Genomic DNA, 115343 nt, shown 5'->3' with positions numbered 1-115343 from the left:
TCGTTATAGAGCGTTACAAAACTAGTAGCTACATGTCCTAATAAATCAACGCGTTTGTTGTCTACTAAGATGTCTATAAGTCCTAAAGTTTCTTTGGAAGTTCCTTTAAAAACTTCTTTTAACACAGCTCTTTTATCTTCTACCTTTATAACTGGATTTTGTAGCGCAAGGCGAAGGTCTTTACTTCCACCTAAAGTTGCTACAACATCCTTCATATCATTTAGTACAGCGTCTGTAGATCCAGAATCTTTTGTAAGATTCAAGATTGCTTTTGCATAACGTATTGCTGCTCTTGTACTACCCATATTGGTTTAGTTTAAAGTGGCTTGACCTAGCATCTCTTCTACAAGACCTAGTTGCTTATCTTTATTTGAAAGTTCACTTTTAACAACTTTCTCTGCAATATCTACAGAAAGAGATGCTACTTGACTTTTAAGGTCTGCAATAGCCGATTTACGTTCAGCTTCAATAGCACTTTGTGCTTGAGCAATCATCTTCTCTGCTTCTGCTTTTGCTTCTCCTTTTGCATCTTCGATCATTTTTGCTTTGATCTCACGAGCTTCTTTAAGTAAGGTTTCGCGTTCTGCACGAGCTTCTTTGATAAGCTTTTCATTATCTGCCTGAAGGTTTTCCATTTCCTTCTTAGCATCTTCAGCTGCATCTAATGCTCCTTGAATACTTTCTTCACGATCCTGTAATGCTGTAAGAATAGGTTTCCAAGCAAATCTTCTCATTAAGAAAATAAGCAAAAGAAAAAGGACAGTAAGCTTAACGAATAAGTCTAGTGAAAAATTTTCTAATAATTGATCCATAATATTTTAATGCTTTTTAACTGTTGCTTTAATAATCATTTTCCTGCAACCAACCGTTGCAGGAAAATGATGGTTCATTTACGACTTCCCTAAGAAAATCGCTGCGAATGCTAGTCCCTCCAAAAGAGCGGCGATAATAATCATCGCTGTTTGGATTTTTCCAGATGCTTCTGGTTGACGAGCGATCCCTTCCATGGCACCTCTACCGATTTGACCTAAACCGATACCGGCTCCGATCACGATTAGACCAGCACCTACTAACATAGGAACTGCTGATACTGCTTCTGTAGTTGCTTCTTGAAGAATTGCTAAAGACATAATTTAAATATATATAGTTAAAAAAATAAATTCGATGTTTAGTGATGCTCAGGCTCTTCTACCGCCATTCCGATAAATAAAGCTGAAAGCATTGTAAATATATACGCCTGTAAGAATGCTACTAACAATTCTATAAGCATAATAAATAATGATAATACAAATGATAATATCGTAGACCCTACTGGATGCATTTGCTCTTGCATGGTAATTCCAATAGCAATCAAACTCATTAATACAATGTGTCCTGCTGTAATGTTTGCAAATAAACGTACTGCTAATGAAAATGGCTTAATAATAAGCGTTCCTGCCAATTCTATAATTGCTAGTACTGGTCTCAATAAATAAGGTACTCCAGGCATCCATAATTGGTGACTCCAGAAATGCCCATTACCACTTACCATATAGATAATGAATGTGAAAATGGCTAATGATGCAGTAATGGCTAATTGACCCGTTACATTAAATCCAAATGGTAATAATCCTAATAAGTTAGAAATCCATATGAAAAAGAATACAGTCATTAAATATCCTGTATATTTTCTGTATTTAGGACCAATGTTTGGCTTTGCTATTTCATCTCGTACATAAAGCACTAATGGCTCTAATACTCTACCAAAACCTGTAGGAATAGGTTTTTTCTTGTATTGCTTTGCTAATCCTCCAAACCATAGTAACATTAACAGTCCTAATAATAGAATTCCAAATACACTTTTAGTAATTGATAAATCTATAGGTGTAGAAGCATTTGTAGGGTGATGCGCCTCATCAAAACTAACTTCAGTAGCGCCTGCATTTAGTTCATAAATCTTTCCGTGTAGTCTTACGAAGTTACTTCCTCCTTTTTCTACGATCTCTTTTCCGTCATCATCATGATGAAATGCAGAAGACATAAATGCCGCCAATCCATTTTCTCCCCAAAGAATTACAGGAAGTGGAAAACCTACATGATGTTCTTCTCCTTCAGAAAAATATGAGAATAAATGAAAATCGTGAGAATCCTTAACGTGGTGTTGAATATATTCATTGATTTCCTCTTGCGTATTTATAGGATCTCCATGACTATTTTGACCGTCTTTTTTATCTCCTTTCGCGAAAGCGGTAAGTGAGAAAAGTAAAATAAGACTTAAAGACGTAATTGTTTTTGATATTACCTTCATTCCTTTTTAATTCCTTTATGATCCGAATAATGAGGTCTAAAATTCGGCGCAAAGATAGGTATTATTTTTAGACTTAAAACACCTTATCTATCATTTTTTAAAGGAGTCTTTTTATTTAGCAATTTACTAATAAAAAACACCTCTAAAATCAAAAATAAGGCTATGGGAATCAACAAGTTAACGCTTTCTTTGTTTGTGAAGGATGCTGCTTTAAAAATAGGCTTATAAAAAATTAAACAGAAGCCTATTATTTTTAAAGCTACACTTCCTAAATACAAAAAGCCTAATTGGTCTTTAAACTTTTTATTATTTAACAACGCTAAAAAAATAATGAATAATAGGAATGAAAATACACCATGGTATAGATATACGCCTTGTAAAGAAAAAGGTGCTTGGTTTGCTAAACTAACAAAAACACCTGTGTGTACATAATACCCTACAAGTGAAAATAGTATAAAAATAATACTATAGAGACCTCGTTGTTTGATCATTCTTTGTTGAGTCTATTTACACGATAAATAATAAGAAACATAGAGGCAAAAATTGCAATAAGCGTAAGGGTTGTTTCTAGAAAAGACGTTTCTAATTTTTCATCTAGCCAAATACCTAACTTATTCCCTAAGAATATAGTGAGTCCCATTTGTAAACCAATGCCAGAAAAAACGGCCCAGTTTTTAAGCGCTTTTTTCTCCTTGTTTTTTCCCATCTTTAGCAATGGATTTTAAATTGCCTTTCATATCACATGAGGCATTAAAAGTAGCGCCTGGTTCTACCGCAAGTTTTCCTACAGTCACTTCTCCTTCAATACGTGCAGTAGCTTTTATAGACAGAAGATTACTTACCTGCATCGTTCCTTCTACCAATCCTTCTATATCTGCATCTTTACAAATTAAAGACCCTTTTACAACACCCGTTTTTCCTATCACTACTTTATTTGGGGTATTAATGTTTCCTTCTACTTCTCCATCTATCCTAAAACCACCTTGAGATGTAATATCTCCTACAATCTTTGTGCCTTGACTTATTCTATTTTGTTGATTACTGTGATCTAAGTTTTTTCCTTTTTTATTATCTGAAAACATAGTTAGAGGGGGTTATAGAGGGTTATTTTGTGCTTTGCTGTATATAGTCTTCGAGGTTTTTATGAAGTTGAATAATTTTATAATTGCCGGATGCTATAATTGTATTCTCTTTAGTTATTTTCTCTTTAATATCTTTATTTACGGCCAGTAATTCTACAAGTCCTTCTGCTTGAGATTTACTATTTAAATAATGAACTACAATAAAAGATTGCTTATCATTATAGACATCAAAAGAGGTTGCATAATTTGTATAGCCTATGGTTTCAAAAGCTTCGTCTAATTGCTTTTTTAAGGTATTAGCAGCTTCTACATCTGAATTATTGAATGCGTATACTATTTTCCAATTAGTTGCAGTTGCTTCATCTTGGAAGCTTCTGAATTTCATTTTAGGGATTGCTCTATTAAGTAATTCTTGCGCTTTTTTTCCTTCATCTGCTCTAGGATAGGTAAGTGCAACATATTTTAAGGCTTCATTGTATGCTTTATATCCTTTATATCTTCCTAACGCCATTGCTTTAAGCAATTCAAACTTTGGTAAATAAGGATCTCCGTAAAATTGTTCTATACGTTCATCAAGGCTCGTTAACAAAGGTCCGAAACGCTGATTCTGAAATTCTCTAAAGAGTCCGTTATAAATAGCTTCTGGAGAAGATGCATCTTGCTCTAATGCTATATCTGGGTTATTGATAATAGAAGCGTAACGAGAATCAGGATAGTTTGATGTAATATCTTGTTTATAACTGTTTTGCTTTGCTGCATCCTCCATCTGACCATATATTTGGTACAGGTTATACTTAGCAGGTAATATTAATTGTTCTTCCGGATTAAATTCCAGCAATTTTTCTAATCTATTAGAAGCAAGAGGGTATTCTTTAAATTTCTCTTTATAGATAAGCCCTAATTGGAAATATGCAAAATCACGTTCCTTTTTAAGACTATCTAATGCTTTTTCTTCTGTTGGAATTAGCGACATGTAATCATCTACTGTTAACGCAGTATCTTCTTCTCCATTATCTCCTCTAAAGGGTAATGCACTTGGATTAAGTGGAATATCCTGTCTTGTAGAAATACGCCATCCATCAGAAGACCCTCTTTTTCCCCAACGTTTTCTAAAGGCTTGTCTTCCATATGCTACTGCTGTTGTGTTATAAAAGTAAAACTCTCCTACTGCATTTCCAGAGCTACTATTTGTAAAAGCTCCTGATCTAGCAGCATTCGTATTCTTAGCGCTATTATTACTTTTAAAGAACTCATTATTTCTAATGTCTTCTACACGACTTATAGAATCTTGACGTTCCTTTTCTTTAATTTTTGCAATATATTCTTCAAAAAATGTGCGCTGTTCATCTTCAGATAGTGATGTTAATCGAAGTATACTATCATTACGCTGAGAAAGCTCTTCATATTTAATAACATCTGTTAAGTTTTCTCTCTTTTTTCTAATGATTCTAAACTCTCTGGTTTTATCATCTAGCGATCCCAACACACTATCATAATAAGAGCCTGCTGTTTGATATTGTGCCGTTTCAAAATTGTGTTCTGCTATAGCAAGGTAATCACGAGAGTTTAGATACTTATCTTGAGAATCTTCTCTTAATGACTTATTGTAATTTGCAAGAGCAGAATCTATTTGATTTGTTTTTTTGTAATACTCAGCTTTAGCATAATAGATTTTGTCTAAAAAAGGTCTATTCTCTCTATTATTTTCTAATTTTTCTAATAATTCTAAGAGTACTAATTGATCATCATTTTCATAATCAAAATTGCGAGCTTGTTCAATATGAGCATTAATTAAATACTTACGAGGAATTTTTCTATTTAAGTCTATAACTTCTTGAAAGGCCAGATTTGCACTATCCTTGTGACCTAAGTTATTATATAATTGTCCTTTTATATAATTGTATCGCCCGCGCTCTTCATTTCTTTTCGTAAGCTTAGTAGCTTCCTTCATGTAAATAAGTGCGGTGTCTTGATGTTTCAAATTAAGATATGCTTGTGCAAGTATTGCATAAGCATCTGCTTTATCTTGATCTTTAAGCTTATCTTCTATTCTAAAAATCTTTAATAGATTTTCAATAGCAACTTCATTATTGTCTAAGCGAATATTTGCTTTTTGTTTCCAGATTTTAGCTTGTGCTATATTATTACTTTTTGGATAGTATGCTAACACATAATTAAAAGCTTCTAAAGCAGGTACAAATCTTTGATCATAATATCTCGCCTTTCCTAATATCATAAAAGCCTCATCTACTTGAGGGTTATATTCTTCTCCATCTATCTTCATGGAGTGTTTTTGTATGGCTTTTATTGCTTTCTCTTCTGCTTTTAAGAAGTTTGGATCACCATCTTCTTCGTCGAGACGTATTGATATTTCATCTTTAAAGGCGATACGTTCTATGGGAAGGATGTCCCAATAATTATCATTAAACGTAGAGATTAAAGACTCACGTCCTTCGTCTAAAGCAACTTCACCATTGTATAAGGTATTGTATTCTGTAGTCACCGCATGATAATTACGGCTCAAGAAAGAATTCTTTTTACGAGAGCAGCTTGTTAAGAACAGAACTGCAAAGAAGAAGCAACAAGTATATTTTATAAGTAGTTTCAAACTCACATTGTTTTTTGATAAAAACAGAAAATGACCATTTTTAGTATGGAAGCCTGTAAAAATACACTTCTTTTTGAAAAAACCGAGAGTTACATCTTTAAAATTGGCGTATTATATACTATAGTTTATACATTTTAAATAAAGAAACGCTATTTTTTGAATAAATAGGCATTCAAAAAATAGCGTTTCTTATATGTAAGAGAAATTTTACCCGTTAAATTACCTCTTCTCCAGAGAAATAACTTTCTAACTCTTTAAGCGTTTCTGGAGAGGTCATAATATCTTTTACTTGTTCTCCTTTTTCTAATACTACAATACGTTCACACACTTCTGTTACGTGTTGTAAATCATGACTAGATACAAGTACCGTAATGTTCTTGTCTGTTGCCAATTTTTTAATAATTCCTTTTAAACGTATTTGTGTTGTAGGGTCCAGATTTGCAAATGGCTCATCTAGTATAATCACATCTGGAGTTCCGATAAGTGTTGCAACAATACCTACTTTCTTTTGATTTCCTTTAGATAAATCCCTCAGATATTTACGCTTTCCAATAATCTCATCATTAAAGAAGTCTTCAAAACCTGCAAGAAGCGCATCTACATCTGCTTTGTTTTGTCCTCGCAAATCACCTATGAAATAGAAATATTCTTCTGGCGTAAGATACCCTATTAAAAAACTCTCATCAATAAACGAAGCTGTATGGGTTTTCCACTCTTCACTTTTATTAACTTCATATCCACCATTCTTTATATATCCTGTAGTAGGTTGTATAAGATCTAATAAACTACTAAATAAGGTCGTTTTTCCAGCACCATTATTTCCTACTAATCCAAAAGCTTGTCCTTTAGGAATACTAATGCGTTCCAAATTTAAAACGCTTACTCCATTATATTTTTTTGATAAATTATGTATCTCAATCATAGTCTTAGTTATTTTGCTTGTAAGCTTGTAATGTTTTATACTTTTCTTTCTTGTAGATTTTAATAATCATATTAAACACCTTATCTCTAAAGGCAAATCCTGCAAGACCTGCAATAGCAACAAGTGCAAATCCAGAAACAGGACCTAATGTAAAATGTCCTATAGCATATAATGCCATCGGGCCTAGCATTTTTGGCATACTGATTAATAGTGTTTTGATATTAAAAGCACTTTTATCTCCAAACGCTTTTTTACCACTGGTAAGATCTATAGGTGTTTTAATATAAGCACCTCCTAGAAGTACTAAATGTGCATTGACACCCATGTTAAAGATAGCTCCCACAAAAATTGCGGCGAGTACTTCCCATCCAAAATACACATAAGGAATTGCTAAAATGCTTGATATTCCTGTAGCAATAACCACGAGTAACCACTTAGATCGTAAATATTCTTTATACCTGATATTTTGTGTCATCATTAAAGGATAATACGCACTATCCCAACTTGGCACAAATTGTCCAAAACTAAATAGGAATCCTCCTGTTACAAATACTGCGGCAAACATTCTCCAAAAAGGGCCGCTATATACCTCTATAGCATCTCCAAAAAATAACAATCCATAAAAAAGAAAGAGTACACTTAAAAATACTGTGGTTTTGGAACGCTTATTACGAAGAATTAATTTTAAATCATTTTTTAAGAACGTAGATCCTTTTCCAAAACGATCTAGCCATTCCATATTTTCTGTAGTTGCCGTTTTTGTCTTTTTAGACAATCCTGCATCAAGATATAAGCGTTTTAAGAAATAGGTAAATGCATAATATGCAACACCTACTACTACTAGTATAGGAATAATTGCTAACCAAGGCATTTCATACAGCCCTTGAAAAAAGGCACCTGTATAAGTGGTAATATCAAAATATCCGTAATACTGTAGTCCTCCTAAAATGACAAATACAGCTCCAAAAAGCACTACAAAAACGGTCTCATCGTTTAAGAACACATTGATGAAGTTGTTCATATAAATCAATGCCATGATTCCTAAATGCCATCCTATAACACCCAGAGGACTAAATCCTTGCGTTAAAAGAATAATACTAAAAGGAATAAAGAAAAAGGCATGTATGATATTAAAAAACGAAAGTGCCGTTTTTCCTAAAGCAAAATTTACAATCTTACTTTTCTTAAAAGGCATCAACAACATAGGTTTTATGTTGACCACAGGCATTTTCTGAAAGAAATACCTTGCTATTAAGTCTGCCACAAAATAATAAATAAGGAATTTGTTTAGGGTTACCAAAGGTTCATAACCACTTTTTTCTAATCCAAAATAAAGGCCTATTCCTAATCCTGCAAATACAAAAATGAAATAGAGAGCCCCTAATCCCATTAAAATTTTCAGGAATACATTTACTTTAAAGGAAGCACTCCTAAAGAATGCTTTCCATTCTAAATTCAGAAATCGTTTAATCATTGCTCTTGATTGTTTACGGATGGTTAGTGTTTAAAAAATGTGAAATGTTACATCTTCATCGTAATCCTTTGTATTTTTGCGCACAAAAATATACAATGTCAAATTTCCATAAGCTTACGATACAATCTATTACCAGAGAAACAGCACAAGCCATTTCTGTTGGTTTTTTGATTCCTTCAGACCTAAAAGACATTTTTAGCTATCAGGCGGGGCAATATATCACCTTAAAAACAACCATTAATGGTCAGGAAGTACGTCGTGCGTACTCCATTTGTAGCACTCCAGAAAGTGGAAAATTACGTGTTACGATTAAGGAGGTTGAAAATGGCACCTTTTCAACGTTTGCAAATAGGGAGTTAAAAGAAGGTGATACGCTTGAAGTAGCACCACCAGAAGGAAGGTTTGTATTGGATTCTGCTTTCGCGAAAGCAAAAAAAACCTATTTAGCATTTGCAGCAGGTTCTGGAATCACACCTATTATGAGTATGATCAAAACAACACTTGAAAACTCTCCAGAAAGTGGTTTTGTACTTGTGTATGGAAACAAACGCCCTGAAGACACTATTTTTAGAGAGGCATTGCTCGCCTTAAGAGATCAGTATAAAGATCGTTTTTCTATAGAGTTTATCTACAGTCAGTCAAGAGAAGATGGAGCACATTTTGGACGTATTATGAAATCTACCGTCAATTTTGTGTTTAAAAATAAATATGCTTCTCACGAGTTTAGTGACTATTATTTATGTGGTCCTGAACCTATGATTAAAGAAGTAAGCAATGTATTACGATCTAATGAAGTGGCAGAGTCTGCTATTCATTTTGAGCTCTTTACAGCTTCTACAGAAGAAGTCGTAATTGAAGAGGCTTTAGATGGACAATCGCATGTTAAAATTCTGGTAGATGATGAAGAATTTGAATTGACTATGTCTCAAGATGCCATCATTCTAGATGCTGCTCTTGATGAAGATATTGATGCACCACACTCATGCCAAGGTGGTATCTGTAGTAGTTGTATTGCACGTGTCACTGAAGGTACTGCTGTGATGGAAAAAAACCAAATTCTTACAGATAGTGAGGTAGCAGAAGGACTCATTCTTACTTGCCAAGCGCATCCTACCTCAGCAAAACTGGTGGTAGATTATGATGATGTTTAATATTCCCTCATCCTAGCCTTCTCCCAAAAGGAGAAGGAACTTATGTGTATAAAAAATTTAAAAATAGAGTATTACTCTATTTTAGTCTTGATTCTTTTTTAAATTACCATTTCTTTTAGATTTTTAGAGATTGTAATTTGTATTTTTCGAGCATGTGGACGTATTACAGAGATGTTACTTTATACACACTAGCTATTACATTGCTCACTTCTTTCGCTAGTGCTGCCATGTATGATTCATTTATAGACAGACTCTATAACGGGGTCATTATTTTTGGTGTCTTTGGAACAGGGCTAGGCGTTCTTGCTTTCAATTATTTCCAAAAGGCACAATACTACATGTATCATAATCTTGGGTTTACAAAAGCACAACTTATTAAACGTGCTTGGTTCGTAAACGGGATCATTGCCATTATTTTTTTAGGTATTATTTCTTTTTTACGATGAAAAAAGAACTTCACATACAGCAAGTGCGTAAGAGGTTTGGTAAAAAAGAAATACTCAAAGACGTTTCTTTACTGTTCGCTCAAGGCGAAATTGTAAGCTTGTTTGGTCGCAACGGATCTGGGAAATCTACCTTGCTTAAAATAGTATTTGGAACTCTTAAAGCCGATGCTATCCAACTAACAATAAACGGTAAAAATATACCTCCTAGAGATATCATTCCAAATCAACTCATTGGGTATTTACCACAGGATCATTTTCTTCCTAGACATATAAAAGTACGTGATGTAATTCCGTTATTTCATACAGGTGGAGATGATCAAGATCGTATTTTTAGAGCTCCCTTTGTAGAAAAAATAGCGACTCGTAAAATAGGAACTTTATCACTGGGAGAGTTACGCTATTTGGAGTTATTACTTGTAGCGCATCTAGAGCATCCATTCCTATTACTAGATGAACCCTTTTCTATGATAGAACCTTTGTATAAAGAGGTTATTAAGGAGTTTTTACTTTCGCTTAAAGCGAAAAAAGGAATCCTCCTCACCGATCATTATTATAGCGATGTTCTGGATATTTCCGATCGTCATCTAGTGATGGTAGATGGGGTTTGTAAAACAGCCGAAAGTGTGGAAGATTTGAAACGATTAGGGTATTTACAATAACCTAGTTTTAATTCTAAATTCCTGTAATATTTAAATTCTTTTATAAGTTAATAAGTCTTTCTTTAATCGCCTCATAATTTTTAACCGTTATAAACTTAGAAAAGTTTACAACTAACTTCTCATTATTATAAATAGCTTGTAGTTGTTCAAATTCATTTTTGGCTACAAATAAGGTCTTAGAGAGACCGTGATAATCTTTTAAAAGAGGGATTACAAAATCATCGTTTTCTATTGCCCAACTTGCGTCCTCTAGGTCTTTATACATAAACCCTATATCGTCAGAAATTGTATTACTCCAAATAATTTTAAGCTTATACTCTAAACCGTAGATTAAATAATTAACAAATAAATAGTCATATATATTTCGCCCTGTAATTACTAGATCCATTCTAAAAAGGTATTAACTGTGTTTTTATTTTCTTTATATATTTCTAACATCACTTCTTGTACATGTGTGTTTTTATCATTTTTTTGACTTACTAAATGACAATACTCATGTTTGCGCCAGCTATGATGGCTTATCTCTATGATATCATCCCAATTAATATCTCGATACTTTTTTTTGTAAAACACGCCCCAAACACCAGGATGATTTTCATATTTATCTGGAATTACTTCGGTTACGGGAACTTTATTTTTTTCACATAGATAGTGCAAAAGAGCTTCTTCTAATACGAGATATACGTCCTGAAAATTGAGTAGAAAAAATTCTTTTTGAAGCCCCTCAGACATGGCTGCATACTTACGAATGTTTTTATGGGAATACTCTAAAAAGGTATTAAAATACTCCTCCCTAACTATTGAATCTTTAGTAAAACCAAAGACACCAGGGTTATAATTATTACGCATATCTTTTGTGTACTCTGGTAAAATATAATCAAAGTGCTTTATTTTATTACAATAGATATACCGTACAAAATACCCTTCATTACTCTGTACTAAGGTATCTTCAAATGTTGGAATGGGTTTAAATAAATACACATCATTATCAAAATGAACAAAGTCTTTATTTTTAAATAGCTCTACAGAGTATAATTTATATGCGCTCATCTTAAATGGACGTATATAGGGGTAATCATCTAGCGCATTAACAACTTTTGTATAAGGAAATGCATCACCTATAAGTTCTTTTCCTTTTGTATCTGTAATTAATATAAACTCATCATCTTTTTTAAGATATCTAGAAATAGACAAGGCACTTAGATAGTGTAAACTCAACATATAAGACACGTCTTCTTTTTTTAGCGTGTGTAGTAAATCTGTACTAAATGTTTGGCTATATATCATTATCTTAATTCTTTTATTCTTTGTTTTACTAGGGCTTGAAAAGACGCTTCATATTTAGAACTTCCTAGAGCGTGGACAAATCCATAATGATTACATGTTTCAATTAAGTCTTCATTTTCATTGATTATAAACTTGGGATTCTTATTCAACTTATTTGTAAGAACGGGCAAGCTATACTGCTCTATAATTAGCATTTTTTCATAATATCTAAACTCGTTCTTATAGAAGTCTTTAATCTTAAGATCGTTTTTATAAATGGCTACTAGCTCTCTAAATAAATTAGCATACTCTATGAATAACTGTGTGTCTTTAAATGCTAACACGCCACAATTGTAGGAATGTTTAATGTTAGAGGTTAATACATTTGACACCGAATTTAAAAGGCCTATTTGTGGCACATAATCATGATTAAAAGCATCTTGAGACTCTATCATTTGAGTTAAGACATCATAATCAGATTCAAAAAGGGTTTTGATTTGATTTGATTTTAGAAATACATCTCCATCTATATGAATGCTATTTAATCCTTCTAACTCTAGAGCTCTTATTTTTCCTAAAGACCAAAATGTAGCGTCCTCTGGTTTTAGATCATTTAAGCTCAACTCTATTCTATCGTAGCCTATATTTTTTAATAATTCATAACCTATATCATCCGTGTGTAGGACCACTTCATACCCTAATCTCTTTGCGTATAAAAAGGACAAGTAATATAGAAAGAAGCTCTTTTCAAATTGATGTTGAAGTCCCCATCTATCATTCAAGAGAGGTAAGGAATATAATGAGTGAATTACAATCATAAGGCTCCTATTACTTGGTTTACTCTTGCATAATAATACGAGCGATCACAATCATTAGCTATTTCAAATGTACTTGCTTTCCAAGAGCTCCAATCTGTTTCTGTTGGGGTCGTTAAATAGCTAACTCTTACTTCTAGTTCATAATCTCCAATAATAGTGATATCGGGAGTCATTGGGTCTGATACATTTATACTAAAGTCTGTCCAGTCTTTATCACCTATACGTCTATATCTGCCTTGACCGCTTAAAATAGGTTCCATATTATTTGTTGTTTGTACTGTAAATCTTATTTGACACATTTTTATTCATTTATGATTATTTTAAGCAAACTTCTATTAAATAAACCTATTTCAAAAGATTTAAACACTTGTTATTCAGTAGTTTCAGCAAAGTATTTTCTTTTTCAGCACATTTCCATGCATAAAAAAACCTCTCAAAATATGAGAGGTTTTTTTGTATTAAATAAAGTGTAAGTAAACTAATACTTCTAACTGTTTTTTCGCGAAAGCATACTTATTTTTAGATAAATCGCTTTATAATCTCTTTTACAGGTTCAATAGCAGTTGTTTTTTCTATAGAAGGTCCAGCTACCCACACAGTTTTATAGGTGGCGCCTTGTGCTGCTTTGGTGGTGTCTCGCATTCCTTTGGCAAAACGAATCATTTTCACCCATTTTTTGAGTTTCTTGTTCTTGTTAAGAATACTTTCCAACCATGTTTGTTCGGTTCCTATTTTTTGTACATAAGGTGTATTTATGACAGTACAAGGAGTACCTGATATTTTTTGAGTCATCACAATATCATCAGCACCATAATCTACACACGCTTGTTTATACTCTTGAGAAACTGGTGCTTCCTCACTTGCAATAAATGGGCTTCCTATACTCGCTCCTATGGCTCCATAAGAAATCATCTTATCTAGATCTTCTTTATCTGCGATACCTCCTGCAGAAATAACAGGGATGGTACAATTTTCATTCAATTCTTTAATCAATGCTTCTGGGGTAGCATCTCCACGATGCCCTCCTGCCTGATCATTTACCGCAACTAAGGCATCACATCCCATCTCTTCTACTTTTTTAGAATATGCAAGATCTACCACGTCACAAAACACTTTAATTCCTTTGGGTTTTGCTTTTTCTATTACTTGTCTTGGGCTTCCCAAAGAAGTGATTATAAAATCAACTCCAAGCTCGCAGGCAGCTTCTAATTGTGCAGGATATTTTAGGTTGGATTTATTTACGATAAGATTAATTCCAAAGGCGCCACCTGGCACTTTAGCTGCTTTCAATTCTGTGATTGCGGCTTTTAATTCTTCTATAGTTCTGTAATTAAGAGCAGGCACACAAGCAGCAATTCCAGACTCCATACCCGCTTTGAGCATCGCTACATTTGATACTAAAAACATAGGAGCCATAATAATAGGATACTTTATATCAAGAAGTTCTGTAAGTGGTGTTTTTTGAGTCATACCTAGGAATTTATATATTCAAATATACAAAAATAGTATGCATGCATAATAAATTTATACTAAACTTGCGATTTTATCTACGACTCTTTGTGGTGTAATCGTTCGCATTACATCTTCATATCCTTCTGGAACTTTATTTCCATAAATAGATGTTGGAATAGCAGGATACTGCTCTCTATCGGAAAGTAAACAATGTGCTTCTTGATACAAGGGTGCAAATCCTGCATGCGGATGCGTCACTCCCCACAAGCTTACTGTAGGTACTCCGTACATAGCGGCTAAATGTCCATTACCACTATCCATAGAAAGCATTATGTCTAGTTGGGCTATTAAATTAATTTCTTCAGGAAATTTTAGAGTCCCTGCTACTACAGTCGCATTTTGGCAGTTTTCTGTTACTGTATGTAGAAGTTGTTTTTCATTTGGTGCACCAAATAAAAATAGATGTATTCCTGATAATTTATCTAATTTTTGAATCACTTCTTTCATCAAGTCTATAGGGTATTGCTTCCCCTGATGTGCTGCAAAAGGAGCAATTCCTATAAGTTTATGTGTTGCTTTTCCAATAACCTTATGGACATTATGATTTAGATCTGGTCTAGGTAATACTGCTGGTGAAATTTCTGAGAATCCCAAATGTTCAAAAACCTCAACATAACGTTGCACTGTTGTTTTAAGGGGTTTAAAAAAGGTTTTATTTTGAGAAGTTAAGGCCTTTTTCTGGGCTCTTCCTTTATTAATTTTAGCATTGGGAAGTCCTAAAAAGAAACGAAGGATTTTAGACCGGAGGACATTATGTATATCTGCAACGTGCGTAATTCCTTCCTTTTTAAGTTGGCGTGAAAGTCTCCAAATCCCAAGAATTCCTTTATGTTGTGTGTTGGTTTCGGCGGCTACAAAATGTAGGTTGGGTATCGTGTCGATGATAGCCTTAAAAAAAGGTTTCGATAGTACCGTTATTTTTATTTCTGGGTGCGCTTTCGCGAAAGCGTATATCACAGGAATCCCCATAGCCACATCCCCCATAGCCGAAAGACGAATCACAAGGATGTGTTGTGGTTTTTGCATAGGATCCCTCACCTAAATCCTCTCCCAGAGGGAGAAGACTTTTTCGGTTTACTTTTTAATATTACGAAGTACAGGGTTTAGCTCATCGTCATTATACATCTTCATTTGCTTATACACCTTCATATATTTATCACCGTGAGCAATGTCACTTAACAATGTATCAATAGCTGTAGAGAGATCTGCACGCTGTTCTAAAAGCACATCTAATTTTGTTTTACAAACATCACGGTGCTCTTGTGTTGCATCTTCTCTAGTTGCTTCTTCATGCATATGATATACTTTAAGAGCTAGAATAGATAAACGATCTATTCCCCAAGCAGGGCTTTCTGTATTTATAGTTGCATTTTCTTTTACTTGTACATCCTTATACTTGTCTAAAAAGTAACTATCTATATACTCCACCATATCTGTACGATCCTGATTGGAAGCATCGATTTTACGTTTTAAAGTAAGAGCAGCAACTGGATCTATTTGAGGATCACGAATAATATCTTCATAATGCCATTGTACTGTATCTATCCAACATTTACGATATAAGAGATGGCATATTACATCTTCGTTTTTATCATATTTGTTTTCAAAAGCTTGGTCTACCGTATTGATAATATGGTAATTTTCTATCGCTTCTCTAAAAATACGGTTTGCTTTGTCTGTAAACATAGTTTTACTTTTCTAAAATGTGTAAATATTCTGTAGTGCGTTTAGCTTTATGTTTTCTATTCATATCTGCTTTAAAGCGTTTGTAATCTATTGTTGCAAGATCATATTTTCCATAACGTTGCATCACTTGTCTTACAATATCTGGTGGCATCAGACCTTCATTATTGTAACTTAAAAAGATATGCTTGAATTGTGCATTTTTTATAAGTTCTTCAAAAGCCGCTACTACTTTTACGCTACTACAATAGGCACTTCTGTTATAGTTTCGTAAACCTGTTTTGCCTCTGGGTACAAAGGTATCATATTTTGCAATAGTATTTAATATATGATAGTTTGATCCGTACTGTCTCACATTGTAGGGCGGGTCAAGATATAATATGTCTCCTTCTATCTTTTTTACAAGCGTATTTCCATCTTCGTGAAATACCGTGTGGCTATTAGGGGTTTTATCAAAACTTGCTGGTTCTACATGTATGAGAACGGAAGCCATTTTTTTTATTTTCTTTAAAAAGGCACCATATACCGATGCTGTATTTGCAATTTTATCGGCACTTTCAATAAGAGAAGCAAGTAATAAAAAATAAATGTCTTCAGAAATGGTTCCGGTTTGTTTCCAACTTTCTATTTTCTGACGAATAGCATCTATTTTTTGTGCATTTTCTTTTGAAAAATACAAACGATCACTTCCGCCTCCTTCTCCATAATTTGTATAAATAAAACCTGATGCGCCTTCTAAATCATTAAGCTCTTGAAAATATCTCTCAGGACTTAGTTCCTTATGATTTCCAATATAATTTCGGTTTAAAACATAGCTATAGTATTCTAGGTCATTTGCAATAACCGATTTTACAATAGGTTTAAAGTTACGTCCTACACTACCTGTTCCTGCAAATAGATCGCAGAATGTTTTTTGACTTAAATCATCGCCACAAACTTCTTTTACAGTTGTTTTTATAAAATCAGAGAGTCTATGTTTTGATCCTATGTAATTCATGGTGCTTCCTAGATATACATCTTAGGTGATATATCTGTGGGTTGCAAATGTAAGGAGTTCTTGGGCGTTATTCGGTTTCTATTAAACTTGAATTATGGAATAAAACTTCGTAATAAAATTTGAAGTCATCATAAACGATACTATTTTCCAAGGTCTTAGTATCGTGACAAACATTTACAATCATTATGAGTACTCTTCTTCTGGGTTTGCTTTTTTTATCTGTAGGTTTATTTCTTAACTCAAATGAAATTGATTTTACGTGATCCCCTTCTGTATATTCTACTTTATCTGCATCTTTGGTTCCAGTATTAAGAAACATTTGAGTTAATGCTTATGATTGTTCTCGGAGTCCTTTCCAAACTGGAGATTCAAACACTTTATTTTTTGCTTCTGAATATTCAAAGTCAAAATCTTTAAGAAGTACTACTATTGATTTCCCTGCCGAAATTCCTATAACTTTTAATTCAGATATTAGTTTATCAACATCTAAAGCCTCGGAAGATTTCTTTAATTCAGAAATCAATTCATTTTTTAAAAATTCTTTTGCTACATCTTGAGCTTCACTCCTTGCAGCTTCTCCACCAATACATTGCTCATTGTATTCATTAGAACTATCAATTTGGTTTTGATTGTCAAGCATGTCATACACACACCACCACCAATAATTTTCATCCATCCATTCGGCGCGTAACATTAAACCAGCCCATTTTGCGGTACAATCATCATTCAAATTTCCTTCCCAGATAATGGGTTTGTGATAATTTCTACTTTTTATCATTTTTTTACTCATTTCATTTAAGACAAGAAGTAATGTGTAAATGGTAATAAAACAACAATCCAAAGTAAAAACTCTTTAAAGAATTTTCCAGAGGCATTTTCAAGATAATTAGTCATTATAATAGCTAATGGTATTAAAAAGAAATACCACTCGGCGCCTGTTTTATTATCTGTAACGACCACAATGGCTATGGCAATAATTGCCATGAAAATAACTAATAGATATAAGGGGCGTTGCGCAATAGTGGCTCTTTTTGAGTCTTGTATATACCTAAAAACCGTCCATAAAAATAGTGTTGAAAAAACTGCAATAGGAATGAGTATTGTTAAAGATGTATAGGTAGAAAAATCAAAAGAAAAATCGTCTATAATACTCAATATATAGGATTGATCTTCACCTATAAAAATAACATAGCAAGTACATAATATAGCAACGCAAATAACGGCAAGTAACGGTATAAACCAATATCGTAGGGTTGTGCTTCCATAAAATAATAATCCTGCTAAAAGTAGCATAGAGAAAGCTCCTGTCCAGAAACAGGTAATACTAGCTAGGCACAACCAAAGACCCGCGTCAAAGAGTTTACGTTCCATATGTAATCCTGATCTAAAACTAAGGATTCGTCTTAGTGCTAACATGACAAATACACCCGTAATAACAATTTTGGGAGATTGTAATGCTACTGGTAATGCAGAAGCAAATACTGCAAATAATAAAATTCTATAAGAAGAACGTTTGTTTAATTCATTTTTCTGTGACACAAAATTTAAGATAAATAGGGTCATTATAAACAATAACCATACACCTACAGCTTGTAAAAATGGCTTCCAAGAAAATGCATTAGAAAACAATGTATTATTGGCCACAAAATAACTTACAGACATATATACCAAGACAATAATGGTATGAATGGGCTTTGATGTGCTAAAAAAGCTTGTGAGCATAGGTGGTTTTTTCTATTTTTGCGCTATCGTAGTAAATAATAGAACTACGTATAGCTAAGATACCATTATTGTAAACATACGAACTTATGAGTTTGACAGGATTTTTTGAAGGAATACAAGCATTTGCAGAAGAAACATTATTTGCACCATTTAATGCACTTGCAGAAATGGAACTTACCAACTGGTGGGGAGCAAACACTATCAACTGGTTATTTATGATCATATGTTGTGTTGCCATTGTATACTGGATGCGTAAACTTGTAGAACACAATGCAGAAGGTGCAGAGCGTCGTGATGCCATCTCTCATGGTTTCTTAGGAAAAGATAGCGAATTAGATCACAAATTATAGGTCAAAACCTATATCCTTACGATAATACATCCTATCAAAGTGTAGTTTTTCTATATTTTGATAGGATTTTTTTATGGCTTCTCTAAAGTTTGTATCAAAAGAAGTGATCGCTATGACACGACCTCCATTAGTCACAACATCTGTATCTTTATGAGTCGTTCCTGCATGAAAAACAATACTATTCTCTATCTGTTCTATTCCAGTAATTACTTTTCCTTTTTCATACGCTTCTGGATATCCTCCAGAAACAACCATAACTGTTGTTGCCGATCTTTCATCTATTACTAACTCTTTATGATTAGCGAGATCACCTTTAGAAACCGACAGGAACAACTCTACTAAATCACTCTGAATACGAGGTAATACTACTTCTGTCTCAGGGTCTCCCATTCTAACATTATACTCTATCACCTTAGGATCGTCTCCTACTTTGATCAATCCTATAAATACAAAGCCTTTATACGCTATATTTTCTTTTGCAAGACCATCAATTGTAGGTTTTACAACACGTTCTTCTATTTTTTGCATGAATGCATTATCTGCAAAAGGAACTGGACTTATAGCACCCATCCCTCCGGTATTTAATCCAGTATCTCCTTCACCTATACGCTTGTAATCTTTGGCAGTAGGAAGAATTTTATAATCCTTTCCATCCGTAAGAACAAAAACACTTAATTCTATACCGTCTAGAAATTCTTCTATCACTACCGTCGTGCTTGCTTCTCCAAATTTTCCAGAAAGCATTGTAGCAAGTTCTGTTTTAGCCTCCTCTAGGTCTTCTATAATTAAAACTCCTTTCCCTGCAGCAAGTCCATCTGCTTTTAAGACATATGGAGGTTGTAGTGTTTCTAAAAAGGCTTGCCCTTCAATAAGTGTTTCTGATGTAAAACTTTGATAGGCAGCTGTAGGAATTCCATGCGCCATCATAAATTCTTTAGCACGTTCTTTACTTCCTTCTAGCGTTGCTCCTTCTTTTGAAGGACCAATAACTGCTACATGTTTTAATGCTTCGTCTGCTTTAAAAAAGTCATATATTCCTTGTACTAAAGGATCTTCAGGTCCCACAACAACCATCTCAATATTTTCTTTAATCACTGCCGTTTTTATGGCATCAAAATCTGTCACTCCAATAGCAAGATTGGTAGCTATTTCAGATGTACCCGCATTTCCAGGGGCAACAAATAATGTATCACAAAGTTCACTTTGTGCAATTTTATATGCAAACGTATGTTCTCTTCCGCCAGATCCTAAGATTAAAATATTCATTGAGTCGTGTTTTATATCAAAACACAAAAGTAGGTTGTCTATACTTTTAGGGCAAGATAAACTCATAAAAATATTCTGGGTTTATTGTAAGATAAATTCTAAAAGAAAGGGATTCCTTTCTTCGAGGGAATAAAAATGTTTGTATTTTGGTTGACTCATACTTGGCTTGTGGATTTATTTAATTGGACATTACAATTTAAGGGGTTTGATATCGCTTTCGCGAAAGCGGAATTAGCCCGTATCCAATCTATTCCTGAAGATCAATATCAGAGTTATATTGAAGAAAAAAAACAAGCTATTGTTGCCTATCACAAACAGCATAATGCCTTTTATAAACAACTTACTTCTCAACAAAAAAGTAATGCTTGGAATGACTTGCCAGTACTTACAAAAGCTCATTTACAACAACCATTACAGGAACGGCTTTCTAATGAGTATACTCGCAAAAATGTATATGTAAATAAAACTTCAGGATCTTCTGGGCATCCCTTTATTTTTGCAAAAGACAAGGCATCTCATGCGCTTTCTTGGGCTAGTTTTCAAGATAGGTATGCGTGGTTTGATCTTGATATAAACACTTCAAAACAGGCTCGTTTTTATGGAATTCCTCTTGATTTTATGGGTTATCGTAAAGAACGTCTTAAAGATTGGTTAGGGAATAGATATCGTTTCCCCATTTTTGATTTAAGCGAACCGCAACTAAAAAAAATACATCAGAAGTTTACCGCTACTGCTTTTGAATACCTCAACGGGTATACAAGTAGTATTGTGCTTTTTGCTAAATACCTAAAACAACACCAGATTATTCTTAAAGAGAGTTGTCCCACGCTCAAAGCATGTATTGTAACGAGTGAAATGCTTTTTGAAAGTGATAAAGCACTCATGGAGATACAGTTTGGAGTTCCTGTAATAAACGAATATGGCGCTTCAGAATTAGGTCTTATTGCATTTCAAAACTCTCAAGATGCATTTCAAGTAGATAGCGAATTATTATATGTTGAGATTTTAGATGATCAAAACATGCCTGTACCTCATGGAGAATCAGGCCGTATTGTCATCACATCTTTGTATAATAAAGCGCATCCTTTTATACGTTATGATATTGGAGATGTGGGTACGCTTTCGCGAAAAAGTACTCCTAAAAAACCCATTCTAGAAAAACTCACGGGACGTACCAATGACATTGCGCGTCTCCCTAGTGGAAAAGTAGTGCCTGGTCTTACCTTTTATTATGTTACTAAAAGTGTGATTGAAGAAGATGGAAATGTCTCTGAATTTGTGATAGAACAAACCGCTTTAGACACGTTTAAAGTGATCTATACGGCACAACGAGCGTTGACTCCAGAAGAGGAGGAAACCATCAAACTAGCTACCTATAAGTACCTAGAAGAAGGTCTTAGGGTGCTTTTTGAAAAAGTTAAAAAAATGGATCGTAGTAAACGTGGGAAGTTAAAGCAGTTTGTGAGTAAATTACCTAACTAATTACACTCGGTATTATAAAATCTCACCATTTCTGGAGTTTCTTTCTTTTTAAAATCTTTGTTCTTAATCTTAGCTACTAATGCTTCACAATCACTAAAGTACTCACTAGTATCTTTAATAAAATTTAAAGGAGAAATTAAATCTCGCGTCGCTATTAGTTTTGGTGTTCTTTCTCCTTCCCTATATGCGTAATAATTTGTAGAGGTTCCTCCTCCTAATGCGTATCTCCATAAGAAAAGAGTACACTTCCCTCTCTCTACGACTCTCATTAAAGCACCTTGTTTTTTAGAAATAGGAATAAACATTTGTACGACGGGTTCTATCTTTTTACTTTTTTTATTTTTTTCATAAGAAACAATACTGTCTAACTCTAGATAAGGTAATTCATATGAATTATTATCACTTTTAAATTTTAAAAACCCTGTCTTTCTTACGTATCTATTTGTTTTATATACTTTTCCTCCATGTTTATAAATCGTATACTTTTCATTTTGTCCTTGCGCATTAAAAGTTATTAAAAGCGGTAATAAAAGATAAAAGAAAAGACGTTTCATAGAAATTAAATTTTTAAGATTATTTAGTGTTCTCAATCCATTTTGTTCTCACAAAAAAGTACTCATAGAAAAATCGAAGGAGGCAAAAAGCAGCTTTTGGCCAAGAGTATCCTAAATACTCTTTATAGAACTTAAAGTTATACTTTACAAGATTCAATTTATTAGAACTTATAGAGCCTTCTCGTATCCTGTAATAGGCTAAGTCTTCTTGAAGTCCTAGGGCGGGTGTATTAGACTTTTTAATAGCTTCTAACCAAACAGCCCAGTCTTGGCGTTTGCGTATGTTAGGGGCTATTATTTTGCCTATTTCTGAAGCTTTATAGATACCTGTTAGATTTCCAATATAATTATTGTTATGTTGCTTCTTATAACTAAGCTCTGGTAATGCTTTGATGCGTTTTCCTAGTGGTTTTCCTTCTTCGTCAATATGTAGATAATTTGTATAAGAAACCATTGCATTATTCTCTTGCATAAAATGCAGTTGCTTTTCCAGTTTTTCAGGATGCCACAAATCGTCTGCATCTAAAAAAGCAATATAATCTCCAGTAGCGAGTTCTGTGGCTTTATTACGGGATTGTGCTGCGCCACTATTTCGCGAAAGCGTACTTATTTTTATACGTGTATCTTTTTTTGCAAGTGCTGATACAATTTCTAAAGAGTCATCGGTTGAGCAGTCATTGACAATAATATGCTCCCAGTTTGTATAGGTTTGTGCTTGAATACTTTTGATGGTAGCAATGATATAATTTTCTGCATTATACAGCGGTGTGATAATAGAGACAAGCGGCAGTTGATTAGTAGGCTTTTTCATCTCCTGCTAATGCCTTTATTATGGTCTGAATAATGATCTTTATATCTAGAAGTAATGACCAGTTTTCTATATAGAAAATGTCAAATTTTACACGATTTATAATATCGTGATCGGTCTCTACCTCTCCTCTATAGCCACTCACCTGTGCAAGTCCTGTAATTCCAGGTTTTATAAAGTGACGTACCATAAATTTGTCTATCCGCTCTGCATACATATGTGTATGACTTACCATATGAGGTCTTGGTCCTACTACAGACATTTCTCCTTTAAGTACATTAATAAACTGAGGAAGTTCATCTATACTGGTTTGTCTTATAGCTTTTCCTAATCGTGTAATACGTTGATCATTTCTACTTACCTGATGGAGATCTGCCGTAGGGTTAGGTTGCATAGATCTAAATTTGTAACAGTAGAATTCTTTATAATCAAGACCATTACGTTTTTGTTTAAAAAAGACAGGACCTTTTGAGTCTAATTTAATCAAGATAGCCATAATAGGTGTGAGCCAAGAGAGCACTCCTACCAAAACCAAAATAGACATCACAATATCAAACGTACGTTTAATAAACTGATTAAGTGGTGTATCTATAGGTATGTTGCGTAATGATAAAATGGGGGTAATTCCAATGTATTGATAATTGAGTTTTTTGGTAAAAATCTCTTTATTATCAGGAATGAACTTAAGAATCTTAAGGTTATTATCGGCAAATTCTGATATTTCTCGTATTTGCTCGTTTGTAAATTCAGAAATAGAGCAATAAATCTCATCAATACTATTTTCTATAACAAAAGCAAAGCAAGATTCTAAGGATTGGTGTCCCGAAGGTTGTACATCAAACTTATTGATTACTTGATATCCATAAGGTTTATTAGAATTAAAGAAGTTTTCTAATTGTTGTGTTTTAGAATTAACTCCTAAAATAACGACGCGTCTAAAGTTTCCTCCTAAGACGGTTCTATACTTTTTAAGAAGGTAGAACACGCCCAATTTAACTACAGTAATTCCTAAAAACACATACAATATGTAATAGATAATTTGCTTAGGGGTGCTATTAATTTCATTAAAAAATCCAAAAAAGGCAAAAACCAATAGGGTAAATAAAATTAATTGAATGCCTAACAATGAAAAGATTCTAATAAGAGGTGTATATCGATATACCTCATAAAAATTAGATTTTATAGCAGAAACAATCCATGTGAATGTAATAAAACCAACAAAAAGGAATAAGTGTGTGTCCATGACTAGACACACTTTTGCAAGTATGGTGATGATCAGAAGATCAAGACTATAAATAATAGGCCTAATAAAGCCAGAATATCTTCCTTTTTTGTAGGCCATTTGTTACTTTACTATATGCTTTGAAAAATCTTTATGTTCGCTTTTATGAAGCTGTTCTTTTGTAAGACTTTTAAAATATTCGAATGTTTTTTTCATTCCTTCGTTACGAGGTACTTTTGCTTCCCATCCTAAAATCTTTTTAGCAAGCGTTGTATCTGGTTTGCGTTGCATTGGATCATCTACAGGTAACTCTTTATAAATGATTTTTTGATCTGTACCTGTTAGTTTTATAATCTCCTCTGCAAAGTCTTTTATGGTGATTTCGTCAGGGTTTCCAATATTTACTGGAAGTGAATAATCACTCATTAACAATCTATAAATCCCTTCTATTTGATCATCTACATAACAAAAAGAACGTGTTTGTAGCCCATCTCCAAAAATCGTTAAATCTTCTCCTCGTAATGCTTGTCCCATGAACGCTGGGATAACTCTTCCATCATTGAGTCGCATTCTTGGACCATAGGTATTAAAAATACGTACAATGCGGGTTTCTAGACCATGAAAACGGTGGTATGCCATGGTAATAGATTCTTGAAAGCGTTTGGCTTCATCATAAACCCCTCTAGGTCCTATTGTATTTACATTTCCATAGTACTCTTCTGTTTGAGGATGTACTAACGGATCTCCATATACTTCTGATGTGGAAGCGATAAGGATGCGTGCATTTTTTTCTTTTGCCAACCCTAAAAGATTGTGGGTTCCTAGAGAACCTACCTTTAGTGTTTGAATAGGTATTTTCAAATAATCTATCGGACTAGCTGGCGATGCAAAGTGTAATATGTAATCGAGTTGTCCAGGTACATGTACAAATTTTGTGACATCATGATTATAAAATTCAAACTGCTCTAGTTTAAATAAGTGTTCAATATTTGCAAGATCTCCTGTAATAAGGTTATCTATTCCTATTACGTGACATCCTTCTTTTATAAATCGATCACATAAATGAGATCCTAAAAAACCTGCAGCTCCTGTAATTAATACTCGTTTACGCATAGTTATGCTTCTTTTCTACCTATAGATATATATGTAAATCCTTCTTTCTCCATATCATCTACATCATATAAATTACGTCCATCAAAAATTACAGATTGATGAAGGTTATTTTTAAGTTTTGTAAAATCTGGTGTTCTAAAAATACTCCATTCTGTACTTATAACCAATGCATCTGCATTTTCGGTAGCGCCATACATTGTGGTAGCAAATTCTATTTGATCATGATACTTTGCTTTTACATTGTCCATTGCTTCTGGATCAAATGTTTTAATTTTTGCTCCTTTTGCAAGTAATGCATCAATCATATAGAGAGAAGGTGCTTCTCTGATATCGTCAGTTTCTGGTTTAAAGGCTAGTCCCCAAATAGCAATTGTTTTGCCTTGTATATCATCATTAAAATGTGATAAAATTTTAGGAATCAATTTTACTTTTTGATGATTATTTACATCTATTACCGCATCTAATATCTGAAAATCATATCCAGATTCTTTTCCAGATTTATGCAATGCTTTTACGTCTTTAGGAAAACAAGATCCTCCATAACCTATTCCTGGGAATAAAAATCGTTTCCCAATACGTGAGTCTGTTCCCATTCCTCTACGTACTTTATCTACATCGGCTCCTACGAGTTCGCAATAATTTGCAATCTCGTTCATAAACGTAATCTTAGTGGCTAAAAAAGAGTTTGCAGCATACTTTGTGAGTTCTGCTGATTTCTCATCCATAATGATAATAGGGTTTCCAGATCGCACAAAAGGCTTATAAAGTCTTTCCATGAGTTTTGTAGCTCTTTCTGAAGAAGATCCTACTACAATACGTTCTGGTTTTAAGAAATCATCTACAGCAAATCCTTCTCTTAAGAATTCTGGATTTGATACCACATCAAAATCAACGGTTGTTTTTTCTGCTATCGTTGCTCTTACTTTTTCTGCAGTTCCTACTGGAACAGTGCTTTTATCTACAATGACTTTATAGCTTTTCATTTGAGCTCCAATATCTTTAGCTACACCAAGTACATAGGATAAATCGGCAGATCCATCTTCGTCTTCTGGAGTGGGTAATGCTAAAAATATGATTTCTCCATGATCAAGACCTTCTTGGAGTTTTGTTGTAAAAGAAAGCCTTCCTGCATTTATATTACGCTCAAAAAGCACATCAAGATGCGGCTCATAAATAGGCACCTCTCCGTTTTTCATACGTTGTACTTTGTTTTCGTCTATATCTACACAGACTACTTCATTACCTGTTTCGGCAAGGCATGTTCCTGTTACTAAACCAACATAGCCTGTCCCTACTACGGTTATCTTCATATCTTAACTGAGTTAAAGCACAAAAATAGGGAAGTATTTACAGTTTTATGCCTATAGGAGTTATAATTGCGAGAGTTGTTCTAAAAACGCATCTAAAATTTGATTTTTAGCAAAGTTTGAAACCACATAATGCCTAGCTTTTACACCCATTTCTTTTGCTAATTCGGGATCATTTATAAGGGTATTTAATTGTCGTATTACAGTATCTACTTCTTTTTCAGAGCTATAAAACCCTCCTTGAGATTGTGACATGGCAGTAGCAACTTCAGAATGAGCATGCCCGGTAATGATAGATGGTTTTGCACTTGCCATCATTCCTAATATTTTGGATGGCATAACCGTATCTAAAACTTCTGGTTTTTGAAAGAGAATATGAGCATCTGCAGTACATAAAAGGTCTGATAATTCTTCATAAGCCACTGGTGGATGAAGTGTAATTCCAGCATATGATGCGATCTCTTTTTCAAGCCATACCCGTTTTGCTCCATCTCCTACAATGATAATTTCAAAACGCTCCCTATCTATTGCTTGAGCAAATTTTATAAAAAATTCCCAGTCTTGTTTGTCTCCTATATTTCCAGAATATAAAATTTTAAATTTTGAAGAGCTTAGATATGAGTGCGCTTTCGCGAAAGCGGGATCAATTTGCTTTTCATCTATCCAATTAGGTAAAAAATACGTAGGAGCAGTTGTTTTTTTCTCCAATTTTTTAATCATCGTATGACTAATGGTGCTCACGCTATCTGCTTTTGAAAAAAGAGATTTTTCAATCCACATTAAGATCCGATAGATGATACCCCCTTTTTGTTCACCACTCTTTGTAAGTCCTGATTGAAAAGCAGCATCAAATTCAAAATCTTGTATATGAATCCAAGACTTTGCTTTAAAACGTCTTTGCTGAATATAGCCTAAAAGTGTAGCGCTTGTAAATGGCACTACTGAAATAACAATATCACATTTTTTTATTTTCCAAAGATTCCAAAAAGAACCCCAAGTAAAGGAAAGAATATGAATGATTCGTTTTAAAAATGTAGGGTTTTTAGGTACATACTGCTTGTATCTATATACATTTATTGACCCTAACTCTTCTTTAAGGTATGATTTTTTATTTTGATATTCATCTGCTATTTTCCATTGTGGATAATAGGGAAACGCTGTAATAACATCCAACTGCATATCATGTGCTTCCAGATATTGAGCTAATTGTGTTGAATATAAGCCAATAGCTGTGTTTTCTGGAAAGAAGTTGAGTCCAATAAATGTGATATGGGTGCGCTTTTTCAAAAAAAATCTTTAAGCTACAAAGAACGTATTTTTTGAGAAGTTATACACGATCTCTTATAGGTTTTGCTGGATTTCCTATACAAATTTTACCCGATGGCAAGTCTTTAAAAACACTACTTCTTGCTCCTACTACGGTACCTGCTCCTATGGTTACACCTGGAGCAACATAGGTGTCTGTAGCGAGCCAGCATTTTTCTTCTATTGTTATTTTTTGGGCATAAATCCTGAAATCTGCAGATTCATAATCATGCGTTCCTGTACAAATGTATCCTTTTTGAGAAATCACAGCATGGGCTCCTATTTCTATTTCTCCTAGGGTATATAAAACCACATCATCTCCTATCCAACTATAATCTCCTATAGTGAGTTTCCATGGGTAAGTAATTCTTGCCGTAGGGCGAATAATGACATCCTTCCCTATTTTGGCTCCAAAAGAGCGCAATAAAAATCTACGCCAACCATATAAAAACTGTGGAGAACATCTAAATAATATAGCTTGTACAATCCACCATAGTTGTACAGTGAGTTTAGATTTTCCTCTAAAATCTGAAGGTGTTTTATATTGATCTAAGTTTTGATATTTCATTTCTCTAGTATCCACCCCTTTTCTTTAATCACTTTTGCTAGGTATTTTCCAGTGGCTTCGTAGCCCAAGGTATTAAAATGTACGTTATCTTTAAAGAAACTCCTCGGAATACAGTCTTTTTTTATGTCTTCTAGGTCTTGTGATGTAGGTGTCATACCCATATCATAAATTGCTTTATTGACCATATAACTACGTACATCTATAAATCGATCTCCAAAAGATTCTTCAAGCACTTTATTAAGTTGCAAAATTCTTGCATGAGGCACACTTCCTTTATACTCAGCATCTGCAATTCCATTACAAATAGATAATACAAGAACATGTGTTTTTCCATTTTCCCCTAAATGATCAATCATTGCTTGAATATTATCTCTTGTTTGAAAGATGTGATCTCCAGATTTTTTATCATTTCTTCCTGCCCAAATAATAGTCCACCTATCGTTATATTTTAATCCATCTTCAAACTTAAAAACAACGGTGTCCTTAACAGGAACGTTTTCATTTAAATGAGTTGCCGTAAATGTATACCCAAGTGTCTTTCTATTGTTTTCCTTTTCAGACAGGCGCTCTATCTTCCCTTCTATTGTATCTATAAATCCTGTTCTATATTGTTCTGTTTGAAAATTTATAGGTTCCCAATTATAATACGCTATTTCAGAAGGGCCTGATTTTTTGATTTCTTGGTTTTTAAAAACCAATTGCATTGGTTTTCCTCCTTGTAATAGTGCAATACTATGAGATTTTAATCCCCCTACTCCAAAATTTTCATGCTTGATATCTAACTCATCAGATATAACTTCTAAGATAGAAGCTTCGCCTCCTGAACCCTTCATCATACTATCACCCCACCCTACTAGCTTAACGGGTTCTAGCATATCACAACTACTTACCATACATACTAAAGAAAGAAGTAAAAAGAGACGCATAAAATTTATATAATTTCTAAAAGCCTTTGTTTAAATTGTAATCGAGTAAAATGCTCTTTAAAGTATTGTTTATTAGCATCACTTATTTGAGACAACTCTTTTTTGTTTGTGTCAAAATAAGTTAATGACTTATATAACTCTTTGGGGTTTTTCTTCTCAAAAAAACGACCGTGTATTCCATCTGTAACTACATCAGGAATTCCTGCATGCGCTGTTGTTAGAATTACATTTCCTGTAGCCATCGCTTCTAATATAGAAATAGGCTGTCCTTCCATTTTATAATAGGTTGGTAATACAAAAACGGTTCCCCAATTTAATAAATCATTCTTATCATTCCCTTTTACAATACCAACATAAGTAGTATGTTGAAGTTTCGAAAAGCGTTTTTCTATCTCTTCTTTTTGTGTGTGATCTATAGCGCCTGCTATTTTAGCCTCATATGGAATTTTATTTTCCTCAAGTAATGCAAGTGCATCTAAAAGATCGAAAATACCTTTCTCTTCCATTAAATTACTTAAGTATATAATTTGAAGCTTCTCAAAAGATTTTTCTGTAGTTGTTTTAAGTAAATAATCTTCTGCAAAATTAGGAAGTACTTTCACTTTTTCTGCTGCTATAAAAGGGGTCATATTTCCTTTTAGAGATTTTGAAAGCACAATGCCTTTTGTCGTTTTGGAAAGTAAATAATAAAATAATTTCTTTTTAAACCCTTTTAATATTTTATACTCATTACCCAAGTGATTACCATGTACATGGATAATAATTTCTTTACGCAAAAGGGTGCTTAATACAATAAAGGCTGTATACTTTATGACACCAAAAAAAGTCTGTCCAGGTGTGATATAAATCGTCTTGTTAAATAGAATTTTATATGCCTTGGGATAAAAAGAAAGATTAAAAAAGAGTTTATGAAATGAAAACTTCCCAATAGCTTCGTCAAATCTTGAATACGAAGTGTTGATACTTGCTACTTTGTAATTAGGTTGTTCTTTTAAGATATCACGCACTACTTTATTAGCTAAAGAAACTCCAGTAGTAGGTTCTGGAAAAGGACCAATAATAAGTATCGATTTAGTTTTCTTCACGTAAATAAAGGCTTTTAAGGCTAAAGAAGTTTAAAAAGAAGGCAAAGAAAATAATCCCTGCTTCTCGTTCTAAAATATTTTCTGTGAACATAACTATTACATAAAAGATGAGTAATAAAATCAACAACTGATTATTAAAACGAATAGCATATATCAAATTCATACCTGTAGTACATAAAAATACAATCAAGCATATAATTCCGCCTATTAATAATAAACTAAAATACTGGTTATGCGCATTGTACTTCCCTTCCACTAATAATTGATTTCCATCTTGACCATATTGCTTTACTAACTCCCGATTATAATCTCCAATACCATAGCCAGCCCAAGGAGCTTGTATAATAAGTCGTTGTGCGGTATCATAAATAGTATATCTAATATTTGTTGATGTTACTTCTCCTTTATCAATATTTTCAATTTTAAGTAATTCTACAAACTTATTTCTTGTTTTGGGTATTATAATGGTTAAGAAAATTAATGTTGTAATTGCTAGTAAATAAGGCTTGAGTAATTTTTGTTTTCTCTGAAAAACCACAAATAATGAAAACACGATAATAAGCGCGATAAGCGGCCCTTTTTTCGCATAAAGCAATAGGAATAGCACCAATGTAATATCCATTCCTAAAATAGCAGCTATTTTAATTTTAGACCGCAACTCTCTAAGCACATAGAAAGAAAATAAAATCGCAATACTACAGTGCATCGATAAATAAATAGGGTGTATACTGTATTTACCCATCTTGACTCTAAGTACAGTCGCAAAATGCTCCATCATTTCAGGAAAGGAATACTGAGTGGCAAAAAACCAAATAAAAGGAATCACATTAAATAAGAAAACTCCTGTTATATATATCCATAAATAGGTAGTAAGGTTTTTAAAAATCTCTTTGCTTTCCGTTTTTGTAAGCATTGCAAATACAAATGGAAATACAATAAGTGATGACATTTGTGTCAGCTTTCGCTGCCCATAATCTATATCATAACTATACAAATAGGTGATTGCTATAACAATATATAATAACGCATTTGTAATAAAGAAGCGCTTGTCAAAATGCCAAGGTCGTTGCAAAGCATTAACTAATACTGCAACTCCGAATAACAAAATAGCAATCGCTTTTAAATTGGATGGCAACACCACCAAAGCAAAAAGAAGACCAATAGTAATCTTGACAATCTTTATTCCTCTAAGGCTTTTGTTTGTTTCCATACTTTTTGTTTATATATAAAAAACTCTAAAAGTGTTCTTATAAATTTAGGGATTATAACGACTCCTAGAAACGCTCCAATGTAGTAGGTGTATCCATTTGTAAAATCACCTCTAAGCAAGAAAATTAAATGGATTGCTAAATAAAAAGCAATCATTTTCTTTAAATAATCATCACTTTGTAACCATGCAATAGCTCTTACCAACACAATAGCAAGTAATATAGGAGCAATAATAACACCCACAACACCAAAGTTTATAAATCCTTCTGAAACCAAAGGATTGGATAGGTTACTATAGGTAAAATCATACGTGTCTATAAGGTGATTTCCTACCAACTCTCCTGTAGAAAGAGGCTTATCTTCCCATAATCCTCTAGGAACAAAGAAAAGAAAAGCACTTAATAATTGATGTCCCATAGAAAAGCCATACTCTTTTACATAATCCATCGTGGCCATGATATTTGAAAATGCATCATAGTTTAAGGTATTAAATGCAGATGCAATACCTCCTCCTTTCATATGATCAAAAATAATAGAAGGCTGCTCTAGTATTTCTTGAAATGAAGCCTCAGAGTGTGTAAGTATGGCAGAAAGCGGAAAAGCCACAATCATTGTAAAAAATAGAAAGAATAGGGTCTTAATATTTGTATTAAACATTTTAGGTACTGCTAGAAAAAACAAGCTTATATATAGAGGGCCTAGAGCATTTCTTTTTTCAACTAATGGGTTTTTAAACCAAAAAAGAAGCAATCCTAAAAAAAGAAATACCGCACAGATTGTAACCAGGTTTACAGCCTTTTTTTTCTCTTTTCTGAAATACTGAAAACACAATATAATTCCTGCAAATGGTAATAAAAAGAATACTTTTTTCCATAATAAAAATGCAACCACAGAAAATGCAGATGACTTCCATGCCGGACGTCCTAATTCATCCATTACAAAAGAATAACTGCCTAAAAACACAAGAATTGTAACTACAGCAATGACAACAATTAGTACCGGTGTTGTTCTTTTGGAACTTTCCTTAAATACCGGAACACGAGCCATGCGTTTACTTTTCTTAAAAAACAAGTACGTTATAAAGAAAACAACATTAAATAAAGCGATTAAGTTATTTGTATAAATCGCTAAATCTTTATCATAAGGAAATCTATTTCTAAAAGAAGGATTTAACCCTTCAAAAGAATTAATCTGCACCATGGGTGCTACTATAAAAAACAAAAAAGTAAAAACTATAAATGCCGATATAAAAGGAGAATATACTCGCTCTGCAAATATGTGATAGACTGTAATTCCCGCAAGAACTAATGCACTAATCAAGAAAGAAAACCACACATCTATATCACCGTCAAACGTTACAAATAACGCAACAGATATAAGTGCATAGGCAAAAAGTAAAATAACTTTGAGTCCCATTGTGGGTTCTTATTTATCGTCTTTAAATGCTTTTAATTTATTCTATTCTAAAGCTTCTTTTTACGCTTTCGCGAAAGCTTACTCTTTTAGCTTACCAATAAATACATGTCTATTGATCGCTACTTCTTCATCCAATATATGTTCAAACTTCTCTGAAAATGCATCTCTAAACCACTCTAATGTATAATACTCTGGAAATGGAGGAATGTTATCCATATCACCAAAGTAAAGCCCTAATGGCATAAACTCAACCACTATATACTTATTTGTAAGTGATGCAAGTACTTTAAAAATGTGCTCTAAACTCACATCTTGTGTTAAGATTAAGTGATGTGTCACCGCGAGCGCCATTACAATATCTGCATTGATTCTCTGATCAATTTTGAGCGTATTACTTCTATTATTAGGTCTTACAAAATCGTATACCAGCGGGAGTACATCTTCCCTATTTTCATTATTGATAAAGATGCGATCTAGTGCATTTTTATCATAATCTGTAGCAATGATTTTTTCTATTTGGGTACTTTCTAAGACATAGTTTGCAAACTTTCCTTGGTTAGAAGCTAGTTCAATTAGAGAAGATGCGTCAGCAAGTTTTGTTTTAATAAGTTCTGTAATACGTAAAAAACGCGCATCCTTAGAAGGGTTTTTATCGTTGTGATAGTCTTTCCAGTAAGAATCTATTCGGCTCTTATTTACGCTCTTAATCGCTTTTCTAGCCTTTTTTGTCGTATACTTATTTTGATTGAATTTTTTAAACTTAAGTAATTTATCAATGTGTTTATGACGACCATATTTATCTATCACACGACTATATCTCGCTACCGAAAGTCTTCTTGAATTATTGTGTATTTTGAATAAAAGGTTTCCTATTTTTCCTCCAAAGAAACTAGCATACTTATGTCGTAATTGAAAAAGATCCTGATCACTAAAAAACCCATTATATAAAAAGATACTATTAGAAAGATCTGAAAATCCTTTGTTATACAAATACAAAGGCATATAAAATGAATTATAGAAATTAAGATATCCAGACCAACTTTTACCGTTTTTAGGATCTCTTTTTAAGATACTTCCAAAATCTACATATTTAGGTCTTGCCATATCGTACACTACATTAAATGCATGTACATCAAAAAGCTCATACCCATATTTATTTACAACTTCATTTGCGTCTAATACAAGGTTTGCTGCTCTGTGAAGCATCGTAAAAGACCACTCATATGGATAATTCCAATAGGGTATACGCTCATGCTCTATCACTAATTCATATCCTTCAATCTTTGTATCAGAAATCCATGTTTTTACAAAAAGCTGTTTTTCAACAAGCTCTTGCATCATTCCGCTATCAAACATCTCTCGAACTTGAGTCGTATAATCACTGTGAATACCTCTTAATACTCTATCTTCATAAAAATATAGTGTACATACTTTATCTATTGAAAATTCAATAGTAGCTAGGTCTTTTGCTTTTAATTCTTCACTCATAATGGATGTATCCACGTGTTTATTTTAAAGATATTTAAAAACGCTTTGGTTTGTAAATAAAAATTTGTTCTTGTCTTTGTAAATAATGCATTTACAAAATATCCAGAAATAGCATATGATATCAATGTTGCATAAGCAGCACCTACAAGTCCATACCATTCTATAAAAAATAGGTTTAATGTGATATTAATAACCGCCCCTATTACCAATCTTATACTTGAAAATCGTTCTAGGTTTTCATTTAAATAATAGCCCCAAGAACCATTACTTAAAAACACAAAAACAATTGACCAGATATAAAGCACTAATATATGACTACTCTCTGTATATTCACTCCCAAATAAAAATGGCACAAAATAGCTCGCAAAAATCGTATAAAGAATAGAAACCATCACGGCAATTTTGATTAAAACATCATAAAGTTGCTGAAGCCTCTTTAAAAACAATGCTTTATCCTTTTTACGCATACTTACTAACGATGGGAAAACAGATTGTGTTATAGCAACCGTCACAAAAATCCATATACTCGTCATTTTTACAGCAACACTATAGAGACCTACAGAACGTTCGTCAAGAATTTCATCGATCATTATTTGATCTATCTTCATGTATAGTGCTGCAGCAACAGATCCTATAATTAAAAACCAACTTTTTTTCAATAAACTCTTTGCTACAGACCATTTAAATCGCCATGTTAAAAATGATAGTTTATGGTGTATATAAGAAATACTATACCCTATAGCAATTAATATCCATTCTAATACCAGAGCATATGCAAAATAGATAAGAGGTGCTTCAGAAAGGATAAGAATTACTTTTATAATACTAAGTATACCAACTGCTATAAGATTACTTATGGCTGTATATTTACTAAGTACTTTGCTTTGAAAATAAAAATCAACACTTCTAATACTTTGAAAAAAAATGGTGATTCCAATAACCATCACCATGGTATTTTTAATCGCCGTATTATCCAAAATTCGTGTCACAAAGAAAATCCCTAAAAACATTACGACAAATCCTAAAAGTCTTAAGACAAACGTTGTTCCTAGAAGTTCATCTCTTCTAGACTCATCTTTTACCAGCTCTCTAACTACAATTTGATCTAAGCCCAAAGCGGCAAAAGCAGCAAACAGATATACAAATGACTCGGCATAACTTAATATTCCAAAATCATCTGGACCTAAGTATCGTGCCAACCAGATACCTATAAAAAAGGCGTCAATAATGCGCAGTCCTTTTTCTGCAAGGAGCCATATTGTATTTGTAAAATACCTGCCTATACCTTGATTAGAAAAAAGTTGTCTGCCTTTAATCATTTATTGCTTTTCTAGATACCATGCATAGAGTTTTTCTATACCTTCTTCTAACTGGATTTTGTGCTTCCACCCTAAAGCGTGTAATTTAGAAACATCTGTAAGTTTACGTAACGTCCCATCTGGCTTTGAAGTATTAAAGGTGAGGTTTCCTTGAAATCCAACAATCTTTTGGATAGTTTCAGCTAGTTCTTTGATAGAGATATCTTCTCCTGTACCAATATTGATATGCGTGTTTTTCACATCTCCGTGGCTAGGTTTTACATCACTAAAATTGGTGTTTTCCATGATAAACACACAAGCATTTGCCATGTCTTGGCTCCACAAAAATTCCCTGCGTGGTGCTCCTGTTCCCCAAATCTCAACAGATGTATCTGAGACTCCATATTGTTTTAGGGTTTCTTGCGCTTTCGCGAAAGCGGAAACATTAAGATCCTTGACCACTTCCTCTTTTTTGCCTTCCGAAAGTAGTTTTGCTAAGTGCATCTTACGAATTAAAGCAGGTAACACATGTGACTTTTCTAAATCAAAATTATCATTATACCCATATAAATTTGTGGGCATCACTGAAAGAAAATTAGTGCCATATTGTAAATTATAGCTCTCACACATCTTAATCCCTGCAATTTTTGCAATTGCATAGGGCTCATTGGTATATTCTAAAGGGCCTGTAAGTAAGCTATTTTCTTTCATAGGCTGTGGTGCCTCCTTAGGATAAATACACGTACTTCCTAAGAAAAGTAACTTCTTGACACCGCTCTTATAGCTTTGATGAATCACATTGTTTTGAATCATCAAGTTAGCATGAATGAAGTCTGCTCTATAGGTATTATTTGCTATAATTCCACCTACTTTTGCGGCAGCTAAAAACACATATTCAGGTTGCTCTGTTTCAAAAAAAGTTGCAACTTCTTGTGTGTTTATTAAGTCTAACTCTTTATGTGTTTTATAGATAAGGTTTGTATACCCTTTTTTTTCTAAATCTTGTTTTATGGCACTTCCAACTAATCCTCGATGTCCCGCAATATATATTTTTGCATCTTTCTTCATAAACTATTCAAAGTAGTTTAGGGTTGTGTATCCTCCTTCTTTAAGATAGCTGTCTTTCTTCATTAAATTAATGTCACTCTTCATCATATCATTTACGAGATCTTGTAGCTCATACTCTGGTTTCCATCCTAATTTTTCATAGGCTTTTGAGGCATCCCCAATTAATAAATCAACCTCAGTAGGTCTAAAATATTTTTCATCTACAGCTACGACTTCTTGTCCTATTTTTACAGGATACTTCGGGTTTTCTGATGCTACAACAATTCCCTTTTCGTTCACACCTTCTCCACTAAATTCTAAAGTAACGCCGATATGGTTAAATGCCATTTTCACAAAATCTCTCACAGGAGTTGTCGTCCCTGTTGCAATTACCCAATCTTCGGCTTCATCGGCTTGAAGAATCATCCACATCATTTTCACATAATCTTTTGCATGTCCCCAATCGCGTTTTGCATCTAGATTTCCTAAGTACATTTTTTCTTGAAGCCCTAATGCTATTCTGGAGGTTGCTCGAGTAATTTTACGCGTAACAAAGGTCTCTCCTCGTATAGGAGATTCATGATTAAAAAGAATTCCATTACAAGCAAAAATATCGTAAGCTTCTCTATAGTTTACAGTAGCCCAATATGCGTACATCTTAGCTACTGCATAGGGACTTCTAGGGTAAAACGGTGTGTTTTCTGTTTGAGGAACTTCTTGCACTTTTCCATAAAGTTCTGATGTAGAGGCTTGATATATTTTTGTTTTTTTCTCTAAACCCAATGCTCGTATAGATTCTAGTAATCTTAAGGCACCTAGTCCATCTACATTAGCAGTATATTCAGGCATTTCAAAAGAAACCTGAACATGACTCATCGCGCCTAAGTTATATATCTCGTCAGGTTGTACTTCTTGAATAATACGAAGTAAATTGGAGCTATCGGTAAGATCTCCATAGTGCAAAAAGAAATTACGATGGTCTACATGCGGATCCTGATATAGGTGGTCTATACGGTCTGTATTAAAAAGAGAGGATCTTCTTTTAATACCATGAACTATATATCCTTTTTTTAGAAGGAATTCACTAAGGTATGCCCCATCTTGTCCTGTAACTCCTGTTATTAATGCTATTTTGGTCATGCTATTTATTTTGACAAAATGTGTCTTTGATTAGTCTAGTAAATTTTTAGCTTGTAATTCTTTCTTTAAAGAGAGATATGTAAAACGAACTCCCGCAAAAAACAAGAATAAAAACACAAAAAGTATAGGGTATAGAACTTCTTTTTTATCTTTTAAAGATGCTGTTTTATTTACTTGAATATCACTTACAATAACTGCTGCCTCAGAAGATGTAACAAGGTCATTTTTAAGTGCTTCTATTTCAGTAATAAGTGTGCTTTTAAAAGCTAACACCCCGTTTAAGTTTAAATTGTTTTGATTATTAAAAAAAGAAAGTTCATCACTTTGCACTTCATTAGTAACGTCGCTATTTTTCACATAACTATTTATCATTAAGTCTGTTTGCTCAAGTGTAAGATCACTTTTTGCAATACGATCTATCATATTTTTGACACCTTCTTCAGATACTTTTTTAATAAATGGTTGACTGTTTATATATGCTATTACTTTACTTATATCTTCTTTCCCTTTTTCATCAGAGGTTCCTATGGTTAGGGTATGATATTTATAATTTGAATAAAAACGATCTGTTGCAAATATCTCTGTATCATCACTTACATCTAGTTCCTTTATAACAGTACTTAAGGCTCTGTCTGATATTTTAGAATCTCCTCCTATAAGCGATACAACATCTATAATAGGTGTTATTTCTAGTCCAGTAACTCCTAGGTTATTGATATCTAATCCTGCCGCTTTAATAAACCCTGCGTCATTTTCAGATAAATTATCATCAAACTGTTTAATAGCATTATAAACATATGGCTGACTATTAAAATTAGTTTTTAGAATAAGTGTCGATTCATATTTTGGTTTTCCCTTGGTAAAATATCCTAAAGCAGCTCCTCCTATAATGAGTAATAGAATAATCCACCAGAACTTAAATATAAAATGAATGGCTTTAAAACATAGAGCTAAACACTTATAAAATATACGCTGAAAAAGCGCAAAAACATCTGTGAGGTCCATTTCTTGATCAGCACTGGAAGCTGGTTGCGATGCACTCATGTATTTTTTGGTTTTTGGTTGTTATAAAGTTTCTAAAATGAAGCGTAACGTACAAATAGTTGTACTAATAAACTGCATTATTTTTATATATTTTTATCATTCACTTTCTTTTTTCTTAAAAAGGTTGCCCAATCCAAAACGAAAAGAAACCCTCAATAGTATTGCGTCAAAAGGCTCTGAATTAGATATAATCGTTTCTGTATTACGTACACCTTCAAAATCTGCAGTTTCCCCATAATATTGATAACGCAAAGAAACTACAAATCTTTCTATTCTTGCTCCTATTCCAAATCCTGCCGTAAAATTTGATTGATTAATTCTTCTCGTATTATCTGTATGAACAAAAGAATATAGTGAAGCAAAGCCCAATCTAGGTTCAATAAAAAAATGTTTCTTTATTTTACATCTATATAAAGCTGAAATACTCCAAAATTTTGAATCATTAGGTGATACTATTTCTATATTTTCTTCCATTGTACTTAAATTCCCTGGAATAAAATTTCCACCTGTAGAAAGATCTAATCCAAGTTCTCCAAACTTATAAGATTTAAACACACTTAGAAATAGTTCTCCTTTGCCCTTTTCATGTACTTCACCTACAACATTTCCAATTCCAACACCCACCTCCATTTCGATGTTTTGTGCAAAATTGCTCTGAAATATAAAGAAACAACAGATAATGAATAGTGTTTGTTTTATTTTAGTAATCCATTGGAATACGTATTTAAAACCAATACACTTTTTCATTATTTATCATATTTTAAAAGTTTATACTAACCCATAAATGTGATACAGTATTTTTTCTGTAATCAAATATGTAGGTTTTACTCCTGTTGTTCCTAACCCTCCAGAAGCCAGTGTACTTCCTGTTTCTAATGGATTATCTGAAGCGTAATACGCATAAAGCACCTCAACATCTTCCTGTATGTTTCCTCTTAATTTAGATGCCGCTTGAATTGCTTTTTGGTAATGAGCACCTTCCATTTCTAGCCCTATCACATTCCAAGTACTATCATGGAAAAACTTTAAAATATCTCGGTTTTGTAATGAAGTTCCTAATACGGTAACCATCGTTCCTTCAAATACGCGCAAACCATGATTTTCTAAATCTTCTTTCTTAAGTGCATTTTTAAAAGGGTAATTATCGGCTGTTCCTTCAAAAAGGTGTGCAGAAGGAATCATAATATCTCCTTTCCCGCCTTCTAAAATCCCTGCTTTACCCATTATAGATACAGACTGTATATCGAGATATGTGGTATTTTCCTCTTCTTTAAAAGGTTTTAATAACTCCTCCATAGTCTCATAAGCCTGCTCTCCAAAAGCATAGTCCATTACTAAGATGACAGGATTATCGTTTGGTTGCGTCGTATGATCACAAAATTCATTTTCTTCTACCGCAAGTTTACACATATCAAAAATTTGCACATTGATATTTGTACCACTCTCGTCTGCTACATAGATCATTCCATTTTGCGTAGCAACTTTCTCGACTTTGCTTCTTAATTTACTGCTTTTTTCCTCACTCAAAAGTTCATAAATATCTAGTTTAGATCCTTTTTTGAGTTCATTTTTTAACGCAAGAGGAGCATATATAGTATTCATTACACTATGCATGTTTGCGCTTATGATATGAATAGGTCTATGGATAAGATCATTCTCTTTGAGTGTCTTTTTGATATTCTGAGCCCATATTTCTCCATGTATATGATGCCCTAGGCGCTCTCTAAGCACAGGACTAAATGTAACTGTGCGCTTTTTATCTTCTGTTACTTCTGCAATAGCAAGTTTGCCTAACCAATAGATAATTTCAAGAAAACGTCTTGAATTACTCTTTGTATTGAATAAAGGAGCTACTTCATTTACTTCTTCAAAAGTTCTCCCAAGAATATTTGCTGTATGGGTAATAGCAACTTCTCTTTCTTTTTGTGTAAGCTCATCATCAGAACGTACTGCTTTTTCGAGTTTTTGCCAATCTCTAGTGAGATCACCTCTATCATTTATCAATACACGATTCATGATCTTGTGAGATTCTACAAAAAGAAACGTAAGATGTGTCAGAATATCATAAATCTCAGAACGTCCTCTTGTGATTTCAATATTCATTTGCTCTTCATCTATTCGATAGCAATTACGTCTACGCTTACGCGGAATAATAGGTTCAAAAAGGCTGTTTTTATAGCCTTCATCACTCGTTAAATTAATAAATCTACATTCTTCAATCCTTTCTGGAAGTCTATCAATTACATACAATAATCCATCTAACTCTACTTTTTCTTCAGCAATAGAGCCATAAATTTCGGGTCGTAAGATTAATAATGCTTCTCGTAATGTTTCTCCAGAAACTCCCATGGGTTTGTAGAAGCCACGGTTAAATAGGTGTCGCATGGTAATGTACATGCGTTCGATGGCGCTGCTACTTTCTTGTGCTCGTGTACGCCTTTGTTTTTTTAATATACTCATATTAAAGTTCAAAGATACTTAAATAATCGGTAATCTGTCTGCGATTTTACGATCATTAGAAAGTCTTGGGATTTTATTTTGCCCTCCTAGTTTGCCTATAGATTTCATATACTCATTAAATCCCCCTTCTTTTACTTTGGATATTTTCAACGGTTGTAACACTTTTCCAACAATAAGATCATAGTAATATGAGTTTTGAGATTGTAAGGAGGCGTCTATTGCTTTCGCGAAAGCGGACACATCTCCATCTTCATTTTCAAACTCTATAAACCATTCATGATACGGCAATCCCTCTTCTGGTGTTATTTGTGGAGCTACCGTAAATTCATTGATGCGAATAGCAGTTCCATTAATAGCTTCTTGCAATGCTTGCTCTACTTCTTTTCCAATAACATGCTCTCCAAATGCCGAAATAAAATGCTTAATTCTTCCCGAAACAAGAACTCGATATGGTTTTACACAAGTGAATATAACGGTATCACCAATATTATATCCCCATAAGCCTGCACTAGTAGAAATAATCATCACATAATTTACGCCCACCTCAACATCTTTAAGAGTGATTCTTTGAGGGTTTTCTTCAAAAAAGGAATCTGCTTTTATAAACTCGTAAAAAATTCCATTATCTAATTGTAAAAGCATCCCTTTTTCTTCTTGCTTATCTTGAAATGCAAAAAAACCTTCACTAGCAGGATACAATTCTATACTATCTACACGACGCCCTATAAGATTTTCAAATTTTGCGCGGTAAGGCTCATAATTTACACCTCCGTATATAAAGAGGTTAAAGTTTTTAAAAAGTGTCCCTACAGGCTTATTTGACTTCTCTATAAGCTTCTCAAAGTACATCTGTACCCATGAAGGAATACCGCTTATAATTGTCATGTCTTTATCTATTGTTTCATCAACAATAGCATCTACTTTTGTTTCCCAGTCATCAATACAATTAGTCTCCCAACTCGGAAGTCTGTTTTTTTGAAGGTAATTAGGAACATAATGGGCTACAATACCTGAAAGTCTTCCTACTTTAACGCCATTTTTTTCTTCTACTTCAGGACTTCCTTGTAAAAAAATCATTTTCCCATCTACAAAGCTTGCTTTTCCAGTTTCAGCGATATAGCATAAAATTGCGTTGCGTGCTGTATCTGGATGTGTACGCATACTATCTTTGGTAAGTGGGATGTATTTTGCGCCAGATGTAGTACCCGATGTTTTTGCAAAGTACAAGGGTTTTCCTGGCCATACAACATCTGATTCTCCTGCAACGACACGATCTATATATGGACGAAGTGCTTCATAATCTCTTATAGGTACTTCACGTACAAAGTCTTCATGAGAATGAATTTTATCAAAGTGGTGATCATTTCCAAATGCTGTATATTGTGCTGCATCTATAAGCGACTTAAAGACTTTTTCTTGCGTTACTATAGGATTGGAAGCCCAAGCATCTATTTTGCGTTGTATACGCTTTGCGAATATTTTTGCTGCAAACGATTTAAGAGACATCTTATTTAAAATCTATATAGTTGGTTGGATTTATGGGATATCCATTATTCCATAATTCGAAATGTAAATGCGGTCCTGTTGTTAATTCTCCCGTATTACCAACAATAGCGATTACTTCTCCTGCTTTTACAAGATCTCCTTGTTGTTTTGACAAAGAGGCGTTGTGTTTATATGCAGTAATTAAATTATTTTGATGTTCTATAATAATTACATGACCTGTATCTGCTGTCCAAGACGCAAAAATAACTGTACCATCTGCTGCTGCTTTTACAGGTTCGTCTTTTTCTGTGACAATATCTACAGCATAATGTTTTGTAGCACTATCATATTTAGAACTAATAAGCCCTTTTACAGGAGGAAAGAGTGCAAAATCTGCCGATCTAGTAGCGGTTTCAAAAAGATTATATTTATCCTGCTCTTCTACAGTGGCTCTAAGCAATGAATCTTCTTTAGATGGCTGAATTGTAATATCATCGTTTTCAGAGTTAATAACACCTTCTATAGAGTCTTTGTCAAACTCTATTGTTTTTATATCTCCCGTTAGTACTTTGCGTATAGAAGCATACTGCTGTTCATTAATGGCTATTACTGTTTTTAAAGAATCTGTTTTTATTAATAACTCTTCGGCTTGTGATTTCAGTTTTTTACTAGAATAGCCTGGAATGTATTCACGTAAAGGGGTAAATGCTATAAGTAACGTAGTGAGTACAATGAGTATAATAGCAGAAATTCCCACCAAAATAAATACGTTAAGCCTTGTCAATTTAAAAGATATACGTTCTTCAAACGTGTCTTCATTTAAGATAACAAGCCTGTATTTATGCAGGAGTTTTTGTGCTATTGCTTTTTTTTCGCCTTTTTTACGTGACATATGCTTGCAAATATAACCATCTAAAGTATAATCCTAGGCAGGTATTTTTAGATGCGAACTACTGTAGAATAGATATCTTCATTATATTTCCAAGTTTAGCTATAGCAAGACCATTTTTACACATAGAAACTATGTTGTTTTTTTACACTTCATGTCTTCATTGCGAGATTCTAAGGCATAATCTAGGTTAAAAATGCCTCTATACTACTGCCCCATCATTTTTCTTTAGTATCTTTGCTATTCTAAAATTAAAGACATGAATTTTTTAGGTATATTTTTAGGTATGGTCGGACCTTGGCAAATAGGTCTTATTGTTTTAGCTATTTTATTACTTTTTGGAGGTAAAAAAATACCAGAAATGATGCGTGGCCTTGGAGGCGGTATTAAAGAATTTAAAAAAGCTTCCAAAGATGAAGATGGAGACTCTAAATTAGAAGAGAAAAAATAATCTTAATTACAGTATAATCAAAAAGCCCAATGTAAAAACATTGGGCTTTTTAAGTTTATGTATTTACGAAAAAATCTTACTTGTCTAAAAAACGGGTAGATTTTATAATTGCTTCTAGTTCAAACATATTATCACGTTGATCTAGTGAGGGAGAAAATATAAACCCTTCTACCACAACATATCTATTATTTTTTTCATCACGTATAGCATAGTTTATAAATGGTCCAGCCATAAGCCTGCCATCTCTTACTTCCCAAGTTCCTTTCATTTCCCAAGCAAAACGACCATCTATTTCTGATTCAAATAATTGAGGAGCAAGAGAAAGTTCTGTTACAAAACGACCTTGATTTAAACCAACATTAGCCCCAGAAACAGAATCTCTCATACGTACTATACGTGCTACAGAAAAAGTATCTTGATCTATTGCGTGAAGTGGTACCTCATATACTGTAATATTCATGTTTCCACTTCTTTTTATTTCTTTACGCATCCAAAAGAAATTCTTTTCTTTTTTTACATAATCATAGGCTGTAGGAAAACGCATATTGACTCCAAAAGTAGCTTTTAAAGAGTCTGTTTTTTTAAGAGAGCTTCGTATACGTGCTTGTGTATTTTTAAGTTCTCGCGTTTTAAAAGCTTCTATAATTTTATCTTTATTTGTTTTAAAAACTTCAATAATAGCATCTTCATCTTCTCCAGAAATCATCACTGCTGTTTGCCTTCTTGCTGTTACATCTTCTTCTATAGAAAAGCTAGAAGGCTCTCCTAGTTTTGTAGAAAGAAAGTTTCTGCTTTTAGATACAAAACCTGTAAACTTATCTGGAGTTATTTGATCTAGGGTAAAAAGAGGTTCTTCTCTTGGTAATCCATCTACTGGAGCTGCTAAGATACTACGCAATGTATCTCCTACACGTCCTTGCCATAGATCCTTATCTACAACCATTTTTATAGTATTAGTATTTCCTACAGATCCCTCTAATGATGGCTTTTTTGAAGTTTTTTCACAAGAAATAAAAACTCCTAAAAAGAGAATGGCTACGAGTAATTTTTTCATGATATCATACGTTTTTAATGTCCTTATTTTGAAACAATAAGTTTCATTCCCGGTTTTAAATTAGTACCGCTAATATCGTTCCAAACTTTAATATTACTTACACTAACCCCTGGAAATTTATTTGCAATCTTCCATAAAGAGTCTCCCTGCTTTACAGTATATACCTTTTTCCCATTATTTACTACTGTTTTTGCACTACTCGAAGAACTGGAAGAAGTAACAGGCTTACGAGGATATATTGTTAAGCGTTGTCCCACTCTTAAATTATTAGATTTAAGGTTATTCCATTTTTTTATTTGACTTACTCGCACTCCATATCTATTGGCTATTTTCCCTAAATAATCACCACTTCGCACGCGATATCGCACCTGGCTACTGGAGGTTGTAAATTTTGGTAATGGTTTTTCTCTTTTATCTATTTCCGCTTTCGCGAAAGCGTATATCTCCTCCTCATTCTGTACAAAAGGTCCTATTTTTTCCACTGGAAGTCTCAAGTAATACTTCTCATCTTTTACAACGGGAATAATATCAAGTTTATAAGAAGGGTTTAAAAACTGTATCACCTCTAGTGGCTCACCTGTAATTTTAGCAACTTGCTCTAAGGTGATTAACTGTTTTACGTGTACTGTATCTGTTTCAAAGTAATTTACTGGAGCTTTCTTGGGTTGGTATCCATGCTCATCTGCATATTCAAAAAGATACATCGTTGCTAGAAAAGCTGGTACATATCCTGCGGTTTCACGTGGAAGATTATTACGGATATTCCAATAATTTTGATACCCTCCACTACGTCTAATCGCTTTTGACACATTACCTGGTCCAGAATTATAAGACGCCAAAGCAAGATCCCAATCTCCAAAAAGTTCATAGAGTTTTGAAAGATATTGACACGCAGCTTCGGTAGCCATTATAGGATCCATACGCTCATCTACATAAGAATTTACATCAAGACCATATATCTTTCCTGTACTAAACATAAATTGCCATAAGCCTGTTGCTCCTACCCTAGATTTTGCACGTGGTCGTAATGCCGACTCTACAATAGCAAGATATTTCATCTCTAATGGAATATCATATTTATCTAAGGTCTCTTCAAACATCGGGAAGTAAAACTGACTGATCTCCATAAGGCGCTCCATACTTGGTTTATGGCGCTTTAAATAGCCTTTTATTACGCTTTCTAAAGAAGCTGTATATCCAACATTAAAAGGAGTTCTTTCATTTATAAGTGCAAGCCGTTTTTTTAGGGTATCTGTAGGTAAATCTAAGTACACCTCTTCTTTGTATTCTAATCCTTGAACCATATTAGTGATGGAATCATACAAATCCATGCGAGCTAACTCATGACGCCACAAGGAATCAAGGCGTGCTGCAAGCGGCTCATCTTCCAGTTTAAAGACTACAGAGTCTCTTGAAAGAGTTTTAAGTTCTACTTTATCTATTTCGTTTACAAAAGAAGTGGTCGTAATAGAATCTATAATCGTAATGGTATCTCTTTCTAGACCCACACGTTCTTTATTATTTTTCTTAAACGTCTCATAGGATAAGGTGTCTTGCGCTTTCGCGAAAGCGGAAACCAACAAACATCCAACAAGGGTATATATATGAAGTAATCTCATAGTTTTTACAACGAGGGTATTACAAAATTCGTATGAATTGTGTGTTCTTCAAATATAGGTGTTTATTCATAAGTGATCTCAAAATACGACTGTAAAGACAGAAAAAAAGCCACTAAACAAAGTGGCTTTTTTCTTAAATAAGGGTATATCACCTTACTCATCTCTTAATACATGAATAGTTCCTGTAATAGTATGTGTTCCTGAATCATTATCATAGGTTCCTGAAAATGTAATGTCAATGTATTGCCCCACATTTCCAAAATTTTCAAGAGTATATAAAATGGTATTATTATCCATTTGACCTAGATATTCAGAAATATCAAACCCTCTGTCATTTTCTAAATCATTAAAATCTAAATAATCGTAGGTTCCAATATATGGGGCTGGATTTAATTGACCGTACATAAATATACCGTTGTTGGATGTTGGTTCAGAACCATTAATAATTAATGTAGGGACATCTGCTACTAAAAGGTCTGTTAAAACGGCGTAAATATTTGAAGTAATAAGTAAACTTTGAGCTCCATCATCAATAGAATATTCAATAAATTCATCCAAGTCATTACATACAGGTATCGTTCCTGCATTAGAAGAGGGAGTTGTAAATGTATAGGAGAAAATATCAGATTGTTGAAGATTATCTAAGTCAAATCCTTGTATCGTATAATTTAAATTATCATTACAACGAATAAATGAAGTATCAAAAGCACCATTTGTAACTCCTACTACCTGTTCACTTGCTCCATATGTAATAATTGCATATCCGTTATTAATTAGGTTACTATCGCAATCATTTAATACACCAGTAATAGCTTCTGAAATTTCCTCATTTTCAAAGGTAACGACTATATTTACTGTAGTATCTTCCGTAAATGGACCAACATTTTGAATATGAATTGCAGAATTTTCACAGTTTGCTGTAAAAGCTTCTAAAACTAATGTTTCATTGGCTGGAACGAATCCACAGACTTCTCCTAGTGCATTGGTAGCACCATATGTTGATCCATATACAGTACTTGTTATTTTTATTGTTTGATATGAAAAGGGATTTCCTTGGTCATCTACAACATTAAAACACACAACATAAGCTTCTGTTGGAATGTCACAATTCCAAAAAGAAAAATGAGATACTGTTCCTACATATGTATTTCCTTGAAGGACGGCTATACCATCTTCAATCCAATATCCTTTATCTTCATCAAAATACCATAATGGAATTGTAGGAGGGGCATCTGTCAATAAGCTAGCATCTAGAGGGATTGTGATTTCTGCTGTTGTATCATCGGCAAGATTAAGATCTTCTCCATTTTCACCTCTTAACTCAACAGCTAGCATTCCAAAGGTTTGTAATGCACGCTCTCTATTATCCGAATCTTGTGCATAAAGCATCCCAGGCATTTGTTGATTAACGGTTTCGTCTGTAGGGTTTAAGTGATGTAATATTACCTGTACACTTCCTTCGTAAGCCTCGCCATCTGCATTTACATAAGCGCCTGAAAGTGATACAGAAGCGCCATTTCCATTATCAATAAGTGCTTGTTCTCCACTTGAGGTAGTTCCAGATACCGTTTCTTCAAGCATCATAATGGTGATGCTGTTTCTTCCATTTGTAGGTGTAACACTTCTAGAAGCATGAATATATCCTTGCTTTGTAGCCTTTATATACCCAAAGCGCTCAAAAACGGTAGCATTATCAATAATAAAAATGCCATTTACATCTGTTGTCGTTGTACTCGAACCTATCGTTATCTGTACATCCGGAATAGGAATACTGTTTATATCAATTATACGACCTATAAAATCTCGGCTTATTTCTGCTCCAAAATTCTCAGAAAAATTAGAAGCATCGGGTGTTTCTCCTTCTATAGGGTTATTTGCATCATCCGGTAAAACATCATCATCAGAACAGGATATTACTCCTACAAACACTAAGAATAAAAAAAATTTAATATAGTTTTTCATAATTGATTGAATGAGATCGTTAGTATTCTTCTATACTATAAAGACCCATAAACTTAATTATGGTTGCGTATTAATATACTTTATTATCATAAAAAAGAAAGCTGCCTAGTTAGGCAGCTTTCTTTTTAACTTTATAAATTTTGATCGTTTTTATTCTAAAATAGCAGCAATACCAGGCAATGTTTTTCCTTCTAACATTTCTAACATAGCACCACCTCCAGTAGACACATAACTTACTTTGTTATCAAAGCCAAATTGCTTTACTGCTGCAACACTATCACCACCTCCAACGAGAGAAAAGGCACCATTTTTAGTAGCTTCTGCAATACTATTTCCAAGTGCAATAGTAGCTCCTGCAAAAGGGGCCATTTCAAAAACACCTAAAGGACCATTCCATAAAATAGTTTTAGATTTCTGAACAACAGCATCAAATACTTGAACAGAACCTGGCCCTGCATCTAAGCCTTGCCATCCGTCAGGAATCTCATTAATAGCGATCACTTTTGTGTTTGCAGCCTCAGAAAAATCATCTGCAGCTAATACATCTATAGGTAAATGAATCGTCACATTTTTCTCTTCGGCTTTTTTTAATATGTCTAAAGCAAGTGGCATTTTATCATCTTCACAAATAGAATTTCCTATAGATCCTCCTTGAGCTTTAATAAATGTATAAGCCATCCCGCCACCTATGATCATAGCATCTACTTTATCAAGGATGTTTTCAATCACTGTAATTTTTGATGATACTTTAGCTCCTCCTAAAATTGCTAAAACTGGTTTTTCACTATTATTTAATACACGATCTAAACTTTCTATTTCTTTAGAAAGTAAATTTCCAAAGCATTTGTTTTCTGGAAAAAACTGAGCAATAATTGTTGTAGATGCGTGTGCTCTATGTGCTGTACCGAAGGCATCATTTACATAAATATCTCCTAGTTCTGATAACGCTTTCGCGAAAGCAATATCCCCTTTTTTCTCTTCATCGTGATATCTAAGATTCTCAAGTAATAAAATCTGACCCATCTCTAGGTTTTGGGCAGCTTGAATAGCCTCTTCACCTATACAATTAGATACATATATAACTTCTACACCAATAATTTCAGAAACCTTACTGCAAATGTGCTTCATAGAAAATTCATCTTCTTGTGCTTTCGGTCTTCCAAGGTGTGACATTAAAATTGCAGCTCCCCCATCTTCTAGAATTTTTAAAATGGTAGGTTTTGCAGCTTCAATCCTTGTAGTATCGGTTACTTGAAGTTGGTCATCTAATGGTACATTAAAATCTACGCGTATTAATGCTTTTTTATTTTCAAAATTGAAGTGGTCTACTGTCTTCATTACTCATTAATTTTACTCGATCATCGAGATTTAAAAATTACAAGGCCTGCCTTGCAATCAAATGATTTTTATTTAAACTAGCTTATGGAGTTGCTCCAATGTAGTTTACTAGCAAATATAGTAGTTAGAGCCTTTATATACGTTACATTTCTTTTATATTTGACACATATGCTTTTCGAAAACGTTATCGGTCAAGATTTTATTAAAAATCACCTTACCACAAGTGTGGATGCAGGTCGTATTGCGCATGCTCAGCTTTTTGTAGGAAGGGCTGGATCAGGCACTTTACCTATGGCTATTGCCTATGCACAATATATTTTATGTTTAAATACAAATGGTGAAAATTCTGGAGGTAATGCCTCTTGTAATCTTAAGTTTGAGCAACTGGCACATCCTGATTTACATTTTGCATTTCCCGTAGCTACAACAAGCTCTGTAAAAAGCCATCCTGTATCTAGTCATTTTGCTGCCGAATGGCGGTCATTTGTTAAAGAAAACTCCTATGGTGATCTTTTCGAATGGCACAAACATATAGATATAGAAAAAAAACAAGGGCAAATAGGTGTAGATGAGGCTATAGATATTAATAAATCACTTGCGTTAAAGGCTTATGAAGGAGGTTATAAAGTGATGATTATCTGGATGGCCGAAAAAATGAATACCGCAGCAGCAAATAAACTTCTAAAACTTATAGAAGAACCACCATCTAAAACACTATTTATTCTTATTACAGAAAATGAAGATCAGATTATAGATACGATCAAATCTAGATGTCAGGTATTGCATTTTCCTGCAATAAGTGAAGCTCATCTTGCAAATGCACTTATAACCAAACAGCAATCTGATCCTAAAGAAGCACAAAAAATAGCACATCAAGCTCAAGGGGATTATAATACCGCATTACACATCTTGCGTCAAGATGGAGACGATGTACAATTTGAAAAATGGTTTATTACTTGGGTTCGAACTGCTTTTATGGCCAAAGGCAAAAAAGAGTCTGTTATTGGGCTATTAGACTGGAGTGAAATGATTGCAAAAACGGGTCGAGAAACACAGAAAAATTTCCTTAATTATTGTGTGCAATTTTTCCGTCAAGCGATGCTCTTAAATTACAAAACAGAGACGCTTGTATATCTTGAACCAAAGACAGGTTTTGACCTTCGAAAATTTGCCCCTTTTGTGCATGGAAATAACATTATGGACATCATTTCTGAGCTTCAAGATGCATCATATCACATAGAACGCAATGGTAATGCTCGTATTATTTTATCGGATCTTTCTATAAAATTAACACGACTACTTCATCGTAAATAACGATATAATCAATGAGTTATATTATTTTTAGAATTCTCTAAAAATATATTTAGTTTTACAAAATACAATATATGGACTATTTACTACCTAATATTACTGAGATTTTAATTTTACTATTTATTATTATCACTTTCTTACAATCTGGACTCGATAAAGTATTTGATTGGAAAGGTCAAATAGCTTGGTTAAACAGTCATTTTAAAGAAACATTTTTAGGAAGCATGGTCCCCCTTTTAGTAGGTGTTTTAGTGGTCTTAGATTTACTTGCATCTGTACTTGCTGGAATAGGTATTTATCAACTTGCTATAAACAACAATCCAATGATGGGATTATACGGATCTATCACGGGTGCAATTACATTATTAATGTTATTATTTGGGCAACGAATTGCAAAAGATTATGCAGGTGCTTTTACAATAGTAGGTTACTTTATAGTCGTTATTTTTGGAGTATGGTTATTATCTAATCATTAAAAACAGTTGCAAATCACAGTTTATACTTGTAAAATTTAAAATTAAGCATAAAAAAAGCGATGAAGAGATTCATCGCTGTATGTATTATGACATGTATAAACTACTCTTTAGAAGCTTTATAAGCATCATTAAGGTGTTTTAAAACACTATCAGTTATATCCAATTCTTCTTTTCCGTACATAACGCTTCCGGCATCATTACTACCATAGATATATGTATAACCATTAGTCTTTCCATATTCTTTTACTTTATCTTTTACTTTAGTAAGTAAACTATCTATTGATCCCTGGCTATCTGCTTGAAGTTTTCCTAAACGCAATTGGCGTTCTTGCTGTAATTGCTGTGCTTCAGCAGCAAGTTCATTATATTTTTCTTGTTGCTTTTTTTGAGACATAGAAGGTCCATTTTTTTGAAATAAGTTTTGTTTTATTTCAAACGCTTGAATTTTTACTTCTAAGTCATTAAGAATTGCATCATTTTGTTTTGTGTAACGCTCTTTTACATCATTAAGTTCGTCATAATCTTTAAATAGCGTTTCTGTATCTACAAATGCTGTTTTTTCAGTTTGGCATGCAATAGATAAAAAGGCAACGACAACTAAGATTCCTATTTTTTTCATGGTATGTATGTTTTGCGGCAAAAATAAAAAGTTTGAATTGGTTGAGGTTAAAAATTGCAAAAATCTTAATGTATAAGTAAAATCTATAGAAATCATGATAATCAATAAGTTAATATTATTAAAATTGATTTACCAAGCTTATTTCTAGTAAAGAATAAAAAAAAGTAAATGATAGTATAGCACTTTGTGAAAGAAAAGCGCTTAAAACGGCTTATTTTAAGTTTATGAATACATATTTGAAATTATTTAAGGCAAATCATAAGAAATCTATGCATGTATGATAATTTTTTGCTTTATTTGCCGATTCAAAATTCAAACAATCTAAAAAACAAAAAAATTATGAACAGAATTGGAAAATTATGTATTGCATTATTAGTTATTACTTCTTTCGTAGGATGTAGCTCTGATGATGATTCAAACAATGATACTTCTGCTAGTTTAGTAGGAACTTGGACAGTTACTTCTTTAGAATATGAAGGAGCTACTAGTTTTGAATTATTAGGAGAGCCTATAAACACTTCTTTTGACGGAGTAGGTCAAAATTTAGATCTTGAAATCGAATTTACAGAGTCTCCTAATGAATATAGAAGTTCAGGTTCTTATGATGTTGTCGTTAATTTTGATGTAAATGGAATGACTGAAACAGAAACTTCTTCTGTAGATAATTTTGAAGGAGAAGGAACATGGGAGCGAAATGGAAACATCCTTTCTGTAGATGGAAGTATTGTTGATGTAGATATTGATTTCCCTCTTACTGAAGATATGACTATGAATGATGTTACTATTCTTGAATTAACAGAAACTACTTTACGATTAGGTCAAGATGTATCTGAAGAAGTAACACAGGAAGGAATTACAGTTAGCGTTAACCTTACTAGTGAAATCGTATTAACTAGACAATAAACTTTTATTAAAAAAATAAAAGCCGCTTTATGAGCGGCTTTTTTTGTGTCTTATTTTTACTATTGATGCTTTATCACATAAATAAGTGATGAATAAGCTCTTGTTTTTCTCGCTTTTTGATTCGAACGCCATCCATTCCAAAAAGCATTTAAAAATTTCATTTTTCCTGTTTTATATTTCTCTGAAAGCAAGCTCACATAATAGGCATCAAATTTCATAGGGTGTATTGCTCTTACAGACATGTTTTGTTCTTCAAATAACAGCTCAATTGATTTTTTTGAAAAATGATATAAATGTCTAGGCACATCATAAGCAGCCCAATCAGTTTTATAATAAGATGCATCATAAGATTCAAAATTGGGAACAGCTACAAAAAGCACTCCTTCCCTACTCAAGTTGTTTTTAATCCAACGAATTTGTGTTTTTAAATCATATACATGTTCTAGTACATGCCACATTGTAATAGCATCGTATCCACTTGAAGTTTCTGGCAATTCTTCAATAAGAGTAACATTTTTTTGTTTTGCTAATGATCTTGCTTTTTCGCTTGGCTCTACTCCAGAAGCTGTCCATCCTTTTGCGGCTGCATATTCTAAAAAATCACCAGTGCCTGCTCCGATATCTAAAAGAGATCCTTTTTGAGGTAAATAAGAATGGAGTAGTTTTTGCTTTCGCGAAAGCGTAATTCCTTTTACCACCTGATACATTTTTTCAAACAATGATCGTTTCCCATCTGTATGAGAAATATAATCTTCACTAGCATAATAGGAAGGTAAACTCTCTTTTGAAGGTTTTGGTGATGTGGTATACATATGAAGCTTTGCATCATACTCTAGGCGAAATAATTCTCCAGAAACGGAATGATCTTTTACTTCAATAGTCGTTTTCATAAATATAAAAAAGGCTTAATGTTTCACGTGGAACATAAAATTATCGTCCCATATACACCAACATTACACTAATATCCGAAGGAGAAACTCCACTAATTCGAGATGCCTGAGAAATAGTAGCTGGTCTTATTTTTTCTAATTTTTCTTTTGCTTCGTAAGAGAGAGATTTTAACTTACTGTAATCAAAATTTGCTGGGATTTTTATATTCTCAAGACGGTTTAATTTATCTGCATTTGCCTTTTCTTTTTCAATATATCCTGCATATTTTACTTTAATTTCTGCTTGTTCTAACACATCTTTTTCTATAGCATTATCTTCTATATAAGCAGCAACTTTTTTAAATTTCTTGATATCGTCTAAATAAATTTGAGGCCTTGAAAACACCTTAAACATTTTATCAGATTGCTTCATAGGAGAAGATCCTCTTTCTACTAAAATGTCATTTACTTCATCAGGAAGAATACTTGTGTCTTCAAAAAACTTCACTAATTTTTCAGAAGCTTCTCTTTTTTCTTCCATTAACTTTAAGCGTTCTTGAGAAGCCAAACCAGCCTTATGGGATAAAGGTGTGAGTCTTTCATCGGCATTATCTTGTCTTAATAGCGTACGATACTCTGCACGGGATGTAAACATACGGTAAGGCTCTTCTGTTCCTTTCGTTATTAAATCGTCTATTAAAACACCTATATACGCTTCATTACGTTGCAACATAAAAGGATCCTTTTCATGGACTTTTAAATGCGCATTCATTCCTGCCATTAATCCTTGAGAAGCAGCTTCTTCATAGCCTGTAGTTCCATTAATTTGACCTGCAAAAAACAAACCATCTATAAGCTTTGTTTCTAAGGTGTGTGTTAACTGAGTAGGAGGGAAATAATCATATTCTATGGCGTAACCAGGTCTAAAAAACTTCACATTTTCAAACCCAACTACAGAACGTAATGCTTTAAATTGAACATCTTCCGGCAAAGAAGTAGAAAATCCATTTACATAGATTTCACAAGTATCCCAACCTTCAGGTTCAACAAATAACTGGTGTCTATCTTTATCAGCAAAACGGTGAATTTTATCTTCTATTGAAGGACAATATCTAGGGCCTATAGACTTAATTCTTCCATTAAACATAGGAGATCTATCAAAACCTTCTTTAAGTAATTCATGTACTTCTGGAGAGGTATAACTCATATGACATGCTCGCTGATGTGTAAGCGGACTTGTCTCTTTAGAGTAACTAAACTTCTCAGGAATATCATCACCTGGTTGAATGATCATTTTAGAAAAATCTAAAGATCTTCCATCTACTCTAGGTGGCGTTCCTGTTTTCATTCTACCTGTATCAAAACCAAAACCTACTAGTTGTTCTGTAATTCCAGTTGCTGCTCTTTCTCCTGCTCTACCACCTCCAAATTGTTTGTCTCCAATATGAATTAATCCATTTAAAAAAGTTCCATTCGTAAGAACAACAGACTTACCTTTTACCTCAATTCCCAGAGACGTTCGCACTCCAACAATCCGTTCTTTTTCTACAATTAGACCACTCACCATCTCTTGATAGAAATCAAGATTTGGGGTTCGTTCTAATCGCAATCTCCACTCTTCTGCAAATCGCATTCGGTCACTCTGAACTCTAGGGCTCCACATAGCAGGACCCTTTGATTTGTTAAGCATCTTAAATTGTATTGCGGTTTTATCAGAAACTATACCACTATACCCGCCAAGGGCATCGATCTCTCTTACAATTTGTCCTTTTGCAATACCTCCCATTGCTGGATTGCATGACATTTGTGCAATGGTCTGAAGATTCATCGTAACCAACAGTGTCTTGCTACCCATATTGGCAGCAGCAGCTGCTGCTTCACAACCAGCATGGCCAGCACCAACTACAATCACATCATATACATCTTGAAATAGGCTCATTGTTTCACGTGGAACATTAGATTTGCAACAAAACAAAAAGGGTGTATTGTCAGCAAAAAATTAGCTTGCAAATATACGCCCTTTCTTTTATAATTTTTTAAAGATGATTAAGAGTTGTTTCACGTGGAACAATTATAAATCACCTCTTCTCTAAATAGTAATTTTCTTTAGCTCTCATCAGCACTTGATCATCTTCACTCTTATCTTTATATCCGCAATAATGTAACAACCCATGCACCATTACTCTGTGCAATTCGTCATTAAATGAAACCTCAAAATCTTTAGAATTCTCTACCACTCTTTCTGTAGAAATATAGACATCACCGCTTATAATTATTCCTTGTGTATAATCAAAACTAATCACATCAGTTAATGTGTCATGATCTAAAAATTGAACATTCATTTTGTGTAAATATTCATCGTCACAGAAAATATAATTGAGTTCTCCTAGTTGCTTATTTTCATCTTGAATTACATGTTGCAACCACTTAGAAATGTGCTCGGCATTTTCTAATTCAAAATCATTAACCGTATTAAATTCAATCATTGTCTTGTTGGAAATAGTCCTGAACTTTTTTCTTATACTCTTCCTTTAAAGGTAGGGTTTTTCTATTAAGAATTTCAGTAGTATTAAAGTACTTCTTAGCTTTCTCTAAGGAAGAATTTACAGGGTTAGCATAGTTCTTAAGGTTGGTGTTAGATTCTCTTTTTTCTTCCTCACCTTGTTGAAATGTTGCTTCTTTAAGTTTTAGAAGTTCATGCTTTAATTCTGTCATGCGCTCCAAGGTTTCATTATTAAAACCTTTATCTAACAATTGTTGCTCTACATCTTTCATGTCTTTAACTAATTGTTCTGCATCATCACCTAATCCACTTTTACGAATCTCGTCTTCTAATTGTTGTCGAAGTTTTTGTTGTTCTTTATAAATTTCATAAAGCAATCCTTGCTCATATTCATCACCTTGGTCTCCTCCATTACCTTCTCCTTTTTGTTCACCATCACCACGACCATCTTTTCCATTTTTACCACCTTCGCCTTGACCATTTCCTCCTTCTCCTTCACCCTGTCCTTCTCCTTCGCCTTCTTCCCCTTCTCCGTTTTCTCCATTTTCGCCTTCACCATCTTCTCCTTCATTACCTTTTTTCCCTTCGCCTGGCTTGCTGCCTTCTTCCATCTTTTTATTAAGCTCTTCTTGGCTTTGAATTATATCGGGTAATTGCTGTCCTTGGCCTTGGCCCTGTCCCTGACCTTGACCCTGACCTTGCCCTTGTCCTTGACCACTCATCTGATTATTCATTTGGTCTAATGAACTACTTAAAAAATCTGCTAATTCATTTGCACCAGTCACCACATACTGCTGACTACTTACTCCTTGAATAATTTGATTGTCTGCCAATCGCTCTAATGCTTTATTGATATTAAAATCAATTTCTGTCAAAGATTCATTGATAGTTTCATCAAGTTCTGGTCTACGCAATGCTAATGCGTACAAACTATCATCTATATGTTGAAAGTTTTGTTTCAACACATTTTGAAGTCTCAATTTACTAGCAAAATTTGGATTCTTATCATCCATCGCCTTGAAGTCTTTCATCACATCTTCTTCCTCAAAAGAAAAGACTAAAAGGTTATCTAAAATCTGTCGTAGCATCTCTGCATCTTCTTCCATTCCTTCTTCACCAGATTGCTGCATTTGAGATTGCATAGACTGACTCATTTGCTTCATTTTTTGAGCTGCCTTTTTTTGTTTTTTCTGTGCTTCAGATTTACTAGACGGTTTCCCTTCTTGCTCTTGTTGTTCTTGTTTTTCTAAATCGTCAGAAGCACCTTCTTGATCCTCTTTAATTTCTTCTTGCTTCTTAGGGTCTGAAGGAATATCCATAGGTTTTTTTAGTCCTTCATTTTCTTTTTCTAAATCTTTAAGATCTTCTTCTAGTTTTTTGAACTCTTCGTTTAATTTATCTTGTTCCTCTTTAGAATTTTCTTCCCCATCTTTCTTACTAAGCTCTTCTTGTTTTTTTGCAAGTTTTTCTAGATCGCGCGCAATCTTTTCTGCTTTTTTCTGAACATAATAACGCTTTGTAAGCTCTACCATTTGTTCTAGATTACGTTTATTGTTTTTATTTTGTTTTTGTAATTTTTCAAGTTTCTCAGAGAGTTCTTCTTTACTTATTTTTTCACGTAGCTTTTCAAGCTCTTCAAGAAGCTTCTCATTTTCTTTTGCCTTCTTTTCTTGACGCTCTAATCGTTCTTTAAGTTTTTCCTTTTCCTCATCGGTAAGCTGCTCATCTTTTTGAAACTCTTCAAGATTTTCTTTGAGTTGCTTAGAGAAATCTTTCATTAACTCCTCTTGTTGTTTTTGGCGTTTTAAAAAGTTTTGAAGTTTCTTTTGATCATTAAAATTAAGTTCCTTCTTTTCTTTTTGATTACGAGAAATTTCTTCTAGTTCTTTCTCACGTTCTTTTAATTTTTCTAACGATTTATCAAGACCCGATATCGCTTTATTTTGTTGTTCTAATTGCTGTTGCTCTAATTCACTTTCTGTAAATTTTACAAAACTAAAAACACTACTCTTGGTACTTTTAAAATTATGAATGGCGTCATTATCAAAAACTTCAAAATAGTATTCATAATTCACACCTTCTTGAAGTTGAAGCGTATCTGGAAATGCATAAATAAATTGATCTACATTTCCTTTTGATACAGCAATATCTTTATATTTTTTATCTTCAGATTGAGAAGGATAATATACTAGACGTAACTTCGTAAGCCCATAATCATCGCTTACTTTTCCATAAAAATAGTTTTGCTGATTACTTATACTATCTGTTTTCACCTCAAGGTTCATTTGAGGATATTCATCTTTGATCGTTTGTAGATTATACGCAAGATTTTCAAAATTCTTTAATGCCGTATTACTAGTGCTGACTTCGTAGGCCGTATTTTTATAAATACGTTGTGCTAAACGATAAGACGTTGTAGTGGTATTTTCTTTTGCTTTCGCGAAAGCGTATAACGTATCCTTCAAAACTAACTCTACTTGTTCTGTTTCACGTGTATCAAGCATCCAAGTTACTTTAGTTCCTTCTGGAACAATGGCATTTCCGGTGTTTTTAATGAGTTCTGAGGTCTTTTTGGTGTATCGCGGATACTCTAGTTGCATTTCGAAATTAACGAGCACAGGCACCTTTAAAACCTCTAAGTTGTATGCTTGTGAAGTCACCTTATTTGCCTGGAGATAAAAAGAAATATCACTCGTAGGTTGTTCAAACGTAAAACTATATTCTCCTGGTGCTACTTGTTGTAAAAAATAAATCTCATTATTGAAGTGTATGGATGCCTCATCTGGCACTACATCACCAACGGTTCTAACCTGTAGTTTATAATTCCTGTTTTCTACTACCTCTAACTTTTCATTTACAACAAAAAAACTAAATGGTGCTGGTGGTTCATAGGCTTCACTGTAATTTACAACACGCTCATAACTAGATGAAAAAACCTCGTCTTTCCCTATAAAATTAGCAATCAAAAACACAACAACTGGGATCGCTGCGTATTTTAAGTATTTGACATTTTTCTTAAAGTTAATCGCTAGGCGAAAAGGAATGGGTTCTAGTTCTTCGCTTTTTTGCTCAACACTAGCAAGCATAAGTTCTGAGTCCTGAGATTCACTATGTAATTGAAGGGTGTTGATAAGCTTATCACTTACTTCAGGAAAGTAATCCCCAATGATTTGAGCTGCGTCTTTATAATCTATCCCTTTAGATAATTTAAAGAGTCTCGCCAATGGGATGATAATAAATTTTGCAAGTAAAGCAATTTCTACTCCTATAAAAAGCCAGAATAACACGGTTCTTCCTGCAGGGCTTAACCAGAAAAAATATTCTATTAAGAGGGTGAGTAAAAAATACAATACCCCAAAGGCAAAAAAGAGAATTATTCCTTTAAGCAGTTCGTTTGTGTAATATTTACGAATAAAGCGTTCTAGCTTTTGTTCTATGTTTTTAAATGTATTCAATCGTCTATTCTAAAAGTTATCGGAATGTTATACTTAACATTCACTGGTAAATTATGTACTATACCTGGTTTTTGAGTAGGTATATCAGAAATTATAGTTTTTACTATTTCTTCAAAAACTTCAGGGCCTTCTGATTCAATTTCTATTTTATCAGGTTCTCCTAATTTATTAATTACAAAAATTGCATATACTTTTGATTCAAATCCTTTTCTATACATTGAATCTGGAAATTCAAAATTGTCTCTTACGTGTTTTTTTATCGTTTTGCTAAGCTGTTTTTTTTCATCTATAACACCTTGAAGAATATCTTTTTTCTTTGTTTTGATTTGATTCCCATCTAAATCATAAAAAACGATATCCTTTACTTTTCCATTTTTATTATAAACTTCTTTACTAGCTATTTTTCCATCTTTTCTATACCAAATCCAATTTCCTATTTGGTTATCATCTTCATATTCTCCCTTACTCTTTGTTTGTCCGTTATCATAAAAGTTTTCGAAAGTTCCGTGTAGTTTTCCATTTTTATAATTTCTACTACCACTTACTTGCCCATTATCATAGAAATACTGAGAGAGCCCTTCTAATTCTCCATTTACATAGTTGCCTTTAAAATATAGTTCTCCATTGGGGTGTATACGTTCATTATATCCATCAGATTTTCCATCTTTCCAATTCCATTGATATAGTTCTTCACCTTCGTGGTAATAATATGCCTTTCCTTGCAAAGTGTCATTTTTATAAAATACTTTACGTTGTACTTGACCATCTCGATAATAAATCCAAGCACCTTCTTTAAGATCATTTTGATAAGCTCCTTGTTTTTCTACCGCTCCATTTTTTTTATAACTAATAAAAGCTCCTTGTTTTTTTCCGTCACTATCTTCTGTATAAGAAGCTTTTAATTCTGGTTTTCTAGTAAACCTAAAAAACTCTTCAACACTATATATTCCTCCCTTTTCTTTGGATTTTATCTCATAATAGTTAGATAATTCTTTAGTACCAATACTGTAATCATATCTAAAATAAGTAGTGTCTATATCTTGAGCATTTGCTACATTATTAAAAATCAATATGTTGATTAATCCTAGTAAAAAATATTTCAATCCAAAAAGCTTTATAAAGTTAACCCCTAAAACTACAATTTTATTATGTTTTCTAAATAGTATACTTTTATAACGCCTTGTTAAAGTTTGCCTATTTATGAAAGATTTAAAGTATTTGTCAGCATATCTTGTGCCATTATGTGCATTTATTGGAGTTTCTCTTCAGGGAGTATGGTCGTTTTTAACACCTATATATGCCTTTGCACTTGTTCCTATATTAGAGCTTATCTTCCCCGTAAATGACACCAATATTTCTGATGAAGAAAAAGAGTCTAAGGCTACTTTGCACTGGACAGATTTTCTATTATACCTTAATGTTATAGTCGTTTTTGGGTTGTTATACCTGACAATTTCTAAAGTGACTTCTCAAGAAGTTGCAACATACGAATTGGTAGGACTTATTTTTTCGTGTGGAATCGTTATTGGGTCTAACGGTATTAATGTTGCTCATGAATTGGGACATCGCAATAGTAAAATAGAACAGTTTTTAGGTAAGTTATTATTGCTTCCTGCACTTTATATGCACTTCTTTATAGAGCATAATTTTGGTCATCATCTTAAAGCAGCAACTCCAGAAGATCCTGCTACTGCAAAATACAATCAACCTTTGTATCATTTTTGGATTACTTCTGTTACGAGACAATATACAAGCGCTTGGCACATACAAAAAGATTTATTGAAAAGAGAAAATCGTTCTTTTTTATCCTATAAAAATGATATGCTTTGGTATACAATTATTCAAATAGGGTATCTCGTTGCTGGCTATTATTTCTTTGGGGTTTTAGGTTTCAAAATATTGTTGTTTGCCGCTATTTCCGGGTTTTTACTTTTAGAAACCATCAATTATATAGAGCATTATGGTTTACGTCGTAAAAAGAAAGAAAGCGGTCGTTATGAACGTGTACGAGAAGTACATTCTTGGAATAGTAATCATGTGTTTGGACGTATTATGTTATTTGAATTAACGCGTCATAGTGATCATCATTATCGTGCAAATAAAAAGTTTCAATTATTAGATTACCATGAGATCAGCCCACAATTACCTTATGGGTATCCTACTAGTATGGTCTTATCCCTCTTCCCTCCTATTTGGTTTAAAATCATGAATAAAAGAGTTCCTGAAGATCAAAAGGTGTTGGCTACTTCATAAAATACTCCTTATAAGAATCACATAATACTCGTTATGAAACCACTCTTCATTTTTTCTATCGCCATGATCGCTGTTGGTATATATTTCATTTTTATAGGAGTTAAAAAGAGAAAAAAATAAGCGAGCAAAGCCCGCTTATTCGTAATCTTTCATAGAAAATTAGCATACTGAATTGGGATCAATCACAGTAATCAATTACACATCCGCACACTACTCTATCCCATATTTCTCCGATAGGACAACGATGTGGGATACAAAATCCACTCCCATTAATTGACTTTTGCTCTGTTTCGTTTAATACGGTGCCTAAGTTTGAAAATTTGTTTAACATAATTATCATTTTTTAAATTAATACTGGAGTGAAGTTACTAATGAAAAAGCCTTAAAAACAGTGAGTTATAGTCAAATTTATAAAATTGATAAAGCGCTGGAAGTAACTTTTTTAAGCTCCGACAAATCTTTACTTGGGGTTCCATTCTATTAATAAATAGCTAGTTGTTTCGGTGTATTATATTTATTCATGCCTTGTAACAAAAACAGCAATATGCGTCCTATTTTAAAAACACACTATTATTTCTATGCCAAGAAACACAAAACTTAAAACGCTATCTCTCGAATACAACTTCACTTCCCATCAAATGTTTCTTATGAGTCTTATAGCAATTGCAACATTAATAATTTCAAGTGTTATTGGACTTATAGTATCTATTCCACTTTTTATTACCCTTATTCTTACAGTGATGACAAAAAAGGGTTTAGCAATGGATGATCATCAAATATATAAAGGCATATTTCTATTTAATTTCTTACTATATAAAAAAAGAATTAATCTAAAAAATAAGACATGTTTCTCCATTCTTAAGTTTAAGAAGAGACAGAAGTATGCTTTCGTTTCTGCTGCAAATCCAGATGCTTCTCATTCCTTTAATACGTTTGATATTTATTTACTTAATAAAAAGCATACAGAAAAAGAGATATTAATCTCTCTTAAAAAAGAGCAAAAGAGCAAACTCGCTTCAGAATTCATATCTTCTTTTAAAGGTTTTACTTGTGAGATTTATAGTCCTGATTTTTCATAAAATCATCCTACAAACATTTATCTTTGCACCCTCAAAATGATACATTATGTCTCAACAAGTAAGAGTACGCTTTGCACCTAGCCCAACAGGACCATTACATATAGGTGGTGTACGTACAGCCCTTTTTAATTACCTCTTTGCAAAAAAACACAAAGGAACCTTCGTATTGCGTATAGAAGATACAGATCAAAACAGGTATGTACCTGGCGCCGAAGACTACATTAAAGAGAGTTTAGATTGGTGTGGAATTCCTTATGATGAAGGACCCGGTCGTGAAGGCGATTTCGGACCTTATAGACAAAGTGAACGTAAAGAGATGTATTCCGCTTTCGCGAAAGCGTTATTAGATTCAGGAAATGCTTATTATGCATTTGATACCGCTGAAGCTCTAGATGCACATCGTAAAGACCACGAAGCTAAAGGCAAAACATTTATCTATAACTGGCATAACAGATTAAAATTAGACAACTCTTTAGTGCATTCTGAAGAAGAGGTACAACAACGTATTGATGCTGGAGATGCCTATGTGATTCGTTTTAAAGCACCACAAGACGAAATTTTGCATTTGCAAGATGAAATACGTGGCGATATCCAAATAGACACTAATATCCTAGATGATAAAGTGCTTTATAAATCTGATGGTATGCCTACCTACCATCTTGCTAATATTGTAGATGACCATTTGATGGAAATCACACATGTAATTCGTGGTGAAGAATGGTTACCATCGCTTGCTTTGCATGTATTATTATATCGTGCTTTTGGTTGGGATGCTCCTAAGTTTGCACACCTACCATTAATATTGAAGCCAGTAGGAAAAGGAAAACTAAGCAAACGAGATGGAGATAAATTAGGGTTTCCGGTATTTCCATTACAATGGGAAGATCCTAAAAAGAATGAAGTTTCTTCAGGATACAGAGAAGATGGATATTTTCCAGAAGCTGTAGTGAATATGCTTGCTTTCTTAGGGTGGAATCCAGGAACAGAGCAAGAGATTTTTTCTTTAGAAGAATTAGTAGCAGCTTTTGATCTTACACGTGTAAATAAAGCTGGAGCTAAATTTGATCCAGAAAAAACAAAGTGGTTCCAACAACATTATTTACAACAAACTTCTAATGATGTGGTATCTGCTCAATTTATGGAGCTTCTTACACAAAAAGGGGTTGATACCTCTCTAGCATACGTAACAACAGTGACTGGGCTTATAAAAGAACGTGCTATTTTCGTATCTGATTTATGGAACTTAGGAAGTTATTTCTTTGAAGCACCTACTTCTTATGATGAAAAAGCGGCTAAAAAAGGATGGAAAGAAGATACAGGCGCTATTATGAAACAAGTCATTACGGTTATAGAAGGAGTAACTACTTTTGACTCGACGACACTTCAGGATGCTGTAAAAGGGTGGATTACTAGTAATGAGTTAGGTTTTGGAAAAGTAATGCAGCCGCTACGACTTAGCCTTGTAGGTGCGATGCAAGGACCTGATGTATTTGCTATTGCAGCTACTATAGGCAAAGAAGAAACGATTGCTCGTATTCAAAAAGCCATAGAGACTTTATAATAAAGAAAACCTTTACAAACAAAAAAGCTTCACTGTTATAGTGAAGCTTTTTTGTTTGTTGTTGTGTTTTTATAAATAGAATACAACCCCAGCAGAGATGAAAGAAGCAGTTCCTTTAAAATCTCTAGCTTCTGAGTCTATAAGCTCTAAATCTTGTTTATTAAGACCGTTAAGTATATTGGTAACGCCATATTGATATTGCACCATCAAACGCACATTTTCAAATCCACCTGTTAATCCAATTACTGCAAAAGGATTAATCTTTGAGATTTCTTCTAGGTCGTTTCCTGTTAAACTTGAAAACCCAGCAATCCTTGTATCGGCTTGCCCATCATCTTTAAGGTTCATTTTACCATTTACCAATAATGCTGGACCAAAATCTAACGCTAGATTCTGTCCAATAATATTATAACTAACTAAGAAGTTAAGCTGTGCTCCAATAAAGTTATAGTCTATTTGATTATCTATCGCCTGACTTGCACCTGCCCCTTGTACAGAAACATTTGCGCTTATAAAATCAATACCATAGACAATTCCCCAATTGTTATAGAGACGGCCTCGTGTTGTGAATCCTCCTTGAAAACCTTCACTCCCATCTATATCAAGATTATCACTATCTATCGCGGTTAGTAAAATTTTTCCTTGTAATCCTATTCTGTTGTAACTACCTGTATTACGATGAGATTGCGCAAAAGTACAAGCAACACTAGCTAAAAGTATAAATATAAAAAGATGTAATTTCATAGAGTTAGGGGAATATTGATTGGGGTTATAGTTAGTTTGTTGAGGTCGCAAATGTAGTAAATACTATGAGACTTGTTACATTTTTAAGATAACGGCGACATATATGTAGTTATTTTAATAACTTCAACACTTTAATTCACTAACTAAAAAAATTATTATGGGACAAATCATCACATACGCAGGTATATTCCTATTAGTTCTTATTATTCTTTCCGGGATATTTATGGTCAAACAGCAAACAGCTGCTATTATAGAACGTTTTGGAAAATTTATAGGGACACGTCATTCTGGGCTTCAATTTAAAATTCCAGTATTTGATAAAATTGCAGGACGCGTTAATTTACGTATCCAACAACTAGATGTTGTGGTAGAAACAAAAACAAAAGATGATGTATTTGTACGTCTTAAGATATCTGTACAATTTCAAGTTCGTAAGGACGCTGTGTATGATGCCTTCTATAAATTAGAAAATCCACATGATCAGATTACATCATATGTATTTGATGTGGTACGTGCAGAGGTGCCAAAAATGAAATTGGATGATGTATTTGAGCGTAAAGATGATATTGCAATTGCTGTAAAATCAGAGCTTAATGAAGCAATGTCTAACTATGGTTTTGATATCATTAAAACTCTTGTAACTGATATTGATCCTGATCTACAGGTAAAGGAGGCAATGAACCGTATTAATGCAGCAGAGCGTGAAAAAGTAGCTGCTGAGTTTGAAGCAGAAGCAGAGCGTATCAAAATTGTTGCAAAAGCACGTGCAGAAGCAGAGTCTAAACGTCTACAAGGACAAGGTATTGCAGATCAGCGTCGTGAAATTGCACGTGGTCTTGAAGAGTCTGTAGATGTATTAAATAATGTAGGAATTAATTCTCAAGAAGCATCTGCACTTATTGTAGTAACGCAACATTATGATACCCTACAATCTATGGGTGAGCAAACCAACTCTAACTTGATCTTAATGCCAAACTCTCCACAAGCGGGAAGTAATATGCTTAATGATATGATCACTTCTTTTGTAGCTTCTAATCAAATAGGAGAACAAATGAAAAAAGAGAATGAAGCAAAAGGAATTGTAAATAGAAAGAATAAAGCTGACGATTAATTTTTTCTAGAATTAAATACAAAAAACGCCGAAAACATTTCTTCGGCGTTTTTCTTTTTATAAGTGCATCAAGCGATTTCTAAAATCAGTTCTTATAAAACTCCATTTATGATAAAACAAAAAGGAAATATTGCTAGAAATTAAAAAAGGAATAACGAATAGGCTTTAATAGCAAAAAAGACATTTTAAAGCCTATATAGCCACTTTATTTTCAAAACGATGTCATTGGGTTTCTATAAAAAAGAAGTACATGAAAACACTTCTAACAAAGCCATTTTTGATAAATTAAACTTATTGTTTTTTATATAGTATTGATTTTACTTATCACATGTTTTTGGGTCTAAAATTGCACATTTTTTGACAATTCCATCTGATTACATTCATCAGCATCTAAAATTTTGGAATCCATTTTGAGTACGCTTTCGCGAAAGCGTATCATCAATTCTTTTCAAGATGAAACATTGGTAAAATACTATCTGTAAAAACAGGAACTATTTTTGAGTTTCCTTGAATATTCAAATGTGTATAATCACTAAAATCATCTACAGTAAGATGTAATTCATTAAATAACCTGTTCAAGTTTATATACTTTCCTGAATTCTCTTTGATAAATAATTCCATCATTTTCATTTGCCCCAATAACTTTTTCTCTCGAATATATGATATAGAAGGTGCTGTATAAAAAACTAGGTTAATATCATGTATTTCGGCTTTGCGAATCATATCCTTAATATACGTTTGAGAAGCCAAATCAATAGTATCAATTACTGTCGCATCCAAACGGTCACTATACGTTGCTGCTATACTATTTAAATCATTTTGTTTTGCTTTTTGAGTCTCTTTTAAAGCGGTCGTGACAATTTTAGAAAAGCCTCTCCTATCTACGTCTTTTGCAGCTTTTAAACGATAAGGTGATTCGTATATTTTTTCATGAAGAATATCGTGAAATCGTATACTAGAACTCCATGCTTCGGGATACTCATCAATATCATAATAGGTATGAATAAGCTTGATCTTTTCTAAAGAAAAAGGAAGTTCATCAATCACTTTCATTTGTGAAAACTTCTGTTTGTCTGTACGTACTTCTACAAATTGATTCGGTGAAATTGAAACTAATAATAGCTGTTTTGGATGTATGTTTTTATCTTTTATAAGTTCATTAAATATAGCATAGGTAACATAAAAATGCTGTCCAGGACTTCCCAGACAATAACTTTTTGTGCCTAATAAACTATCTATTTTATGATGATTAAAAGAACGTTGAGAAATAGAGTTTCCTAGATACACAAAATCACTTGGTTCATTGCCCGCTGTATATTCTCTATAGTATTGACTAAAAAGCGCACTATGAATCACCTTACTATCTAAAAATAATAATACTCCTAACGTAAGGATCAATAGCAACAAACTTTTTAGATACAACTTCTTCATATCAAACTTTAAAATTGAAAATAAATAAATTGTGAACGATCTTCATATCCATAATAGCCATAAATAATAAGTATATAGACGCTTATTACATAAACACTCCAGCGTATGATACTGTGCTGCTTCTGTAGTATTTTATACACATTTTTATAGTGTCCTATGTATTCTAAAGCTAGTAACCCTATTATTGCAATCCATAATACCATCATATGGGTACGATCAAGCCCTAAAGTATCTCCTTTTTCGGAAAAAAGAAATGTATCTGCGGGTTTACAGAGGTTTTCAATCATAATAATGGCATCTGTAACGGTTTCAGCTCTAAAGAAAATCCAAGCAAAACACACTACTGTAAATGTCATTGTTCCTAAAAGAAATTTGCTTAAATAATTGGACTTCTTATCTATAAAATCCTGAGAAATCGTATTCCTAATAGCCTTTTCTATGACAATAATAATCCCGTGTATGGCACCCCAAATTAAAAATGTAATAGCGGCACCATGCCAAAGGCCACTAACTACAAATACGATAAATAAATTAAGATAGGTTCTATAATGTCCTTTCTTATTTCCTCCTAAAGGAAAATATACATAATCTCTAAACCAAGTAGATAATGAGATATGCCATCGATGCCAAAACATTGTAATAGATCTAGAAAAATAAGGTGCATTAAAGTTCTTCATAAGATCAAATCCCATCATTCTTGCAGTACCTCTAGCAATATCTGTATAGCCTGAAAAATCACAATAAATCTGGAAAGCAAAGAGTATAGTTGCTATAATCACTTCTAATCCTTTATAATCAGAAGGAGATTCATATACTGTATTCACCAATACGGCAGCCCTATCTGCAATGACCATTTTTTTAAAAAGACCAAAGCCCACAAGCAATAATCCAGATTTTACTTGCTCATATACAAGTAAATGTGTTTTCTGAAACTGAGGTAATAAATGAGAGGCTCTTTCTATAGGTCCTGCAACAAGTTGAGGAAAGAATGCTACAAATGTAAAAAAGGATAATACATTCTCTGTAGGTTGAATTTTCTTTCTATAAATATCAATGGTATAGCTAAGTGTTTGAAATGTATAAAAGCTGATTCCTACAGGTAAAATGATAGATAAAGGGGTTATGTCAAGCTCGGCACCTAATAAACGAAACCCATCAATAAATGAGGTGATAAAGAAGTTTACATACTTGAAATAGGCTAATAAACCAATGTTTACGCATAGACTAACTATAAGCCATGCTTTTCTAGTAGTACGTTTTTCTGTGGCGGCTATTTTCTTTCCTACACTAAAATCTACAGCAGAACTAATGACAATCAATAACAAAAATCGCCAATCCCACCATCCGTAAAAAACATAACTCGCTAGCAACAATACAATATTCCTTAGTGTCAACTGTTTTGACACCATCCAATACAGTGTTAAAACAATTGGAAAAAATATTGCAAAATCTATCGAGTTAAAGAACATATCATACGTTCTTCTTATAATTTACTGGCAGCGCCACTCAATAACTCATTGCTATCTTCTTTTGCTTTCTGAACAAATTCTTCAGCTCCTGAAATACTTGAAATTTCTTTTGAATGCGCTTTCGCGAAAGCGTATAAACTCTCAATCCCCGCTATACGAGTTCCTACTTTTTTGGCAGCTGTATTAAAGAACCCTATCACCTCTTCTTCGGTTAAATCTAACGCTAGTTTCTGAATAGTCTCTATCGTTGCTAGACGTTTTTCTTCAGGAAGATTCGCTAGTTTTTTACCTAATTTATTGATTTGACTTAAGGCCGAAGCTTTTTGCTGAGGTTGGGCTTTTTGTTGTTGAGGTTTATGTTGTGGTTTGGGCTTTTGTTTTGCCCAAGAATCACGTAATCCTACCGTACGATTAAACACTAATTTTTCTGGAGTACTATCTGTATCTACATTAAAATACCCCATACGCTGGAATTGGAATCGATCTCCTACTTTTGCATCTGCAAGATAGGGCTCAACGTATCCAGTAATCACATTTAGAGAATCTGGATTGATATATTCCATAAAATCTTTCTCCTTATCTCCATCGGGTGCTTCGTGGTTAAATAAACGGTCGTATAAGCGTATTTCTGCAGGAATTGCGTGTGCAATAGACACCCAATGTAAGGTTCCTTTTACAGGGCGTTTAGACGCTTCTGTACCACTTCCAGATCTTGTCTCTGGATCATAGGTACAATGAATTTCTGTTATTGTCCCGTTTGCATCTTTAACAACACTTTCCCCTTTGATGATGTATGCATTTTTAAGACGTACTTCTTTACCTAGTGTTAATCGGAAAAATTTATTGCCTGCTTCTTCCTTAAAATCTTCTCTTTCTATGTATAATTCTCCACTAAAAGGAACCTGATGTTCTCCTCCATTAGGATCTTCAGGGTTATTTTCGGCAGTAAGGAGTTCTTCTTTTCCTTCTGGATAATTGGTAATGATCAACTTTACAGGGTCTAGAACACCCATAACACGAGTGGCTGTTTTATTGAGATCTTCTCTAATATTAAATTCTAATAAAGAGACATCAATCACATTTTCACGCTTTGCAACCCCTACCGTATCTATAAATTTACGAATAGCTGCTGGTGTATATCCTCGTCTACGTAATCCAGAAATGGTAGGCATACGCGGATCGTCCCACCCTGAAACTATATTTTCTTCCACCAGACGTAATAATTTACGCTTACTCATGATGGTATAGCTTAAGTTTAAACGGGCAAATTCGCGTTGTTTTGTACGTACATCTTCTCCCGTATATACTTGATCCAAAAACCAATCATACAGCTTTCTATGAGGTTTAAATTCTAAGGAACATAAACTATGTGAGATTTGTTCTATGTAATCACTTTCTCCGTGGGTCCAATCATACATAGGGTAGATACACCAATCACTGCCTGTACGGTGATGATCTTTATACATGATACGATACATTAAAGGATCGCGCATCAGCATATTAGGATCTTCCATATCAATCTTTGCACGTAATACATGAGTTCCTTCTTTAAACTCACCATTTTTCATACGTGTAAATAAATCTAAATTCTCTTCTACAGAGCGATCTCGATATGGACCCGCAACACCTGGTTGTGTAGGCGTTCCTTTCTGTTGAGCCATTTCTTCACTCGTTTGGCTATCTACATAGGCTTTTCCATCCTTAATCATTTGAACAGCCCAATCATATAATTTCTGGAAATAATCACTAGAAAAACACACTTTATCCCATTGGTATCCTAACCAAGCTACATCTTCCTTAATCGCATCTACATATTCTTGCTCTTCTTTAGCTGGATTGGTATCATCAAAACGTAAGTTTACAGGAGCATTGTACTTCTCTCCTAGTCCAAAACTGATACAAATTGCTTTACAGTGCCCAATGTGTAAATACCCATTAGGTTCTGGTGGAAATCGAAATCGCAATTGGTCTTTCGTATACCCATTTGCTAAGTCGTCTTCTACAATTTGTTCTAAAAAATTCAATGATTTATGTGTATCACTCATAGTTATTTAATCAAGAAGCAAATTTAATAAAAGCAACTAAGAGTCTCACTGTATAAAATTTGTGTTTTTGTATATCTGCAAAAACAAGGGGAAATGCTATAATTCTCTTATTGCAGAGATGGTTATTAAATTTCCACATTCTGTGTTTTCCCAATTTAATTCAACAAAAATAGGTGCGTTATCTTCTGTAATTTCAATATCATTATTTGGAAGGTCATTAGGTTCAAAATTATATGTTTCATCATTTATGTCAATAAAAAAACCTCCACAACAAGGACATAATCTAAGATCTATTCCAGTAATTACTCCTTCAGAATCAAATGTTTGTACATTATTCTCATCATCATTCTTACAACATATAAGAAAAACTAATAATGCACTTAAAACTATCTTTTTGAACATATAATTATATTATTGATATATATCGTAGATGTTATATCACCTGTTTGGTTGCGTGTAACAAAATGAATACTTCTTATACCTATAGTATATAAACATCAATCATGAAACATTTAAATTATAGTTGCCCAAAATGCAATCACCGTCATTATACCGTTGGACAAATGAGAGCTACTGGAGGAACGTTATCAAAAATATTTGACGTACAAACAGAAAAGTATACTTCTGTTACTTGTGAAAACTGTACTTATACAGAGTTTTATAAAGCCAAAACAAGCGCTATTAGTAATGTGTTTGATTTATTTACTGGATAATTTTAACTAGAAATATGTCTACGTATGCTTTCGCGAAATGTGATACTGAGCGTGTCGAAGGGGCGTTTACTAGAGCAAAAATCATTCTTTATTTTTTAAAGTAACTTTGTATTAAACTAAAAAAGATTCCTGCCTTTGTAGGAAATAAACATGGGAAAAATTAGAGTAACCAATATTAGAGTATATGCCTATCACGGGTGCTTAACAGAAGAAAAAAAAATTGGATCAGATTATCGAGTAGATGTTGAGGTAGATGCCGATTTATCTAAGAGCGCACAAACAGATCAACTAGGAGATACGGTAGATTATGTGCTTCTTAACCATATTGTAAAAGAGGAGATGTCTATGTCTTCCCATTTATTAGAAACGGTTTGTGAGCGTATTTTACAGCGATTTATAGATCAAGAACCCTTAATTAAACACGCTACTGTGCAGGTTTCAAAATTAAATCCTCCTATTGGAGGCGATGTAGAAATGGTGACGGTAGAGCGCAGTAAAAGTCGCATATAAAATATCTATATATTTTTTGTTCTATTTTCTATACTCTTAAAAAATATATTACATTTGCAATCACCTTAAAAAGGTATCGTGGCCGAGTGGCTAGGCAGTGGTCTGCAACACCATCTACAGCGGTTCGAATCCGCTCGATACCTCAACAAAAAGAGCTTCAAATTTGAAGCTCTTTTTTTATGGATGTTTATTTTAAGAAATTGTTATTTAAAATAAGATAACGCAACCCTTTTGTATTCGTAGCATCTTATTAAAAACTACGATGATGAATACATTAAAAAATACCATACTCCTATGCTGCCTTTCTATCCTTTTTTATGGATGTAGTATTGATGACGATTTTAGCTCAGGAAATCAAGAGGAAGATTTAGAACTCTTACAAGAACTATTTGCTGACATTACCCTAATGGCCGATGCGCCATGTACCGATGAAACCGAATGGGAGTTTGTAGCTTACGGATCTAAAGCCTGTGGTGGCCCTCAAGGGTATATTGCCTATCCTACTACTATAGATGTAGAGGCCTTTCTATTATTGGTAGAAAATTATACAACAGAAGAAGCTATTTTTAATGCAAATTATGGGATCGCTTCTACCTGTGATGTTCCTGCAGTGCCTATAGATGTAGTATGTGAAGAAGGAGTTGCTGTGCTCGTATATGAGTAGGTTACGATCTACTATCTCTTATATTTTCTAAGCCTTTCTTAATATCCATTTTATCTTTTGGTAAAAAGCCTTTTACAGTAAGTACAAGTCCGCAAATTATTAAAATAAGCCCTAGTAATTTTTTGACTTTAAAGATACGTCTAGGTGTAAGAAATCTTTTGAGTTGTTTAGCAAGTATAATCTTCCCTAAATCAACAATAAAATAGGTGGAAATCATAATTCCTAAAAAGGTAAATAGTCGTACGGGGTCATTGTCTACCGTAGGACCTACAACAATGATCACTCCTAACCATATCACAAGTACACCTATATTTATAAAATTGAGTAAGAATCCTTTTATAAAGAGTTGTAGATATCCGTGTTTTCCTCCTTTTACTCTGGTAGGATCAAGCATTTCTCGTGTGGGTCTTTTTAGATACATCATTAAGCCGTATACAATAAGAATCACACCTCCAAATACATAGAGTCCTGGTGCATTACTAAGATTTTCTAACAGTTGATAACTACTCAAATAGGCAATTCCGATAAAGACAATATCAGCTGTAAAGACCCCTAAATTAAAGATAATTGCGGCTCTGAATCCTTTGGTAGCAGCAGTTTCAAGAAGCACAAAAAATACTGGACCTATCATAAATGCTAGTACGAGACCAGAAGTAAGTGCAGCCGGAAAATCTTGAAACATATAATTAAAGCCTTTTACACAAAGTTAGGGAATGCGCGTTAACCTCCAAAGAACTCTTTGTTTTATCATGTATTATTACTGAGTACGCTTTCGCGAAAGCGTATAATAAAAGAGATCAAAGCTCTAAATTCAGAAAATCAATTCAAGGATTGAGGTATTTAACTATAGATCCCGCTTTTCAAAACAGAATTTCACAAAAAAATAAAGGCACATACAGTGTATATACCTTTATTTAGCATTGAACTATTTTAACACTTATAAAATCCTAATTCTTCCTCCAAAAGTTCTTCTACGTTTTACTTCTGCAGGCTTTCCATACACATCTACATCGCCTCCGGCGCGTATGGTAATATCTGCTTTTTTAGAAGCATATACTTCTACTTCTCCTCCAGCTTGTACAAATACTTTTGCCTCTTCTGTTTCTAAATCTCTTCCTTCATAAACACCTCCCGTATTTACAGTAACATCTTGTGTAACTGCCATTCCTGTAGCCTCTATCATACCTCCTGTAACAGCGCGCATCGTAACGTTTTGTACTTTAAGTCCTACATTGATACGAGCGCCTTCTTGCATTTTAATTTCAATGTTATCTTGCTCTATCAACTCATTTGAAGTAATCTCTGCCCCTTCATTTCCATCTATTATTTTTAAATTGTTGTAATACACATTTACAAAGGTGTTATTACCGTCAAAGATTAAATCAAACTCCATACGAATTTTTAATTTTCCATCTTTATTGACAACTTCTACTTGACTCGCATCTGCTCCAGAAATCACTACTTTATTTTCATCAGACTTTACCAAGTTTACTACAATACGGTCATATACTTTTACTTCTGTAAAATCTCCTACATTTTTTGTGATTTGTCCAAATGTAATTGCCGAAATACAAACTGCAATTACTGTCATTATGATCTTCTTCATTTTTGTTCTTATTTGTAATAGAGACCTATGATCTATTTATATGTTACAGTTTAAGACGAAATATCTATTATTTCCCTCATCCTAACCTTCTCCCAAAAGGAGAAGGAACCTCTTTACGTATATTATCTTTTATGATGTCTTCTGTTTAAGTTATCTGTGGCTTGCAATAATTTTCTCATTAGATTAGGATCAAGATCAGGGTGTGTAGCAATATAAGTATTTACTAAGGTATATGCTTTTGGAGAGGTATATTGTCCTATGGTACTGTTTAACCATCCTAATGGGAAAAAAATATCTCCTGTTTCTTGAACCTCTTCTAATAATTCTAAGCTTAACGCAACGCTATTTCCATTTTCTTTTTGACGTAAGGGATGATGTATAAACGAACATGCTGTTTGTACCCAATTTTCTTTTTCTCTGTTTGTAGCGTCTTTAAATGATTCAAAATAAGCGATTCTTACTGTTGGATCTGAATCTAATGCAGGTTCTAAAAATTCAAAGCGTTGTATTTTATCAGGATTGGTAAGTACTGATTTGGCTTTCGTCAAAATAACCTCAGCATCAGGATGTCCATATAAAGCCAATCGTTGTGCTAAACTGGTATAATTATCTTTATTTAAAACTAAATTATCTATGGTCTCTTCTTTATTCCAAATACGATAAAGTGTTGCTATTCCTTCTTCAGAATGTGCCACAGAACGATAGGTATTAAATAATGTCTTTTTAATATTCTTAGACTCTGATTGTTTGAGTCGTTTATAAATAGTGGTTTCTAAATCTGGTTGATTGGCTATACGTTCTTCTTCTGTAAAAGAGTTCCAATACAAACTAGAAGCTTGTCCAGTAATCATACGAAGGATTAATTCGTTAGATTCTGTTTTGATTCCTTCGATGAGATTTTTAAAAGCCACTGTATTTACTATGGTACCATTAAGAGTATTTTCATACGTATTTAGATAAGCATGTGCTCTGGCAACTTCATCTTGAATAGTAGGTGTTTTAGAGACTTCACTTACTGGAAATACACCATACCCATATCCATTACTGTTATACAATACATACAACGGCTCAGGGGCTCCTACGGCTTGAGATATTTCTATTTGTTTTTTATTACTTACTACTGGAATTGTAGTAATACTGTCTTTATACACCAAACTAATATCAAAAGATTGTGGCCAAAGATGATCAGATCCATCTTCTGCTTTTTGAGATAGGGTAAACTGCTGAATGGTATTATTATTATCATACGCAATAGCACCAGAAAACACGGGTCTCCCAGCTGAATTTACCCACACATCACTCCATTGTTTTAAATCTAAATCTGTTTTGGTATCTAGAATTTCTACGAGGCCATTCCAATCTGCATTTCCGTTTGCATAGGTTGCAATGTACTCCCCTATTCCATCTTTAAATTTTGTTTCTCCTAAAGCTAGTTCTAACTGACGCATCATAATAGGCGCTTTATTATAAATAATACTTCCGTATAAGGAACCTGCATTTTTTAGATTATCCAAATCCTGACGGATAGGATTGGTGCCTTTTGTACGATCTACACTATAAGCTCTTGGATAATGAGACGTTAAAAACTGTAAGTCATGATTAATATCTGTAAACACTGGATTTACAATCTTATCTGCCATAAAATTGGCAAATACTTCTTTCATCCATACATCATTAAACCACTCCATCGTAACCAGGTTTCCAAACCACATATGAGCCGTTTCATGTGCAATAAGTTTAGCTCTGGATAATTCCTGAGATCGTGTGGCACTGTTATCTAAAAACAGACTAGATTCTCGATATTGAATAGCTCCTGTATGTTCCATTCCTCCATATTGAAAGCCTGGAATGGTTGCAAAATCAAACTTCTTAAATGGGAAATCAACCTGCGTATAAGCTTCTAGAAAATCTAATGACAATTGATGTAGCTCAAAAATACGATCGGTACTTGCGGTTATTTTTTCTTCATTGGTTTCTCTATAAAGCATGTTCATTTCACGCTTGGTATCTTGAGATGTTACGTCTTCAAATTGTCCAGCTACAAACGAAAAAAGATAGGTACTCATCTTATCGGAAGGTTCAAATTGATACACCGTAAAGTCTTCCAGTTCATTTTTTGATGCCAATGGTGCTCCACAGAGTACTTTCCATTCTTTAGGAACTGATATTTCGAGGGTATATGTTGCTTTGATATCTGGTTGATCAAAACATGGGAAAACGGTTCTAGCACGATCAGGAACTAACAAAGTATATAGATAATCATCATTACGATTTAGAGATAATTCTCCTGCATAAAATTTAATATCTATATGGTTTTTACCCAATTTTAAAGCCTCTACAGGGATAATCAAGTGTTCTTTGTTATGTACGATAGCAGTTTGCTTATCATTTACGACAAGGCTTTGTAATGCGTTAGATGCTTCTTTAAAATCTAGATATAAGGGATGTGTTAGATCTTTAATGGTTAACTCTAGATCAAAAATCGCTGTAATAGGATCTTCTTTTTTTTCAGGAATAGCAAATCCGAGCTGGTAGGTTACATCTGCTACTTGCGAGCGTCTGTAGGTTGCCATTTCTAAAGGAACACCCGTATCGTTTAAAGAAATAACTTCTGAAGGAGTTTGTTTGCAGGAAAGGCAAAGAAGAAGTGCTATAACAAGACTACTAATAGATTTAATCATAGATCGTTTTTTATAGGGAAAGATAAGGAAATCTTGATGTCTTTTTGAAATAGGAATTAGGATTGATAGGCTATATAATTTATACGCTTTCGCGAAAGCGTATGTAGCAATTATACTTTCTTATGTCAACTGCTACCTGTTTAAATTTTCTTTTAAAGCCCTCATTCCTGTTTCTCCCAAAGGGAGAAATGATTTGGTTATTGGATAGAAGTGGTTTGTATATAAAATAGCGTAGTGTTTTATTTTTAAAAACGTAAGGTGACTTCGATACAATTACTCATGCTTCGAAATCATTTAGTCACCACATAAAAGCTAGGAGGAATTTCCTTTTTTGTATCTTCCAAAAAATCATTTTTACTTTTTATGCGTACTCTTATCTATACTCTTTGTTTTTTAGTGCTTCCTTTTACCATCTTTTCGCAAGAAGATACATCAGTTACTGAAGAAAATGCTCCTGAAATCTATTTTATGAAAGGAGATGGTGGGCATCATTATATCAATAATGAGATTTTTTATACGATGAAGTTTCCTGGGGAAGACGTACAATACATGGATAATGGTGCTTTTAAAACCAATGATTATATCATTAATATTATCAATGCACCGTATGACACTGACGCTTATCATAATGGTAAAAGTATTGAAGAAGAAAAGGCAGTATTGACCACCTTCAAAGCCTCTGAAGTCAATAATATGAGGGAGGCATTACAAATGGAAATCCCATCTTCTGAGGAGTTTTTCACGAATGAAGAAGGAAAGCTTTTTTATCTATTTAATTATGGAATTCCTGAATCTAAAGTAAATCTAGAGGAAGATTATCTTTCAAAAATTTATATTCTTTGTTTTATTGTAAATGATACAATGGCAACCATAAGTTTTCCTTTATTCTCATCAGAAAATGAAGAAGATAAGCTTGCGTATATCAAAACCGTTTCAGAAACAGTAGACATCTTTCCGGCAACCATCTCAATGAATTTTCTAAGACAACGTATTATGCATACCTCTGAAGATCCTATTTCAATTAATTATGAGGGTGCCAACTTTAAATTTATCGTTCCTGACTACTTAAATGTCATAGATTCTCAAAGTGAAACCCAATGGTATGCTAGTTTTCCTGATGTAAATAATGTCAAAAATGCCGTGGTTATTAATATTACTAACAAGAGTAATTACAAATCGTTTAAGGCCTTTAATGATGAGGTGATGCCTAGAGGTAAAATAGGAGAATCCGATGGAAATTATACGCTCCTACTCAAAGAAGAACTCTCTAATATCGGTGCTTTTAATGGAGAAAGTTATAGAATGCAATACATGTTAAAAAGTATGCAAATGTATCATTCTAAAAAGGTGTCTTTTCAAACCAAGAATTATTACGGTATCATTTTATTTAATGCTACCACCGAAACCTATGCTAAAAACATAGATCGCTTTGATGCCTTTTTAGAAGGTTTTGAAATCATAGAATAATTCAAAAAATCAACTCTTTATAAATTTCATTGTTTTTGTAGCTCCAGATACCGTTTCAAGGGTTATGTAATACACACCTTTTGAAAGTCTTGAGACATCTATTTGAGTAGTATCTTGTTGAGTAATTAGTACTTCTCCTAACGTACTATATACTTTTATAGAATGAATAATCTGCTTTTCAATATCCGAAATAGAGATGCTATTTGTTGCAGGATTAGGATATAGACTTACGTTTTGTAATTCCTTATCTACAATATGTAATGCCTCTTCATCTCTTAATTGAAAAGAAAGTGATGTAAGATCTGTTCCTATTGCTTCAGCATTAGTAAGCCATCCATCGGTCCATCCAAAAATACCATCTGCATCTATAACCATAGGTACAGTTTCATCTAAATTTATCATATCAGATTCTGTCCATAACCATGTAGAATTTGGTCCTACACCAGTAATAGTAGGAAAAAAGCAAAGCCAATATTTACCGGGCGGCAGTGTAATTTGGTTTCCTCCATTTGCAGCTGTTAATTGAATAGCTAAAAAATTAACGACGGGTTGTCCAATAATAAGCTCTTCATAGGTAAATAAATCTTCTGTAATATTTGTTAAACCTATAATTTCTGATCCTTCTATGGAAGGATCTCCATTAGGAACACCTCCTATATCTGCATAAATAAACACATTAATACTAGAAAGTACTTCGTCTACAGGCATATTTACATTGACACCAAAAACATCTAACTCTCCTAAAACAATTTCAGTATCCAGTATAAACTTATCTGCTGCATACACACCCATCCCGTCTGTACCTTCTGAAGTAATAATAGATACATATCCCGAATCATCCCACGCTGGAGGTTTATCTATCACCACATTTTGAGAAAGACTAAGAATACTATAGAAAAATAAAACTGTATAGGTGAATGTTTTTTTCATAGATACACTAAGGTACTATAATATTCTTTGACAGCTATTAACTAAAAATCAATGTGATTTTATAGATGTATACGCTTTCGCGAAAGCGTATATATTTAAACCACATTTATAACGTAATATCAGAATCTTACTATAGAAATTTTCAATGTGATAAGAACCTGAAACGAGTTCAGATTGACGTTGGTATTATTCCTTCACTCCTATTAAATGGAAATCAAGATGTTTCTTCACAAGATCGGCTTCTTTTACTTTCACAACTACTTCGTCACCTAAAGTGATTTGGTTTTTTGTATGTTGTCCAATAATAGAATAGGTATCTTGATCAAACTCATAATGATCGTCTTTAATATCACGTAAACGAACCATTCCTTCACATTTATTAGAAATAATTTCTACATAGATACCCCATTCTGTTACACCAGAAATCACACCTAAGAATTCTTCATCTTTATGATCTTGCATAAACTTGACTTGCATATACTTAATGCTATCACGTTCAGAATTGGTTGCCAGCTGTTCCATGGCACTAGAATGTTTACATTTTTCTTCATACTCCTCTTCACTCGCCGATTTACCACCATCTAAATAGTGTTGTAAAAGACGATGTACCATTACATCTGGATAACGACGTATCGGAGACGTAAAATGAGAATAATAATCAAATGCAAGTCCGTAATGACCTATATTTTCTGTAGAATATACAGCTTTAGACATGGTACGTACCGCAAGGGTATCTACCATATTTTGTTCTTTCTTACCTTGTACGTCTACGAGTAGGTTATTTAAAGAGCTTGTAATGCTCTTTTTATCTTTAAGGTTAAGCTTGTATCCAAAATTACTTACTACCTTCTCTAAGGCTGCTAATTTCTCATCATCAGGTTCGTCATGGATACGATATACAAAAGTATGTTTTGGTGTCTTTTTACCAATAAACTCAGATACTTTACGATTTGCTAAAAGCATAAACTCTTCTATAAGTTTATTTGCATCTTTTGAAGTTTTAAAGAATACTCCTGTTGGATTTGCGTCTTTATCTAAATTGAATTTTACTTCTACTTTATCAAAAGAGATAGCACCATCTTTCATACGTTGTTTACGCATGAGTTTAGCAAGTCTATCTAATTCTAGTGTAGCTTCTACTAATGCATCATCTACGGTATACGTTTTTCCAGTTAAAGATACTTCAGCAGGAATTTGATTGCTTTTTGATTCTATAATAGCTTGTGCTTCTTCATAAGCAAAACGTGCATCGCTATAAGTGACTGTACGTCCAAACCATTGGTTATGTATTTTCGCGGAAGCGGGATCCATTTCAAACACTGCAGAGAAGGTATATTTTTCTTCATGAGGTCGTAAGGAACAAGCACCATTACTTAAAATTTCAGGAAGCATAGGTACTACTCTATCTACTAAATATACAGAGGTAGCACGTTCATAGGCTTCATCATCTAGTAAGGTTCCTGGTACTAAATAGTGACTTACATCGGCTATATGAATACCTATCTCATAATTTCCATTTTCTAATTTTTGAAAACTTAATGCATCATCAAAATCTTTAGCATCCTTAGGATCTATCGTAAATGTGAGAATATCTCGCATATCACGACGCTTTGCAATTTCTTCTTTTTTAATAGAAGTATCTATCTTATTTGCATAGTCTTCTACTTCTTTAGGAAATTCATATGGGAGTCCATACTGTGCTAAAATAGAATGAATCTCTGTATTATGTTCTCCAGGTTTTCCTAGTACTTTAGTAACTTTTCCAAAAGGAGATTCTGCTTTATCTGGCCAGTCTTCTAGCTTTACAAGTACTTTATCACCATGTGTTGCTTTTCCTATTTTTTTAAGAGGTACAAATACATCTGTATACATTTTATTACTTTCTGATGTATGTACAAAAGCAAATTTTTTCTGGATTTCTATAACACCTACAAATTCTTCTGTTTTTCGTTGTATAATCTTAACAATTTCGCCTTCGTGTTTTCTACTTCGGCGTTGTTTATATACGTATACTTCTACTTCATCACCATGTAATGCTTTATTTAAGTGATGCGGAGGAACATAAATATCTTGTTCCATATTTTCTACCATCACATATCCACCACCTTTTCCAGAAACATCTAGGATTCCGATATGGTAGTTACGATTAGGCGTGAGCTGGTATTTCCCTCTTTCGGGTTCTATAATTTGACCTTTGGCTTTTAATTGCCCTAATCTTTTAATTACCATATTGCGACTACTCGTATCTGTTATATCGAGTTTTGCACATATTTGCTTGTAATTAAAAGTTTTATGGTGGTCTTCTTTAAGGATACGCATGATCCTTTCTGTGAGGTTATTAATCTTTGCAGAACTGCGTCTGCGTTTCTTTCTAGTCATTTAAAATTGTAATCATATTGTATTTCTATCATATATAGAAATGTATTTATTTTTTGCTTAATGAATGTATTGTAATGCATTTTGGAGGATAAATGCGTATGTACTGTGAAGTCTATAAAATAGAATGAATTCATTAATATAAATTCATTAAGATTACTGCAAAGCTACGTTTTAAATATTAAATGGAATATTTATAGATTTATTTTAAGATTAAATGAATGTTTTTTTAATCTTATTTCTGAAGAATATCAAAGTAATATAAGTACTTTAAATTTTAGTAAAAAAATAATGAGTTTGTTAAAGTAACATCATTTATCAGAAATAAATACTTAATCTACAATGAGTTTTTTAGAAGCAATTCCTTCAGCTGTACGAATTTGAACGATGTAAATTCCTTTTGGAAATTGTGATGTATTTATAATAGTTTCATTTGTAGATAATACACGTTGTCCTAAACTATTATACATTGTGATATCTTGAATAACAATAGCTTGCTCTTCTGGTAATTCAATAGTAACATTAGAAGGTGCAGGATTTGGAAATAGCTTAAATCGAGAAGTAATAGATTGTTCTTCTTTTACAGTTAATAAGGTATCACTAAGGTCAAAAATACGTACATGTCCTTTGCCTCCATTACTCAAGTTTGAACCTATAGCAACAATACTACCATTATCAGAAAGACTAACACTAATACCAGATTGATCACCTGGCATCTCACCATCTATATCATTTCCTATTTGTCTCCAAAGATCATTCTGAAATTGGAACACACGTACATGTCCTGAAGAAATCCCATTATCGTTATCATTAAGCCTTGCGCCTATAGCAACAATATTTCCATTGGTAGATAAACTCAATCCTCTACCAAATTGGTCACCAGGCATTTCACCAACAATATTTGTTCCTATTTGTTCCCAATTTACTCCTTCATCTTTATAAATCCTTACTTCACCTATTTGGTTATTTTCATCTACACCATCAACCAAAGAAGATATTGCAATTACAGTACCATCTCCAGAAAGACTTAATTCTCTACCAAATTGATCACCTACCATTTCACTGGTAATATCATTACCAATTTGAACCCATGATTCTCCTTGATTTTTAAATACTCTAACATTACCAGATAAAACACCATCACCAACATCAAAAGGAGTCCCTATAGCAACTGTACTTCCATTGTCAGAAAGACTAACCACAGTTCCTAATACATTAGCAGAAACTGCATCGTTTATATTGTTTCCTATTCTAACCCAATTATTATTTTGATTTCTGTAAACGCCTACTTGTCCAGAAACAGGATTATTTGCAATGTTTATATTTGAACCTATAGCCACTGTATTGCCATCACAAGAAAGACTTACACTTCTTCCAAAAAATCGTTGTGCAGCACTACCATCAATATCTTGACCTATCTGAGTCCAGGAGTTATTATTGTTTTGATAAATACGTACGTGACCTTTATTATTATTGTTATTACTTGCTCCAATAGCAACAATTCTTCCATTACAAGAAAGACTTACACTTGTTCCAGAAAGATCACCAATTGCTTCTCCATCAATATCTTGACCTATTTGTGTCCAAGTACCTCCTTGGTTTTCATAAATACGTACGTGACCTGAGTTAATGCCATTCCCATCATTATCAAATGCACCAATAGCTATAACATTTCCATCAGAAGAAATACTAACATTAGTTCCAAAAAGATCACCTTCGGCTTCTCCATCAATAGTTTGACCTATTTGAATTTGTCCAAAGGCTACAAAAGGAATGAGAATAAAAAGTAATGGAAATTTCATTTTACCATTATGTTTTTGTAAAGAACGGAAATATTTACTATTAATAAAAAAATGTTTAATTAAATATCTATTTAACAATAAAATAATACAATTCAATTAAACAAAAATGGTGTAATTCTTAAAAAAAACTTAAATTTAGTGTAACAATTAGTAAAAAGTTGCGTCTTTACTAAGACACTAGTCATGACTTCTATTAAAAAATTAAATAAAACCACTGTCCTTTTTATCCTAATATTTTTATTGGGACTCGTTGTTATTGGGGTTTATATTAATAATTCTTTTAATGAAGACGGTAACCATACTTCTACCCCTTCTTCTTCTTCTCAAATAGAAAATATCGCTAGTTAAAATTAACCAGCTATTCTAGTTTTCTTTTTATTCAAAATCACATTTCATTTTTTTAGTTTTAAATAAAATCAGTTATCAACATACTATATAATTATCTTTTCTTTTTCTTTAAAAATTTAAAAAAATATGATGATTATAATAGGATGTGAATAGCGGTATAACTTTTTGATCATTTTTTTTGATTTGTCACTTACTATGAGTTATTCACTATTTATGAAAAGTAATATATACCCTATATCTCTTGAAAATAGGAGTTTTAGAAATAGCTATTCACAATTGTTGAAAACCATAATTGACAACAATTTGAAGATAATTTAGCTTGTTAGTTATTAAATATTGGATGAAAAACGACTGATATAATTGATAAAAACTAATCAAATAAAAAGTTGTGAGATTCTTATAGAGCCTGTATTGTAAAAAAAATGGTAGTATCCAATTTCAGTTATTAATAAATTTTAAAAGTTATTGACAAAAGCTATTCACAGCTTATAAACAAGTATTAGGTATTTAACTAGAAGTAGTTGTTATTGTTTATTAAAAGTATATACGCTTTCGCGAAAGCGTATGCTATAAACCTAGAGTTTATATAAATTTGTAGAAACTAATACAGCAGACTCATGAAAATTGCCATAGGAAATGATCACGCAGGTCCAGATTACAAACATACTATTGTAAAGTATCTAGAAAGTGAAGGCCATGAAGTAACAAATTATGGAACTGATACTACAGATAGTGTAGATTATCCAGATTTTGGACATTTAGTTGCTAAAGATGTTGAAAATGGAGTTGTAGATTTTGGGATTGTAATTTGTGGTAGTGGTAATGGTATTGCGATGAGCGTTAATAAGCATAAAAATGTACGTGCTGCACTTTGCTGGATGAAAGAAATAGCTGCATTAGCAAGACAACATAATGATGCAAATGTGATTAGTATTCCAGCTAGATATACTTCAGAAAATCAAGCATTAGAAATGGTAAAAACTTTTTTAACGACAGATTTTGAAGGAGGACGTCATCAGCGAAGAGTAGATAAAATATCACATTGTTAATTTTCAAAAAACCGCTTCGCGGATACTATAATGCAAACCAAGCCGCTCGTTTTTGATATAAAATCATATAAAAACCTCCATAGAGATGAGTTGTATGCGATGCTTCAATTACGATCTGAAGTTTTTGTAGTAGAGCAAGATTGTGTCTATCAAGATATAGATGGTAAAGATGATATAGCACTACACGTATTAGGGTATAAGGATAAAGAACTCGTTGCTTACACACGTATTTTTCCGCCTCAAACATATTTTAAAGATGCTAGTATAGGTAGGGTAGTAGTGCGCGCTTCAGAACGAAAGCATAAGTATGGATATGATCTTATGAAAAAATCTATAGAAGCTGTAGAAAAAGCATATGATACTACTACAATTAAAATATCTGCACAAACGTATTTAAAATCATTTTATAATACTCTTGGATTTAAAGAAGTAGGAGAGGGGTACTTAGAAGATGGAATCCCACATATTGGGATGATAAGAACTTCCTAGAAAAATAACTATTTTTTATAGGTTATACGTTTATCAAAAGGAAGCCCTAATTGATAGCTGAGAACATCAGTTTGTGTTTCATCAATAATATCTAGTCCAAATTCAATTTTACTAGGATCATCATATAAAAATGTTCCAAATAAACGATCCCATATAGAAAGAATGTTGCCATAGTTAGTATCTGTCCACGGCATTTCTCTATGGTGATGAAAACGATGCATTCCGGGTGTTACAATAATATAACTTAAAGCTTTGTCAAGCTTTTCTGGCACTGCAAAACGAGTGTGTGTCCAATAGGTAAAAAAGATCGTAATAATCCGATAAAAAAGATAAAAAGAAATAGGCATTCCAGTAATAAGTACTGCAAAAAGTGCTGCCACCTCTCTCATGATAAAATCTATAGGATGATGTCTAGTCCCAGAAGTAACATCAAGATGTGTATCACTATGATGTACGGTGTGTAAATGCCATAGCCATTTATTTTTATGAAGTAAATAATGTACTCCATATTGTGCAATAAGGTCTAGAAATAATAAGGAGATAATGAGCTCTACCCATACTGGAGCTTCAAACCAATGCAATAGTCCTAATTGAACCTTTTGACCCCATAAGAAAATACCTGCAGTAGCAATTCCAAAAACAGTATTAATTACCATTGTAAAAGAAAGCAACGTAAGATTGGTACGCGCATGTTTCCATTTTTTATAGCTCTTTTTTCGAAAAGGATAATAGCCTTCTAATATCCAAAAAATAGTAATTACAGCAATAAGCCAGATAAGTTTTTGCCAGATGGGCATTACTTCAAAAAAGTCAAGAAAAGCATTCATTTATTTCTTCTTTTTCTTCTTTTTGACATACGTTACCAGGATTTCAACACGTCTATCCAATTTGGTATCTCCACCTAGAGGGTATCTACTTCCAAAACCTTCATATCGCATTCTTTTTTTAGAAACACCATTTTTAGATAGATAATCATACACAAATTTAGCGCGTGAAACAGATAAATTACGCTTACCAGTTTTTAAATCTATAGCATCTCGTCCTCTACCTACACAACACACGTGTCCTTGGATTTTAAAAATGATATTATCATTTTCTTTAAGAAACTTAGCCAGCTCTCTTAAGCTTTTATAAGAACTACTTTTTATATAACTATAGTTGATTTTGAAGAGGATATTTTCTAATAATATACGATCACCTTTTGTAATGGTATCAGAAAATGATTTATATCGTTTTTCTTCTACAGCAGCGGTAAGTTCTTTTTCACTTTCTTCTTCTTCTTGACTTATAACACGAGGCTGCTTAATAGAAACAATAATCTCTACTTTACGATTGAGCTTACGTTGTACCTCATTTGTGATATCATCAAGTCTCGTGAGTAAAAGCTCTCCTTTTCCATCAGAATTTTTAATAATAGTATCTGAGATACCTTGTTCAGAAAAAATAGCTTTAATGGCATCTGCACGTTGTTGAGAGAGTTTATTATTATAAGCATCACTCCCTCTATCATCACAATACCCATAAATAGAAATATCTTCTATTTTATCTTTAGGTAAACTAGCAATAAAACGATTAAGTTTTGCGGTTTCTATAGGAGTTATATCATATTGATCTGTATCAAAAAAAGTCTCATGAGATCTATCTACTTGTGCAATAGAAATCATAGTATATAGTAAAAAGACAATATGTATATAAAATTGCTTAATAGGCTTATTTTAATGTGTTTTCATAGCGTTTAGCATCATTTAATATACTAACGGCTTCGGCTATTTCTTTATTATTTATGAGTTGATATTCATACAATCCATCACGATAGAAGTAACGCTTTACGATTTCATCGATAAGTAAATTTTGGATCTCTTCCTGACGATCATCTAGTTCTTTATTTTTAGCTTTTTCTATGGTATTTTCTAATTGCTTGTATATAGAAGAAACCTCATTATCTAAACCATCTTTTTTAGCTTGTTCTAACGCTTTCGCGAAAGCAGACTCCGTCTCTGTTTCATATTTGAAGTCTGTATTTTTTAAGAACTTTTTAAAATCTTCATAATCAGCATCTGTAAATTTAAATTCATCCAAGTTTGCATACTGATGCTTATAATAATAAGTTGTTGCATACTCAAATATGGCATTGTCTTTACTTAATGCTTTAGTTATAGGACTTGTTTGTGCAGAAGCAACTTCAATATCTGGAAAAACACCACCACCATCAAAAACTTTACGACCATTTCTAGTTTTGAACTCTTTATAATCTTGTGCATCTGTACGAACAGCATTTCCTTTTTCATCCCTATTCCAATAATCTAATGCTTGTATACAACGACCACTAGGTGTAAAATAACGAGAGATAGTTACTTTAAGTTGTGTACCATATGTAAGTGGTTTAGGACGCTGTACAAGACCTTTACCAAAACTACGAGCACCTATTACTACAGCACGATCATAATCCTGTAAACCTCCTGTAACAATCTCACTAGCCGAAGCACTACGACCATTTATTAATATGGCTAATGGAATTTCTGTATCTACAGGCTCTTCTTTGGTTTTATAGGTCTTATTATACTTCTTTACAACAGACTTTGTTGTAGTAATCACTTCTCCTTTAGGTAAAAATAAATTACAAATACGAATAGCCTCTACGAGTAATCCGCCTCCATTTCCTCTAAGATCTAGTATGATTTTTTCAGCACCATCATTTTTAAGATTGATAAGTGCCTCTTTTACTTGAGCAGATGCCTTTTTATTGAATTTTGTCAAAACAATATATCCAGTATTTCCATCAATAAGTTTATAAAACGGAACAGCATCTACATCTACCTCAGCTCTTTTTATAGTAGCTTGTGCAGTTTTACCTTGTCTTAGATACGTCACATTTAGGTTACTTCCAGGAGCTCCTTTTAATAAATCACCAGCATCTCCTTCAAAATCACTTATAGAAATATCACCTATTTTAATAATTTGATCACCAGCTTTAAGACCTGCCTTATCTGCTGGATAGCCTTTACGAGGCTCAATAATAGTCATTACTTTATCTTTGGTACGAACCGTAGACCCAATACCAGAGTATTCCCCACTTCTATTAATTTTTGCATCTTCCACTTCTTGTTCTGTCCAATACTTTGTATATGGATCAAGATCATCAAGCATCCCTTCTATGGCAGCATCCATAAGTTCTGCAGGATTGGTCTCATCTACATAATTCATGTTTAGCTCCTTAAAAAGGGTCGTAAAAATTTCTATTTGTTTAGCAATTTCAAAAAAATCACTTTTAAAACTTACCGTTGTAAAAAGGAGCACAACAGCAATAACGGAAATACTAATTTTCTTTTTCATAGACTCATACTATCTTCTATCCGACTAGGGTTTTAGTATAGGATATACCTTGTATATATGTAAAACCCAACATCGGTATTTATATTGTTTACGCTTTCGCGAAAGCGTACTATTTCTTTTTTCTTTTCCTGATCCAACGACGAATCATAAAAATGCCTAAGACCACTAAGATAATAAAAGGCCAGACGTGTAGCAACCCAAGGAAAAACTCTGAGATACCATTCCATCCATTTTTAAGGGCATTTACCATTTTACTTCCATACGAAACGGTAACACCTCTTTCTGAAGTTATTTTATAAAAGTAAATAGAGATGGTGCTTTCTGAAACTTGGTTTTGCAAGTATTGTAACCTGCCTTCTCGAGCTTCTATTTCTTCGCGTATTTTTGAGAGTTCGCGTTCTATTTCCAACATCTCTTTTACATCTTTAGCTTTAGATAGTAATTCTAAATAACGCTTTTCTAAGGTTCGTTTTGCTTTAAGACGCGCATTGAGATCTACAAATTCTTCTGTGACATCACGTTGTGAAATGGTCTTTTCTTCAAAGTAGGTCACCCCATCAGAAATGGTTTGAATCACAGCATCAAAGTTTTCTGAAGGAATTCTTATAGTAAGATTATGGTAAAGGGAATTATAGTTTTTGCCAGTATTATCACGTTGTACATATCCTTTTGCATTACGTACAGCATCTAGTATTTTTTGGTGTGTTTTTGCAAGATCTTGTGTTTCAAAACGGAGATTTCCTGTTTTGATGATCTTTTGAGAAACAGATTGAGTAGCTAAAGGAGCTTGTATGTTTTCCAAAGCAACAATTTCTGAAGATTCGATTTCTTCATAATAAGCATCATTCGTTTCTGTAGAAGATAAAAGACCTAAAAGTCCTGAAGAATCTTGACGTCCCAAATATGCATTTTCATGTTGTTTGTCAGAACAAGATAAAAGAACAAAAAAGCTAAGAATGAGTAGTAGTAGTCGCATCATTAAATCGTTTTAAGACCTTCATCATAGCACGTTCCATTTCGGGATACGTCACTATGTCACGGCCTGTATATATAATCAGTAGTGCAAAAGTTGTGCCTTTTGTATCTACTAGATGTTTATGATTGCGATATGCCTCTCTCATAAGCCGTTTAATACGATTACGAGTAACGGCTAGTTTATGATTTCGTTTTGATACAGAAACACCTGTTTGTATAGTAATATCAGGATAGGGTAGTGGGGTTTCTAAAAAAACAACACGTAATGGAAATGCTTTTACAGAAGTGCCTTCTACAAAAAGAGCATCAATAAGCTTTTTTGATTTTAGTTTTTCTTTTTTAGAAAATGTAAGTTGTTGTGTCATTTTTATATCTAGCGTACAAAAATATCTTTTCTGTATTATCTAGGCAATGATATAGATGTATTACGAGTAAGCGTAAGTTTATAATATTTAGTATCTCCATCCTGTAAATAAGAGACAACAGCTTCGTCGCCTGTCAATTCAAATAGTGTCTGTAGGTTTTTTTGATTCGGAGTCTCTGTTACTTTTGGACTTTCTCCATAAACAGGAGTTAGTACTTCGCTATTTTGTCCGTTATCAATATAGCCAGTATAAAGGCCTGCACCATTTCCTATAAGTGAAGTGCTAAATTCTTTAAAATAAAGAGAATCTAATTTGACCTCCTGATAGTCTTGATCAAGCAATAGGTTGATATTATATCCAGCACCTCCACCTTTAATACCTGCAACCCATTTTGAATAGGTAGCATTTTTAAATACTAGAGTTCCTTCTTTTTCAAAGGAAGTGTTTTTATGACCACCACAACTAGACATAATGATCGTAGTAATTATGATAAAAGGAGAAATAACAAGTCTCATGAGCTGTTTGTTTATTGTTTATATCATTCAATATTGATGCCATAAACGCAATAGTTAATCAACTATATAAAACTAGTTGAAATTATATAGTCTCACAAGATTAATACACTATATACTTATTAAATTAAGAATATTAGCTTACTGGGATTAGTTACGTATTAAATCAAAAAAGATGTTATAAAGAAAAAATTAAGCAGACTTATCCATAAAGATTTCTGATAATTGATCCATCGTTACGGGTTTAATTAAAAAATCTGTAACTAAACCTATTGTTTTTGAACGCTCCATATCAACAGGGTTAATAGACGAACTCACAATATACAGTGTAGAGTCTTTTAATTCTGGAAAATCATACTCACTTAGACTGCTAAGGAATTGCCAACCATTCATTACGGGCATATTTAAATCTAAAAGAATCACTTGAGGGATTTTACGTTCTTCTAGTTTTTTTAATGCACCCACAAAATAATCTAATGCTTCTTTTCCGTTTTTGAAGATTAGAAGGTTTTTTACAAGATTTTTCATATCTAGTATCTTGGTGATGAGGTTTACGTACATATCATCATCATCAATAATACAGGCCATTTCTATTGGGTATTTCATTGTAAGGGGATTAATGAAATTTATAATTGATTTCGTTAGTTTTATAATTGCACTGTAAATTTAGAACCTTTGCCAACGGTACTTTCTACAGTAATTTTTCCTCCTAAAGACTCTACTTGGCTTTTGGTTAAAAATAAACCTAATCCAGTTGAATCTTCATGATTATGGAAGGTTTTATACATTTGAAAAAGCTGAGTGCCATATTTTTCAAGATCTATTCCTAGTCCATTATCTTTAACCACAAGATAGTTCTTTTTATCTTCTTCGTAGGTAAAAATATTTATTTCAGGATCTCTATCTGGATGCTTGTATTTAATAGCATTAGTGATAAGGTTATGTAATATACTTTCTAAGTATGCAGATACATATGGAAACTCTTCAACCTCAGAAAATTCAGTATAGTATACGACTCTGTTTTGAAGGCTTATTTGTCGTATAGAATTTATAACTCTTTTGTATACTATCTCTATGTTTACGTTCTCTTTTTCTTTATTAACATTTGTTTGTAATGTAACAATTTCATTAAGATGCTTTAGAGTTACATCTAGGTTTGTAGCAATTTTAGAGAAATTATCAAAAAGTTCTTTTTGATCCTGATCTAAATTTTTAGTTTCAAAAAGAGCTGTGGTTAATTGTAGATTACTCACATGTGATCTTAAGTTGTGTGATACAATGTGCGCAAAATTATATAGCCGCTTATTATGTCCTTCTATAATATCTAGTGAAGCTTCTATCTGTAGTTCTTTTTTCTTTTCATCATCTATACTCTGAAAGACACCTCGTATACCTATAATTTCTCCTTCTTCGTTTTTTACAGGTTTACCATGGGCTTTTGCCCAAAACACCTCTTTTGTATAGGTAACCATTTTGACTTCGGCAGAGAAAGATTCTCCTTGGGCACAGGCAAAAAACAAATTGGTTGCTTTTTGCATATGCTCTTCAGCATAAAATAAGTAAGATTGATTTAAAGTAGGTATATATGTATCTGGGACTTTAAGTATTCTTCTTGCTTGCTTGTCAAAAAAACTTTTTTTGTTTACAAAATCAACACTCCATCCTCCAGCTTGTGTAAGATTAGAGATTTCTTCATAATAGAAATCATCCATAGCAAAGAAATTTGTTTTTTCTTCAGAGATGCGTTTTAAAGAGGGGCGTAAATGTTTTTTAATAGATTTTAACTCCATGACAATTGAATGTTCAACGTCGTAAGTTAGTTAGATTTTTTTGAATTAATATGCTTTTTTGAAAGAAAATGCGTTTTTCGCCGATAAATACGTGTATTTTGTCGATATTTCAAACTGTTAAGCACGGAAAAAACAATCAATTTTAATTATTTCTGAAGCATTTTTGTTATAGCTGTATAGTAAATTTTGCTCCCTTTCCCAATTTACTTTCTATCAATAAAGTTCCCCCCATAGCTTCTACTTGACTTTTTATAAGAAAAATACCCAGACCAGATTCATCTTCTACATAAGAATACCCAGTCTGAGTTTTTGATAGTAAATAATCTATCTTATTTTGGCTTAATCCAATTCCATTGTCTTTAACAACTAAGTATATTTTTTTGTTTTCTTCATAGGTAAATACATTGATTTCACACTCTCTTTCAGGATGCTTATTTAATAGAGAATTTTTAATAAGATGAAAAAGAATGTTTTTTAAATATGCAGGAATATATTTTACAACTTCAACTTCAGAAAACTCAGTATAGTATAATGCTCTTTGCTGGATATTAGAATTTTTAATTTTTTGAATTACTTCTTGATATAGATCTTTTACAACAATGTATTGAAGCTTTTTATTAGTACTATGTAAAGTAGCAATTGTATTAAGGTGCTCCAAGGTACATTCTAAACGATGACTAATGCTTTTTATACTATTAACCAACTCCTCCTGATCTTTGGTTAATGTTTCAACATCTATAAGCTTAGAAGTAAGCTGTAAATTACATACATGAGCATGGAGATTATGACTTACAATGTGAGATAATTGATATAACCACATATTTTGTTTTTCAGTATGTTTAAGAGATTTTTGTAATCTTAATTCTTGCTTTTTTTCTTCCTCAATGTTTTGGAAAACACCTCGTATTCCTATGATATTACCTTGCTCATTTTTTATAGCTTTTCCTTGTGCTCTAGCATAAAAAGCTTTTCCATGAAAAGTTTTCATTTTTATTTCCGTCTTGAACGATTCTCCTTTTGAGCATAAGGAAAATAAAGTAGCTGCTTTTTCTAGATCATTTAGATCAAAAAAACGATAGCCAGTTTTTAAAGAAGGGATATAATCTGAAGGTATTTGCAACAGTTTTCTTGCTTGAGGGTCTAAATGAGATTGTTTTTTAATAAAATCTACACCCCAATATCCAGAAGCGGTTACATTTGAAATATCATGATAACGAAAACTATTACATAAAGAATTTATATAACTGGAGGTGTTTATCTTAGAGGAAAAAACACTGAAGCGATTTCGTCTTTTTAGTAACATATATTATGATTTGGGATTCATAATATATCTAAATTTTGTAATAAAAACTAATATTTATGTATCTTTCTTGCTGATATACAGTAGTTTAGAGGTAAATCCGTATCATCCTTACGTATTTCCCTCATCTCGGGTTCAAAGAATGAAAGACCTACTTTTACAACCTCTTTTTTACACTCAGAAAGGAACCTGTCATAAAACCCTTTGCCATATCCAACTCTATTTCCCTGAAGGTCATAAGCTAATAAAGGCAAGAAAATAACATCTATTTTTTTTGAATCTATCTCAATACCATTTTCAGGTTCTGGAATTCCATAATCGTTTATAACAAATCGTGTAGCATCTGTAAGTAAATAATGCTTCATACGATTTGTTGTAAAATCACTTTTTGAAATAAGTATGTGTTTATCTTTTCCTTGAAGAATATTTAAAATGTATGAAGTATCTACTTCTTTTTGTTTGACTATAGGTAAAAAAATATGATAGTATTCATAGTCCCATATGTCTAATTCAAGAGAATGATTTGCTATGGCTAGGCTTTTTGTGTCTATTTCTTCTTCAGATAAATTTGCTCTGAGTTCTTTATACTTCTTCCTCAGCTTCTTTTTTTCCATGTCTAGTGGTTTTATCTGTAGAGATATTAAAGATTGCATCTCCTTGATATACAAGAGAGGCTTCATTTACATTAATAATGTACCCATCATGTGGAGCATTTACGGGATGTCTAAATTTCCCATAGGGATCAGTTATAGTTGCGATATGCTCTCCTTTAGATATATATTGTCCACATGTTACTTTTACATGCATTAATCCACTGTATTTTGCGCGCATCCATCTGGTGGCTTCTACAAGAACAGAGTGTTCTTGAATAGCTGGCACTTCAATAGCTGCTCTTAACATCCCTAAGTGATTTAAAAAACGAATGGCTCCATCTACTCCTACTCTAGCAATTTCCTTATCACTTACTTTAGATTTGCCCCCTTCAAACAATAAAACAGGAACCCCTAATCTAGAGCACGTTGCTCTGTATGATTTTGGGATTGTTTTTGAATGTAATGTAAATGGGGCATTAAAAATGGCAGCAAACTCGGCAGCGATTTTATTTTGAGGTTCTATACGAATTTGTGCCGCATTAAACCTACTTGCACCTCCTGTATGAAAATCTAAACAGTAATCTGCAATAGGAAGTATTTTTTTTACAAACTGATAGGCAAATCTACTAGCTAAAGACCCTCTTGGGTTTCCTGGAAACACACGATTTAAATCTCTTCCATCTGGAAAGGCACGTTTCATATCCAAAAACCCAAAGATATTGAGAACAGGAATACAAATAACTGTTCCCTTTTTAGGCCTGTTTATTTTTTTAGCGATAAGTTGACGTACAATTTCAACACCATTTATTTCATCTCCATGAATACCAGACGTAATTAAAATAACAGGCCCTCTTTTTTTAGAGCGCTCCACAATAACTGGTATCTCAACAGATGACGTAGTGTATAATTTGGCAAGATTAAAGTTGATAGTAGCACTTTCGCCCGGTGCTACTTTTTGACCTAATAAGGTGAGTATATTATCAGTATCTATAAATGCCATGTATCTCTTTATATATTTCGCTCAATATAGGAAATAATTGCGGTCGCAATGTCTGTTCCGGTAGCTCTTTCTATCCCTTCAAGTCCTGGTGACGAGTTTACTTCTAAAATAAGAGGGCCTCTATCACTTTGTAACATATCAACTCCAGCAACTCCTAACCCCATCGCCTCAGCGGCTTTAATAGCCGCATATTGCTCGGCTTCAGAAAGTCTAATAATTCTCGCAGTGCCTCCTCGATGTAAATTAGATCTGAATTCTCCTTCTTTTGCCTGACGCTTCATAGCACCTACAATCTTTCCATCTACAACAAAAGCTCTTAAATCTGCTCCTTGAGCTTCTTTAATATACTCTTGTACAATAACCCTTGCTTCAAGACCATTAAAGGCTTCGATTACTGATTCGGCAGCATTTTCTGTTTCAGCAAGAACCACTCCCAGACCTTGCGTACCTTCTAATAATTTTATGACCAAGGGAGCACCACCTACATGCTGTATGGCTTCCTTTACATCTCTAGAATAGTTTGTAAAAATAGTTTTAGGAAGTCCTAACTTACACTTAGAAAGAATCTGTAAGCTTCGCAATTTGTCTCTACTTTTAATAAGAGAGTCTGAAGTGGTTGTCGTAAAAGCCCCCATCATTTGAAACTGTCTTACCACGGCTGTTCCGTAATACGTTATTGAAGTTCCTATACGAGGTATAATAGCATCTGTAGTATCAAGATGCCTACCTTTATAGTACACCGTTGGGTTCTTTTTTTGAATGATAAGATCACATTTTAAGGGATCAACGACCTCTACACTATGACCTCTTTGCAAACCTACTTCTACAAGTCTTTTTGTAGAATATAGATGTGCATTACGAGAAAGTATTTTCAAATTCATGAAAGAGAGATTTAAAAAAGAAATTCATTTGTAAGAATTGTTTCTTCTTAACAAGAATCACTTTTGCAATTTACATAATTTAATGAATGTGTTTTTTAAGGGTTGTAAGGATTCTTTATACGCTTTCGCGAAAGCGTACTTTTTATGCATATCTCATAGCGTCTATCCAAGAGAATCTATATCTTTGAGTATGGAGCTTTCTCAACTAGACATACAATTAAAAACACTCCCAACAAGCCCTGGAATCTATCAGTATTATGATAAAGAAGAGAAGTTACTTTATGTAGGAAAGGCAAAGAATTTAAAGAAAAGAGTGCTCTCGTATTTTAATAAAACTATTGATAATGGTCGTATTCGTACAATGGTTAAAAAAATACATGAAGTACGTCATATTGTAGTGGCCACAGAAACCGACGCATTGCTTCTAGAGAATAATCTGATTAAAAAATATCAACCTCGATATAATGTCCTTTTAAAAGATGATAAAAGTTATCCATGGATTTGTATAAAAAATGAGCGTTTCCCTAGAGTATTTCCTACACGACGCTTAATTAAAGACGGAAGTGAGTATTACGGGCCTTATACAAGCATGAAAACAGTAAAGATCTTACTAGATCTTATTAAAAGTCTATATAAGCTCAGAACGTGTAATTATGATCTGTCTAGAGAAAAGATAGAAGCTGGAAAATATAAAGTTTGTTTAGAATATCATCTTGGTAATTGTGAAGGAGGTTGTGAAGGAAAACAAACAGAAGAAGATTATCACAAGCATGTAGAACACATTCGTCAGATAGTACGAGGTGATTTTAAAGAATCCTTACATCAGTTTAAAAACCAGATGCAAAAACATGCGGCCGCTATGGAGTTTGAGGAAGCACAACGCATTAAAGAAAAATTAGACATTCTTGAAAATTACCAAGCAAAAAGTACCGTTGTAAACCCTAAAATCACCAATGTAGATGTGTTTTCTATTATTAGTGATGAAGGCTATGGGTATGTGAATTTTTTACAATTATCACATGGGGCTATTATTAGATCTCATACGCTAGAACTTAAAAAACGACTTGACGAGACAGATAAAGAATTGCTAGAAATAGGAATCATAGAAATTCAGCAGCGATTTGATTCACAATCTAAAGAGATTTATGTGCCTTTTGAAGTTGACCTAGGAGATTCAATAAAGGTAACGATCCCTAAATTAGGGGATAAAAAACGCATCTTAGAACTTTCAGAACGCAATGCAAAGTACTATAGAATGGAGCGTTTTAAACAAACTAAAATTGTAGATCCAGACCGACATACCAATAGAATTATGGCACAGATGAAAGTAGATTTAAGACTTTCTGAAGAGCCTAGACATATAGAATGTTTTGATAATTCTAACATACAAGGAACAAATCCTGTAGCCGCTTGTGTAGTTTTTAAAAATGGAAAACCCAGCAAAAAAGACTATCGCAAGTTTAATATAAAAACAGTAGAAGGACCCGATGATTTTGCAAGTATGGAAGAGGTGGTTTTTAGACGTTACAAAAGACTACTTGAAGAGGACGAACCGCTACCGCAGCTCATTATCGTAGATGGAGGAAAAGGACAGCTCTCTAGTGGTTTAAAAGCGTTAGAAACATTAGGGTTACGAGGCAAAATAGCTATTGTAGGTATTGCAAAACGACTGGAAGAGATTTACTATCCAGGGGATAGTATTCCATTATACCTGGATAAAAAAACAGAAAGCCTTAAAATTATACAACAATTACGTAATGAGGCCCATCGCTTTGGAATCACTTTTCATAGAAATAAAAGAAGCAATGCTGCGTTAGGTACAGAACTAGAAGAAATCTCAGGAATAGGAGAAAAAACAATTGTTACATTGTTGAAACATTACAGATCGGTTTCTAAAGTAAAAGAAGCAAGTAAAAAAAGCCTTACAGAAGTAGTGGGAACCTCAAAAGCGGCTATAATTTATAATCATTATCATACAAAGTAGTGAAACTAAAACTTACATTTTTGTTGTTGTTTTGTGTGCTTTCTTTAAGTGCTCAGGTAACTCATGAACAAGACCTTAAAGTGGGTGTTGTGTTGAGTGGTGGTGGTGCAAAAGGGCTTGCACATGTGGGTGTACTTAAAGTATTAGAAGAGGCAGGTGTACGAGTAGATTATGTTGCTGGAACAAGTATGGGTGCTATTGTAGGAGGGTTATACGCTTCTGGATATAGTGCAACGCAATTAGACTCTCTTTTTAGAGCAGTAGATTTTGATAAAATCATTCAAGATGAGTTGCCACGTAAGGCAAAGACATTTTATGAAAAAGAAGCATCAGAGAAGTATGCCGTTTCATTACCCTTTGATAATTTTAAATTATCACTCCCACAATCTATTTCTAAAGGGCAGAATACCTATAATCTATTGATTCGACTTCTGGAACATGTAAGCGACACCAATGATTTTACACAATTACCTATTCCATTTTTTTGTGTTGCTACTGATATAGAAAAAGCAGAACAAGTAATTTTAGACACCGGTTTTTTACCAGAAGCCATAAGTGCAAGTGGTGCACTTCCTACGTTATTTAAACCTGTTACTTTAGGAGACAGAATCCTTATAGATGGGGGAGTTTTAAACAATTATCCCATCAACGAACTTCGCGCCAAAGGAGTTGATGTTATCATAGGAATAGATGTACAAGACGGACTTCGTAAGAGAGACAAGCTTACGACGGCTCCAGATATTTTTTTACAGATTAATAACTACCGTACTATAAAGGAAATGGAAGGTAAGCGAGATAGTACAGATGTGTATATACGGCCTGATATCAAAGATTTTAGTGTGGTAGATTTTGATCAAGCTAATGTGATTATTGATCGTGGAGAGACTGAAGCCTTAAAACAATTTGATGCGTTAAAAGAAATTGCGACAAAACAGCGTACGCTTTCGCGAAAGCGTATAGAGGAACCTAAACTAAAGGATAGTATCAAAATAGATGCTGTTGTGATACGTGGAAATAAAGATTATACACGTTCTTACATCTTAGGAAAATTACAATTAGATCCGCCAGTTACATTAGATTATGAACGTTTCAGTAATGGAATTAATAATCTTGCGGCAACAGCAAATTTTGATCGTATAGGGCATCGTTTTAAGCCCATTCCAGAAGGCACATTATTAAAGATAGATGTTCAAGAATCTAAAAGTAAGCAGTCTATAGGTTTAGGGTTACATTATGATGATTTATATCGAAGCGCAGCGCTTGTAAATTATACAAGAAAACGCATTCTTTTTGATAATGATATTGCTACGTTTGATCTTATTATAGGAGATAATATCCGATATGCTTTTAATTACTATATAGATAAGGGTTATTATTGGAGTGTAGGGATAAGATCTACGTATAATAATTTTGAAAAGGGGGTAAGCGCCCGACTTGTAGAGGAAGTGAGCAGTGCTGATTTAACAGGGCTTAGTAGAGTTACATTAGATTATCAAGATATCACTAATCAGCTTTATCTACAGACATTATTTGTAAAACAATTTTCTTTAGATTTAGGTGTCCAGCATAAGTTCTTGGATGTAGAAACAGAAACTGTAGACGATGATGATGATATCCCTGGCTCTGTTTTTGAAAAGAGTCATTTTTTTGGAGCTTATGGACAGTTGCGATATGACTCTTTAGACAATAGATATTTTCCTAAATCAGGAGTGTATTTTGATGGCGATTTTGATTTAACCCTTTTTTCTTCAGACTTCAATGATAATTTTACTGAGTTTTCTATTGCAAATGCCTATTTCTTGTATGCAGCAAGTATTGCTAAAAAATGGACATTTCTATCAGAAATAAGTGGGGGATTTAAAATAGGAGGAGAAGATGTGCGATCTCTTGATTTTTTTCTAGGTGGGTATGGCAATAAAAAGATCAATAATCTAGTTCCTTTTTATGGATATGATTTTATAAGTGTTGCTGGAGATGGATATGTAAAAGCAGGGTTTTCTATAGATTATGAGTTTCTTAAAAAAAATCATTTGAATATAGGTGTAAATATTGCAAATGCAGGGTATAATCTTTTTACTTCTGAAGAGTGGCTTACAAGTCCTGATTTTACTGGATATGCATTAGGGTACGGCATGGATACCTTTTTGGGTCCGCTTGAATTGAAGTATACATACAGTCCTGAAGTAAAGGCGGGAGAGTGGTTTATTGCTATTGGTTTTCAATTTTAATTAATTATTTGATCGTTTTAAGTTAAAATTTTGAATTATTATCAATTTTTTAACATAATCAATTAAAATAATGGCACGTTATATGTGTTTCCATAATAAATTGTTTAACTAAAACCTGTTTATTATGAAGATTATCATCACAACTATCGCCGCTGCAACTATTTTACTAACTAGCTGTACAAACACACAAAAAGAGGTAACTCCTAAAAAGGATGCTACAACTTCTGAAAAGAAGAGTGACATTGCCTCAGAAAAGCCATTATTAGCACAATTAGATACACCAACAGAAGCTCCAGTTGCTTCGGTATTTTATGTAAACGCCACGAGCGGTCTTTCATTACGATCAGGTACAAATTTACGTTCAAAGAAAATATTGACACTTCCTTATGGATCACAAATAAAACACCTCAGCTCTCCAGAACACACAACAATGACCATTGCTGGCATAACGGGAGATATGATTGAGGTAGAATATCAAGGGGCGAGAGGTTTTGTTTTTGATGGATATCTTACACGATTAGCCCCTCCACAAGAAGGGGAATCTGTAGAGGGCTATGCAAAACGTATCTCTACAAAAGATCATACCGTAAAGGTTACTAAGATTAAAAACCCAAAAGGGGAAGCATTTGGTATTACAACACGCATTGAGCTACCTGCCTCTACCTGGACAGAAGCATATAGAATTACTAAAGAATTATTCGATTTGCCTAAAAGCCTACAACCAGATCTTGTTTCAAAGAAAAAATCTGAGATAGTAGCTAATAGTAACAAAAGAGAAAAAACATTTAAAGATGAAATAGCAGTAAATAGAGGGACTACATCAGAAATCACATCGATTGTATATTCTTATCAGTTAAGAGGTTATAGTAGAAGCGTTACTATTGCAAAAGATAAAAAAGGATTTATTGTAAAAGAGGTTGAGGTTTCTAAATAAGAAGTTTAGATCTTAAGAATTAAAAAAGCGTTCCTCAGGAACGCTTTTTATTTTTTTCAAATAGAAGAAGATTATTATACTTCTGAAACACGTAAAGTGTTTACCATCCCTTTTTCTACGATAGGCATTGCGGCTAAATTTATAAGCATATCTCCTTTCTTTACAAATCCTCTTTCATGTGCAATCTTATTGACATCTTCTACTGTTTCATCTGTACTTACATATTTATCATAAAAGATAGCCTTAACACCCCATAAAAGATTAAGTTGTGTTAAGATACGTTTGTTTGATGTAAATACTAAGATGTGTGCTTGTGGTCTCCAAGCAGATATTTGAAAGGCAGTATATCCGCTATTTGTAAGTGTTGAAATTGCTTTGGCGCTAATTTCATTTGCCATATGTGCCGCATGATAACAAATAGCTTTCGTAATATATCGTTTTGTACGAATATGTGGTGGATCCTGAGGTACTTGAATAAGTTCAGAGTCTTCTACATTTTTTAGTATGGAAGCCATTTTTTGGATTACCTGTACAGGGTATTTTCCAACGGATGTTTCTCCACTAAGCATTACAGCGTCTGCTCCATCCATAACTGAGTTTGCAACATCATTTACCTCTGCTCTTGTAGGAGTGAGGCTAGAAATCATTGTTTCCATCATCTGAGTTGCTATAATTACAGGGATACGAGCTTTTTTAGCTCTAAGAACTAGCTTTTTTTGGATAAGCGGAACCTCTTCTGCTGGAATCTCTACACCTAAATCTCCACGGGCAACCATTAAACCATCACAATAAGCAACAATCTTATCTATGTTTTCTACAGCTTCTGGTTTTTCAATTTTTGCTATGATTGGAATCTTATGATCTGAATGTTTGTCTATTATTGCTTGAAGTTGTTTTAAGTCTTCTGCATGCCTTACAAAAGAAAGTGCAATCCAATCTACTTTTTGACTGATTGCAAAAATGGCATCTTTCACATCTTTCTCTGTTAATGCTGGTAGAGAAATATTTGTATTTGGAAGATTTACACCCTTTTTTGAACGTAGAGGACCGCCTTGTATAACCTTCGCTTCTACTTCGTTTTTACCATCAGTTTTTACCACTTCAAACATAAGTTTACCATCATCTAGTAAAATACGTTCGCCTTTTTTTACATCATTAGGAAACTGAGCATAATTCATATATACGCTGTCTTTAGTTCCTTCAAATTCTTCTTTTGTAGAGAAAGTAATTTTATCACCAGGGTTTACAACTACTTCTTCTTTCATACGCCCTACTCTTAGTTTTGGCCCTTGAAGATCTGCTAAAATGGAAGTATTGTATTTGTGTTTTTTACTAAGATTACGAATCATTTTAATACGCTCTATGACATCTTCATAATCGGCATGTGAAAAATTAATTCTAAAAACATCAACCCCTTCTTTCATCATTTTTAAAAGAGTCTCTTCAGTACTTGTAGCAGGACCTAAGGTAGCAACAATTTTGGTTTTTTTTCTAGTTGGCATTATTCAAAAATTAAGTTTTCTTTAGTTTTAAGTTCTTCTATATCAACAGTATATGCTGTTATAATTTGTGGTATTTGATTAAGTTCTTTTAGTGTTTTTGTTTTTGCAAAACCACTTCCTTCTTCACGTATTTTTAATAAATAGTCTACACGAGGTAAATCTTCTAAAAAAAAACGTCTTTCTATAGCAGTTTCGGTTTTAAACAGGCTAGAAAGATTATCGGCAGGTTCTTTTTTAATTCTTGTAAGATTACTAAAAAGATGATAGGTTGTGTATTGTTTTTCGTTATGATATTCATACATAGGAAACTCAGCAGCTATAACATCATGACTTATAATTAAATCATTCCTACTTCTTTTAAGTCTAAGTTTTAAATGCTTATTAAGTAAATAGGCAAGGTAATAAGACTCTATAGCTCCATGTATAGCAATAAGCGTAAAGTCATAACCAAAATCATCCTCTAATACTAGTTTAAATGTCCCCATAAAAATGACTGCGAAATTTAAAGATACACAAAAGTAATCTTATGGAGTATGGTTATAAGCGACAATCTTGTATAAAAAGATACGCAAACGTTTGAGTTAGATAATTAAGTAAAGATTTTATATCGGAAGTGTAAAAGAGGCAATAGTTCCTTTGCCTTGTGTACTTTCTATTATCAGGACTCCATTATGGATTTCTATAAATTGTTTAGATAATATAAGTCCCAATCCAGAACCTTTTTCTTTTAAAGTTCCTTTTTGAGTTGTTATTTTGGTAACATCAAATAGAGAAGCGAGGTATTCTTCAGGGATACCAATACCATTATCTTCAATACTAAAAGCTAAAGAATTATCTACCTTATTTAATTCTATAACAATAATTCCTTGAGGATGGGAATACTTAATAGCATTAGATAATAAATTACGAATCACAGTAGCAATCATATTTTTATCGGCCATGACCTTACTATTTGTACTTGCTTCTATAACAATGTTTATATTTTTTCTAGTGGCCTGTTGTTTTTGAATTTTCACCTGATCTTTTATAAGATTAAGAATATCAATTTTTTGTGGCTCGTAGTGGATTTTGCCAGTTTGAATTTTCGACCATTTTAATAAATTATCTAAAAGAGAGAGGCTATTTTTACTAGAATCTCCTAAAGCATCTATAATTTGATTTGTTTGATTGTTTGGATTTTGCTCTTCTTTTAAAAGATCTAAAAAATTAATCACAGAAGATAAAGGACTTCTAAGATCATGAGCAATAATAGTAAAGAACTTATTTTTTGTAGCAACATGTTCTGATAGTTCTTTTTTCTGTTTTGCTATTGTTCTGTTTTTACGCTTGTATACATACATTTGTATAATAACAGATAGCATAAAACTTAAAAGCAACGTATACCATAGTATCATCATTAATAGTAACCCAGGGTTTCTCTTATAAGGTTTTTTATAAGCGGTTTCTATAATAAACTTCTTATTGAAAAAAGGAATTTGAGTCCCTATAAAATCACTATCCTGTAATTTAAAGTTTCTCCAGTATTGCTCATCTTTTTTAGTATTGTATATCTTCTTCCCATCATATACGCGTTCTCTATCAAATTCAACGCCTGTAGATGTTTTAAATCTAAAGGCATATTGAGAGGTGTCTATATTACTATATACACGATCAATAATGGGCTTAAAATCTTTTATGATAGAAAAATAGCCTGTATGATCATGAACTTTAAAACCGATAGGTAATCCCACGCGCCCTTCTACGATATTATAAGGATTGAAAGCAACATAATCCTTTTTGTTTAACTTCTTTTCCATTAACCTCATTCCTTTCTCGCTTACGAGGTTTTTAATAGAAGTTCCTATAAGGTTGCTAGGATTGATTTGATCTTTAGTAAAAGAATATTTAAAAAGGTGTGTAGAATCTACATAAGAAATAACATAACTATCATCTATAGGAAGACCAGATAACTGATAATTTACAAACTCATAAAGCGCTTCTTGGGAAGGGAATTCGGGTGATAATTTAACATAAGAACGTATGCCAGACATCAAAGTAGCATAGTTATTCAGTGCATTCTGAAAATCGGAAGCTGTTTTTCTGTTTAACTTCTCTAAACGTATTTTCCTGTTTGTTTTTTCCTTTTCAGTGATGTATGAGTCAGCCCAAAATACGAGAATGCCACTAATAATAGCAAATAGTGCAAAAACAAAATAATATTTTTTTGGTAAACGGAACGACATGTAGAGTTAGGGCTCTGTTAAACAACAAATGTAAATAAAATCTTAACAATGTAGCTTATTTGTTTTCTATTTGTCGTTGAAAAGCATAAAAAGATCGTTTGGAAGCTATCTCTTCTGCTTTTTTCTTAGATGTTGCCCGTGCTTTCGCTACAATTTTACCATCAATGTACAATCTAACAGCAAAATGTTTAACGGTATCTTTTCCAGTATCTTCATAAGTATCAAACTTAAATGTCTTTTTCTCTTTTTGACACCATTCTATAAGAACACTTTTATAACTTATAATTCGACCTTCAAGTTTTTCTATATCCACATAAGGTTCTATGACTCTTTTGTAAATAAATTTTTTACAATAGGTATATCCTCGATCTAAATATATAGCCCCAATAAGTGCTTCAAATAAATTTCCATGAATATTAACTCCAAAGTTTTCTTTTGGAATATTAGCTTTTACATATCGTAATAAATTGAGCTCACTACCTAATTCATTTAGGTGCTTTCTACTCACAACTTTAGATCGCATTTTAGTAAGATATCCTTCATTTCCTCCTTGAACTGCTTCAAAAAGGTGTGCTGCAATAACAGCTCCTAGCATTGCATCTCCTAAAAACTCTAATCGTTCATAATTTAAAGGATTGCCATCTTCTTTTTTAAGCCCGAGAGATCTATGTGTAAATGCTTTTTCGTAATGACTTATTTCTTTAGGCTTAAACCCTAAAATACTTTGCATACGCATAAAAAAAATCCCGTTCGTATCTGAACGGGAAGAAAATATTTTTTTTATGCCGCTCATAATATTAAGCGTCTATTTTTTTAAATAGTACACAAGCATTATGTCCTCCAAAACCGAAGGTATTACTCATGGCTATATTGATTTCTTTAGGTTGTGCTTCATTTAATGTAAGATTAAATGAAGGATCAATACGTTCGTCTACAACACTATGATTGATTGTTGGAGGTACTAAACTATGTTTCATAGCAAGTATAGAAGCAATGGCTTCTATAGCTCCAGCGGCACCTAAAAGATGACCCGTCATAGATTTTGTAGAATTAATATTGATGTTTTTTGCGTGATCTCCAAAAACCTTAGAAATAGCTTTTAACTCAGCGACATCTCCTAAAGGAGTAGAGGTACCATGCGTATTAATATGATCTACGTCTTGCGGGCTCATTCCTGCATCACGTAAACAATTAAGCATTACACGTTCTACACCTATTCCATCAGGATGTGGTGCTGTCATATGATAGGCATCACTAGACATACCTCCACCTACAACTTCTGCATAGATATGGGCTCCTCTAGCTTTTGCGTGTTCATATTCTTCTAATATTAATGCACCTGCACCTTCTCCTAGAACAAAACCATCACGTGTTGCATCAAAAGGTCTTGATGCAGCTTGTGGATCTTCATTTCTAGTAGATAATGCATGCATAGCATTAAACCCTCCCATTCCTGCTTGTGTCACAGCTGCTTCACTTCCTCCAGTAACAATAATATCACAATGCCCTAAACGTATATAGTTCATAGCATCTATCATTGCATTTGCTGAAGAAGCACAAGCAGAGACCGTTGTATAATTTGGTCCCATAAAGCCATGCTTAATAGAGATATTACCGGGTGCAATATCTGCGATCATTTTAGGAATGAAGAAAGGATTGAATCGAGGTGTACCGTCACCTTGAGCAAAATTAATAACTTCATTTTGAAAAGTTTCTAATCCTCCAATTCCGGCACCCCAAATAACACCCACTCTGAATTTATCAACTTTATCTAAGTCAATTCCAGCATCATTGATGGCTTCATCTGAAGCCACCAACGCGTACTGGGCAAATTTGTCTAACCTTCTAGCTTCTTTACGGTCAAAGAAATCTAGAGCGTTAAAGTTTTTAAGTTCACAAGCAAATTTTGTCTTGAACTTTTCTGCATCATAATATGTAATAGGAGCACACCCACTTTTTCCTGAAGATAATCCATCCCAGTACTCTTGAATATTATTTCCTATTGGTGTAAGTGCACCAAGTCCAGTAACTACTACTCGCTTTAACTCCATAAGTTTAAGACTTATTTTGCGTCCTCTATATATGAAATTGCTTGACCTACGGTAGCAATATTCTCTGCTTGATCGTCAGGAATTTGAATATCAAATTCTTTCTCAAATTCCATAATAAGTTCAACAGTGTCTAGTGAATCGGCACCTAAGTCGTTTGTGAAGCTAGCTTCGGTTACAACTTCGTTCTCATCTACGCCTAATTTGTCTACGATGATCGCCTTTACTCTTGATGCAATGTCTGACATAATTTCTAAATTTAATTTTTTAATTAAGTGGCAAAAATAACAAACCTTTATGGTTTGATCACTATTGCCACAAAAATATGAAGGTAATTTACGTAAATATTAAAGAATTTCTCTACAAAAAACCTTCAAATTGTTAATAATAATCGTTTGTTTTGCACATTATAACAGTGTCATAAATATATGAAACGTATTGTAATTTTTGCTTCAGGGAACGGTACAAATGCCCAACGTATCATTAATCATTTTAAGGGTCGTACGGATGCTCAAGTCGTGCAAGTGCTCAGTAACAACAAGGGTGCCAAAGTTTTAGAACGCGCAAATAAGAGTAAAATTAGTGCGATTAGTTTTAACAGAACAGCGCTTTATGAAACAGATGATATTGTACATCTTTTACAAGCAACGCAACCAGATTTAATTGTGCTAGCAGGTTTTTTATGGCTTTTTCCAGAAAAAATAATAAATCTGTTTCCAGACCAAATTATAAACATTCATCCAGCATTATTACCTGATTTTGGGGGTAAAGGTATGTATGGAAAGCATGTTCATGAGGCTGTTTACGCTTTCGCGAAAGCGCATAAAGGAAAAAAAACCTTTACAGGAATAACGATTCATAAGGTAACTCCTGAATATGATAAAGGTGCATATATCTTTCAGGAAAAAGTAGAAGTTACCCAAGAGGATACTCCTGAAACCATTGCTCAAAAAGTGCATCAATTAGAACATGAACACTTTCCTATAGTCATAGAAAAGTTGCTGAAGAGTCAATAATTTAAACATGAAAACTCCATCTTTATGGAGAATATAAATACATATGTCTAAGAAAAAAGAAAAGTTTTATGTGGTGTGGCAAGGTAAGAGACCAGGAATTTATCTTACTTGGAAAGATTGTAAAGCCATGATAGATGGATTTGCAGGAGCACAGTATAAATCTTTTCCAACATTTGCCGAAGCAAAAACCGCTTACAATAAAGACTATGCAGATGTAAAAGGAACTTCTAAAAAAAAGAAAGTCCTTACTCCAGAAGAAAAAGCAGCTTATGGTGAGCCAAATCTATATTCTATTGCAGTAGACGCTGCGAGTTCTGGAAATCCCGGTGTTATGGAGTATCGAGGTGTAGATACACAAACTGAAAAACAGCTTTTTCATCAAGGACCTTTTAAACAGGGAACAAATAATATTGGAGAATTTCTTGCTCTTGTACACGGACTGGCGTATTTAAAAAAAATAGGAAGTGATCGTATTATTTATTCAGATTCACGTATTGCTATCGGATGGGTTAAAAAGAAAGCCTGCAATACAAAACTGCAAGAAACTCCTAGAAATAAAGATGTATACAATCTCGTACGTCGTGCAGAACAATGGCTTAAAACAAATACATATACCACTACCATTGTAAAGTGGGAAACAAAAGCATGGGGAGAGATTCCTGCAGACTTTGGAAGAAAATAGCCATATTAACATTCTTAACATGTAATTTTTTTCTTTTTTCCGCTACTAAAGCCCCGCTATGAAGACATTTTTTTATCTAACTTTTTTTATGATACTACCTTTGAGTGTAACTACTCCTGGGCCATGGAAGCTTAAAAAAGCAAAAGATGCTATAGAGATATACACCCGAGCATATCCAGATAGTCCTTTTAAAGAATTTAAAGCGACATCGGTTTTAGATACTACATTTGAAGAGCTATTACAAGAGCTATATGATGCTCCAATGTATACACCTACTTGTGATTTTAATATTAGTTATCGCATAGCTAGTGAGAAAGAAAGCTCACGTTTTTTTTATTACAAACAAGAAATGCCATGGCCTTTAAAAGATAGGGATGTTGTTACAGAACTAAAACTAATAGAGTACACAGAAGATAGAGTATACTTATCTATAGAGACGGTGTCTGATGTTCTAGATATTCAAAATAATTGTTTACGTATTGAGAAACTTTCAGGGTTTTGGTTATTAGAGAAAGAAGAAGGAGGCATAAGAGCCACACAACAAATACATATGGATCCAGGAGGGAGGGTGCCTGCAATCATTGTAAACCCTCTTGTTGTAAAGGGACCTTTTAAAACATTTAAAGAGCTACATCGTAAATTAGATTCGCATAAAGAAATAGCTCAAAATTGAAGCAAGATTTCGTGTTTTTCTTTTTCTTTAAAACTATATCTTTGCAAAAAAATATAGATGAGTAAATTAGTTATTGTTGGTACATGTGCATTTGATGCTATTGAGACCCCTTTTGGTAAAACAGATAAAATACTAGGTGGTGCAGCCACATATATAGGTCTTGCAGCTTCTCAATTTAAAGTAGACTCATCTATTGTATCTATAGTAGGAGAAGATTTCCCAAAAGAATATATAGACCTATTAACAAATAGAAATATTAATCTAGAAGGTCTTGAAATTGTTAAAGGAGGAAAAACCTTTTTCTGGAGTGGTAAATATCATAATGATATGAACACTCGTGATACTCTTGTTACAGAATTAAATACACTTGCAGATTTTAACCCTCAAGTTCCAGCTTCCTATCAGGATGCAGAAATTGTAATGTTAGGTAATTTACAACCTACCGTACAATTAAGCGTGATAGAACAGATGAGCAATCCTAAGCTTGTTATTTTAGACACCATGAATTTTTGGATGGATATTGCCCTAGATGAGCTTAAGACAACATTAAAAAAAGTAGATGTTATTACAATAAATGACGAAGAAGCTCGTCAATTAAGTGGAGAATATTCTTTAGTTACTGCAGCAAGAAAAATACATGAGATGGGCCCTCAGTATGTTGTTATTAAAAAAGGAGAGCATGGCGCATTACTTTTTCATAATGATGAAGTGTTTTTTGCACCTGCATTACCATTAGAAGAAGTATTTGATCCAACAGGAGCAGGAGATACATTTGCAGGGGGATTTGCTGGATTTTTAGCGCGTAGTGGAGATATTACCTTTGAAAACATGAAACAAGCCTTGATTTATGGATCTTGTCTAGCTTCATTTACCGTAGAAAAATTTGGAACAGAACGATTGGAAAACGTAACAACCGAAGAAATAAGAAAACGCTTGCAGCAGTTTAAACAACTAACGCAGTTTGAAATAGAACTTAATTAATATAAATGCGCTCCAAATTTGGGGCGCATTTGCTTTTACTATAAAGTACTTACTATGAGTGATGCAATAAAGCATGAATGTGGAATCGCCCTAATACGATTAAAAAAACCACTTACCTATTATAAAGAGAAGTATGGCACAGCATTTTATGGTGTAAATAAAATGTATTTAATGATGGAAAAACAGCATAACCGTGGTCAAGACGGTGCTGGGTTTGCAAGCATTAAATTAGATATGGCTCCTGGACAACGCTATATTTCTAGACAACGATCTACAGAGCAACAACCTATACAAGATATTTTTGCGCAGATTAATGGTCGTATCAATGAAGTTATGACAGCAAATCCAGATCGTAAAGATGATGTAGATTGGCAAAAAAGTAATGTGCCGTATTTAGGCGAAGTTCTTTTAGGTCATGTACGATATGGAACTTTTGGAAAAAACAGTGTAGAAAGTGTACACCCATTTTTACGCCAAAATAACTGGATGCATCGTAACTTGATTGTTGCAGGTAACTTTAATATGACCAATGTAAGTACGCTTTTTAATAAGCTTGTTTCATTGGGGCAACATCCTAAAGAACATGCAGATACAATTACTGTCATGGAGAAAATAGGACATTTTCTAGATGACGAAGTAGCAAAATTATACAAGAAATTAAAAAAAGAAGGATATAATAAACAACAGGCTTCTCCACAAATAGCAGAACGTCTAAAAGTTGAAAAAATCTTAAAAAGAGCTTCAAAAGACTGGGATGGTGGATATGCCATGGTAGGTCTTTTAGGACACGGAGATGCTTTTGTATTAAGAGATCCAGCAGGTATTCGTCCCGCTTATTATTATGAAGATGATGAGGTGGCTGTTGTAGCTAGTGAGCGTCCAGTAATTCAGACAGCATTTAATGTTCCTTTTGAAGAAGTAAAGGAATTAGATCCTGGAAAAGCTCTTATAGTAAAGAAAAATGGGGAATTAAGTATTAAAAGAGTTTTAGAACCGCTTACGCGAAAAGCGTGCTCTTTTGAACGCATTTATTTTTCTAGAGGAAGTGACGCCGAAATATATAAAGAGCGTAAATTACTAGGAAGGCTACTTATGCCAGAAGTACTAAAAAGTATCGATCATGATACTAAGAATACAGTATTTAGTTTTATTCCAAACACAGCCGAAACTTCTTTTTATGGACTAGTAGAAGCTGCCCAAGATGAACTCAATAAGCAGAAAGGACAAGAAATACTTGAAGCAAAAGGAACACTAGATCAAACAGGACTTGAGCGTATACTTTCGCGTAAGCTAAGAACTGAAAAGATTGCTATAAAAGATGCAAAACTTAGAACATTTATAACAGAAGATAGTAGTCGTGATGACCTCGTTGCTCACGTATATGACGTGACATATGGTGTTGTTAAGCCTGAAGATAAGCTTGTTATTATAGATGATAGTATTGTAAGAGGGACAACACTTAAGAAGAGTATCATTAAAATGATGGCACGTCTCAATCCTAAAAAAATCATTGTAGTTTCTTCTGCTCCGCAAATACGATATCCTGATTGTTACGGGATAGATATGGCAAAATTAGAAGACTTTATCGCGTTTAGAGCCGCAATAGCATTGCTTAAAGAAAAAGGAAATGACGCTATCATTTCTGAAGTATATGAGAAATGTAAGGCTCAGGTAGACCTTAAAGATAAAGAGGTGCAAAATTTTGTAAAAGAAATTTATGCCCCTTTTACAGATCAAGAAATTTCATCAAAAATCTCAGAATTATTGAGTGATGAAACTGTAAAGCCAGAAGTAGAAATTATTTATCAGACGGTAGAAAACCTTCATAAAGCATGTCCAAAAAATTTAGGAGATTGGTATTTTACGGGAGACTACCCTACTAATGGAGGGAATCGCGTCGTTAACCGTGCTTTTATAAATTATATGGAGGGAAATAGCGCTAGAGCCTATTAGTTTGATCTTAAGTAAATCACAAATCTTATATTTTTTGTGTATTTGGTCTAAAAATCGTGTATTTGGTCTAAAAGATATTGTATGGTTGCAAATCAATACTATATTAGCAGAGCCATAGCATAAGTAGGTTAAGTTCATGGTAGATTTGGGGCAAAAAAAGGTGGAACTTTCCGCCTTTTTTTATGCCCAAAAATTAAGTAAAGAATACTGTTTTAAAATAATCGTACTTCTATATTTTAATGGTTGCAAATTTTCTTTCTGCAAATTCAATTCAATTTATATACCTTTACACAAACAGTCTAATAAACCATGGGTCAACTCATTTTTTGGGCAACCGTTTCAATTTTCTTTTCATTTTTGTGCTCTATATTAGAAGCGGTATTGCTAAGTATATCTCCTACATTTATAAATATTAAAAAGGGGGAGGGTAAAACCTATGCCTCCGATCTTGAAGATTTAAAAAAAGATGTAGATAAACCTCTTATAGCTATATTAACCTTAAATACATTGGCACATACGGTAGGTGCAATGATGGTGGGTAATGTTGCAGCAGATTTATATCCTGATTTTACTATTATAGGAGTAAACTTTGTTGGATTAGTTTCTGGTATTATGACATTTCTTATACTAGTTGCATCAGAAATTATACCCAAAACAATAGGAGCTACCTATTGGAAACAACTAGCAAACTTTACTGCAAAAGCACTCAGGGTTCTTATTTTTCCGCTTAAATGGACAGGGGTTTTATGGTTATTACAACTTACCACAAAACTTGTAGGTGGCAAGGGACACCACGGAAGTGTTTTAAGTAGAGAAGATTTTACTGCAATGGCACAAATGGCTAGTGATGAAGGTGTATTTGAAGAATCAGAAAGTAAGATATTAACCAATTTACTTTCCTTCAAAGATGTGCTCACAAAAGATGTGATGACTCCTCGTACAGTGATGAAAACGGCAGCATCTAAAACGAGCATAAGTGATTTCTTTAAAGAAAATCAAGAATTACGTTTTTCTAGAATTCCAGTGTATGATAAAAATATAGATCATATCACAGGGATTGTTTTAAAAAGTGAAGTATATAGAGAAATGGCACTTGATAATCACACAAAAACATTAGATGATATACAACGTCCTATAATGATTACCAATCGCAATCTTCCCATTCCTGAGCTTTTTGAAGAATTAATATCTTCAAAAAACCATATTGCATTGGTAGTTGATGAATACGGAACCACAAGTGGTTTAGTAACCATGGAAGATGTTATAGAAACATTATTAGGTCTTGAAATCATGGATGAGAGTGATCGTGTTGCAGATTTACAAACATTAGCTAGAAAAAATTGGGAAAAAAGAGCAAAAGAACTTGGGCTTTTGGATGAAAATAAGGAATCAGA

The 115343-nt window shown here is 33.4% G+C and carries 112 protein-coding genes and 1 tRNA gene (3 of these 113 cut by a window edge); 31 read left to right on the top strand and 82 right to left on the bottom strand.

Going from position 1 to position 115343, the window contains the following annotated elements; genetic code table 11:
- The 10 genes from atpH to CHB80_RS05270 all read right to left on the bottom strand — a co-directional run.
- On the bottom strand, positions 1-305 hold the 5' portion of the coding sequence (gene atpH / locus CHB80_RS05315; RefSeq protein ID WP_089370373.1) for an ATP synthase F1 subunit delta. The gene continues 238 nt to the left of window position 1, outside the view; 305 of the gene's 543 nt are visible here — the first part of the coding sequence; the start codon lies at positions 303-305; its stop codon lies beyond the left edge, outside the window.
- A 6-nt stretch (positions 306-311) separates the two neighbouring features.
- Positions 312-812, bottom strand: a complete 501-nt coding sequence (locus CHB80_RS05310) for a F0F1 ATP synthase subunit B (protein WP_089370372.1) — start codon at positions 810-812, stop codon at positions 312-314.
- Positions 813-890: 78 nt separating this feature from the next.
- Positions 891-1130: an ATP synthase F0 subunit C gene (atpE, locus tag CHB80_RS05305; RefSeq protein WP_089370371.1), complete on the bottom strand. Its 240-nt coding sequence runs from the start codon at positions 1128-1130 to the stop codon at positions 891-893.
- Between the two features lie 38 nt (positions 1131-1168).
- Positions 1169-2287 carry a F0F1 ATP synthase subunit A gene (gene atpB / locus CHB80_RS05300; protein WP_089370370.1) on the bottom strand — a complete coding sequence of 373 codons (1119 nt, stop codon included), beginning with the start codon at positions 2285-2287 and terminating at the stop codon, positions 1169-1171.
- 83 nt (positions 2288-2370) lie between these two features.
- Positions 2371-2778: a DUF6168 family protein gene (locus CHB80_RS25120; protein ID WP_089370369.1), complete on the bottom strand. Its 408-nt coding sequence runs from the start codon at positions 2776-2778 to the stop codon at positions 2371-2373.
- On the bottom strand, positions 2775-2993 hold the full coding sequence (locus CHB80_RS05290) for an AtpZ/AtpI family protein (protein ID WP_089370368.1): 219 nt from the start codon (positions 2991-2993) through the stop codon (positions 2775-2777). The genes CHB80_RS25120 and CHB80_RS05290 overlap by 4 nt, the downstream gene beginning before the upstream one ends.
- On the bottom strand, positions 2962-3369 hold the full coding sequence (locus CHB80_RS05285; RefSeq protein ID WP_089370367.1) for a bactofilin family protein: 408 nt from the start codon (positions 3367-3369) through the stop codon (positions 2962-2964). The genes CHB80_RS05290 and CHB80_RS05285 overlap by 32 nt, the downstream gene beginning before the upstream one ends.
- Before the next feature lie 22 nt (positions 3370-3391).
- On the bottom strand, positions 3392-5983 hold the full coding sequence (gene porW / locus CHB80_RS05280; RefSeq protein ID WP_443091827.1) for a type IX secretion system periplasmic lipoprotein PorW/SprE: 2592 nt from the start codon (positions 5981-5983) through the stop codon (positions 3392-3394).
- A gap of 208 nt (positions 5984-6191) precedes the next feature.
- On the bottom strand, positions 6192-6899 hold the full coding sequence (locus CHB80_RS05275) for an ABC transporter ATP-binding protein (protein ID WP_089370366.1): 708 nt from the start codon (positions 6897-6899) through the stop codon (positions 6192-6194).
- A gap of 4 nt (positions 6900-6903) precedes the next feature.
- Positions 6904-8373 (bottom strand): DUF5687 family protein, encoded by a 1470-nt coding sequence (locus CHB80_RS05270; protein WP_089370365.1) that lies wholly within the window; start codon positions 8371-8373, stop codon positions 6904-6906.
- A gap of 95 nt (positions 8374-8468) precedes the next feature.
- On the opposite strand from CHB80_RS05270, the gene CHB80_RS05265 reads away from it, so the two are divergent.
- From CHB80_RS05265 to CHB80_RS05255, 3 genes are all read left to right on the top strand, one after another.
- Positions 8469-9524, top strand: a complete 1056-nt coding sequence (locus CHB80_RS05265) for a ferredoxin--NADP reductase (RefSeq protein WP_089370778.1) — start codon at positions 8469-8471, stop codon at positions 9522-9524.
- 152 nt (positions 9525-9676) lie between these two features.
- Entirely contained in the window at positions 9677-9970 is a 294-nt protein-coding gene (locus CHB80_RS05260; RefSeq protein WP_089370364.1) for a hypothetical protein, read from the top strand.
- A complete protein-coding gene (locus CHB80_RS05255; protein ID WP_089370363.1) occupies positions 9967-10629 on the top strand; it encodes an ATP-binding cassette domain-containing protein in 663 nt (220 codons plus the stop codon). The genes CHB80_RS05260 and CHB80_RS05255 overlap by 4 nt, the downstream gene beginning before the upstream one ends.
- 40 nt (positions 10630-10669) lie before the next feature.
- Here CHB80_RS05255 and CHB80_RS05250 read toward each other — a convergent pair whose 3' ends face one another.
- The 11 genes from CHB80_RS05250 to CHB80_RS05200 all read right to left on the bottom strand — a co-directional run bounded on the left by CHB80_RS05250 (position 10670) and on the right by CHB80_RS05200 (position 18627).
- Positions 10670-11017 (bottom strand): hypothetical protein, encoded by a 348-nt coding sequence (locus CHB80_RS05250; RefSeq protein WP_089370362.1) that lies wholly within the window; start codon positions 11015-11017, stop codon positions 10670-10672.
- Positions 11008-11916 carry a DUF6734 family protein gene (locus CHB80_RS05245; protein ID WP_089370361.1) on the bottom strand — a complete coding sequence of 303 codons (909 nt, stop codon included), beginning with the start codon at positions 11914-11916 and terminating at the stop codon, positions 11008-11010. Before CHB80_RS05245 ends, CHB80_RS05250 begins: the two co-directional genes overlap by 10 nt.
- On the bottom strand, positions 11916-12713 hold the full coding sequence (locus CHB80_RS05240) for a DUF6734 family protein (RefSeq protein WP_089370360.1): 798 nt from the start codon (positions 12711-12713) through the stop codon (positions 11916-11918). Before CHB80_RS05240 ends, CHB80_RS05245 begins: the two co-directional genes overlap by 1 nt.
- Positions 12710-13012, bottom strand: a complete 303-nt coding sequence (locus CHB80_RS05235; protein WP_143337053.1) for a hypothetical protein — start codon at positions 13010-13012, stop codon at positions 12710-12712. Before CHB80_RS05235 ends, CHB80_RS05240 begins: the two co-directional genes overlap by 4 nt.
- 220 nt (positions 13013-13232) lie before the next feature.
- Positions 13233-14183 (bottom strand): NAD(P)H-dependent flavin oxidoreductase, encoded by a 951-nt coding sequence (locus tag CHB80_RS05230; RefSeq protein WP_089370358.1) that lies wholly within the window; start codon positions 14181-14183, stop codon positions 13233-13235.
- A 54-nt stretch (positions 14184-14237) separates the two neighbouring features.
- Positions 14238-15251, bottom strand: a complete 1014-nt coding sequence (locus CHB80_RS05225) for a glycosyltransferase family 9 protein (RefSeq protein ID WP_089370777.1) — start codon at positions 15249-15251, stop codon at positions 14238-14240.
- Positions 15252-15299: 48 nt separating this feature from the next.
- A complete protein-coding gene (locus CHB80_RS05220; RefSeq protein WP_089370357.1) occupies positions 15300-15911 on the bottom strand; it encodes a DUF4254 domain-containing protein in 612 nt (203 codons plus the stop codon).
- Positions 15912-15915: 4 nt separating this feature from the next.
- Positions 15916-16905, bottom strand: coding sequence for a DNA adenine methylase (locus CHB80_RS05215; RefSeq protein ID WP_089370356.1), 990 nt, complete (start codon positions 16903-16905; stop codon positions 15916-15918).
- A 67-nt stretch (positions 16906-16972) separates the two neighbouring features.
- Positions 16973-17224 carry a hypothetical protein gene (locus CHB80_RS05210; RefSeq protein ID WP_089370355.1) on the bottom strand — a complete coding sequence of 84 codons (252 nt, stop codon included), beginning with the start codon at positions 17222-17224 and terminating at the stop codon, positions 16973-16975.
- 12 nt (positions 17225-17236) lie between these two features.
- Positions 17237-17683 (bottom strand): hypothetical protein, encoded by a 447-nt coding sequence (locus CHB80_RS05205; RefSeq protein WP_089370354.1) that lies wholly within the window; start codon positions 17681-17683, stop codon positions 17237-17239.
- Between the two features lie 17 nt (positions 17684-17700).
- Positions 17701-18627, bottom strand: a complete 927-nt coding sequence (locus CHB80_RS05200; RefSeq protein WP_089370353.1) for a DUF6427 family protein — start codon at positions 18625-18627, stop codon at positions 17701-17703.
- Between the two features lie 86 nt (positions 18628-18713).
- Between CHB80_RS05200 and CHB80_RS05195 the strand changes: the two genes are divergently transcribed.
- Positions 18714-18977, top strand: coding sequence for a DUF6341 family protein (locus CHB80_RS05195; RefSeq protein ID WP_089370352.1), 264 nt, complete (start codon positions 18714-18716; stop codon positions 18975-18977).
- Here the strand turns inward: CHB80_RS05195 and purD are convergent.
- Positions 18972-20243 (bottom strand): phosphoribosylamine--glycine ligase, encoded by a 1272-nt coding sequence (gene purD / locus CHB80_RS05190; RefSeq protein WP_089370351.1) that lies wholly within the window; start codon positions 20241-20243, stop codon positions 18972-18974. The two genes, CHB80_RS05195 and purD, sit on opposite strands and share 6 nt — an antisense overlap.
- Before the next feature lie 135 nt (positions 20244-20378).
- On the opposite strand from purD, the gene CHB80_RS05185 reads away from it, so the two are divergent.
- Positions 20379-21725, top strand: coding sequence for a phenylacetate--CoA ligase family protein (locus CHB80_RS05185; RefSeq protein WP_179218088.1), 1347 nt, complete (start codon positions 20379-20381; stop codon positions 21723-21725).
- On the opposite strand, the gene CHB80_RS05180 is transcribed toward CHB80_RS05185, so the two are convergent.
- The 20 genes from CHB80_RS05180 to CHB80_RS05085 all read right to left on the bottom strand — a co-directional run bounded on the left by CHB80_RS05180 (position 21722) and on the right by CHB80_RS05085 (position 44092).
- Entirely contained in the window at positions 21722-22279 is a 558-nt protein-coding gene (locus tag CHB80_RS05180) for a hypothetical protein (RefSeq protein WP_089370350.1), read from the bottom strand. The two genes, CHB80_RS05185 and CHB80_RS05180, sit on opposite strands and share 4 nt — an antisense overlap.
- A 19-nt stretch (positions 22280-22298) precedes the next feature.
- The gene (locus CHB80_RS05175) at positions 22299-23090 is read right to left on the bottom strand and encodes a glycosyltransferase family 2 protein (protein ID WP_089370349.1); all 792 of its coding nucleotides are present in this window, start codon (positions 23088-23090) and stop codon (positions 22299-22301) included.
- Positions 23074-24429, bottom strand: coding sequence for an undecaprenyl-phosphate glucose phosphotransferase (locus tag CHB80_RS05170; RefSeq protein ID WP_089370348.1), 1356 nt, complete (start codon positions 24427-24429; stop codon positions 23074-23076). The genes CHB80_RS05175 and CHB80_RS05170 overlap by 17 nt, the downstream gene beginning before the upstream one ends.
- A 3-nt stretch (positions 24430-24432) precedes the next feature.
- A complete protein-coding gene (locus tag CHB80_RS05165; protein ID WP_089370347.1) occupies positions 24433-25422 on the bottom strand; it encodes a UDP-glucuronic acid decarboxylase family protein in 990 nt (329 codons plus the stop codon).
- A 2-nt stretch (positions 25423-25424) separates the two neighbouring features.
- Positions 25425-26732: a UDP-glucose dehydrogenase family protein gene (locus CHB80_RS05160; RefSeq protein ID WP_089370346.1), complete on the bottom strand. Its 1308-nt coding sequence runs from the start codon at positions 26730-26732 to the stop codon at positions 25425-25427.
- A gap of 60 nt (positions 26733-26792) precedes the next feature.
- Positions 26793-28016, bottom strand: coding sequence for a WcaI family glycosyltransferase (locus CHB80_RS05155; RefSeq protein ID WP_089370345.1), 1224 nt, complete (start codon positions 28014-28016; stop codon positions 26793-26795).
- 40 nt (positions 28017-28056) lie between these two features.
- Complete coding sequence (locus CHB80_RS05150; RefSeq protein WP_089370344.1) at positions 28057-28602, bottom strand: putative colanic acid biosynthesis acetyltransferase; 546 nt, start codon at positions 28600-28602, stop codon at positions 28057-28059.
- Positions 28599-29528, bottom strand: coding sequence for an SGNH/GDSL hydrolase family protein (locus CHB80_RS05145; protein ID WP_089370343.1), 930 nt, complete (start codon positions 29526-29528; stop codon positions 28599-28601). Before CHB80_RS05145 ends, CHB80_RS05150 begins: the two co-directional genes overlap by 4 nt.
- A 5-nt stretch (positions 29529-29533) precedes the next feature.
- Positions 29534-30613 carry a glycosyltransferase family 4 protein gene (locus CHB80_RS05140; RefSeq protein WP_089370342.1) on the bottom strand — a complete coding sequence of 360 codons (1080 nt, stop codon included), beginning with the start codon at positions 30611-30613 and terminating at the stop codon, positions 29534-29536.
- Entirely contained in the window at positions 30600-31823 is a 1224-nt protein-coding gene (locus CHB80_RS05135) for an O-antigen ligase family protein (RefSeq protein WP_089370341.1), read from the bottom strand. Before CHB80_RS05135 ends, CHB80_RS05140 begins: the two co-directional genes overlap by 14 nt.
- Positions 31793-33238 (bottom strand): O-antigen polysaccharide polymerase Wzy, encoded by a 1446-nt coding sequence (locus CHB80_RS05130; protein ID WP_089370340.1) that lies wholly within the window; start codon positions 33236-33238, stop codon positions 31793-31795. The genes CHB80_RS05135 and CHB80_RS05130 overlap by 31 nt, the downstream gene beginning before the upstream one ends.
- 78 nt (positions 33239-33316) lie before the next feature.
- Positions 33317-34741 carry a hypothetical protein gene (locus CHB80_RS05125; RefSeq protein ID WP_143337052.1) on the bottom strand — a complete coding sequence of 475 codons (1425 nt, stop codon included), beginning with the start codon at positions 34739-34741 and terminating at the stop codon, positions 33317-33319.
- The gene (locus CHB80_RS05120) at positions 34723-36045 is read right to left on the bottom strand and encodes a flippase (RefSeq protein ID WP_089370338.1); all 1323 of its coding nucleotides are present in this window, start codon (positions 36043-36045) and stop codon (positions 34723-34725) included. The genes CHB80_RS05125 and CHB80_RS05120 overlap by 19 nt, the downstream gene beginning before the upstream one ends.
- Positions 36046-37092, bottom strand: coding sequence for a GDP-L-fucose synthase family protein (locus CHB80_RS05115; protein WP_089370337.1), 1047 nt, complete (start codon positions 37090-37092; stop codon positions 36046-36048).
- A 3-nt stretch (positions 37093-37095) separates the two neighbouring features.
- On the bottom strand, positions 37096-38211 hold the full coding sequence (gmd, locus tag CHB80_RS05110; RefSeq protein ID WP_089370336.1) for a GDP-mannose 4,6-dehydratase: 1116 nt from the start codon (positions 38209-38211) through the stop codon (positions 37096-37098).
- A 30-nt stretch (positions 38212-38241) separates the two neighbouring features.
- Positions 38242-39255, bottom strand: coding sequence for a hypothetical protein (locus CHB80_RS05105; protein ID WP_089370335.1), 1014 nt, complete (start codon positions 39253-39255; stop codon positions 38242-38244).
- 96 nt (positions 39256-39351) lie between these two features.
- Entirely contained in the window at positions 39352-40002 is a 651-nt protein-coding gene (locus CHB80_RS05100) for a hypothetical protein (protein ID WP_143337051.1), read from the bottom strand.
- A gap of 21 nt (positions 40003-40023) precedes the next feature.
- Positions 40024-41715, bottom strand: coding sequence for a DUF6909 family protein (locus CHB80_RS05095; protein WP_089370775.1), 1692 nt, complete (start codon positions 41713-41715; stop codon positions 40024-40026).
- Positions 41716-41733: 18 nt separating this feature from the next.
- Positions 41734-43221: a GH3 auxin-responsive promoter family protein gene (locus tag CHB80_RS05090; protein WP_089370333.1), complete on the bottom strand. Its 1488-nt coding sequence runs from the start codon at positions 43219-43221 to the stop codon at positions 41734-41736.
- Between the two features lies 1 nt (position 43222).
- Positions 43223-44092, bottom strand: a complete 870-nt coding sequence (locus CHB80_RS05085) for a M23 family metallopeptidase (RefSeq protein WP_089370332.1) — start codon at positions 44090-44092, stop codon at positions 43223-43225.
- A gap of 256 nt (positions 44093-44348) precedes the next feature.
- On the opposite strand from CHB80_RS05085, the gene CHB80_RS05080 reads away from it, so the two are divergent.
- Entirely contained in the window at positions 44349-44540 is a 192-nt protein-coding gene (locus tag CHB80_RS05080; RefSeq protein WP_089370331.1) for a Sec-independent protein translocase subunit TatA/TatB, read from the top strand.
- Between the two features lie 76 nt (positions 44541-44616).
- Here CHB80_RS05080 and CHB80_RS05075 read toward each other — a convergent pair whose 3' ends face one another.
- From CHB80_RS05075 to CHB80_RS05060, 4 genes are all read right to left on the bottom strand, one after another.
- The gene (locus tag CHB80_RS05075) at positions 44617-45594 is read right to left on the bottom strand and encodes a DUF4837 family protein (protein ID WP_179218087.1); all 978 of its coding nucleotides are present in this window, start codon (positions 45592-45594) and stop codon (positions 44617-44619) included.
- 23 nt (positions 45595-45617) lie between these two features.
- The gene (locus tag CHB80_RS05070) at positions 45618-47213 is read right to left on the bottom strand and encodes a LysM peptidoglycan-binding domain-containing protein (RefSeq protein WP_089370329.1); all 1596 of its coding nucleotides are present in this window, start codon (positions 47211-47213) and stop codon (positions 45618-45620) included.
- 153 nt (positions 47214-47366) lie between these two features.
- Positions 47367-49175, bottom strand: coding sequence for a hypothetical protein (locus tag CHB80_RS05065; RefSeq protein WP_089370328.1), 1809 nt, complete (start codon positions 49173-49175; stop codon positions 47367-47369).
- Positions 49176-49325: 150 nt separating this feature from the next.
- Positions 49326-50513, bottom strand: a complete 1188-nt coding sequence (locus tag CHB80_RS05060; RefSeq protein WP_089370327.1) for a phosphoglycerate kinase — start codon at positions 50511-50513, stop codon at positions 49326-49328.
- A gap of 168 nt (positions 50514-50681) precedes the next feature.
- Between CHB80_RS05060 and CHB80_RS05055 the strand changes: the two genes are divergently transcribed.
- Both CHB80_RS05055 and CHB80_RS05050 read left to right on the top strand, forming a co-directional pair.
- Positions 50682-51827: a DNA polymerase III subunit gene (locus CHB80_RS05055; protein WP_089370774.1), complete on the top strand. Its 1146-nt coding sequence runs from the start codon at positions 50682-50684 to the stop codon at positions 51825-51827.
- Positions 51828-51898: 71 nt separating this feature from the next.
- Positions 51899-52300, top strand: coding sequence for a DoxX family protein (locus CHB80_RS05050; RefSeq protein ID WP_089370326.1), 402 nt, complete (start codon positions 51899-51901; stop codon positions 52298-52300).
- A 100-nt stretch (positions 52301-52400) separates the two neighbouring features.
- Here the strand turns inward: CHB80_RS05050 and CHB80_RS05045 are convergent, their stop codons facing one another.
- Complete coding sequence (locus CHB80_RS05045; RefSeq protein ID WP_229746897.1) at positions 52401-52919, bottom strand: OmpH family outer membrane protein; 519 nt, start codon at positions 52917-52919, stop codon at positions 52401-52403.
- 339 nt (positions 52920-53258) lie between these two features.
- On the opposite strand from CHB80_RS05045, the gene CHB80_RS05040 reads away from it, so the two are divergent.
- On the top strand, positions 53259-53822 hold the full coding sequence (locus CHB80_RS05040) for a lipocalin family protein (protein ID WP_179218086.1): 564 nt from the start codon (positions 53259-53261) through the stop codon (positions 53820-53822).
- A 59-nt stretch (positions 53823-53881) separates the two neighbouring features.
- Here CHB80_RS05040 and CHB80_RS05035 read toward each other — a convergent pair whose 3' ends face one another.
- From CHB80_RS05035 to CHB80_RS05015, 5 genes are all read right to left on the bottom strand, one after another.
- Positions 53882-54712: a class I SAM-dependent methyltransferase gene (locus CHB80_RS05035; protein ID WP_089370324.1), complete on the bottom strand. Its 831-nt coding sequence runs from the start codon at positions 54710-54712 to the stop codon at positions 53882-53884.
- A 40-nt stretch (positions 54713-54752) separates the two neighbouring features.
- Complete coding sequence (gene mnmG / locus CHB80_RS05030; protein ID WP_089370323.1) at positions 54753-56630, bottom strand: tRNA uridine-5-carboxymethylaminomethyl(34) synthesis enzyme MnmG; 1878 nt, start codon at positions 56628-56630, stop codon at positions 54753-54755.
- A 139-nt stretch (positions 56631-56769) separates the two neighbouring features.
- Positions 56770-57177 (bottom strand): rRNA maturation RNase YbeY, encoded by a 408-nt coding sequence (gene ybeY / locus CHB80_RS05025; protein ID WP_089370322.1) that lies wholly within the window; start codon positions 57175-57177, stop codon positions 56770-56772.
- Positions 57170-60649, bottom strand: coding sequence for a DUF4175 family protein (locus tag CHB80_RS24525; protein WP_089370321.1), 3480 nt, complete (start codon positions 60647-60649; stop codon positions 57170-57172). Before CHB80_RS24525 ends, ybeY begins: the two co-directional genes overlap by 8 nt.
- Positions 60646-61752: an energy transducer TonB gene (locus CHB80_RS05015; RefSeq protein WP_089370320.1), complete on the bottom strand. Its 1107-nt coding sequence runs from the start codon at positions 61750-61752 to the stop codon at positions 60646-60648. The genes CHB80_RS24525 and CHB80_RS05015 overlap by 4 nt, the downstream gene beginning before the upstream one ends.
- Positions 61753-61849: 97 nt before the next feature.
- Between CHB80_RS05015 and CHB80_RS05010 the strand changes: the two genes are divergently transcribed.
- Positions 61850-62902 (top strand): alkane 1-monooxygenase, encoded by a 1053-nt coding sequence (locus CHB80_RS05010; protein ID WP_089370319.1) that lies wholly within the window; start codon positions 61850-61852, stop codon positions 62900-62902.
- Positions 62903-63080: 178 nt separating this feature from the next.
- Here the strand turns inward: CHB80_RS05010 and CHB80_RS24860 are convergent, their stop codons facing one another.
- Positions 63081-63233: a hypothetical protein gene (locus CHB80_RS24860; protein WP_218823075.1), complete on the bottom strand. Its 153-nt coding sequence runs from the start codon at positions 63231-63233 to the stop codon at positions 63081-63083.
- Between the two features lie 247 nt (positions 63234-63480).
- On the opposite strand from CHB80_RS24860, the gene CHB80_RS05005 reads away from it, so the two are divergent.
- Positions 63481-63981 (top strand): hypothetical protein, encoded by a 501-nt coding sequence (locus CHB80_RS05005; RefSeq protein WP_089370318.1) that lies wholly within the window; start codon positions 63481-63483, stop codon positions 63979-63981.
- A gap of 46 nt (positions 63982-64027) precedes the next feature.
- Positions 64028-65542 (top strand): glutamate--tRNA ligase, encoded by a 1515-nt coding sequence (gene gltX / locus CHB80_RS05000; RefSeq protein ID WP_089370317.1) that lies wholly within the window; start codon positions 64028-64030, stop codon positions 65540-65542.
- Positions 65543-65611: 69 nt separating this feature from the next.
- Here the strand turns inward: gltX and CHB80_RS04995 are convergent, their stop codons facing one another.
- Positions 65612-66286: a hypothetical protein gene (locus tag CHB80_RS04995; RefSeq protein ID WP_089370316.1), complete on the bottom strand. Its 675-nt coding sequence runs from the start codon at positions 66284-66286 to the stop codon at positions 65612-65614.
- Between the two features lie 157 nt (positions 66287-66443).
- Here CHB80_RS04995 and CHB80_RS04990 point away from each other — a divergent pair, with 157 nt between their 5' ends.
- Complete coding sequence (locus CHB80_RS04990) at positions 66444-67397, top strand: SPFH domain-containing protein (RefSeq protein ID WP_089370315.1); 954 nt, start codon at positions 66444-66446, stop codon at positions 67395-67397.
- 438 nt (positions 67398-67835) lie between these two features.
- On the opposite strand, the gene CHB80_RS04985 is transcribed toward CHB80_RS04990, so the two are convergent.
- The 4 genes from CHB80_RS04985 to CHB80_RS04970 form a co-directional block, all read right to left on the bottom strand.
- The gene (locus CHB80_RS04985) at positions 67836-68828 is read right to left on the bottom strand and encodes a hypothetical protein (protein ID WP_143337050.1); all 993 of its coding nucleotides are present in this window, start codon (positions 68826-68828) and stop codon (positions 67836-67838) included.
- A gap of 8 nt (positions 68829-68836) precedes the next feature.
- On the bottom strand, positions 68837-70297 hold the full coding sequence (locus CHB80_RS04980; protein WP_089370313.1) for an MBOAT family O-acyltransferase: 1461 nt from the start codon (positions 70295-70297) through the stop codon (positions 68837-68839).
- A gap of 14 nt (positions 70298-70311) precedes the next feature.
- Positions 70312-72342 carry a glutamine--tRNA ligase/YqeY domain fusion protein gene (locus CHB80_RS04975; RefSeq protein WP_089370312.1) on the bottom strand — a complete coding sequence of 677 codons (2031 nt, stop codon included), beginning with the start codon at positions 72340-72342 and terminating at the stop codon, positions 70312-70314.
- A 96-nt stretch (positions 72343-72438) separates the two neighbouring features.
- Entirely contained in the window at positions 72439-72744 is a 306-nt protein-coding gene (locus tag CHB80_RS04970; protein ID WP_089370311.1) for a hypothetical protein, read from the bottom strand.
- Positions 72745-72845: 101 nt separating this feature from the next.
- Here CHB80_RS04970 and CHB80_RS04965 point away from each other — a divergent pair, with 101 nt between their 5' ends.
- From CHB80_RS04965 to CHB80_RS04950, 4 genes are all read left to right on the top strand, one after another.
- On the top strand, positions 72846-73055 hold the full coding sequence (locus CHB80_RS04965) for a zinc ribbon domain-containing protein (protein ID WP_089370310.1): 210 nt from the start codon (positions 72846-72848) through the stop codon (positions 73053-73055).
- Positions 73056-73205: 150 nt separating this feature from the next.
- On the top strand, positions 73206-73565 hold the full coding sequence (folB, locus tag CHB80_RS04960; RefSeq protein ID WP_089370309.1) for a dihydroneopterin aldolase: 360 nt from the start codon (positions 73206-73208) through the stop codon (positions 73563-73565).
- A 72-nt stretch (positions 73566-73637) separates the two neighbouring features.
- Positions 73638-73708, top strand: a tRNA-Cys gene (locus tag CHB80_RS04955).
- A gap of 122 nt (positions 73709-73830) precedes the next feature.
- Positions 73831-74229, top strand: coding sequence for a hypothetical protein (locus CHB80_RS04950; protein WP_089370308.1), 399 nt, complete (start codon positions 73831-73833; stop codon positions 74227-74229).
- Between the two features lies 1 nt (position 74230).
- Here CHB80_RS04950 and CHB80_RS04945 read toward each other — a convergent pair whose 3' ends face one another.
- From CHB80_RS04945 to CHB80_RS04935, 3 genes are all read right to left on the bottom strand, one after another.
- Positions 74231-74911 carry a LysE family translocator gene (locus CHB80_RS04945; RefSeq protein WP_089370307.1) on the bottom strand — a complete coding sequence of 227 codons (681 nt, stop codon included), beginning with the start codon at positions 74909-74911 and terminating at the stop codon, positions 74231-74233.
- Positions 74912-75166: 255 nt separating this feature from the next.
- Positions 75167-75835: a head GIN domain-containing protein gene (locus tag CHB80_RS04940; RefSeq protein WP_089370306.1), complete on the bottom strand. Its 669-nt coding sequence runs from the start codon at positions 75833-75835 to the stop codon at positions 75167-75169.
- A 122-nt stretch (positions 75836-75957) separates the two neighbouring features.
- On the bottom strand, positions 75958-78516 hold the full coding sequence (locus CHB80_RS04935; RefSeq protein WP_089370305.1) for a M1 family metallopeptidase: 2559 nt from the start codon (positions 78514-78516) through the stop codon (positions 75958-75960).
- Between the two features lie 363 nt (positions 78517-78879).
- On the opposite strand from CHB80_RS04935, the gene CHB80_RS04930 reads away from it, so the two are divergent.
- Positions 78880-79983, top strand: coding sequence for a hypothetical protein (locus CHB80_RS04930; RefSeq protein WP_089370304.1), 1104 nt, complete (start codon positions 78880-78882; stop codon positions 79981-79983).
- A gap of 9 nt (positions 79984-79992) precedes the next feature.
- On the opposite strand, the gene CHB80_RS04925 is transcribed toward CHB80_RS04930, so the two are convergent.
- From CHB80_RS04925 to CHB80_RS04915, 3 genes are all read right to left on the bottom strand, one after another.
- Positions 79993-80913 carry a T9SS type A sorting domain-containing protein gene (locus tag CHB80_RS04925; RefSeq protein WP_089370303.1) on the bottom strand — a complete coding sequence of 307 codons (921 nt, stop codon included), beginning with the start codon at positions 80911-80913 and terminating at the stop codon, positions 79993-79995.
- Positions 80914-81099: 186 nt separating this feature from the next.
- Complete coding sequence (rnr, locus tag CHB80_RS04920) at positions 81100-83292, bottom strand: ribonuclease R (protein ID WP_089370302.1); 2193 nt, start codon at positions 83290-83292, stop codon at positions 81100-81102.
- Between the two features lie 329 nt (positions 83293-83621).
- Positions 83622-85091, bottom strand: a complete 1470-nt coding sequence (locus tag CHB80_RS04915) for a T9SS type A sorting domain-containing protein (protein WP_089370301.1) — start codon at positions 85089-85091, stop codon at positions 83622-83624.
- A 183-nt stretch (positions 85092-85274) separates the two neighbouring features.
- Here CHB80_RS04915 and CHB80_RS24520 point away from each other — a divergent pair, with 183 nt between their 5' ends.
- The 3 genes from CHB80_RS24520 to CHB80_RS04905 all read left to right on the top strand — a co-directional run bounded on the left by CHB80_RS24520 (position 85275) and on the right by CHB80_RS04905 (position 86977).
- On the top strand, positions 85275-85439 hold the full coding sequence (locus CHB80_RS24520; protein WP_179218085.1) for a hypothetical protein: 165 nt from the start codon (positions 85275-85277) through the stop codon (positions 85437-85439).
- A gap of 617 nt (positions 85440-86056) precedes the next feature.
- Complete coding sequence (rpiB, locus tag CHB80_RS04910) at positions 86057-86488, top strand: ribose 5-phosphate isomerase B (protein ID WP_089370300.1); 432 nt, start codon at positions 86057-86059, stop codon at positions 86486-86488.
- Between the two features lie 30 nt (positions 86489-86518).
- Positions 86519-86977, top strand: a complete 459-nt coding sequence (locus tag CHB80_RS04905; protein WP_089370299.1) for a GNAT family N-acetyltransferase — start codon at positions 86519-86521, stop codon at positions 86975-86977.
- A gap of 8 nt (positions 86978-86985) precedes the next feature.
- Here CHB80_RS04905 and CHB80_RS04900 read toward each other — a convergent pair whose 3' ends face one another.
- The 12 genes from CHB80_RS04900 to rimK all read right to left on the bottom strand — a co-directional run bounded on the left by CHB80_RS04900 (position 86986) and on the right by rimK (position 97726).
- On the bottom strand, positions 86986-87804 hold the full coding sequence (locus CHB80_RS04900) for a sterol desaturase family protein (protein ID WP_089370298.1): 819 nt from the start codon (positions 87802-87804) through the stop codon (positions 86986-86988).
- The gene (locus CHB80_RS04895; RefSeq protein WP_089370297.1) at positions 87805-88641 is read right to left on the bottom strand and encodes an OmpA family protein; all 837 of its coding nucleotides are present in this window, start codon (positions 88639-88641) and stop codon (positions 87805-87807) included.
- A gap of 46 nt (positions 88642-88687) precedes the next feature.
- The gene (locus tag CHB80_RS04890) at positions 88688-90310 is read right to left on the bottom strand and encodes a S41 family peptidase (RefSeq protein WP_089370296.1); all 1623 of its coding nucleotides are present in this window, start codon (positions 90308-90310) and stop codon (positions 88688-88690) included.
- A gap of 109 nt (positions 90311-90419) precedes the next feature.
- Complete coding sequence (locus CHB80_RS04885) at positions 90420-91289, bottom strand: DUF4349 domain-containing protein (RefSeq protein ID WP_229746896.1); 870 nt, start codon at positions 91287-91289, stop codon at positions 90420-90422.
- Positions 91261-91650: a ribonuclease P protein component gene (gene rnpA, locus CHB80_RS04880; protein ID WP_089370294.1), complete on the bottom strand. Its 390-nt coding sequence runs from the start codon at positions 91648-91650 to the stop codon at positions 91261-91263. Before rnpA ends, CHB80_RS04885 begins: the two co-directional genes overlap by 29 nt.
- A 35-nt stretch (positions 91651-91685) precedes the next feature.
- Positions 91686-92165 carry a hypothetical protein gene (locus tag CHB80_RS04875; RefSeq protein WP_089370293.1) on the bottom strand — a complete coding sequence of 160 codons (480 nt, stop codon included), beginning with the start codon at positions 92163-92165 and terminating at the stop codon, positions 91686-91688.
- A 189-nt stretch (positions 92166-92354) separates the two neighbouring features.
- The gene (locus CHB80_RS04870; protein ID WP_089370292.1) at positions 92355-92768 is read right to left on the bottom strand and encodes a response regulator; all 414 of its coding nucleotides are present in this window, start codon (positions 92766-92768) and stop codon (positions 92355-92357) included.
- A gap of 41 nt (positions 92769-92809) precedes the next feature.
- Positions 92810-93952 carry a sensor histidine kinase gene (locus CHB80_RS04865; protein ID WP_089370291.1) on the bottom strand — a complete coding sequence of 381 codons (1143 nt, stop codon included), beginning with the start codon at positions 93950-93952 and terminating at the stop codon, positions 92810-92812.
- A 166-nt stretch (positions 93953-94118) separates the two neighbouring features.
- A complete protein-coding gene (locus CHB80_RS04860; protein ID WP_089370290.1) occupies positions 94119-95255 on the bottom strand; it encodes a PAS domain-containing sensor histidine kinase in 1137 nt (378 codons plus the stop codon).
- A gap of 47 nt (positions 95256-95302) precedes the next feature.
- Complete coding sequence (locus CHB80_RS04855; RefSeq protein ID WP_089370289.1) at positions 95303-95866, bottom strand: 5-formyltetrahydrofolate cyclo-ligase; 564 nt, start codon at positions 95864-95866, stop codon at positions 95303-95305.
- A complete protein-coding gene (locus CHB80_RS04850; RefSeq protein WP_089370288.1) occupies positions 95835-96845 on the bottom strand; it encodes a succinylglutamate desuccinylase/aspartoacylase family protein in 1011 nt (336 codons plus the stop codon). Before CHB80_RS04850 ends, CHB80_RS04855 begins: the two co-directional genes overlap by 32 nt.
- Before the next feature lie 8 nt (positions 96846-96853).
- A complete protein-coding gene (gene rimK, locus CHB80_RS04845; RefSeq protein ID WP_089370287.1) occupies positions 96854-97726 on the bottom strand; it encodes a 30S ribosomal protein S6--L-glutamate ligase in 873 nt (290 codons plus the stop codon).
- Between the two features lie 190 nt (positions 97727-97916).
- On the opposite strand from rimK, the gene uvrC reads away from it, so the two are divergent.
- The 3 genes from uvrC to CHB80_RS04830 all read left to right on the top strand — a co-directional run bounded on the left by uvrC (position 97917) and on the right by CHB80_RS04830 (position 102872).
- Positions 97917-99710 (top strand): excinuclease ABC subunit UvrC, encoded by a 1794-nt coding sequence (uvrC, locus tag CHB80_RS04840; protein WP_089370286.1) that lies wholly within the window; start codon positions 97917-97919, stop codon positions 99708-99710.
- Positions 99710-101938: a patatin-like phospholipase family protein gene (locus CHB80_RS04835; protein WP_089370285.1), complete on the top strand. Its 2229-nt coding sequence runs from the start codon at positions 99710-99712 to the stop codon at positions 101936-101938. The genes uvrC and CHB80_RS04835 overlap by 1 nt, the downstream gene beginning before the upstream one ends.
- Before the next feature lie 124 nt (positions 101939-102062).
- Entirely contained in the window at positions 102063-102872 is an 810-nt protein-coding gene (locus CHB80_RS04830) for an SH3 domain-containing protein (RefSeq protein WP_089370284.1), read from the top strand.
- Between the two features lie 74 nt (positions 102873-102946).
- Here CHB80_RS04830 and pyk read toward each other — a convergent pair whose 3' ends face one another.
- From pyk to CHB80_RS04800, 6 genes are all read right to left on the bottom strand, one after another.
- Complete coding sequence (pyk, locus tag CHB80_RS04825; protein ID WP_089370283.1) at positions 102947-104374, bottom strand: pyruvate kinase; 1428 nt, start codon at positions 104372-104374, stop codon at positions 102947-102949.
- A complete protein-coding gene (locus CHB80_RS04820; RefSeq protein WP_089370282.1) occupies positions 104374-104859 on the bottom strand; it encodes an IPExxxVDY family protein in 486 nt (161 codons plus the stop codon). The genes pyk and CHB80_RS04820 overlap by 1 nt, the downstream gene beginning before the upstream one ends.
- A gap of 117 nt (positions 104860-104976) precedes the next feature.
- On the bottom strand, positions 104977-106596 hold the full coding sequence (locus CHB80_RS04815) for a sensor histidine kinase (protein WP_089370281.1): 1620 nt from the start codon (positions 106594-106596) through the stop codon (positions 104977-104979).
- Positions 106597-106651: 55 nt separating this feature from the next.
- A complete protein-coding gene (gene rnc / locus CHB80_RS04810) occupies positions 106652-107389 on the bottom strand; it encodes a ribonuclease III (protein ID WP_089370280.1) in 738 nt (245 codons plus the stop codon).
- A 4-nt stretch (positions 107390-107393) separates the two neighbouring features.
- Positions 107394-108647, bottom strand: coding sequence for a beta-ketoacyl-ACP synthase II (gene fabF / locus CHB80_RS04805; RefSeq protein ID WP_089370279.1), 1254 nt, complete (start codon positions 108645-108647; stop codon positions 107394-107396).
- An 11-nt stretch (positions 108648-108658) separates the two neighbouring features.
- Complete coding sequence (locus CHB80_RS04800) at positions 108659-108892, bottom strand: acyl carrier protein (protein ID WP_027394586.1); 234 nt, start codon at positions 108890-108892, stop codon at positions 108659-108661.
- Positions 108893-109072: 180 nt separating this feature from the next.
- Between CHB80_RS04800 and purN the strand changes: the two genes are divergently transcribed.
- Positions 109073-109660, top strand: coding sequence for a phosphoribosylglycinamide formyltransferase (gene purN / locus CHB80_RS04795; protein WP_089370278.1), 588 nt, complete (start codon positions 109073-109075; stop codon positions 109658-109660).
- 43 nt (positions 109661-109703) lie between these two features.
- Complete coding sequence (locus CHB80_RS04790; RefSeq protein ID WP_089370277.1) at positions 109704-110342, top strand: ribonuclease H1 domain-containing protein; 639 nt, start codon at positions 109704-109706, stop codon at positions 110340-110342.
- A 58-nt stretch (positions 110343-110400) separates the two neighbouring features.
- Positions 110401-111015 carry an START domain-containing protein gene (locus CHB80_RS04785; protein ID WP_089370276.1) on the top strand — a complete coding sequence of 205 codons (615 nt, stop codon included), beginning with the start codon at positions 110401-110403 and terminating at the stop codon, positions 111013-111015.
- Between the two features lie 57 nt (positions 111016-111072).
- The gene (locus tag CHB80_RS04780; protein ID WP_089370275.1) at positions 111073-111996 is read left to right on the top strand and encodes a PfkB family carbohydrate kinase; all 924 of its coding nucleotides are present in this window, start codon (positions 111073-111075) and stop codon (positions 111994-111996) included.
- 54 nt (positions 111997-112050) lie between these two features.
- The gene (locus tag CHB80_RS04775) at positions 112051-113949 is read left to right on the top strand and encodes an amidophosphoribosyltransferase (protein ID WP_089370274.1); all 1899 of its coding nucleotides are present in this window, start codon (positions 112051-112053) and stop codon (positions 113947-113949) included.
- Positions 113950-114258: 309 nt separating this feature from the next.
- A protein-coding gene (locus CHB80_RS04770; RefSeq protein ID WP_089370273.1) for a CNNM domain-containing protein crosses the window boundary here: on the top strand, positions 114259-115343 show its 5' portion. Its footprint extends 7 nt past the window's final position; the window shows 1085 of its 1092 coding nt (coding positions 1-1085); its start codon is at positions 114259-114261; the stop codon falls past the right edge of the window.
- On the top strand, position 115343 holds a 1-nt sliver of the coding sequence (locus CHB80_RS04765) for a DinB family protein (RefSeq protein ID WP_089370272.1). Its footprint extends 518 nt past the window's final position; a 1-nt sliver of its 519-nt coding sequence is all that appears in the window; its start codon straddles the right edge of the window (only 1 of its three bases is visible, at position 115343); the stop codon falls past the right edge of the window. The genes CHB80_RS04770 and CHB80_RS04765 overlap by 8 nt, the downstream gene beginning before the upstream one ends.

Source organism: Dokdonia pacifica, from assembly GCF_900188275.1.
Lineage (GTDB): Bacteria > Bacteroidota > Bacteroidia > Flavobacteriales > Flavobacteriaceae > Dokdonia > Dokdonia pacifica.
This window is presented reverse-complemented; position numbering and strand designations above follow the sequence as displayed.

Coding starts and splice junctions, on each gene's coding strand:
- CHB80_RS05310 (WP_089370372.1), bottom strand. CDS start 812: ATGGATCAATTATTAGAAAATTTTTCACTAGACTTATTCGTTAAGCTT.
- atpE (WP_089370371.1), bottom strand. CDS start 1,130: ATGTCTTTAGCAATTCTTCAAGAAGCAACTACAGAAGCAGTATCAGCA.
- atpB (WP_089370370.1), bottom strand. CDS start 2,287: ATGAAGGTAATATCAAAAACAATTACGTCTTTAAGTCTTATTTTACTT.
- CHB80_RS25120 (WP_089370369.1), bottom strand. CDS start 2,778: ATGATCAAACAACGAGGTCTCTATAGTATTATTTTTATACTATTTTCA.
- CHB80_RS05290 (WP_089370368.1), bottom strand. CDS start 2,993: ATGGGAAAAAACAAGGAGAAAAAAGCGCTTAAAAACTGGGCCGTTTTT.
- CHB80_RS05285 (WP_089370367.1), bottom strand. CDS start 3,369: ATGTTTTCAGATAATAAAAAAGGAAAAAACTTAGATCACAGTAATCAA.
- CHB80_RS05275 (WP_089370366.1), bottom strand. CDS start 6,899: ATGATTGAGATACATAATTTATCAAAAAAATATAATGGAGTAAGCGTT.
- CHB80_RS05270 (WP_089370365.1), bottom strand. CDS start 8,373: ATGATTAAACGATTTCTGAATTTAGAATGGAAAGCATTCTTTAGGAGT.
- CHB80_RS05265 (WP_089370778.1), top strand. CDS start 8,469: ATGTCAAATTTCCATAAGCTTACGATACAATCTATTACCAGAGAAACA.
- CHB80_RS05260 (WP_089370364.1), top strand. CDS start 9,677: ATGTGGACGTATTACAGAGATGTTACTTTATACACACTAGCTATTACA.
- CHB80_RS05255 (WP_089370363.1), top strand. CDS start 9,967: ATGAAAAAAGAACTTCACATACAGCAAGTGCGTAAGAGGTTTGGTAAA.
- CHB80_RS05250 (WP_089370362.1), bottom strand. CDS start 11,017: ATGGATCTAGTAATTACAGGGCGAAATATATATGACTATTTATTTGTT.
- CHB80_RS05245 (WP_089370361.1), bottom strand. CDS start 11,916: ATGATATATAGCCAAACATTTAGTACAGATTTACTACACACGCTAAAA.
- CHB80_RS05240 (WP_089370360.1), bottom strand. CDS start 12,713: ATGATTGTAATTCACTCATTATATTCCTTACCTCTCTTGAATGATAGA.
- CHB80_RS05235 (WP_143337053.1), bottom strand. CDS start 13,012: ATGTGTCAAATAAGATTTACAGTACAAACAACAAATAATATGGAACCT.
- CHB80_RS05230 (WP_089370358.1), bottom strand. CDS start 14,183: ATGACTCAAAAAACACCACTTACAGAACTTCTTGATATAAAGTATCCT.
- CHB80_RS05225 (WP_089370777.1), bottom strand. CDS start 15,251: ATGCAAAAACCACAACACATCCTTGTGATTCGTCTTTCGGCTATGGGG.
- CHB80_RS05220 (WP_089370357.1), bottom strand. CDS start 15,911: ATGTTTACAGACAAAGCAAACCGTATTTTTAGAGAAGCGATAGAAAAT.
- CHB80_RS05215 (WP_089370356.1), bottom strand. CDS start 16,905: ATGAATTACATAGGATCAAAACATAGACTCTCTGATTTTATAAAAACA.
- CHB80_RS05210 (WP_089370355.1), bottom strand. CDS start 17,224: ATGTTTCTTAATACTGGAACCAAAGATGCAGATAAAGTAGAATATACA.
- CHB80_RS05205 (WP_089370354.1), bottom strand. CDS start 17,683: ATGATAAAAAGTAGAAATTATCACAAACCCATTATCTGGGAAGGAAAT.
- CHB80_RS05200 (WP_089370353.1), bottom strand. CDS start 18,627: ATGCTCACAAGCTTTTTTAGCACATCAAAGCCCATTCATACCATTATT.
- CHB80_RS05195 (WP_089370352.1), top strand. CDS start 18,714: ATGAGTTTGACAGGATTTTTTGAAGGAATACAAGCATTTGCAGAAGAA.
- purD (WP_089370351.1), bottom strand. CDS start 20,243: ATGAATATTTTAATCTTAGGATCTGGCGGAAGAGAACATACGTTTGCA.
- CHB80_RS05185 (WP_179218088.1), top strand. CDS start 20,379: ATGTTTGTATTTTGGTTGACTCATACTTGGCTTGTGGATTTATTTAAT.
- CHB80_RS05180 (WP_089370350.1), bottom strand. CDS start 22,279: ATGAAACGTCTTTTCTTTTATCTTTTATTACCGCTTTTAATAACTTTT.
- CHB80_RS05175 (WP_089370349.1), bottom strand. CDS start 23,090: ATGAAAAAGCCTACTAATCAACTGCCGCTTGTCTCTATTATCACACCG.
- CHB80_RS05170 (WP_089370348.1), bottom strand. CDS start 24,429: ATGGCCTACAAAAAAGGAAGATATTCTGGCTTTATTAGGCCTATTATT.
- CHB80_RS05165 (WP_089370347.1), bottom strand. CDS start 25,422: ATGCGTAAACGAGTATTAATTACAGGAGCTGCAGGTTTTTTAGGATCT.
- CHB80_RS05160 (WP_089370346.1), bottom strand. CDS start 26,732: ATGAAGATAACCGTAGTAGGGACAGGCTATGTTGGTTTAGTAACAGGA.
- CHB80_RS05150 (WP_089370344.1), bottom strand. CDS start 28,602: ATGAAATATCAAAACTTAGATCAATATAAAACACCTTCAGATTTTAGA.
- CHB80_RS05145 (WP_089370343.1), bottom strand. CDS start 29,528: ATGCGTCTCTTTTTACTTCTTTCTTTAGTATGTATGGTAAGTAGTTGT.
- CHB80_RS05135 (WP_089370341.1), bottom strand. CDS start 31,823: ATGGAAACAAACAAAAGCCTTAGAGGAATAAAGATTGTCAAGATTACT.
- CHB80_RS05130 (WP_089370340.1), bottom strand. CDS start 33,238: ATGGGACTCAAAGTTATTTTACTTTTTGCCTATGCACTTATATCTGTT.
- CHB80_RS05120 (WP_089370338.1), bottom strand. CDS start 36,045: ATGATTAAAGGCAGACAACTTTTTTCTAATCAAGGTATAGGCAGGTAT.
- CHB80_RS05115 (WP_089370337.1), bottom strand. CDS start 37,092: ATGAAGAAAGATGCAAAAATATATATTGCGGGACATCGAGGATTAGTT.
- gmd (WP_089370336.1), bottom strand. CDS start 38,211: ATGACCAAAATAGCATTAATAACAGGAGTTACAGGACAAGATGGGGCA.
- CHB80_RS05105 (WP_089370335.1), bottom strand. CDS start 39,255: ATGAGTGCATCGCAACCAGCTTCCAGTGCTGATCAAGAAATGGACCTC.
- CHB80_RS05100 (WP_143337051.1), bottom strand. CDS start 40,002: ATGAAAAAGTGTATTGGTTTTAAATACGTATTCCAATGGATTACTAAA.
- CHB80_RS05095 (WP_089370775.1), bottom strand. CDS start 41,715: ATGAGTATATTAAAAAAACAAAGGCGTACACGAGCACAAGAAAGTAGC.
- CHB80_RS05090 (WP_089370333.1), bottom strand. CDS start 43,221: ATGTCTCTTAAATCGTTTGCAGCAAAAATATTCGCAAAGCGTATACAA.
- CHB80_RS05085 (WP_089370332.1), bottom strand. CDS start 44,092: ATGTCACGTAAAAAAGGCGAAAAAAAAGCAATAGCACAAAAACTCCTG.
- CHB80_RS05080 (WP_089370331.1), top strand. CDS start 44,349: ATGAATTTTTTAGGTATATTTTTAGGTATGGTCGGACCTTGGCAAATA.
- CHB80_RS05075 (WP_179218087.1), bottom strand. CDS start 45,594: ATGAAAAAATTACTCGTAGCCATTCTCTTTTTAGGAGTTTTTATTTCT.
- CHB80_RS05070 (WP_089370329.1), bottom strand. CDS start 47,213: ATGAGATTACTTCATATATATACCCTTGTTGGATGTTTGTTGGTTTCC.
- CHB80_RS05065 (WP_089370328.1), bottom strand. CDS start 49,175: ATGAAAAACTATATTAAATTTTTTTTATTCTTAGTGTTTGTAGGAGTA.
- CHB80_RS05060 (WP_089370327.1), bottom strand. CDS start 50,513: ATGAAGACAGTAGACCACTTCAATTTTGAAAATAAAAAAGCATTAATA.
- CHB80_RS05055 (WP_089370774.1), top strand. CDS start 50,682: ATGCTTTTCGAAAACGTTATCGGTCAAGATTTTATTAAAAATCACCTT.
- CHB80_RS05050 (WP_089370326.1), top strand. CDS start 51,899: ATGGACTATTTACTACCTAATATTACTGAGATTTTAATTTTACTATTT.
- CHB80_RS05045 (WP_229746897.1), bottom strand. CDS start 52,919: ATGAAAAAAATAGGAATCTTAGTTGTCGTTGCCTTTTTATCTATTGCA.
- CHB80_RS05040 (WP_179218086.1), top strand. CDS start 53,259: ATGAACAGAATTGGAAAATTATGTATTGCATTATTAGTTATTACTTCT.
- CHB80_RS05035 (WP_089370324.1), bottom strand. CDS start 54,712: ATGAAAACGACTATTGAAGTAAAAGATCATTCCGTTTCTGGAGAATTA.
- mnmG (WP_089370323.1), bottom strand. CDS start 56,630: ATGAGCCTATTTCAAGATGTATATGATGTGATTGTAGTTGGTGCTGGC.
- ybeY (WP_089370322.1), bottom strand. CDS start 57,177: ATGATTGAATTTAATACGGTTAATGATTTTGAATTAGAAAATGCCGAG.
- CHB80_RS05010 (WP_089370319.1), top strand. CDS start 61,850: ATGAAAGATTTAAAGTATTTGTCAGCATATCTTGTGCCATTATGTGCA.
- CHB80_RS24860 (WP_218823075.1), bottom strand. CDS start 63,233: ATGTTAAACAAATTTTCAAACTTAGGCACCGTATTAAACGAAACAGAG.
- CHB80_RS05005 (WP_089370318.1), top strand. CDS start 63,481: ATGCCAAGAAACACAAAACTTAAAACGCTATCTCTCGAATACAACTTC.
- gltX (WP_089370317.1), top strand. CDS start 64,028: ATGTCTCAACAAGTAAGAGTACGCTTTGCACCTAGCCCAACAGGACCA.
- CHB80_RS04995 (WP_089370316.1), bottom strand. CDS start 66,286: ATGAAATTACATCTTTTTATATTTATACTTTTAGCTAGTGTTGCTTGT.
- CHB80_RS04990 (WP_089370315.1), top strand. CDS start 66,444: ATGGGACAAATCATCACATACGCAGGTATATTCCTATTAGTTCTTATT.
- CHB80_RS04985 (WP_143337050.1), bottom strand. CDS start 68,828: ATGAAGAAGTTGTATCTAAAAAGTTTGTTGCTATTGATCCTTACGTTA.
- CHB80_RS04980 (WP_089370313.1), bottom strand. CDS start 70,297: ATGTTCTTTAACTCGATAGATTTTGCAATATTTTTTCCAATTGTTTTA.
- CHB80_RS04975 (WP_089370312.1), bottom strand. CDS start 72,342: ATGAGTGATACACATAAATCATTGAATTTTTTAGAACAAATTGTAGAA.
- CHB80_RS04970 (WP_089370311.1), bottom strand. CDS start 72,744: ATGTTCAAAAAGATAGTTTTAAGTGCATTATTAGTTTTTCTTATATGT.
- CHB80_RS04965 (WP_089370310.1), top strand. CDS start 72,846: ATGAAACATTTAAATTATAGTTGCCCAAAATGCAATCACCGTCATTAT.
- folB (WP_089370309.1), top strand. CDS start 73,206: ATGGGAAAAATTAGAGTAACCAATATTAGAGTATATGCCTATCACGGG.
- CHB80_RS04950 (WP_089370308.1), top strand. CDS start 73,831: ATGAATACATTAAAAAATACCATACTCCTATGCTGCCTTTCTATCCTT.
- CHB80_RS04945 (WP_089370307.1), bottom strand. CDS start 74,911: ATGTTTCAAGATTTTCCGGCTGCACTTACTTCTGGTCTCGTACTAGCA.
- CHB80_RS04940 (WP_089370306.1), bottom strand. CDS start 75,835: ATGAAGAAGATCATAATGACAGTAATTGCAGTTTGTATTTCGGCAATT.
- CHB80_RS04935 (WP_089370305.1), bottom strand. CDS start 78,516: ATGATTAAATCTATTAGTAGTCTTGTTATAGCACTTCTTCTTTGCCTT.
- CHB80_RS04930 (WP_089370304.1), top strand. CDS start 78,880: ATGCGTACTCTTATCTATACTCTTTGTTTTTTAGTGCTTCCTTTTACC.
- CHB80_RS04925 (WP_089370303.1), bottom strand. CDS start 80,913: ATGAAAAAAACATTCACCTATACAGTTTTATTTTTCTATAGTATTCTT.
- rnr (WP_089370302.1), bottom strand. CDS start 83,292: ATGACTAGAAAGAAACGCAGACGCAGTTCTGCAAAGATTAATAACCTC.
- CHB80_RS04915 (WP_089370301.1), bottom strand. CDS start 85,091: ATGAAATTTCCATTACTTTTTATTCTCATTCCTTTTGTAGCCTTTGGA.
- CHB80_RS24520 (WP_179218085.1), top strand. CDS start 85,275: ATGACTTCTATTAAAAAATTAAATAAAACCACTGTCCTTTTTATCCTA.
- rpiB (WP_089370300.1), top strand. CDS start 86,057: ATGAAAATTGCCATAGGAAATGATCACGCAGGTCCAGATTACAAACAT.
- CHB80_RS04905 (WP_089370299.1), top strand. CDS start 86,519: ATGCAAACCAAGCCGCTCGTTTTTGATATAAAATCATATAAAAACCTC.
- CHB80_RS04900 (WP_089370298.1), bottom strand. CDS start 87,804: ATGAATGCTTTTCTTGACTTTTTTGAAGTAATGCCCATCTGGCAAAAA.
- CHB80_RS04895 (WP_089370297.1), bottom strand. CDS start 88,641: ATGATTTCTATTGCACAAGTAGATAGATCTCATGAGACTTTTTTTGAT.
- CHB80_RS04890 (WP_089370296.1), bottom strand. CDS start 90,310: ATGAAAAAGAAAATTAGTATTTCCGTTATTGCTGTTGTGCTCCTTTTT.
- CHB80_RS04885 (WP_229746896.1), bottom strand. CDS start 91,289: ATGATGCGACTACTACTACTCATTCTTAGCTTTTTTGTTCTTTTATCT.
- rnpA (WP_089370294.1), bottom strand. CDS start 91,650: ATGACACAACAACTTACATTTTCTAAAAAAGAAAAACTAAAATCAAAA.
- CHB80_RS04875 (WP_089370293.1), bottom strand. CDS start 92,165: ATGAGACTTGTTATTTCTCCTTTTATCATAATTACTACGATCATTATG.
- CHB80_RS04870 (WP_089370292.1), bottom strand. CDS start 92,768: ATGAAATACCCAATAGAAATGGCCTGTATTATTGATGATGATGATATG.
- CHB80_RS04865 (WP_089370291.1), bottom strand. CDS start 93,952: ATGGAGTTAAAATCTATTAAAAAACATTTACGCCCCTCTTTAAAACGC.
- CHB80_RS04860 (WP_089370290.1), bottom strand. CDS start 95,255: ATGTTACTAAAAAGACGAAATCGCTTCAGTGTTTTTTCCTCTAAGATA.
- CHB80_RS04855 (WP_089370289.1), bottom strand. CDS start 95,866: ATGGAAAAAAAGAAGCTGAGGAAGAAGTATAAAGAACTCAGAGCAAAT.
- CHB80_RS04850 (WP_089370288.1), bottom strand. CDS start 96,845: ATGGCATTTATAGATACTGATAATATACTCACCTTATTAGGTCAAAAA.
- rimK (WP_089370287.1), bottom strand. CDS start 97,726: ATGAATTTGAAAATACTTTCTCGTAATGCACATCTATATTCTACAAAA.
- uvrC (WP_089370286.1), top strand. CDS start 97,917: ATGGAGCTTTCTCAACTAGACATACAATTAAAAACACTCCCAACAAGC.
- CHB80_RS04830 (WP_089370284.1), top strand. CDS start 102,063: ATGAAGATTATCATCACAACTATCGCCGCTGCAACTATTTTACTAACT.
- pyk (WP_089370283.1), bottom strand. CDS start 104,374: ATGCCAACTAGAAAAAAAACCAAAATTGTTGCTACCTTAGGTCCTGCT.
- CHB80_RS04820 (WP_089370282.1), bottom strand. CDS start 104,859: ATGGGGACATTTAAACTAGTATTAGAGGATGATTTTGGTTATGACTTT.
- CHB80_RS04815 (WP_089370281.1), bottom strand. CDS start 106,596: ATGTCGTTCCGTTTACCAAAAAAATATTATTTTGTTTTTGCACTATTT.
- rnc (WP_089370280.1), bottom strand. CDS start 107,389: ATGAGCGGCATAAAAAAAATATTTTCTTCCCGTTCAGATACGAACGGG.
- fabF (WP_089370279.1), bottom strand. CDS start 108,647: ATGGAGTTAAAGCGAGTAGTAGTTACTGGACTTGGTGCACTTACACCA.
- CHB80_RS04800 (WP_027394586.1), bottom strand. CDS start 108,892: ATGTCAGACATTGCATCAAGAGTAAAGGCGATCATCGTAGACAAATTA.
- purN (WP_089370278.1), top strand. CDS start 109,073: ATGAAACGTATTGTAATTTTTGCTTCAGGGAACGGTACAAATGCCCAA.
- CHB80_RS04790 (WP_089370277.1), top strand. CDS start 109,704: ATGTCTAAGAAAAAAGAAAAGTTTTATGTGGTGTGGCAAGGTAAGAGA.
- CHB80_RS04785 (WP_089370276.1), top strand. CDS start 110,401: ATGAAGACATTTTTTTATCTAACTTTTTTTATGATACTACCTTTGAGT.
- CHB80_RS04780 (WP_089370275.1), top strand. CDS start 111,073: ATGAGTAAATTAGTTATTGTTGGTACATGTGCATTTGATGCTATTGAG.
- CHB80_RS04775 (WP_089370274.1), top strand. CDS start 112,051: ATGAGTGATGCAATAAAGCATGAATGTGGAATCGCCCTAATACGATTA.